Source organism: Deferrivibrio essentukiensis, assembly GCF_020480685.1.
Classification (GTDB): Bacteria; Chrysiogenota; Deferribacteres; order Deferribacterales; family Deferrivibrionaceae; genus Deferrivibrio; species Deferrivibrio essentukiensis.
Map to the genome: position 1 here is coordinate 57,672 of NZ_JAJAFU010000005.1, position 95,718 is coordinate 153,389.

The 95,718-nt window shown below is 32.1% G+C and carries 97 protein-coding genes (1 of these 97 cut by a window edge); 17 read left to right on the top strand and 80 right to left on the bottom strand.

What is annotated here, in order from left to right; all coding sequences use genetic code 11:
- Positions 1–614: the 3' portion of a dihydroorotate dehydrogenase gene (locus LF845_RS04095; protein WP_242819729.1), read on the top strand. Its footprint begins 301 nt before the window's first position; only the last 614 of its 915 coding nucleotides appear in the window; its start codon lies beyond the left edge, outside the window; its stop codon occupies positions 612–614.
- A 262-nt stretch (positions 615–876) separates the two neighbouring features.
- Here LF845_RS04095 and LF845_RS04100 read toward each other — a convergent pair whose 3' ends face one another.
- From LF845_RS04100 to fliD, 24 genes are all read right to left on the bottom strand, one after another.
- Positions 877–2,241: a sigma-54-dependent transcriptional regulator gene (locus LF845_RS04100; protein WP_242819730.1), complete on the bottom strand. Its 1,365-nt coding sequence runs from the start codon at positions 2,239–2,241 to the stop codon at positions 877–879.
- Positions 2,242–4,404: a sensor histidine kinase gene (locus tag LF845_RS04105; RefSeq protein ID WP_242819731.1), complete on the bottom strand. Its 2,163-nt coding sequence runs from the start codon at positions 4,402–4,404 to the stop codon at positions 2,242–2,244. It lies immediately after the preceding gene.
- Positions 4,404–5,213, bottom strand: a complete 810-nt coding sequence (locus LF845_RS04110; RefSeq protein WP_242819732.1) for an ExeA family protein — start codon at positions 5,211–5,213, stop codon at positions 4,404–4,406. Before LF845_RS04110 ends, LF845_RS04105 begins: the two co-directional genes overlap by 1 nt.
- A gap of 16 nt (positions 5,214–5,229) precedes the next feature.
- Positions 5,230–7,479 carry a tetratricopeptide repeat protein gene (locus tag LF845_RS04115; protein ID WP_242819733.1) on the bottom strand — a complete coding sequence of 750 codons (2,250 nt, stop codon included), beginning with the start codon at positions 7,477–7,479 and terminating at the stop codon, positions 5,230–5,232.
- Entirely contained in the window at positions 7,476–8,189 is a 714-nt protein-coding gene (locus tag LF845_RS04120) for a 7-carboxy-7-deazaguanine synthase QueE (protein ID WP_242819734.1), read from the bottom strand. Before LF845_RS04120 ends, LF845_RS04115 begins: the two co-directional genes overlap by 4 nt.
- The gene (gene queD / locus LF845_RS04125; protein ID WP_242819735.1) at positions 8,164–8,523 is read right to left on the bottom strand and encodes a 6-carboxytetrahydropterin synthase QueD; all 360 of its coding nucleotides are present in this window, start codon (positions 8,521–8,523) and stop codon (positions 8,164–8,166) included. Before queD ends, LF845_RS04120 begins: the two co-directional genes overlap by 26 nt.
- Complete coding sequence (locus LF845_RS04130; protein WP_242819736.1) at positions 8,516–9,205, bottom strand: pseudouridine synthase; 690 nt, start codon at positions 9,203–9,205, stop codon at positions 8,516–8,518. Before LF845_RS04130 ends, queD begins: the two co-directional genes overlap by 8 nt.
- Complete coding sequence (gene scpB, locus LF845_RS04135; protein ID WP_242819737.1) at positions 9,202–9,726, bottom strand: SMC-Scp complex subunit ScpB; 525 nt, start codon at positions 9,724–9,726, stop codon at positions 9,202–9,204. Before scpB ends, LF845_RS04130 begins: the two co-directional genes overlap by 4 nt.
- On the bottom strand, positions 9,716–10,426 hold the full coding sequence (locus tag LF845_RS04140; protein ID WP_242819738.1) for a segregation and condensation protein A: 711 nt from the start codon (positions 10,424–10,426) through the stop codon (positions 9,716–9,718). Before LF845_RS04140 ends, scpB begins: the two co-directional genes overlap by 11 nt.
- Positions 10,423–11,403 carry a tryptophan--tRNA ligase gene (gene trpS / locus LF845_RS04145; protein ID WP_242819739.1) on the bottom strand — a complete coding sequence of 327 codons (981 nt, stop codon included), beginning with the start codon at positions 11,401–11,403 and terminating at the stop codon, positions 10,423–10,425. The genes LF845_RS04140 and trpS overlap by 4 nt, the downstream gene beginning before the upstream one ends.
- Positions 11,404–11,412: 9 nt before the next feature.
- Positions 11,413–12,048 (bottom strand): site-2 protease family protein, encoded by a 636-nt coding sequence (locus tag LF845_RS04150; protein WP_242819740.1) that lies wholly within the window; start codon positions 12,046–12,048, stop codon positions 11,413–11,415.
- A gap of 76 nt (positions 12,049–12,124) precedes the next feature.
- Positions 12,125–13,708 carry a methyl-accepting chemotaxis protein gene (locus tag LF845_RS12010; RefSeq protein ID WP_341352893.1) on the bottom strand — a complete coding sequence of 528 codons (1,584 nt, stop codon included), beginning with the start codon at positions 13,706–13,708 and terminating at the stop codon, positions 12,125–12,127.
- 12 nt (positions 13,709–13,720) lie between these two features.
- Entirely contained in the window at positions 13,721–14,410 is a 690-nt protein-coding gene (gene ispD, locus LF845_RS04160; RefSeq protein WP_242819742.1) for a 2-C-methyl-D-erythritol 4-phosphate cytidylyltransferase, read from the bottom strand.
- Positions 14,407–15,375: a PIN/TRAM domain-containing protein gene (locus LF845_RS04165; RefSeq protein WP_242819743.1), complete on the bottom strand. Its 969-nt coding sequence runs from the start codon at positions 15,373–15,375 to the stop codon at positions 14,407–14,409. Before LF845_RS04165 ends, ispD begins: the two co-directional genes overlap by 4 nt.
- Before the next feature lie 7 nt (positions 15,376–15,382).
- Positions 15,383–16,291, bottom strand: a complete 909-nt coding sequence (locus LF845_RS04170) for a potassium channel family protein (RefSeq protein ID WP_242819744.1) — start codon at positions 16,289–16,291, stop codon at positions 15,383–15,385.
- Complete coding sequence (locus LF845_RS04175; RefSeq protein ID WP_242819745.1) at positions 16,288–17,103, bottom strand: YggT family protein; 816 nt, start codon at positions 17,101–17,103, stop codon at positions 16,288–16,290. The genes LF845_RS04170 and LF845_RS04175 overlap by 4 nt, the downstream gene beginning before the upstream one ends.
- A 1-nt stretch (position 17,104) precedes the next feature.
- On the bottom strand, positions 17,105–17,788 hold the full coding sequence (locus LF845_RS04180) for a YggS family pyridoxal phosphate-dependent enzyme (protein ID WP_242819746.1): 684 nt from the start codon (positions 17,786–17,788) through the stop codon (positions 17,105–17,107).
- A complete protein-coding gene (locus LF845_RS04185) occupies positions 17,781–18,530 on the bottom strand; it encodes a purine nucleoside phosphorylase YfiH/LACC1 family protein (protein WP_242819747.1) in 750 nt (249 codons plus the stop codon). The genes LF845_RS04180 and LF845_RS04185 overlap by 8 nt, the downstream gene beginning before the upstream one ends.
- Entirely contained in the window at positions 18,530–20,107 is a 1,578-nt protein-coding gene (locus LF845_RS04190; protein WP_242819748.1) for a radical SAM protein, read from the bottom strand. The genes LF845_RS04185 and LF845_RS04190 overlap by 1 nt, the downstream gene beginning before the upstream one ends.
- Positions 20,107–20,442 carry a hypothetical protein gene (locus tag LF845_RS04195; RefSeq protein WP_242819749.1) on the bottom strand — a complete coding sequence of 112 codons (336 nt, stop codon included), beginning with the start codon at positions 20,440–20,442 and terminating at the stop codon, positions 20,107–20,109. The genes LF845_RS04190 and LF845_RS04195 overlap by 1 nt, the downstream gene beginning before the upstream one ends.
- An 18-nt stretch (positions 20,443–20,460) precedes the next feature.
- Positions 20,461–20,631, bottom strand: a complete 171-nt coding sequence (locus LF845_RS04200) for a hypothetical protein (protein ID WP_242819750.1) — start codon at positions 20,629–20,631, stop codon at positions 20,461–20,463.
- A 14-nt stretch (positions 20,632–20,645) separates the two neighbouring features.
- Complete coding sequence (locus LF845_RS04205; protein ID WP_242819751.1) at positions 20,646–20,981, bottom strand: hypothetical protein; 336 nt, start codon at positions 20,979–20,981, stop codon at positions 20,646–20,648.
- 6 nt (positions 20,982–20,987) lie between these two features.
- Positions 20,988–21,410 (bottom strand): flagellar export chaperone FliS, encoded by a 423-nt coding sequence (gene fliS / locus LF845_RS04210; RefSeq protein WP_242819752.1) that lies wholly within the window; start codon positions 21,408–21,410, stop codon positions 20,988–20,990.
- A gap of 12 nt (positions 21,411–21,422) precedes the next feature.
- Positions 21,423–24,044: a flagellar filament capping protein FliD gene (gene fliD, locus LF845_RS04215; RefSeq protein ID WP_242819753.1), complete on the bottom strand. Its 2,622-nt coding sequence runs from the start codon at positions 24,042–24,044 to the stop codon at positions 21,423–21,425.
- A 113-nt stretch (positions 24,045–24,157) separates the two neighbouring features.
- On the opposite strand from fliD, the gene LF845_RS04220 reads away from it, so the two are divergent.
- On the top strand, positions 24,158–24,772 hold the full coding sequence (locus LF845_RS04220; RefSeq protein ID WP_242819754.1) for an HAD family hydrolase: 615 nt from the start codon (positions 24,158–24,160) through the stop codon (positions 24,770–24,772).
- On the opposite strand, the gene murI is transcribed toward LF845_RS04220, so the two are convergent.
- The 3 genes from murI to LF845_RS04235 all read right to left on the bottom strand — a co-directional run bounded on the left by murI (position 24,765) and on the right by LF845_RS04235 (position 28,586).
- Positions 24,765–25,544, bottom strand: coding sequence for a glutamate racemase (murI, locus tag LF845_RS04225; RefSeq protein ID WP_242819755.1), 780 nt, complete (start codon positions 25,542–25,544; stop codon positions 24,765–24,767). The genes LF845_RS04220 and murI overlap by 8 nt on opposite strands.
- 2 nt (positions 25,545–25,546) lie before the next feature.
- Positions 25,547–26,593, bottom strand: a complete 1,047-nt coding sequence (gene zapE / locus LF845_RS04230; RefSeq protein WP_242819756.1) for a cell division protein ZapE — start codon at positions 26,591–26,593, stop codon at positions 25,547–25,549.
- 112 nt (positions 26,594–26,705) lie between these two features.
- The gene (locus LF845_RS04235; RefSeq protein ID WP_242819757.1) at positions 26,706–28,586 is read right to left on the bottom strand and encodes a diguanylate cyclase domain-containing protein; all 1,881 of its coding nucleotides are present in this window, start codon (positions 28,584–28,586) and stop codon (positions 26,706–26,708) included.
- Between the two features lie 132 nt (positions 28,587–28,718).
- Between LF845_RS04235 and LF845_RS04240 the strand changes: the two genes are divergently transcribed.
- The 3 genes from LF845_RS04240 to corA all read left to right on the top strand — a co-directional run bounded on the left by LF845_RS04240 (position 28,719) and on the right by corA (position 32,509).
- Positions 28,719–30,314 (top strand): DEAD/DEAH box helicase, encoded by a 1,596-nt coding sequence (locus LF845_RS04240; protein WP_242819758.1) that lies wholly within the window; start codon positions 28,719–28,721, stop codon positions 30,312–30,314.
- A complete protein-coding gene (locus LF845_RS04245) occupies positions 30,315–31,454 on the top strand; it encodes a THUMP domain-containing class I SAM-dependent RNA methyltransferase (protein WP_242819759.1) in 1,140 nt (379 codons plus the stop codon).
- A 104-nt stretch (positions 31,455–31,558) separates the two neighbouring features.
- Positions 31,559–32,509: a magnesium/cobalt transporter CorA gene (corA, locus tag LF845_RS04250; protein WP_242819760.1), complete on the top strand. Its 951-nt coding sequence runs from the start codon at positions 31,559–31,561 to the stop codon at positions 32,507–32,509.
- A 28-nt stretch (positions 32,510–32,537) separates the two neighbouring features.
- On the opposite strand, the gene hflC is transcribed toward corA, so the two are convergent.
- Both hflC and hflK read right to left on the bottom strand, forming a co-directional pair.
- The gene (gene hflC / locus LF845_RS04255) at positions 32,538–33,404 is read right to left on the bottom strand and encodes a protease modulator HflC (protein WP_242819761.1); all 867 of its coding nucleotides are present in this window, start codon (positions 33,402–33,404) and stop codon (positions 32,538–32,540) included.
- On the bottom strand, positions 33,401–34,375 hold the full coding sequence (gene hflK, locus LF845_RS04260) for an FtsH protease activity modulator HflK (RefSeq protein WP_242819762.1): 975 nt from the start codon (positions 34,373–34,375) through the stop codon (positions 33,401–33,403). Before hflK ends, hflC begins: the two co-directional genes overlap by 4 nt.
- 175 nt (positions 34,376–34,550) lie before the next feature.
- Here hflK and fusA point away from each other — a divergent pair, with 175 nt between their 5' ends.
- Genes fusA through LF845_RS04280 form a run of 4 tightly spaced genes read left to right on the top strand, consistent with a single transcriptional unit; the run spans position 34,551 to position 38,200 of the window.
- Entirely contained in the window at positions 34,551–36,632 is a 2,082-nt protein-coding gene (fusA, locus tag LF845_RS04265) for an elongation factor G (RefSeq protein ID WP_242819763.1), read from the top strand.
- Positions 36,633–36,670: 38 nt separating this feature from the next.
- The gene (locus tag LF845_RS04270) at positions 36,671–37,552 is read left to right on the top strand and encodes a hypothetical protein (protein ID WP_242819764.1); all 882 of its coding nucleotides are present in this window, start codon (positions 36,671–36,673) and stop codon (positions 37,550–37,552) included.
- Positions 37,553–37,608: 56 nt separating this feature from the next.
- Positions 37,609–37,884 (top strand): integration host factor subunit alpha, encoded by a 276-nt coding sequence (locus tag LF845_RS04275; RefSeq protein ID WP_242819765.1) that lies wholly within the window; start codon positions 37,609–37,611, stop codon positions 37,882–37,884.
- Positions 37,877–38,200, top strand: coding sequence for a MerR family transcriptional regulator (locus LF845_RS04280; protein ID WP_242819766.1), 324 nt, complete (start codon positions 37,877–37,879; stop codon positions 38,198–38,200). The genes LF845_RS04275 and LF845_RS04280 overlap by 8 nt, the downstream gene beginning before the upstream one ends.
- Here LF845_RS04280 and LF845_RS04285 read toward each other — a convergent pair.
- From LF845_RS04285 to LF845_RS04450, 33 genes are all read right to left on the bottom strand, one after another.
- Positions 38,186–39,442: a two-component system sensor histidine kinase NtrB gene (locus LF845_RS04285; protein ID WP_242819767.1), complete on the bottom strand. Its 1,257-nt coding sequence runs from the start codon at positions 39,440–39,442 to the stop codon at positions 38,186–38,188. The genes LF845_RS04280 and LF845_RS04285 overlap by 15 nt on opposite strands.
- A gap of 260 nt (positions 39,443–39,702) precedes the next feature.
- Positions 39,703–40,911, bottom strand: a complete 1,209-nt coding sequence (locus tag LF845_RS04290; protein WP_242819768.1) for a type II secretion system F family protein — start codon at positions 40,909–40,911, stop codon at positions 39,703–39,705.
- Positions 40,911–42,005, bottom strand: coding sequence for a type IV pilus twitching motility protein PilT (locus tag LF845_RS04295; protein ID WP_242819769.1), 1,095 nt, complete (start codon positions 42,003–42,005; stop codon positions 40,911–40,913). The genes LF845_RS04290 and LF845_RS04295 overlap by 1 nt, the downstream gene beginning before the upstream one ends.
- 11 nt (positions 42,006–42,016) lie before the next feature.
- A complete protein-coding gene (gene pilB, locus LF845_RS04300) occupies positions 42,017–43,711 on the bottom strand; it encodes a type IV-A pilus assembly ATPase PilB (RefSeq protein ID WP_242819770.1) in 1,695 nt (564 codons plus the stop codon).
- Between the two features lie 8 nt (positions 43,712–43,719).
- On the bottom strand, positions 43,720–44,535 hold the full coding sequence (gene aroE / locus LF845_RS04305) for a shikimate dehydrogenase (protein WP_242819771.1): 816 nt from the start codon (positions 44,533–44,535) through the stop codon (positions 43,720–43,722).
- Complete coding sequence (locus LF845_RS04310; protein ID WP_242819772.1) at positions 44,525–45,193, bottom strand: DUF502 domain-containing protein; 669 nt, start codon at positions 45,191–45,193, stop codon at positions 44,525–44,527. Before LF845_RS04310 ends, aroE begins: the two co-directional genes overlap by 11 nt.
- Before the next feature lie 6 nt (positions 45,194–45,199).
- Positions 45,200–45,838 carry a uracil phosphoribosyltransferase gene (gene upp, locus LF845_RS04315; protein WP_242819773.1) on the bottom strand — a complete coding sequence of 213 codons (639 nt, stop codon included), beginning with the start codon at positions 45,836–45,838 and terminating at the stop codon, positions 45,200–45,202.
- Positions 45,835–47,070 (bottom strand): uracil-xanthine permease family protein, encoded by a 1,236-nt coding sequence (locus LF845_RS04320; protein ID WP_242819774.1) that lies wholly within the window; start codon positions 47,068–47,070, stop codon positions 45,835–45,837. The genes upp and LF845_RS04320 overlap by 4 nt, the downstream gene beginning before the upstream one ends.
- 16 nt (positions 47,071–47,086) lie before the next feature.
- A complete protein-coding gene (locus tag LF845_RS04325; protein WP_242819775.1) occupies positions 47,087–48,007 on the bottom strand; it encodes a 3'-5' exoribonuclease YhaM family protein in 921 nt (306 codons plus the stop codon).
- Positions 48,008–48,016: 9 nt separating this feature from the next.
- Positions 48,017–48,268 (bottom strand): DUF4911 domain-containing protein, encoded by a 252-nt coding sequence (locus tag LF845_RS04330; protein ID WP_242819776.1) that lies wholly within the window; start codon positions 48,266–48,268, stop codon positions 48,017–48,019.
- Positions 48,268–48,651: a hypothetical protein gene (locus LF845_RS04335; RefSeq protein WP_242819777.1), complete on the bottom strand. Its 384-nt coding sequence runs from the start codon at positions 48,649–48,651 to the stop codon at positions 48,268–48,270. The genes LF845_RS04330 and LF845_RS04335 overlap by 1 nt, the downstream gene beginning before the upstream one ends.
- Positions 48,648–49,073, bottom strand: a complete 426-nt coding sequence (locus LF845_RS04340; protein ID WP_242819778.1) for a transcription antitermination factor NusB — start codon at positions 49,071–49,073, stop codon at positions 48,648–48,650. Before LF845_RS04340 ends, LF845_RS04335 begins: the two co-directional genes overlap by 4 nt.
- Positions 49,074–49,076: 3 nt before the next feature.
- Positions 49,077–49,550 carry a 6,7-dimethyl-8-ribityllumazine synthase gene (gene ribH / locus LF845_RS04345; RefSeq protein ID WP_242819779.1) on the bottom strand — a complete coding sequence of 158 codons (474 nt, stop codon included), beginning with the start codon at positions 49,548–49,550 and terminating at the stop codon, positions 49,077–49,079.
- A 26-nt stretch (positions 49,551–49,576) separates the two neighbouring features.
- Positions 49,577–50,785, bottom strand: a complete 1,209-nt coding sequence (locus tag LF845_RS04350) for a bifunctional 3,4-dihydroxy-2-butanone-4-phosphate synthase/GTP cyclohydrolase II (protein ID WP_242819780.1) — start codon at positions 50,783–50,785, stop codon at positions 49,577–49,579.
- Positions 50,786–50,865: 80 nt separating this feature from the next.
- Complete coding sequence (locus LF845_RS04355; protein WP_242819781.1) at positions 50,866–51,504, bottom strand: riboflavin synthase; 639 nt, start codon at positions 51,502–51,504, stop codon at positions 50,866–50,868.
- Positions 51,486–52,637 carry a bifunctional diaminohydroxyphosphoribosylaminopyrimidine deaminase/5-amino-6-(5-phosphoribosylamino)uracil reductase RibD gene (gene ribD / locus LF845_RS04360; RefSeq protein WP_242819782.1) on the bottom strand — a complete coding sequence of 384 codons (1,152 nt, stop codon included), beginning with the start codon at positions 52,635–52,637 and terminating at the stop codon, positions 51,486–51,488. Before ribD ends, LF845_RS04355 begins: the two co-directional genes overlap by 19 nt.
- On the bottom strand, positions 52,630–53,226 hold the full coding sequence (gene plsY / locus LF845_RS04365) for a glycerol-3-phosphate 1-O-acyltransferase PlsY (protein ID WP_242819783.1): 597 nt from the start codon (positions 53,224–53,226) through the stop codon (positions 52,630–52,632). Before plsY ends, ribD begins: the two co-directional genes overlap by 8 nt.
- Positions 53,219–54,304: a DUF362 domain-containing protein gene (locus LF845_RS04370; protein ID WP_242819784.1), complete on the bottom strand. Its 1,086-nt coding sequence runs from the start codon at positions 54,302–54,304 to the stop codon at positions 53,219–53,221. Before LF845_RS04370 ends, plsY begins: the two co-directional genes overlap by 8 nt.
- Positions 54,297–54,851 carry a CDP-diacylglycerol--glycerol-3-phosphate 3-phosphatidyltransferase gene (gene pgsA, locus LF845_RS04375; protein ID WP_242819785.1) on the bottom strand — a complete coding sequence of 185 codons (555 nt, stop codon included), beginning with the start codon at positions 54,849–54,851 and terminating at the stop codon, positions 54,297–54,299. Before pgsA ends, LF845_RS04370 begins: the two co-directional genes overlap by 8 nt.
- A complete protein-coding gene (locus tag LF845_RS11875; RefSeq protein ID WP_278252158.1) occupies positions 54,841–56,187 on the bottom strand; it encodes a sigma-54-dependent transcriptional regulator in 1,347 nt (448 codons plus the stop codon). Before LF845_RS11875 ends, pgsA begins: the two co-directional genes overlap by 11 nt.
- Positions 56,180–56,656 (bottom strand): transcription elongation factor GreA, encoded by a 477-nt coding sequence (gene greA / locus LF845_RS04390; protein ID WP_242819786.1) that lies wholly within the window; start codon positions 56,654–56,656, stop codon positions 56,180–56,182. The genes LF845_RS11875 and greA overlap by 8 nt, the downstream gene beginning before the upstream one ends.
- An 18-nt stretch (positions 56,657–56,674) precedes the next feature.
- On the bottom strand, positions 56,675–58,015 hold the full coding sequence (gene xseA, locus LF845_RS04395) for an exodeoxyribonuclease VII large subunit (protein ID WP_242819787.1): 1,341 nt from the start codon (positions 58,013–58,015) through the stop codon (positions 56,675–56,677).
- Positions 57,981–58,277, bottom strand: a complete 297-nt coding sequence (locus tag LF845_RS04400; protein ID WP_242819788.1) for an FtsB family cell division protein — start codon at positions 58,275–58,277, stop codon at positions 57,981–57,983. Before LF845_RS04400 ends, xseA begins: the two co-directional genes overlap by 35 nt.
- Complete coding sequence (locus LF845_RS04405; protein ID WP_242819789.1) at positions 58,274–59,443, bottom strand: hypothetical protein; 1,170 nt, start codon at positions 59,441–59,443, stop codon at positions 58,274–58,276. Before LF845_RS04405 ends, LF845_RS04400 begins: the two co-directional genes overlap by 4 nt.
- Entirely contained in the window at positions 59,433–60,644 is a 1,212-nt protein-coding gene (locus LF845_RS04410) for a GGDEF domain-containing protein (protein ID WP_242819790.1), read from the bottom strand. The genes LF845_RS04405 and LF845_RS04410 overlap by 11 nt, the downstream gene beginning before the upstream one ends.
- The gene (locus LF845_RS04415) at positions 60,637–61,167 is read right to left on the bottom strand and encodes a DUF4416 family protein (RefSeq protein WP_242819791.1); all 531 of its coding nucleotides are present in this window, start codon (positions 61,165–61,167) and stop codon (positions 60,637–60,639) included. The genes LF845_RS04410 and LF845_RS04415 overlap by 8 nt, the downstream gene beginning before the upstream one ends.
- Positions 61,168–61,170: 3 nt before the next feature.
- A complete protein-coding gene (gene hfq / locus LF845_RS04420) occupies positions 61,171–61,395 on the bottom strand; it encodes an RNA chaperone Hfq (protein WP_242819792.1) in 225 nt (74 codons plus the stop codon).
- A 346-nt stretch (positions 61,396–61,741) separates the two neighbouring features.
- On the bottom strand, positions 61,742–61,885 hold the full coding sequence (locus LF845_RS04425; protein ID WP_242819793.1) for a transposase: 144 nt from the start codon (positions 61,883–61,885) through the stop codon (positions 61,742–61,744).
- Positions 61,886–62,051: 166 nt separating this feature from the next.
- Positions 62,052–62,204, bottom strand: coding sequence for a hypothetical protein (locus LF845_RS04430; protein ID WP_242819794.1), 153 nt, complete (start codon positions 62,202–62,204; stop codon positions 62,052–62,054).
- Between the two features lie 78 nt (positions 62,205–62,282).
- The gene (locus LF845_RS04435; protein WP_242819795.1) at positions 62,283–62,501 is read right to left on the bottom strand and encodes a hypothetical protein; all 219 of its coding nucleotides are present in this window, start codon (positions 62,499–62,501) and stop codon (positions 62,283–62,285) included.
- 106 nt (positions 62,502–62,607) lie between these two features.
- Positions 62,608–63,531, bottom strand: a complete 924-nt coding sequence (gene miaA / locus LF845_RS04440) for a tRNA (adenosine(37)-N6)-dimethylallyltransferase MiaA (protein WP_242819796.1) — start codon at positions 63,529–63,531, stop codon at positions 62,608–62,610.
- On the bottom strand, positions 63,528–65,204 hold the full coding sequence (gene mutL / locus LF845_RS04445; RefSeq protein ID WP_242819797.1) for a DNA mismatch repair endonuclease MutL: 1,677 nt from the start codon (positions 65,202–65,204) through the stop codon (positions 63,528–63,530). The genes miaA and mutL overlap by 4 nt, the downstream gene beginning before the upstream one ends.
- A 2-nt stretch (positions 65,205–65,206) precedes the next feature.
- Entirely contained in the window at positions 65,207–66,163 is a 957-nt protein-coding gene (locus tag LF845_RS04450) for an acetyl-CoA carboxylase carboxyltransferase subunit alpha (RefSeq protein WP_242819798.1), read from the bottom strand.
- Between the two features lie 250 nt (positions 66,164–66,413).
- Between LF845_RS04450 and ald the strand changes: the two genes are divergently transcribed.
- The 4 genes from ald (at position 66,414) to dinB (ending at position 69,678) form a co-directional block, all read left to right on the top strand.
- Positions 66,414–67,526: an alanine dehydrogenase gene (gene ald / locus LF845_RS04455; protein ID WP_242819799.1), complete on the top strand. Its 1,113-nt coding sequence runs from the start codon at positions 66,414–66,416 to the stop codon at positions 67,524–67,526.
- Positions 67,527–67,622: 96 nt separating this feature from the next.
- On the top strand, positions 67,623–68,264 hold the full coding sequence (gene lexA / locus LF845_RS04460; RefSeq protein WP_242819800.1) for a transcriptional repressor LexA: 642 nt from the start codon (positions 67,623–67,625) through the stop codon (positions 68,262–68,264).
- Complete coding sequence (locus tag LF845_RS04465) at positions 68,265–68,507, top strand: hypothetical protein (protein WP_242819801.1); 243 nt, start codon at positions 68,265–68,267, stop codon at positions 68,505–68,507.
- Complete coding sequence (gene dinB / locus LF845_RS04470) at positions 68,500–69,678, top strand: DNA polymerase IV (RefSeq protein ID WP_242819802.1); 1,179 nt, start codon at positions 68,500–68,502, stop codon at positions 69,676–69,678. Before LF845_RS04465 ends, dinB begins: the two co-directional genes overlap by 8 nt.
- 1 nt (position 69,679) lies before the next feature.
- Here the strand turns inward: dinB and rnr are convergent, their stop codons facing one another.
- The 18 genes from rnr to LF845_RS04560 form a co-directional block, all read right to left on the bottom strand.
- A complete protein-coding gene (gene rnr / locus LF845_RS04475) occupies positions 69,680–71,767 on the bottom strand; it encodes a ribonuclease R (RefSeq protein ID WP_278252161.1) in 2,088 nt (695 codons plus the stop codon).
- On the bottom strand, positions 71,760–73,142 hold the full coding sequence (locus LF845_RS04480; RefSeq protein WP_242819804.1) for a sigma-54-dependent transcriptional regulator: 1,383 nt from the start codon (positions 73,140–73,142) through the stop codon (positions 71,760–71,762). Before LF845_RS04480 ends, rnr begins: the two co-directional genes overlap by 8 nt.
- A 4-nt stretch (positions 73,143–73,146) precedes the next feature.
- Positions 73,147–74,070 carry a two-component system sensor histidine kinase NtrB gene (locus LF845_RS04485; protein WP_242819805.1) on the bottom strand — a complete coding sequence of 308 codons (924 nt, stop codon included), beginning with the start codon at positions 74,068–74,070 and terminating at the stop codon, positions 73,147–73,149.
- Between the two features lie 5 nt (positions 74,071–74,075).
- Positions 74,076–76,334 (bottom strand): penicillin-binding protein 1A, encoded by a 2,259-nt coding sequence (locus LF845_RS04490; protein WP_242819806.1) that lies wholly within the window; start codon positions 76,332–76,334, stop codon positions 74,076–74,078.
- 2 nt (positions 76,335–76,336) lie between these two features.
- The gene (gene uvrB, locus LF845_RS04495; protein WP_242819807.1) at positions 76,337–78,313 is read right to left on the bottom strand and encodes an excinuclease ABC subunit UvrB; all 1,977 of its coding nucleotides are present in this window, start codon (positions 78,311–78,313) and stop codon (positions 76,337–76,339) included.
- Positions 78,300–79,205 (bottom strand): ROK family protein, encoded by a 906-nt coding sequence (locus LF845_RS04500; protein WP_242819808.1) that lies wholly within the window; start codon positions 79,203–79,205, stop codon positions 78,300–78,302. Before LF845_RS04500 ends, uvrB begins: the two co-directional genes overlap by 14 nt.
- The gene (locus LF845_RS04505; RefSeq protein WP_242819809.1) at positions 79,177–80,196 is read right to left on the bottom strand and encodes an SPL family radical SAM protein; all 1,020 of its coding nucleotides are present in this window, start codon (positions 80,194–80,196) and stop codon (positions 79,177–79,179) included. The genes LF845_RS04500 and LF845_RS04505 overlap by 29 nt, the downstream gene beginning before the upstream one ends.
- Positions 80,183–81,004, bottom strand: coding sequence for a hypothetical protein (locus LF845_RS04510; protein ID WP_242819810.1), 822 nt, complete (start codon positions 81,002–81,004; stop codon positions 80,183–80,185). Before LF845_RS04510 ends, LF845_RS04505 begins: the two co-directional genes overlap by 14 nt.
- Positions 80,991–82,118, bottom strand: coding sequence for a signal recognition particle-docking protein FtsY (gene ftsY / locus LF845_RS04515; protein WP_242819811.1), 1,128 nt, complete (start codon positions 82,116–82,118; stop codon positions 80,991–80,993). The genes LF845_RS04510 and ftsY overlap by 14 nt, the downstream gene beginning before the upstream one ends.
- 1 nt (position 82,119) lies before the next feature.
- On the bottom strand, positions 82,120–82,437 hold the full coding sequence (locus LF845_RS04520; RefSeq protein ID WP_242819812.1) for a hypothetical protein: 318 nt from the start codon (positions 82,435–82,437) through the stop codon (positions 82,120–82,122).
- The gene (locus tag LF845_RS04525; RefSeq protein ID WP_242819813.1) at positions 82,438–85,800 is read right to left on the bottom strand and encodes an AAA family ATPase; all 3,363 of its coding nucleotides are present in this window, start codon (positions 85,798–85,800) and stop codon (positions 82,438–82,440) included.
- Between the two features lie 252 nt (positions 85,801–86,052).
- Complete coding sequence (locus tag LF845_RS04530) at positions 86,053–88,338, bottom strand: endonuclease MutS2 (RefSeq protein ID WP_242819814.1); 2,286 nt, start codon at positions 88,336–88,338, stop codon at positions 86,053–86,055.
- Positions 88,335–88,868, bottom strand: coding sequence for a CvpA family protein (locus LF845_RS04535; protein WP_242819815.1), 534 nt, complete (start codon positions 88,866–88,868; stop codon positions 88,335–88,337). Before LF845_RS04535 ends, LF845_RS04530 begins: the two co-directional genes overlap by 4 nt.
- The gene (locus LF845_RS04540; RefSeq protein ID WP_242819816.1) at positions 88,855–89,298 is read right to left on the bottom strand and encodes a GatB/YqeY domain-containing protein; all 444 of its coding nucleotides are present in this window, start codon (positions 89,296–89,298) and stop codon (positions 88,855–88,857) included. Before LF845_RS04540 ends, LF845_RS04535 begins: the two co-directional genes overlap by 14 nt.
- Positions 89,285–89,809: a cob(I)yrinic acid a,c-diamide adenosyltransferase gene (locus LF845_RS04545; protein WP_242819817.1), complete on the bottom strand. Its 525-nt coding sequence runs from the start codon at positions 89,807–89,809 to the stop codon at positions 89,285–89,287. The genes LF845_RS04540 and LF845_RS04545 overlap by 14 nt, the downstream gene beginning before the upstream one ends.
- Before the next feature lie 3 nt (positions 89,810–89,812).
- Complete coding sequence (gene pfkA, locus LF845_RS04550) at positions 89,813–90,775, bottom strand: 6-phosphofructokinase (protein WP_242819818.1); 963 nt, start codon at positions 90,773–90,775, stop codon at positions 89,813–89,815.
- Between the two features lie 15 nt (positions 90,776–90,790).
- Positions 90,791–91,483, bottom strand: coding sequence for a 7-cyano-7-deazaguanine synthase QueC (queC, locus tag LF845_RS04555; protein ID WP_242819819.1), 693 nt, complete (start codon positions 91,481–91,483; stop codon positions 90,791–90,793).
- Positions 91,484–93,109: a bacteriohemerythrin gene (locus LF845_RS04560; RefSeq protein ID WP_242819820.1), complete on the bottom strand. Its 1,626-nt coding sequence runs from the start codon at positions 93,107–93,109 to the stop codon at positions 91,484–91,486.
- Positions 93,110–93,312: 203 nt separating this feature from the next.
- Here LF845_RS04560 and LF845_RS04565 point away from each other — a divergent pair, with 203 nt between their 5' ends.
- The 4 genes from LF845_RS04565 to LF845_RS04580 form a co-directional block, all read left to right on the top strand.
- The gene (locus LF845_RS04565) at positions 93,313–94,140 is read left to right on the top strand and encodes a DsbA family protein (protein WP_242819821.1); all 828 of its coding nucleotides are present in this window, start codon (positions 93,313–93,315) and stop codon (positions 94,138–94,140) included.
- Positions 94,141–94,540: 400 nt separating this feature from the next.
- Entirely contained in the window at positions 94,541–94,735 is a 195-nt protein-coding gene (locus LF845_RS11880) for a type IV pilin protein (RefSeq protein ID WP_278252162.1), read from the top strand.
- Between the two features lie 9 nt (positions 94,736–94,744).
- Positions 94,745–95,098 carry a hypothetical protein gene (locus LF845_RS04575; protein ID WP_242819822.1) on the top strand — a complete coding sequence of 118 codons (354 nt, stop codon included), beginning with the start codon at positions 94,745–94,747 and terminating at the stop codon, positions 95,096–95,098.
- Positions 95,099–95,310: 212 nt separating this feature from the next.
- A partial coding sequence (locus LF845_RS04580) for a hypothetical protein (RefSeq protein WP_242819823.1) occupies positions 95,311–95,718 on the top strand: 408 nt, incomplete at its 3' end.

Here is a 95,718-nt window from a genome sequence, read left to right on the forward strand (position 1 = left end):
TTTGGGGTAAGTCTATAGAAGAATATGTTGAAGTAGCGAGAATACTAGATGAAAGTGAAATAGATATGTTGGAAATGAACATATCCTGCCCAAATATAAAAGAGGGTGGCATAGCTTTCGGGACTGACCCTAAAATGACCTACTCAGTTGTATATGAAACAAAAAAAGTAATCAAAAATAAGCCATTAATAGTGAAACTATCACCAAATGTAACAGACATAAAGTTGTTTGGTAAAGTAGCAGAAGAAGCAGGAGCAGATGCAATAAGCGCTATAAACACTCTTCTTGGAATGGCAATAAACATAGAGACCCAAAAACCATATATTTCAAATATTACAGGAGGTCTTAGCGGGCCTGCCATCAAACCGGTCGCTATAAGAATGGTATATGAGCTTTATAAAACAATTAGTATACCAATAATTGGTATTGGTGGAATTATGAATTATAAGGACGTAGTAGAATTTTATTTAGCGGGTGCTTCAGCTGTGCAAATAGGTACGGCAAATTTTGTAAACCCTGAAATATCAATACAAATTGTTAAAGAATTAGAAGATTATCTCAAATCTAAAAGTATAGATAAAATAACTGATTTGACAGGAAAGGTAATAGTTTAGATACATTAGTATTAAGTAATAATTGCTAAATTAAGGTTTGACCATTAAATTGCAAAGCTTCTAAAACCAATACAATCTCTTTAGTCAATTTATTTTTATCCGAAATCTAAAGTTCATTGTTCACGATTTTATAACCCTGTGTATTTTGGGAGAAAATGTATTCATATATCCATAATGTCCGATAAGATATATTATGTTAAACAAATTGGTTGGTATAGATGTTGTATTAGTGCGATTTTCTTATAGTTTATACTTTTTTGCTTTATTCTTTTGAAATCTGAAAATGTTTTATTTTTTTATGCAGATAAGTTCTTTCAATTTCTAATATTTTTGAAGCTTTTGAAATATTCCACCCTGTTAATTCTAATACTTTTTCGATATAATCTTTTTCGAATATATCCTTTGCATGTTTTAATGGATAAAATTCTGCCATTAAATCTTCTATATTAAGTTTGCTTTGTTGATTATTCGCTTCTGTAAGAAATGGCGGTGCATCGTTCAATGTAATTATACTACTATCTGATAATACTACCATTCTTTCGACAGCATTTTTTAACTGTCGTACATTACCAGGCCAAGAATAATTTATCATTTTCTCCAACAACCCTTTGTCAATTGTTTTTTTCTCAATGCCGTTAGTAACGCATGCTTCATTTATAAAATGCTCAATCAATACTGGAATATCGGTTTTTCTTTCCCTTAGAGGTGGCACGTGTATAGGTACTACGCTTATTCTATAATAAAGGTCTTCCCTGAAGTTATTTGCACTTATTTCATCTTCTAAGTTTTTATTTGTTGCAGTTATTAGTCTGAAATCACTTTTTATTGTTTTGATTGAGCCTACTCTTGTAAATTCACCTGTCTCAAGTACTCGTAATAATTTAGCTTGCAGGTTTATATCCATATCACCTATTTCATCTAAAAATATTGTGCCTTTATCTGCTGCCTCAAATAGCCCTATTTTATCATTTAATGCTCCAGTAAATGCTCCGGCTTCATATCCAAACATTTCACTTTCCATAAGCTCTGAAGGGATGGCTGAGCAGTTTATTTCTACAAATCTTTTACTGCTTCTCTTGCTTAGGAGATGAATTAACCTGGCCACGTGTTCTTTACCTGTTCCGTTTTCGCCGGTAATAAGGACTCTAGCATTAGTTTGTGCTATTTTTTCAATTTTGGCTCTTAATTCTTTAATTTGTGGACTGTTGCCGAGTAAATCATATTTTTTTAAATAGTCTAATTTGTATTCTTTAATATGTTGTGTTAGTTCAATTTTATCTTTTAAGTTCTTTATAACCAATAAAATTCTATCGAGGGATAAAGGTTTTTCCAGAAAATCATACGCTCCGAATTTTATTGATTCTACTGCATTCTCTATATTTCCATGACCACTTATCATTACGACTTCAATTTCTGGAAAATAGCTCTTGATTTCTTGTAATCCGATGACACCATCTTTATCAGGTAGCCAAATATCTAAAAAAACCACATCATATAGTTGGCTTTTTAATTTTTGGAATCCTTCACTAAAATTTATGGAAAAATCGGCACTGTAACCTTCATCTTCCAGTATATCCTTGATTGTTGTACAGATATTTACTTCATCGTCTATAATCAATATTTTCATTTAGCTCTCTATGGGCAAATTTATTATTACTTTAGTATATTCATCTATTTGGCTTTTGACAAATACTTTTCCATTGTGGTTCTCAATTATTTTTTTTACTATCGCAAGTCCTAATCCTGTCCCGCTTGGTTTTGTACTAAAATATGGTAAGAATAGTTTTGATATATTTTCCTCTTTTATGCCGGTTCCGTTATCTTCTATGATTATTTCCAGTAAATTTCCTTTTTTATTTAAATACACTGATATTTTGCCATTATCATGTTTTATGCTGTCAAATGAATTGTTTATGAGATTTAAAAATGCTCTTTTCAACTGCTGTTTATCAGCATTTATCATTATTTCTTCACTGAAGTTAGATTTAAGGTTTAGCTTTATGTTTTTGTCATTTTTTTCGTATAGCTCTAATATTTCACTTATAAGAATTTTAATACCTATCTTCTCTTTATTTATTACATCAGATTTTGAAAAATTACTGAATTCTTGAACAAGAGTATATAATTCATTTGATTCATTAATTATTTTATTCATGCTTTTAAGTATTAAATCTCTTAGTTTATCATTGTCTATGTCATATGCTTTTTTGGCAACTCTTTCCGCATTTAATTTGATTGGTGTTAGCGGATTTTTTATCTCATGAGCTATTCTATTAGCCATTTCCTTCCAAATATTAATTCTTTCTATATTAACAAGCTCAGTAATATCATCAACAACAATAACTATGTTGGTTAATTGATTATAAGTATCAAAGATTTTGTTCAATATAATTGAAAAAGTACGTATTTCACCATTATAATTTATTTCTGTTTGAATATTAGTATTATGTTTTTCGTTTGCTACAAAATCGTCTATAATTTCCTTTAGTTTTTCACTTAAACTATTGTCCTCTATATAACTGTCAGCCATAGTATTTGTTTTTAAAATCTTTTTACTCTCATTAAGAAGAAATATAGCGGAGTTTACATTTTTAAAAATAGTATCAATATATTGCTTATCTTTAGCAATTTGAGAATACATTTCAGAAAGAGTTTTGTTTTTAGCTTTCAATTCTTCTGTATGTTTTTTCAATTTTTCTGCCATTTCATTAAATGCATTCACCAAAATACCTATTTCATCATCTGATGTGGCTTCAATTTTTATATCTAAATCCCCTTTTGATACTCTATCTGCGGCAGTTGCAAGTTCTTCTAGAGGATTAGTAATATTTTTAGCATAGAGTAAACTTCCCCATATTGCCGCAAATATTACTAGTAATGTCATTAAAATAAGTAAAATCTTATAAGAATTTTTTACTGGCTCGGCGAAAAATTTTATTTGACTGTAATTTCTGTAAGAATCTAAAATCTTTGACACTTGCTCTGCTTGGTCTAAAGGGACAAGTTTATATACTATCATTGCTCCAAGAATGATATTATCGCTTGTCAGTGCTGAAACAGGATTACCTACCCAATAAATTTGAGTATTACCTATAAAAGAGTATTTAGCTACTTGTTTCCCTGATATAATTTCATTTAAGACATCTTCATCCACGATAAAGTTTAGGTAGTACTCTTTATCTTCGTGAAGTATTTTTACCATTTTATTGTTATAAATTAAAATTCCGTCAATTTTATTGCCACTTATATATTCCTTACCAAATTTGGTGAGTTCATCGTAATTTTTTTTAAGCATAAACCCTTTAGATGCAATAAGTTTAGACAAAATATCCGTTTGTTCAATCAGATCTCTTTCTACTTGGTTTTGATATTTTTGCATCAAATCTACTGAGCTCTTTAATGCCTGCTCAATTTGAACGTCAAACCATTTGTCAATACTATTATTTATAATGTTGGTAGAAAACACAAACACTACAAATACAGGCAATACTGTTATAGTTATGGAAAAAACTACAAGTTTTGTTTGGATTCTTGTGCCAAATATCGATTTTTTATTCCCCAAAAATAACTTACTCACATTTCTAAATATTACAATTAATAACACGAGGAGAAGGATTATATTGATATTTATAAGCAAAAAAATTGTTATACTGGAGTATAGAGGTATGTCAGTACTTAAAAACCTTGAACTTGCTATATAATTTACAACTACCAGTAAAAATAGTAGAGCTAAATATTTTAGTATATTTTTATTTTTGCCTGTAGTGATATTTTTACCGTTATTATCCATTAAAGTCCAAGGTCAAGTGAGACCTGTTCTATAAGTTTGCTGTCTATGGAATCATTTTTGATTAAATAGGCCTCAAACATCGCATTATCACATATGGTGTTAATTACTCTGGGGATGCCACCAGAAAATCTATAAATTGTTTTTATGGCATCATCTGTGAAAAATACTTTTTTTGCACCTGCAATTTTCAATCTGTGCAAAATGTATGTCTTAACATCTTGTAAATCAAAAGGTTTTAGTATAAATCTCATTGCAACTCTCTGTCTAAGGGGTTCATCAAGTTTCAAATTATCTTCCAATTCCTGCAGCCCGAATAGAACAAAGTTTATAAGTTTGCCTGTCTCATTTTCAAAGTTTAAAATGCCCCTTAGCTCTTCCATTACTTCTTTATTTTTGAGCATTTGTGCTTCATCAAAAATTATTACAACTTTTTTATTGGCTTCAGCCAGCTGACTTAGCCTTTCGTATAGTTTGCTTAACATTGCAGGTTTTTCTTTTGGAATTTCCTGAATTCCTAATTGCATAAGTAATTTTTTTAGTATCCACTCCGATGTTACTTCAGAGTGAACAACAATTATCAAAGCAATTTCATAATTATCTGCATCAAATTCATCCAAAATCAATCGAGCAAGTGTTGTTTTACCGGTACCAATTTGACCGATTACAATGGCAAGCCCTTTATTGTTTTCTATTGCATATTTTAACCTCTTGATAATCTCAGTATGTTCTTTTGATTTGTAAAAAAACTTTATATCTGGTGAATTATTAAAAGGTAGTTCATTAAGCCCGAAAAAATCTTTTACACTCATTATAATAGCCCCTTAATCATAAAAATGAAATTTTCTTTTTTTTCTTCTTCTCATCCCCTCCCCTATTCTCTTCAAATGAAATATCGGTACTTGCATTGTATTTGTCTTTAATATCTCTAAAATTTGGATCCAACCTGTATACTTTTTCAAAATAGTTAATTGCAGTTACAGGGTCATTTTTCATTTCTAATAACAATCCTATCTCATAAAGGGAATTTAATAATTTTTCCTTTTCTTCATAATCGACAACTATCAATTTATGAACATTGACTGCATCATCTAAAAGTCCCATTCTTTTATAGCACTCCGCTAATAAAAAAAGGCTTTCATATTTTTTAGCTCCTGTTGCTGATTTTTTCAATTCGTTAACGGCATCTTCAAAAAGCTCCATTTCCATATATGCTATAGCAAGGTCATAGTGAGTTTCATAATCATCTTCGCTTACCTGCTCGTTAATACTGGCTCTTATGTTATTTGCAATACTCTTAAATTCATAAGTAACTATCTCAGAAATATCAGTTTTTTTATCGTTTTTATCAGATGCAAAATCGGTTTCAGCCAATATTAACTCTGCTGCAATGTTTTTAATGATTTCATTGTCAGGATAAAGTATGATGAGTTGATCAACCTCAGTTCTGGCTTCTTGATATTTTTTATTTTTGATCAGACTTTTTACATATTCTATTTGTTTTGCAAAATTGTCCTCTTCTGGATAATCAGTAGTGTCATCACGTTTTAGTTCAACATCATCAACATTGTCAAAAATGTCACCTATCTCAGTTTCATCGTTGACACCAAACTCATCTAAATTTATTTCTATATCAACATCATCTTTACTAAGTTCAATATCTTCCTTACTCAACTCAATATCATTAACCTCTTCAGGTTGAGAAAAATCGATGTCAATATCAATAGAACTATCATCTACAGTGTTTTTATTCAGTTCAAGTTCTAATGTATCATTATCTTTTGTATCTAAATCCAAATCAAGTGCTACCTTTTCATCACTTGTATCAAATGAAGTAAGCTCAAGGTCAATATCTCCAAAATCTGTATCAGTATCAATATTTAAAATATTTTCACCTTCTGCAAAACTATCGTAAGTTGCCCCAAGCTCTATATCGTTAGATTTTTGATCAGAGTCTGTTGCAGAATATGTAAGCTCGTTAATATACTTCTCTATATTATTTGCTTTTACTGTATCACCTAATTCTTTATAAATATCTGTCAGTTTTTTATAAATATTTAGTTGCAATTCTTTCATTGAACCTTTGGAAGCCAATACAACTAACATATCAAGTATTTCAGGGTCATTGACTTTATCATAAAATACTTCTGCAAGCTTAGGTAAATTTTCTTTGAAATCATATTCAGGTAAGTTTACAATTTCATTAATTTCAAGTTTAAATTCATTCAAATCAAAATCGAGAAGGTAGGATAAAATTGGAAGGTAAATATCATAAGCTCTATATTTTGATTTAATTTTGTTGTAAAATTGAAGGTTAGATTCAAGAGGTTTTAATGTTAGATAATAGGAAAATACCTCGCGATCAAACTCTTCCAATAAAAATTCTTCGGCATATTTGACAAAAATATCGTTTTTTTCACTATTCTTTCTAAAGTAGTCTACTGTATATTTTAAATAGCTTTTAAATTCGCATTCTGATTCTATAGCAGCTTCACAAAAGAACTGCAACGCTTCCGAATCATTATTTTTATGGGCTAATTCAACGCAATAGTGCATAAACTTGCATATATCGTACTTTTTGCCAAACTGTTGTAACTTTTTGATAATCCTTTTGTAATTTAATATGCTGTTTCTATCTATTTCTGCAATCTCTTTTAAAATATCAATTGCTTTATCATCTAACCCTTTTTTCTCATAAATATCAGCCAAGTCATATAACACATCTAATTGCTCAGCCTTTATATTCTTTTTTTCGAAAAGCTTAGAAAGCTTCCTGTACATATCGTATTGCTCTGGAAAAAGTCTGATAATTTTTTTTGTTACAGCGATAGCTCTGTCAACGTATTTATCTTCTTCCATACTGGCAGCGAGTTGTTTGAATATTTCAAGAGATTTAGTTTTATCCCCCATTTTATAATAAATATCGCCAAGAAGATTGGTGGCGTCAAAATCGTTTTTCTCTTGTTCAAGATATTTTTTGCAGGAGGAAAGTGCAGCTTTATAATTTCCCTTAGCGTACAAAGCCTTAACTTCTTGGATTGTTATATTTTTTTCCTTTTTTGAACCAAAAAAGATCATTTTATTCCCACCATCTTATGCATTTGTGGAACGTAATAACAAGTTATACCACTATTATAAAACATTTCCATTATATCACTTAATAATTTAAATTCAACTAAATTATTTTTAGAATGAAGGTAAATTTCATTGAAGTCTTTTTCTTTTAATAACTTTATTACTTTTACCAATTCTTCACTTTTTGTTTTATCGCTAATCACCAGTTTAAAGTAAGATTTATTATTTTCAATAAATTCTGCTCTTTTTAAGTTATCAATATTGTCGTCTATTCCAAAAGTCGATTTTAGTTTTATATCGAGACTAACTATATCCAATTTGTCATATATTTTTTTTAAAATATCTAAATGAAAGCCACTTGTTTCAAGAAAATATTTGGTTTTATTGCCAATCCTATCAATAATAAATTCAACAGCTTCAGACCATAAAAGAGGTTCTCCACCTGTAAAAGATATACTGTGGATACCTTCCAAAATATCTTTATTATTTATTTTATTTACCAAAAAATCGGCACTTATAGGGTTTTTGTATTCTTCATCGATGAAATAAAAATTATCTCTTAATGAATAGTCTGTATCACACCCTTTGCAGTTTATATCACAGCCTGAAAATCTGATAAACAGTTGCCTTGCACCAACATATTTACCCTCGCCTTGCAAAGAGATAAAGATTTCGGATATGTTTATATTATTCAAAATATTCAGCGGCGGCATTCTCACTTTCCCATACTATAACCTTAAACACCAATTCACCAAAATCCTTCTTAAGACGGTTAAATATATACTGTGCCATATTTTCACTGGTGGGATTAACATTTCTAAAATAGTCAATATCATTAAGGTATTTATGATCAAGCTCATCAAGTATATTTTTGAGAGTTTTTTTGAGTATTTTAAAATCAACCAGCATTCCTACGTTGTCAAGTTTATCCCCTTGCAGTATTGCTTCAACTTTCCAGTTGTGACCATGTAAATTTTCACAGTTACCATTATAATTCCTTAGATTATGTGCAGAAGAAAAATACATAAAAGTCTTTACTCTATACATTAAAATACTCCTTTATAATATATTCAGGTATCTCTTTTATTTCACCCGGTTTAAGACCGTTCAATTTTAATTCCCCTATTCTAACTCTTTTCAAGTTTATAACTTTTATTCCAAAATAGTTAAACATATTTCTTATTTGCCTGTTTTTCCCCTCAGTCAGAATGACTCTATACTTTCCTTTTTCTATTTCAGTAATTTTGCATTTACCATAGTTATACTCTACAGTTTTTAACCCATCTTCCAAAGTTAACCTTTCTTTTTCTTTTAAATTTTTACTGACTTCAACAATATATTCCTTTTCAACCTTAAATTTAGGAGTTTGTAACTTATAAATAAGTTCACCGTTGTTGGTAAATAAAATCAAACCTTCACTTTTGTAATCAAGCCTTCCAGAATAAGCTAAATTGTTTTTTTTGAAAAAGTCAAAATCTTTAAGACACTTCCTACCCCGGCTGTCATCATAGCTTGTCAGAACATTTATAGGTTTATAAAAAATGTAATATTTATAATTTGTTAGAGATAAAATATTATCTTCTACTTTGACAATGTCTTTATCTTTTACTTCGTATCCAGGAGCAAGAATTATTTCATTATTCACTTTTACTTGCCCATTGAAGATTAACTCATCTGCTTTTCGTCTCGAGCAATATCCTGTAGAAGCTATAAACTTGTTAAGTCTCATTTGTTATTTTTTAGTTCTTGCCATTCTCTGAATGTGGGCAAATCTGATAGAGAGTTAAGCCCAAAATATTCAAGAAACTCTTTTGTAGTGCAGTAAAGAAGAGGTCTTCCGGGTACATCTTTTCTTCCAACAACCTTAATGAAGTTTCTGTCTAAAAGATTTTTTATAATACCTGAGCTATTAACACCCCTTAAATCTTCTATTTCATTTTTAGTTATGGGTTGTTTGTAGGCTATTGCTGCAAGTGTTTCAAGAGCTGCCCTTGATAGTGCTTCACCTTTTTCACCAAAAAATTCAGCAAGCTCATCAAAGATATTGCTTTCTGTTACCATTTGGTATCCATCAGAGACAGTTCTTATTCTCAAGCCAAGCTCAAGTTCGTTGAACTCTTTTATATATTCTGTAAGCCTATTTTCAAGATTGATGGGATTGTCGGATATTTTGACAAAAAATGTCTTACTTAAAGGTTTTCCTGAAAGGAATAAACTCGCATAAAAAATCTTTTTTTCTTTATTGTCCATATAATGTTACCTTAATATCAGAAAAATTATCAGTTTGGAATACTTGAATAAGCTTAATTTTTACCATTTCCAATACCGCCATAAACAAAACAACTACTTCTTGCCTGTTCTTTGCAAACTTGATTATTTCCGTCCAAAAACATACTTTATTATTACTTAAAAATATTTTTAATTTATCTATCATAGTTTCTATATCAATTATATCTTTTTTGATAGACACATCACTCTCTTTTATAGGCTTTTCAAGCAATTTAAACAGCATATTCGCCAATATATATGGATCTGCTTCTACTTTTTCAAGTCGTGGTAAAAGAATACTCTCCGTTCTTTTTAAAAATCTTCCTGAAAAAAATTCTTTTTCCCGTAATATTTCAGATACATCCTTATAAAAAGAATATTCTATAATTTTTTGTGTTAACAAAAATTTTTCTTGTTCAGGGTCAATATCCTCTTCATCTGCAATACTGTTAGGAAGAAGCATTTTGGATTTTAAATATAAAAGATATGAAGCCATTTGAATAAACTCTCCGGCAATGTTCATATCCAAAGTTTTCATATTTTCAACAGCTTCTACAAATTGGTCAGTAATAATAGATATTGATATATCATAAATACTCATCTCATTTTTATAAATAAGATGAATTAGTAAATCTAATGGTCCTTCAAAATTTTCAAATTTTACTTCAAGAAAGCTATTCATATCCTTAGTATTTTTCGTGCCTTTTCAACCGTATCTTTTGCCACTTCGTTGGCTTTTTGCTGAGATTTGCTTAAAAAATCATCAACATCATCTATAATATTTTCAAATTCTTTTCGTTTATTCTGAATGGGTTCAAGAAAAGCAAGCAAGTTTTTTATAAGAATTTTTTTACAATCGATACAACCGATTCCTGCATTTTTACAACCTTCTGTTACGTAAGATTTCTCTTCTTCATTTGAAAATACTTTATGATAATCGAAAACTGGGCAGATATCGGGGTTACCAGGATCTGTTCTTAATTTTCTATTTGTATCTGTCATCATTGTTTTGATTTTTTTCTCAATAGATTTAAAGTCTTCCGACAGCATAATTGCATTACCGTATGATTTACTCATCTTTCTGCCATCAGTCCCTAAGAGTTTTGGTACTTTTGTCAATAAACCTTCAGGCTCCACAAAGAGCTCACTTTTATATAGAAAATGAAACCTTCTTACAATTTCTCTTGAGATTTCAAGGTGGGGCAGTTGGTCAACCCCTACAGGTACGTATTTGGCATTATAAATAATAATATCAGCAGTTTGCAAAACAGGGTAACTTAAAAAACCAAGATTTGACAGATCCTTATCTTTAACTTCATCACGAATTTCCTTATATGTCGGACATCTTTCAAGCCAGCTTACAGGGGTTATCATAGACAAAAGTAAAAAAAGTTCTGCATGATAAATATTTTTTGATTGTACGAAAAGTGTGGATTTATTTACATCAATCCCAACTGACAGCCAATCCAACAACATCTCTTTTCTAAGAGATACGATATCTTCCGGATTCTCATAATTAGTTGTAAGTGCATGCCAATCGGCTATGAAATAAAAACATTCATACTTATCTTGAAGAGAAACCCAGTTTTGTAAGGCGCCGAAGTAGTGCCCGATATGCAGTTTCCCCGTTGGCCTCATCCCGCTTAAGACTCTATCCATATGCGCTCCTTAAATTAATAATCTTATAACAAAATTTATTATTGGGAATATTAACTTATCAATAATATTTGTAATTAAAAGAAAAATTATAATCAAAAAACCATACCTTTCAGATTGAGAGTATTTGTAGGCAGCATTAAGGGGTAAAAACGATTGTAATATCCTTCCACCGTCAAGAGGCAGGATGGGAATTAAATTAAATATTCCAAGAGCTATATTTATTTGAACAGAAAAAACTAACATCATAGCAACAGGTTTTATAACTTTTTCAAGGATTACAGGTGAAAAATAAACTGATGTCAATACATGAAATAAAATTGCAGAAAATATGGCTAAGAAAAAATTTGATAATGGTCCGGCAAAAGCAACAACAGCAGGGCCGTATTTTCTATATTTGAGCCTTGTAAAATCTACGGGCACTGGTTTTGCCCACCCAAACAACCTTGTTACAAATAAGAAGATTAACCCAAATATATCAATATGTTTGATAGGGTTTAGAGTAAGCCTGCCATGCCTCTTAGCAGTGTCGTCACCTAAAAAATATGCAGCATATCCATGTGATGCTTCATGTATAGTGATAGCAAACAAAAATGGCAATGCCATTATAGATAAGTCTCTAAAAAAAGTATTTATATCAAATCCCATAGGCAGTGAAATTAGCAGATTAGTTTAATCATGTCAAATTATTCATGCATGAGCATATCAACTACTTTTTTAGGTGCTAATCTGTCTTAAATTCCTCCATTGCTATTCTTAAATCTTCTGCCATTTTTTGAATATTGGAAATTGTTTGTGCAATTTCATTTAAAGCTGATGTACTTTCTTCAATACCTGACGAAATAACCTGAGTATTGTCATTTATATTTTTAATTGCCAAGACTTGTTCATTTATTGAAGCAGATATATTAGAATTTGCTTCAAATATCTTGACAACGATTTGATATATATCTTCAAATATTTCCTCTGTTTTAGAGATTGAAATCGTACCTTCCTTAACCTTTTGATTTGCAACAACCATATCTTGAGAAGCATTATCAGATTCATGTTTAAGCGTATCTATTATTGTTTCAATGTCTTTAACAGCGTGCTGAGTCTTTTCAGCAAGTTTTCTTACTTCATCTGCAACCACAGCAAATCCTCTACCATGCTCCCCTGCCCTCGCAGCCTCTATTGCAGCATTTAGTGCTAGTAAATTTGTCTGATCTGCAATATCATCAATTACAGAAAGTATATTATCAATTTCATCAGATGAGCTATTCAAATTTTCGATAGCTGAGCTTAATACTGTTACAATGCTTTCTATCTCTTTTATGCTTTTTACAGAGTCTTCTATCTGTTTTTTACCTTTCTTTACGCTCAGCTCTGATTCATTTGTCAAACTATTTACATCATTTAACCTTTGTAAAATTTCATCAGAAGTAACGGTAATCTCTTCAGTTGCAGAAGCAACAGACACTACCTGAGCCGATTGTTCATTAAAAGTTACAGTCAATTCTTCAGTAGCAGATGCTAATTGCGTATTTCCAGAAGCAACATTTTCTGCACTCACTTTAACTTTTGTGACTACATTGCTTAGTTTTTCTATAAAATTGTTAAAGTATACTGACATATCCCCGACTTCATCATTAGAAATTTTTGGGATTTTAACGGTAAGGTCAGCACCTTTTTCAGAAGCATCTTTGAGAAATTCTTTCACAACATTAATCCCTTTTGATATTTTATTTGAAAAATAATAATTCAATACAATAACTATGAGCAAAATAATAAAAGCAGTTATAAAAACCTTAACAGAGATAGTTTTCCTTATAGAAGCTGTTGTTAAAATAACTTTATTGGCTGTATCTTCAATATCATCCACATAAATTCCAGTGCCAAGCCACCAACCCCACTTTTCCAAAGGGATAACATAGGCATATTTTTCTACATCTTTATTTTTAGATGGTTTTGGCCATAAATATTTATAAAAGCCACCACCTTTTTTAGCAATCTCTATTAGGTCTTTTATCAGGAATCTTCCCGATTTATCTTGAATATTAATCAAATTTTTACCTTCAAGTTCAGGTTTTGCAGGGTGAAGAATGTTTACTCCGTCAAAATTATAAATAAATATATAGCCGTCACCTTTATCAAATCTAAAGCTTCTTAAAATTTCTTTAACTCTTTCCTGGTTGACTTCTGTCCTAATCGGGTCATCCATTTTATCGTTTTCGTATATCCTTTTGATTAAACCATAGGCTATATCAATATAATTTTTTAGCTCAATACTTTTTGAGTCATACATCGCTTTTTCAAATTTCGCAATGATATAATAAAAGTATTATATTTTGTAAACCCCTTTTTCGATAAGATATTTAAAATATAAAATATCTTCAGCTTGAGTTAACTTAATGTTAGTAAAATTAGATTGAGTTATGTATACATTGTAGCCAATCAATTCAATAGCCATTGCTTCATCGGTAATAAAGATATTATTTTCTCTTTGATACATTAAAGCCTTTTCTAAAAGTTTTTTTTCAAAAACTTGTGGCGTGTGGGTCAAAATAAGCTTATCTCTTTCTATGGTTTTATCTACCATGTAGTTTGTTATCTGTTTTACTGTGTCTCTTGGGGTAACACCGCATACTGCCGCTGAGTGTTTTTTCGCTACTTCAATACAGTTAATTACAATCTCCTTGGTTATAAAAGGTCTTACTGCATCATGAATCAGAACATACTTTCCTGAAGATTCACATAGACAATTAAAAACGGTGTCAAACCTTTCTTTGCCACCCAAAACCAGCTTATAGTTATTTATATCCAAATCATTGCATACATTTTTTATAAACTCAAAATCATTTTTTTGTGCGCCAATATTATATTCAATAAAGGGAAAAGATAATTTTAAAGCTTTTAATGTGTAATAAAGTATTGGCTTATCATTAATTAAATAAAACTGCTTTTTCTCTTTATCAGAAAATCGTTTACCAATACCAGCAGCCGGAATAATTGCTGAAACAGAGTTACTCATTTTAATTTGGTAAAAATTATTCTTCCGGATTCTGTTTGCAATAAGCTTGAAACTACGACATCTACTTCACTTCCGATAAGAGTTCTTCCATTTTCTACTACAACCATTGTCCCGTCATCCAGATATCCGACACCCTGTGAATACTCTTTACCCTCTTTTTGAATTACAATATGGAGATTATCACCGGGTAAAACATTTTGTCTTAAAGCTAAAGCCAATAAGTTAATATTAAGTGCCTTTATATCTTGAATTTCTGAAACTTGTATAAGATTAAAATCGGTAGTTATAATTTTCCCTTTAAGTTTTTTAGTTAACGCTACAAGTTTTTCATCAACAGTGCCAATATTACTAAAATCTTCTTCACTTATTTCAATGGGGATCACTTTTTGCTCTTGCAATTTTTTCAAAACGTCAAGCCCTCTTCTCCCCTTTTGTCTTCTTAAGTGATCGTGAGAATCGGCAATATTTTGTAACTCTTTTAGTACAAAAGTCGGGATAACTATTTTACCCTCTATAAAACCCGTATTTACTATGTCACTTATTCTTCCATCAATAAGTGTTGATGTATCAACAATTTTAGGTATTACAACATATCGTGTTTTAGTTTCTCTCTTTAATCTCTTTGAAAAAATATTTTCCAATAATGTGTAATTTTTATACCCTATAAGTATTCCAAGATACACTATTAGAAAATAAAAACCTAATTTTAAAGCTTCATTTGAAAATACGGTATCAAAAGCGTTTACTACAAAATAAGCAATTATAAGAAAAACAAAACCACCGATAAAACCCATGATAACTTTAAAACTTTTTAAATCGGATATAAATAACTCGATAAGATTAATAGACAATACAATGCCAAGTGCATAACTTATAGCATGATTGATATCTATTTCCAGTTGATTTCGAAAAAGCACAAAAGCAATAAAGATTGCAATTGAGTAAATAATTCTAAATATCCACATCTTTACCTCATATCAAATTTTCTAACTGCTCAATAATATTTGACTGTCCCAATACTATGATAGTATCACCCTCTTCAAAAACAGTATCAGGCCCGGGGTTATATATAAAATCCATAGTTTTTTTCTTGATAGCTACTACTATTATACCAATTTTCCTAATATTTGACTCCCTAATTTTTTTTCCAATCAATTTAGAAGAGCTTTTTAGAGCTATTTCACCCACTTCAATATTAAAGTTATTTTTACCCATCACAATATCCATAAACTCCGTAACATTTGGCTTTAATATTGTATTGGCTATACTGACAGCTCCTATTGTGTATGGTGAAAAGACTTTATCTGCACCTGCCCAAAACATTTTTGTAGCCGATTCTTCATCTGAGGATCTGGCTATTACAAAAAGATTTTTGCTAAACCCTTTGGCAGTGAGCACTATGTAAACATTTTCAGCATCGCTGCTGACAACTGCAATCAATCCTTTTGCCTCTAAAATATTTGCTTCCATGAGCACAGATTCCTTTGTGGCATCCCCAATTATGTATATTATCCCTTTTTCATTAAAGTAATCAATTTTAGAATTATCTTTATCAATAACAACAAAGGGCACCTTTTTTTTATCCATCTTTCTCCTGCCTAATATCTTTCTTATTTCCCCTGCTACTACAATTTCAATAGCTTGAGTTGCTGCAAATGCAATCGTACCAGCCCCTGTCAGAATTATAAATATTGTAAAATATTTACCTGTTGTTGACAAGGGGAAAACTTCGCTAAACCCTACCGTTGTAATAGTAATTACAGTCATATAAAACGAATCTAAAAAACTTACACCTTCAATATATTCATACCCGATTGTACCTATTGCCAATATTGAAACAATAATTAAAAAGCTAATAACAATTTTTCTTAATGGATTCATACAAATATCAAACTTATTAGTCTTATTAGAAAAATTCTACAAAATTCAATAATGAGCAGTGCAATAATCGGCGATAAGTCAATCATTCCAAATGGCGGTATTACCTTTCTAATTGGCTCAATAATAGGGTCAGTAATGGTTATAAGCATTTGTACAATAGGATTTCTTGGGTCAGGACTCACCCATGACATTAACGTCCTGATTATTATAAGCCATGTAATTATCCTAAAAACACCTACAAATTCCATTAAGCCTGACTTTGTAGAGGTTTTAAGTAGAAATATAAAGTCAACCTTACCCCCCATTACGCTTACAGCACTTAATAAAAGTGTGTGAGTAATTACATAAGCAAGAAATATAACAATGATGGTAGGTAGTATAATTTTATTGCCTGAAATTTTTATAAATGTTCTGGTTAATTTTACCCAAAAAAGACCAATTCTGTAAAAATAAGTAGTATATGCTCCTGCTGAATAAGTATTTACAAAACTACCTAAATAGACCGAAGCTATATAAAATAGCATTAAAAAACCTAAAATATCACTAATACTTCTAATTAAAGATGAAATTAAATCTCCGTAAAAAAGTGCCATTAATAGTGCGTAAATAACTGTCAAAAAAATAATCAAGATTGGTATAAGTTTATCAGTGCTGGCTTTTGTAAGCTTTTTAAAAAGTGTTGAAAATATAGGCTCAGTTGCAGCGGCTACAAACTTACCTGCCGGATTAAAGTATAATTCCTGCCTTGTCATTACTCCCCGCAACATTAAAATAATAATATAAAATTTAATAAGTATTGAAATTAGTCCCATTTTATCCCCTTTTTCCAAAAATAGCAGAGCCTATTCTTACCATATTTGAGCCTTCTTGGATTGCAATCTCAAAATCATCACTCATACCCATAGAAAGATATTCAACCTTCTTAAGAGTATTTACCTTTTCAAAGAGTTCATACATTTTTCTAAAATATATTCTATTGTCTTCAGGATTATCAAGAAAAGGCGGAATCATCATTAGCCCTTTTAGATTTAAAAAATTACTTTTTAGGACTTTATCAAGTAAAACATCAAAATCTTCAGGCAATACACCTGACTTTTGAGGCTCTTTTGCGACATTTACCTGAATAAGTATATCTTGGATTCTATTAAGTTTTGAAAACCTTTTTTCCATCTCATTTACAAGTTCAATCCTATCTACTGAGTGAATAAGAGAAAAGTTATCCTTGAGATATTTCACTTTATTTGTTTGAAGATGCCCTATAAGATGAAATTTTATATCTTTATAATCTTTTAAAATCCCAATTTTATCAAGGGCTTCCTGAACCCTATTCTCTCCAAAAATATATTGACCGCAATTATAAGCTTCTATTATCTTTTCAGCAGGGTAAGTTTTACTGACTGCTACAAGGGTAATTGCATCTATTTTTCTGCCAGATTTTGATGCAGCTAATTCAATCCTTTCGTAAATATTTTCCAAATTCTTTTTTATTTCACTCATACTTCATCAATATTGAAATCATTCTCCCTGTTTTATTAGATTTCCTGTATGAATATAGGAAATCACTGCAATATGTGCAATAATTTAAATCTATAACATTATTAACAAAATTCTCAAGTTTTAATTTGATTATTTTTCTTAAATTAAGCAAGTAGTTATCACCTTTTATATGGAATATACTTTTTTCTCTAACTAAATCTGAAAATTTTATCGCCAAATCTTTGCCTACAGTATAGCAGTTTTCACATATTCCAGGTCCAATAACAGCATATTCTACAATATCTTCATTATCTGCAAAAATTTTCAAGCAGTTTTCAATAATACCTAAGTAAATACTCTTCCAACCGCAGTGGAGATTTGCAATATATTCCTTCCCTATTAATTGTACGTTAAAACAGTCTGCTGTCATTATACCAATTGGTAGATTAGTTTTTTTTGTAATTAGACCATCACCTGTAAGGGCACCTGCAAAGGAATTTAAATTATCTGTATTATCCAAATTGATTATTGTATTTGAATGAATTTGTGTAAGTGTAATAACCTTATCAAGCTTAAAAACTGTAGATAATTTGTCATAATTTTTTTCTACATCTAAAGGATTATCATCTACATGAAAGCCGAAATTTAATGAAGCGTATTCAGATTTGCTAAATCCGGTATGCCTTGTGGTAGTGATACTTAAAATATTTTCAGGCAAACCGTAAGGTTTTATATACATAATACCTTGTTTAGCTATTAACATTATGACCAATCCTCTAATATTTTTCTTGCCGTAGTAAATTCACGTTTTAATATATTTATATCAAAATTATGTGATATCAACTTTTCCCATACAAGTTGTTTATTTTCATCGAACTGTTCATATGCATTTGACTTAAAGTTTTTAAGTGCAGTTTTTATATCGTTAGACTCTAAAAATAATTGGTATAATTCATCTATATTATCTTCAGCTCTTGATATCGTCGCCTGAAGATATGCCGTACTATGGGACATTATGCTAAACTTTAGATTTGGTATTTTACGAAGCTCTTTATTGAGAAGTTTAATTTTGTTATTTATGGATTTTTTATCTTCAAGGGGAAAATACTGCATAGGGGTAAAAGGTTTTGGAATAAATATATTTATAGATAGCTTGACTTTACCAAGTCGTTTGAATTTTTCTGCCTGTTTTTTAGTAAAAATATCAACAATCTTTTCAACCCGCTTAATTAACAATTTTACATCATCTATTGTTTCCCCGGGCAATCCAATCATATAATATAATTTTAGATTCAAAATCCCGGAATGAGCAATAAGTTCTACTACATTATAAATATCTTCGTCTTTAATCTCTTTTTTTATTATTTTTTTAAGTTTTTCCGAGACAGTTTCCTCTGCAATAGTTATTGACTTAACATTGCAATCTTTCAAAAGTGAAATCAAACTTTCGGTTAATGTGTCAATTCTAAGTGAAGAGACAGAAATATTTTTCCCCATATTTTTTAACTTTTCCATATGAGTTTGTATGTCAGGCAAATCACCAAAAACAGCACTGATAATTCCAATGTCATCACTAAAAGAATAATTCTCAATTATTTCGTAAAATTTATTAAAATCCATTATCCTGTAAGGCCTGTAAATATATGATGCTGAGCAAAACCTGCAACCGTATTTGCAACCTATGCTGAGCTCCACAAGAAATTCGTTCGCAAATTCCCCACTTACTGTTTTTATAGATGAGCAGACTGGGGTCCTATCTTTCTTGTGTACTACTTTAGCCTTATCTTTACGCCCTGAAAAAACACTGTAATCTAATGTAGTTAAAAAAGATATTCTTTCGTTTTTACTGCTAAAATTTGTCAACATTGAGATTATGTCATCTTTCATTGGCTCTAAATCACCAATTAATTGAATGTCAGCAACATTTAAAAGAAGCCTAGGGTTTAAAAATGTCAAAACACCGCCTGCAATAATTAGCGGCGTACTGTTGTCTCTTTCATAATTAAATGGCTTTATATGTTGAGCTTTTAAAAATCTTATAAGATTTAAAACATCTTCTTCATAATTAATGCTAACAAAAATTACTTCAAATTCAGCAAAAAACTTTTGGGTTTCAATGGAGAGATTATCTTCGTAAAAGTCTAAAACAATCCTTTCGCATACGACATCTTCAATTGAGTTTAAAAATTTGTATACCTCCTGAAAACCAAGATTTTGGGAGGCAATTTCATATTTATTTGGATATAGCGTTGCAACTTTTATAGAGCCATTTTTAAGTATATATCCTTCTTCACTGTCCAATATATCTCTGTAATGTTTAATTACTGCCCATTTTTCCATTAAGATTTTTTGTCGTAACCAAGCTGATTGTTTTGATGATTATATTTTTTTTTGATATTTATCTTTTTGTTTTCCTTAATGATAGTGTTTCTCAATTCTTCTTTCTTATCTATCAGTATAGATGCTACCTTTTCGTTAATCAAAATTACTTGTTTTAATTTTTCAAGGTCATCTTCAGATATTTTATCCAGATTGGTCGCTAACTGATTTAACTGTTTGAAAAAGTTTTGATAAATATTAAGTTGCTGTTCTAAGTTTGAAGGGTCAGCATCGTTAAGAATTTTTTCAGCAACCTTTACAAAATTTCCAAATATAATATCAAGGTTTTTGTCCATTAAATGATGATAGTACAGTTAAGCATAAAAATCAATTTTATTAGTAGAATTTTTGACACTCGAGTTGATTAACTTTAGTATGTTATTTCCAGATGTTTCAGCTGATTCTTTGCTTTTTGCTGCAACCTTCATACTGTAGGCGTAGCTATATTGTGCTAATTTGTAACTACTTATCCCCTGAATATTCATAAATACTCCTTTAGCTATTCAAAAGGGTAAAATTTCAATACCTTATCAGGGTCTACCTTACCATGCGCATTTATCAAAGATGATGCATCCTGTTTTTGAAAGGCGTCTTTTAGTTTGTTTAATACCTCATTGGCATCATCTTCCGACTTGAGCAAACTGTAAGAGTTGGCTGCCAATCGGTTTTCCCGTTTGATTTCAACTATATCTGCAAACTTTTTGCTTTCAATATTTAGGTTAACATTATTTGCAGTTTTAGCCGAATTATCATTGGCAGAAGACTTCTTTTTGCTCACGCTGCCGGTAAGCTTGTCCCTAATATTAATTATAGAGTTATCAAAATTAATACTCATATTACCTCACCCGGCAAAATTAACCGACCTCTTTTTATTTTCAGCTTCACTTTCCACTTCTTGCTCTTTTTCAACTATTACTTTCCAAGCTTCTCTTAAATTAGTTAGTAATTTTATTACGGTATTTATTTTCTCACTATTTTTTTCTTTATTTGCTTCAATAAGCTGCCATACCATAAAGTCATAAAGCTTTAGTAAATTTTCTGCTATTTCACCTGCGTCCATATTTAAAGTAGACATTAGCTCGTAAATAATATTTTCGGCTTTTATAATATTTTGGTGTGCATTGGGAATATCTTTGAGCTCAATATATTTATTTGCTTGTCTTAAAAACTTTATTGCTCCATCGTATAAGAGCAAAATCAACTTCCCTTTTGTTGCACCTTCAATTTCATTTTTAAGATACGTTCTGTAAGGATTTGAAACCATTATTCCTCCTTATTATTTTTGACTAGCCAAAAGCTGAGTCAAGTAGTTACCTTGTTCCTGAAGTTGAGCTATCTGTTTTTCCATGTTTGTAAACTGGCTCCAGACCCTTTCAAGATAACTTGTTACTCTGGTCTGTTCGTCATCCATTCTGTCTGCGAGATTATAGAGTTGCCTATCAATTGTTCCAAACGGCTGTATTTTAAGAGATATCAACCCGCCGGTTGAAACATATTGATTAATAACGCTTTCATACTTTCTTGCCCACCCTGTGGCAGTTGAAGAATTTTCGGAAAACAGTTTATACACATCATCAGGATTTTCTGATAATGCATTTAAAAATGTTTCATTATTTTTTAATTCACTCAATATTTCATCATAGTCGGTGCTGTCTTTTACCAACATACCTTTCTTTATAACGCTTAAATCTCCATCGCCGGCAATACTAATTCCTATTTCGCTTAAACTTTTATAAGCTCCGGTTATTCCGGTCGCTTCACTTAAGAGGTTGCTTCTCAAAGAATTCTTGAGCAAACGGAGTTCAGAACTTTTTGAAATTATGTTATAAGTAGTATAAGTCTTCCACTTTTCTTCGTAATCGGTCACCTCCTCACTTGTCATATTATTTTTTTCATCCTCTGTTAGAGGAGTTAAATATTGTTCATCCTCATCATCAATTTCTGGTGGAGAAAGTTTTTCAATCATCTGATTGTAATGCTGAACAAATTTTGCAAAGTATTCTACTGCCTTTGTTGTATCGGTTGAAATATCTATAGTAGTATACTCATCACTCGCATTTTTAATATTTAAAGTAACACCTGAAATTATATCATCTATTTTGTTTGTATCTCTAATATAATTAATACCATCAACATTCAGTATTGCATATTGACCAGCTACTCCAAATTCAGATGAGGTAGTAGTATCATCTGTTAAATTAAGTGCTTCAAGAAATGAACTTGTATCATTGGATGACCCTAATAGAATCTTATCTATACTATCTTTTGACCTTAAGGTGACTTTATCTGCAACTTCATCATAACTCAACTCAACATTAGCACCGGAATTGTTTACTTTATAAATAACATCATTTAACGTATCTACACTTGCATCTACATAAATCGAAACACCATTAATAGTAAAAATACCGCTTGTAACTGTCTTGGTAAAACCGGCTGAGCTTAATTTTACAGTAGGGTCAACTGAGCCACTACTTGAGCCTGTAGTTTTTGTGGCACCGTCTGCAGAAGTAAGCTTTAATACGCTTAAAATGTCACTTGTATCTGAAAAGTCGCCTAATGTTATATTTTCAGCACCTGCAGTGTTTGACTGCAATACTATTTTATCCTCTGTGGAGTCATAACTTGCAGTTACTCCTGCACCTGATGAATTTATTTTTGCTATTAAATCGTTTACTGATAAAGCTGTATAATCATCGATTGTTATAGAAACACCATTTATTGTAAAAGTGCCATTTGTAGATGTAGATGGAGTTTTTGAAAAGCCTGCATTTTGAAGTCCGGTTACTGATGTATCAAGACCTAAACCTGTAGAAACCGTAGCACCAGTGACCTTAGAATAAGACTCGGCTTTTACATTTAAAGATGAATCTTGAGCGATTTTAAAGCTGCCATCTGACAATGAAGAATCCGCAGTAAGAGTCACCCCTGGAATAAGACCTGCAGTAGTATCATTTAATTTTGTCAACAAGTTAGCATAACTATCAGACACATGATATTTTGAAATTTTTGTAGTAACAGATTTTGTTGTGGTTGAGGAAGTACCATTATGTAATCCAAGGCTTTGACTTATACTGTCACTTTGAGCTTCAATAGTTAAGCTTTCAAGGGAAGTATCATATATTGCCATATTCCAACTTCCGCTTGTACTGTTAAAGTCAGCCCTGACAGCTAAATAATTTTTATTAGTAGTACTATTTGCACTATTTAATTGACTATTGAGGGAATCTTCTATTGATTTTGTTACTTTATTTATATCGTCCCCAGTTACAGCTGAAACTGATACTGAATAAACAGTAGAATTAATGCTTATAGTAAAATTGCCAGATAAATCGGAAGTTAACTCCCCTTTTGTATCAACAATACTTAATGAAGAGCCGGAATATTTATTAAGCTGTCCTAAATTGTTTGGAGAAAATTCATCTTTTGATATATAATAATCTGTTGCTGAAATTGTAGCAGTTGAAATTGTAACATTATGAATACCTTCTAAAAAATCATTAGGGCGACCACTGATACTTGAAACACCTGCACCTTTTTCACTAAGAGCAACATTGGTAAATTGACTATAGGTATATGAATTTCTTGCAGTTTGTGAAACTTTTATAGTGTGTGAGCCGTTTTTCGCAGATATTGATGCGGTAGCACTTAATATGGAAGAATTTGAAACAGAAACATTTTTAGATTTAAAAGTAGACTCAAGCTTTAAGTTTAGCAAATCTGCTTTTATGGATACAAGATCGGTGCTTATTGACTGATATACATTTTTTTCAAGAGTTTTATTAGCATATTTTTGTTCTAATGAGTAATATGTCTGCTTAGCCTGTTGAGTCAGGGTCTCTACGATCCCATTTGTATCAAGGCCTGAAATAATTCCACCTATCCTTAGTGCATCCATAAGCAAACCTCCGTGTCGCTCAACTACAATATCGTACTTGACAGCAAAAACTTTAGAAAAAAGTTGAAAAAAAGATCAAAAAATGTGAGATTAAAAAATAAAAACGGTGGGTTATGAAAGAATTAATAATTTACGACTGTGATGGTGTACTGTTTAACAGTAAAAAGGCAGTTCTTGCTTATTATGACTTTGTGTGTGACACTTTTGGGTTAACTAAAATAGATAGGACTAATGAAGAACTTGTTAATATGGCGATGATGAAAACAAATGAGGAAATCTTATCTTTTTTAACTGACTCAAAAGAAAAGTTAAATGAAATGCTCGAATTTGCTAAAAATATGAATTTTTCAAAATTTCTCGACTTAATGGAGCCGGAAGAAAAGCTTATTGAAACCTTACCTAAATTAAAGGAAAAAAATTATAAACTCTCTATATTTACGAATAGAGGCTACTCTTTACACTATCTTTTGGAACACTTTAATATTGACATATACTTTGATTTTAAAGTTACATCCTTAGATGTCACAAACGCTAAGCCAAATCCTGAAGGGCTTTACAAGATTTTTGAATATTTTAACGTTGTACCTGAAAAAACAATATATATAGGTGACTCGGAAACTGATTACTTGGCCGCAAAATCTTCAGGGACACCATTTTTAGGGTATAAAAGAAAATTTGAAAATTTGGATTTTATAAAAAGTCACGATGAAATTTTTTCTTTTATATAATTTCTTTTAAATCAACTTTCTGAAGTTTTATATCCCCAACAAGCCTGTGTTTTAGTGCGTTAAATGCCTCTGTCTCATCTGTAGTCAATATTAGTCTTTTCCCCTCTTCCCTTTTATCTGTAGGCAAACATGAAACTATGTAAGGAATAATAGCCTCACTGGAATCAACGAGCTTTAAATTAGGATATATTTTTTCTATTATATTTTTTAAAACAGGATAATGTGTACAACCTAATACAAGGGTGTCTATACCTTTTTCAACGAGAGGTGCAATATATTCTTTCACAGCAAGTCTTGTGATTTCATGCTCAATTCTCCCCTCTTCTACTAAAGGTACAAGAAGTGGTGATTGGTTTTGATAGATTTCAATTTTGTTATCTATTTTTTTTATTGCGTTGTAGTATGAATTACTTTTTATTGTACCTATTGTTCCGATAATTCCTACTTTTTTGTTTTCAGTAAACTTTGCTGCAAGTTGTGCCCCGGGCTCAACTACTCCTATTACGGGTATATTTAGTTTGGATTTCAAAAAATCCAGTGCAAAGGATGAGGCAGTGTTACAAGCAATAACCAGACAATCTATTTGATAGTTATTAATCAAAAAATTTGAACATTCCAAACTGTATCTGCAAATTGTGTCTTTTGACTTGTTGCCGTATGGCACCCTTGCTGTATCCCCGAGATAATACAAGTCTGTATCTTTAAAATTTTTAATTATTGTTCTAAAAACAGTTAAGCCACCGATTCCTGAATCAAAGACACCTATAGCCATAATCAACTCTTAAAAAATATGGCAAGCTCATCAAGTCTTGACAAACATCTTTGAAATTTTTTACTAAAGCATGATTCAATGATTTCAGGTTTGAAAAATTTGTCCAAATCATATTCTGATCTGATAAAAATCTTTGTATTATAGTAATAACAATGGTCTACTAGGTGAGTAAATCTTAGAGCATTATTAAGCTGCTCAAATGGAGCAACACCATCTATAAAAATAGCCTCACAAGTTGATGGGATTACAAAATATTTAAAAGGGTGATTGTCAATTAATGTTTCCATTAAGTTTTTATACGTAGTAAGCATCTTAGCTGTTTTTGACACCTTATAGTCTCTAAAAGTGTCAAGAAAAGATTTGGATGCAATCCTTTGGTTTAATATTTTATTCTTTTTTCTATAATCTATACCCTCTACCACAACAGTTTTGAAAGCACCGGAAATAATCCCCATCTCTCTTTGAAATTCATCAACCTGAAATTTTAATTTTCCTAAATCTGAAGGGAGTGTGTTTGAAGTAGTAATTATAAGGGTATTTTTATTTATTAAAAGAAAAAACTTTGCCATCATTCTTGTAGTGGCAGGATCATCAAGTTCAAATTCATCGAGCAAGAGAAGTTTTAGTTTTGAAAATTCTTCAGCGGTCTTTTCAAGCCCTATATAGTTAAAAAAGTAGCACAATTCACCAAAACTTAAAAAGGCTTTATTCACATTAGCAGTGTTGTAACAAGCACTTAATAGGTGGGTTTTACCTACACCGTAACCACCATCGATGTATAAATTGTTTAGTTTTTTATTATTGACCTCTTTGGCAGATTTTCTTAGAAAATTAAAAAACCCTTTTTTATTCTTAGTTTCTGTAGGCTCTTCATTGAGCTTTTTAATCTTATTTATTAACGTTTCTTTAATATAAAATTGAGACGGGTATTTTTCATCAGGGATATAATTCTCAAAAGTGCAATGAGAAAATTTCGGATGTGGTTTTAAATTTACAAAGCAATCCTCAACTGAAATGTTAAAATTGATATCTTTTATATCAATAATCATTATTTTATTCCTTTGACTATATAAATCACAAGCGTTTGACTTTTATATAATTTTTTGTGAAATTGCAAGAAGATTCTACTTTTCGTTTCACACTGTAGCTACAATTGCATTGTTACCGCACCTGTCTTCCCCCTTTAATTTGACGCTTATGCAAATACATATTTTCATCCGCCTTTTTAGTAGCTTCGGTAATCTCTTTTTCGCTTTTTGCTATTGAAAACCCAACAGCCATGGAAACTTTATTTTCAAGGTTTTGATTTACTTTTTCCTGAGTATCTAAAATTCTCTGATAAAGACTTTTTGCTGCATTTTCATTTGCCCTTTGTATGATTATAGCAAATTCATCCCCTCCTATTCTTGCAAGACAGTCTTCACTTCTGACAGAATTTTTTAGAATTTTTGCTGCATTTACAATAAGTTCATCACCGGCAGCATGCCCAATTTTATCATTTATAACTTTTAAATCATTTACATCAATAATAAAAATGCCAAGTGGAAAATTTCTTCCTTTTTTTACCCTTTCAATTTCAGTTTCAAAATATGCTCTATTGTAAATTCCGGTTAACTTATCGTGTGTGCTTGCATATTTAAGATTTTCGTCAGCCTTTTTCTGCAAAATTGCAGATGTAATAATATTTGATAAAATTTTAAGAAGCTCTACTTCCCTGATACTCCATATATTTTGCTCACACCTTTTTTCATATATTATAAATCCAAACATTTTTCCTTGTTGCAACATAGGATAGGCAACAACAGAAGCAAGTTCTTTGATGTGTGAATACGAATTTAAAAGGTTGTCATCTGTTTCACCGCTTAAAATAATAATCCCCTCATCTTCAACTTTAATAAATATGGCTGACAAGCTGTCAGGTTTGATATTATTTGATATCTTGTCTGTATTCCATGAGTATATTTTATTAATTTCCTTATTTTCACGCTCATAAACGGAAATCTCAGTTAATTTCAAATATTCTCCTATTTTTGAAAGGCTATTTGAAATACTTAAATCCAAATCGCTCCCTTTGTATATTTCTTGCAGAAGGTCTGATATAAATTTTTCAACCTCATAATCTTTTTTTGCTTTTGAGATAATTTCATTAAATTCGGTAATGTCTTTAAATAGTATTGAGGCACCCACAATTTCCTCATCGTTAATTACAGGTGTGGCAATAACTTCATAGCTTTTTAACTCATTATTGACAAATAACTCCAATGTATCTTCAAATTTACCTTTCTTAAAGATATTGTCATAAGCCTTAGATATTATATTAATAATTTCTATATTTTTAAATTCTGTTAATTCATTTAAAGAGAATATGTCCAAAGAGTGGGCATCAATAAGGTAGTTTATTAAAAAATTATTTGCATAGACGATTTTGTTATCAATCACTACACACAAAAAATCTTTATCATGGCAACTTAGTATGGCATCTATAATATTATCATTATTAACAAATTTTTCATCATCTAAAAATACTGACAGTATATTTGCTATCTTTTCTACAGCTATAATTGAATCATCATTATAATCTACAGTAGAATTGGCTAAAGCAATTATACCTGCCACTTTCCCATTTTTTATTACAGGGACAGACATAAAATTTGTAATTTTAATGTGTCCTTCAGGGATATTTTTGAGATATTTCGAATAATCTATTATATTGGTATAAAAAGGTTTACCAGTTTTGATAGAAACTTCATACAGATATCCAATTTCCTCAAGTGGATTAATAAGCTTAAAGCTATCCTTATTTTTGACCTTACATGATTTAAGATAATCGAAAGTAGGTACAAAAAGAGTATTATCTTTCTCAATAATACCTATAAATCCCTGAAAACTTTCAGTTTCTCTTTTACATATATCAAGTAATTTATCAAGAATTCTCCCTTTTTCACCCGCAGAAATGGATTCAAAAAGTTCGAAATAAGGTTGAATGGTATTGACCACCCGTTTAAGTCTTATATTTTCTTGTTTTAAATATCTTATATCCATATGCTACTTTATTACAATAATTTAGTATTAATCAAGAATAATTGTTGCTAAATTACAAAATAAATATATAATCTTAATGTTTGACTCAGAAAACCTGAATAACCAGACAAAAAATAATAACAGAGGTAGTGAATGAACACACTTGAAAAATTCAGAGAATTAGGAATATCTGAAAACATTTTAACATCAATAAAAAAGAAAGGATTTGAAGCACCATCACCTATACAAGCTAAGATAATCCCAGAAATTTTTAATTCCACTGACGACCTTATAGGTCAAGCACAAACCGGTACGGGAAAAACTGCAGCATTTGGAATACCAATAATTCAACTGTTATCAGAAGAAAGAAACAAGGTTAAAGCATTGATTTTAACTCCTACAAGAGAATTATGTTTGCAAGTTGCTGAAGAATTAAACACTCTTAAAGGGAAAAAGAAAACTAAAATTATACCTGTTTACGGTGGGCAATCTATCGATTTGCAAATTAGAAGACTTCAAGAAGGTGTGGATATTGTTGTAGGGACACCGGGCAGAATTATAGACCACTTAAAAAGAAAAACGCTTAATTTATCCCATATAGAATTTTTAGTACTTGATGAGGCGGATGAAATGCTCAATATGGGTTTTATAGAGGATATTGAGTATATTTTAAAAAATACAAATTCAACTAAAAGGACTCTTCTGTTTTCGGCAACTATGCCTAAAGAGATTAAGCAAATTGCTCAAAAGTACATGAAAAACCAAAGAGTTGTCGCTGTAGAAAACAAAACATTGACTACCGATTTAACTGATCAAATTTACTTTGAAGTCAATGAAGACGATAAATTTGAAGCACTTTGTAGAATAAGGGATATTGTGCCGGATTTTTATGGTATTGTCTTTTGCAGGACTAAAGTAGACGTAGATAATGTTGCCAATAAGCTTATTGATAGAGGCTACAGTGCCGAAGCTCTACACGGGGATATTTCCCAATATCAAAGGGAAAGGATTTTAAAAAAATTTAAAAACAAGCAAATTAATATATTGGTAGCCACAGATGTTGCCGCAAGAGGAATTGATATTTCCGACTTAACACACGTAATAAATTACTCATTGCCCCAAGACCCTGAGTCTTATGTGCATAGAATCGGCCGAACAGGAAGAGCCGGTAAAGAAGGCACAGCAATTACATTTGTAACCCCTGACGAATACAGAAGATTGGTATACATAATGAGAATTGCAAAAGCAAAAATTAAAAAAGGTGATCTTCCTAAAGTAGAAGATATTATTGAGACAAAAAAGGCTAAGATTATTGAAGAGATAAAAGCAACTGCAGAAACAGTTGATTATGAAAAAAACAGACATATAGATGAACTCTCAAAAGAGCTATTAGGCCAGCTTACACCGGAGCAGATTGTGAAGGCATTACTATCTATGAATTATGGGGATGAGTTTGATGAATCTTCATACTCTGAAATAAGGGATACTAAATCTGTAAACAGAAAAGGTAAGGCAAGACTGTTTGTATCCATGGGGAAAGAAAACAATGCAACACCTAAAAGTTTGGCTGACTTTATTTATGAGAAAACGGGTGTAGAGCAAAGACTTTTGAGAGAGATTAAAGTATTTGATAAATTTTCTTTTGTAACCGTACCATATGAAGAGGCTGAGGTTATTTTAACATATTTTAAAAAGAATAAGCGCGGTAAAAGGCCAATGGTTGAGATAGCAAAGGAAAAGAAAAACTAAATGTACAAATATCTTAAAACTAACAGATATTTTGCCGCTGTTCTTGATAATTTGGAACAGGTCGCAGCAGAAGAGCTTGATGAACTTGGAGCAGCGGAGATAAATACAAAATACAGAGGGGTTTCTTTTACTGCCAGTAAAGAAACCCTTTACAAAATTGTATATTGTTCAAAAATTCCTACGAGAATATTAGCACCGATTATTACATTTGATTGTCACAGTACAAAATACCTATATAAAACTGCCAAAAGTATCAAATGGGATGATTTTTTACCATTAAATAAGACATTTGCTATATTTTCATCAGTATCAAATAGTTTAATCACTCATTCTCAATATGCCTCACTTTGTCTTAAAGATGCAATTGCTGACTATTTTAGGGACAAATATGGAGAAAGACCAAATGTAAAACCCAAGACTCCTGACGTATGGTTTAATCTTTATATAAATGACAATAAAGCTACCATTAGTCTGGAGTTAACTGGTGGCTCTCTTCATAGAAGAGGTTACAGAAAAAATAGTCTTGAAGCACCTATCATGGAAAATCTTGCTGCTGGAATAATAAGAATTTCAAAATGGAATGGGGAAACCAATCTATATGACCCATTCTGCGGCTCAGGTACAATATTAGCTGAAGCTTTACTGAAAGTTTGTGATATACCTTCTTGCTATAACAGAGAAAATCTTGGTATTTTTTATATGCCTGACTTTAATCGTAACACGTTTGATTATGTAAGAAAATGTTCCCTTGAAAGTATTAAACCTCTTCCAAATAATTTAATTTCCGGAAGCGATATAGATAAAAGAGCAATTCAGATTGCAAAAGAAAATTTAAAACTGATTCCTCACGGTGATAAGGTTAAACTGGCAGTTACCGATTTTTCAAAAATAAAAAGTATAGAAAATTCAACAATTATAACCAATCCTCCTTATGGGAAGAGGCTTGGTGAAAAAAATGAGGTGAGTCGTCTTATTACAAGTTTTGGAGACTTCTTAAAAAATAACTGTAAAGGTAGCAAAGCATTTGTTTACTTCGGCAATAGAGAATTAATTAAAAAGGTAGGCTTAAAAACTTCTATGAAAATGCCACTTAAAAATGGCGGACTTGATGGAAGATTAACCTGCTATGAAATCTACTAAGTTTATTATTTGAATTTTTATTAGACAAGTTAAAATCTTAAATAATTTTAATTGAAATTTATAATAAAAAATCTTATCCTTACTTGATTGTTACGGAGGTACATATGATTAAAATTTATGCTAAAGATAAAAATAATAAAATAAAGATTGTAGATAATATAGATGCTCTGATGCCCGATTTAAAAGAATTATTGTGGATAGACATGATAAAGCCTTCTTCTGAAGAGTTTAAGGTAATTTCTACCATTTACAATGTTGAATTTCCTACAAAACAGGAAACTGAAGAGATTGAGATTTCGTCAAGATATTGGGAGACATCAAAAGATATTACCGTAAACACATATTTTTTTACACTTATTGACAATACACCTCACAATGAAACAGTATCTTTTATTTTACAGGATAATTTTTTGGTAACGATACGCTATCGTGAATTAAGGACATTTGATGAATGTATAAAGAAAATAATTTCTTTACCTAACCTTTTTAACTCCGGTTTTTATATTTTTAGCAATATACTTGAAATGAGAATTGATATGGATGCGGATATTCTTGAAAATATTGCTAAAGGAATTTCTAATTTAAGAAAAAACCTTTTAAATGAAGATATGGACAGTGAAGATTTGTTGGAATCAATATCTATGAATGAGGACCATAATACAAGACTAAGAGAAAGTTTAATTGATAAACAAAGGCTTCTATCTGCAATTCTAAAATCTCCCAAACTTCCCTCTAACTTGGAAAATAATTTCAAAATAATGATTAAAGACGTCAATTCTCTAATCGATTATACAAGGTTTAATTTTGACAGGCTTGATTACATACAAAACATATTCCTTGGTCAGTTAGGTATAGAGCAAAATAATATTATAAAAATATTTACAATTGTGAATGTTATTTTTCTTCCCCCTACCCTTGTGGCAAGTATTTATGGAATGAACTTCAAATTCTTCCCTGAGTTGGATTGGCACTTTGGGTATCCTTTTTCTTTAATATTGATGCTGATTTCATCTATTTTACCGATATTAATTTTCAAAAAGAAAGGTTGGATGTAAAAAAGCCCTGAAATCAGGGCTTTTTTAATTATTCTGTATCACCTTTATTTAGCAGCTTTAAGAGTTTTGTATTAGTAGAAAGGAAATATTTACTATCTTTGGTTAATACATCTGAATATACGTCTAATGTCTTAATAAATTCAAAAAAGTTAGGGTCTTGTTTAAATGCATCAGCATAGATTTTTACAACTTTAGCATCAGTGGCACCTTTAATTTCCTGAACTTTTTTATAAGCTTCAGCCAAAATTATTTTCTTTTCCTTTTCAGTTTTAGCTTTTATCTTTCTACCTTCTTCAATACCTTCAGAGCGATATTGTTTTGCAATTCTTACCCTTTCAGCTCTCATCCTTTCATATACAGCTTTTTCGTTTTCCGGCGGTAAGTCTGCTCGCTTTATCCTGATATCGTGTATATCTATTCCGTATACTTTAGCTTTCTCTTTAGCCGCTTTTGTAACATTAGCCATAATTTCATTTCTGTTTATGCTTACAACTTCGGTTAATGTATGTTGTCCTAACTCAATTCTCATTTCTGAATATATTATGTCGTCAATTCTTGACATAGCGCCATATACATCTCTTACACTAAGATAAAATTTTAAAGGATCATTAATTTTCCATCTGCAATAATTATCGAGCAAAAGTGTTTTTTTATCTTTAGTCAATATTTCTGAAACAGGTGCATCATATTCTAACAACATTTTACTTAAATAAGAAACATTATATAAAAATGGTACTTTTACATATAGCCCTGGCTTGTCAATAACCTTAACAACCTTCCCGAGGTAAGTAACTATAGCCTGCTCGTTAACCTTAACTGTATAAAAAACTCCTGTAAAAGGAGCAACGATTAAAATAGCAAAAATAATTGCTACCACTATAAAAACTTTTTTCATTTTGCATCCCCTTTTATCATTCCGTCAAGACCCATAAATGGACTTATGTTTTTAATATTTTCGTCAAAAATAAATATTTGACCACCTTTCAAAATCTCTGCCATTTTTTCAAGATATAATCTTTTTTTAGTGATATTTGGCGCCATTTTATAACTTTCGTAAATATTTAAAAATCTTGTAGTCTCACCTTTGGCTCTCTGAATCTTTTCAACCTCATATGCTTCTGCATCCAGTATCATTTCAGCTGCCTCAGCTCTTGCTTTTGGTATTACTTCGTTTCTATACGCTTCGGCCTCATTGATAAATCTATTTTTATCTTCTTTTGCACTGGCAACATCTTTAAAAGCGGCAACGACAGCTTTAGGAGGCTCAACATCCTGCAATTGAACCGCTACAATATCAATTCCGGAATTGTAAAAATTAAGAATATCTTGCAAAATTACCTGGGTTTCCTGCTGTATTCTGCTTTTGCCTGTAGTTAAAATATCATCAATTTTCTCTTTACCAGCTATCTCTCTGATAGCTGATTCTGCTGCATCTTTTATTACTTTTTCTACATTTAATACATTATAAAGATATTTTACTATATCACCTATTTTATATTGCACAATAAGGTCAATGCTTACAATATTTTCATCACCCGTTAACATTAAAGCCTCTTTAGGCACAGACTTTATATTACCATCTTTTCCTGTCCTAAAACCAATCTCTATTCTGTGAATTTTAGTAACTTCTGCCTTATCAATTCTTTCAATAGGAAAAGGTAAATGGAAATGAGGACCAGCTCCAACTACATTAACAATTTTTCCAAACCTCATTACTACTGCCTGCTCGTTTGCCTTAACGATGTAAAAACCACTTAAGATCCATAATAGTAACAATATGATAAAAATAATTGTTCCGGATACTTGAATTTTAAATTTTGGTAATTTGACATTTAGCTTTTGATCGCCCCACGGATTGTTTTCCACTTAATCCTCCTTATAATTTACTTAGGAAAAGTCCATTAATTAAAAGTTAATATTTAGGTAAATACATACAGTTGTTATAAGGCAGATAGAAAAAAAAATAAAGATTTTTCTACAAATGATTGAAAATGATAATTTTATTTGTTAGAATTACTTAAATCAAAGATGGAGGGCGTCTATGAATGTAACTGATATCAACAAAATACGCAATGTTGCTTTTATTTCACATGGTGGTGCAGGAAAAACCAGTCTTATTGAGGCAATACTTTTTAATGCCAAAGTAACAAAAAAGATAGGTAGTGTTGATGCAGGAACAAGCGTTATGGATTTTGACCCGGTAGAAATTGAAAGAAAAATATCTATTAACAGTAAAGTTTGTTCTGTTGAATGGAATAAATATTCGCTAAATATTGTTGATACTCCAGGATATTCAAACTTTTTACATGAAACTAAAGCTGCACTTTCTGCTGTTGGTGGAGCTGTTGTTATCGCCAGTGCTATTACTGGTGTTAAGGCAGAAACAGAAAGAGTTTGGAAATTTGCTGATCAATATGACCTTGCTAAAATTATTTTTGTCAACAAAATGGATAAAGAGAGAGCTGATTTCTACAGATCACTTTCAGATATTGAAAAATCATTTGGTATCAATCCTGTACCTATATTTCTCCCGATTGGTAAAGAAGATAACTTTAGAGGGTTGATAGATTTAATCAAAATGAAAGCTTATCTTTACCCAAGTGATGCTACTGCTGAGTTTCAGGTAGAAGATATTCCGGCTGATATGTTAGATGAAGCTGAAGAATATAGAAACAAGCTGCTTGAAGCTATAAGTGAAACTGATGACAGTTTAATTGAAAAATTTCTTGAAGGTGAAGAGTTTACCGAGGAAGAAATCTTAAAAGGTGTGAGAGAAGGTACAATTTCAAAGAGATTTATACCCGTAATCTGCGGTTCAGCAACTAAAAATATAGGTTCTAAACTTTTACTTGAAGCTATAATTAATTATCTCCCTTCACCACTTCAAAGGGAAAGAAGGGAAGCGATAGATAAAAAAACAGGTGAAACAATATTTATTGATCCTCAAGATAAAGAGTTAGTGGGGTTTGTTTTTAAAACTTTTATAGACCCTTTTGCAGGAAAACTTTCTATTATCAGATTGTATTCAGGTGAGCTAACATGTGATAGCGAAATATATAATGTTAATAAAAATGAAACCGAAAAAATAAATCAACTTTATTTGTTACAAGGTAAAAATTTTGTAAAAGTAGACAAATTAATTGCAGGTCAAATAGGTATGGTTAATAAATTAAAGTATACGGAATCTTTTGATACCTTTACCAGTAATAAAAAATATCAGGTTGAAGTTACACCGGTTGATTTACCTGAACCTGTACTTGCTTTTTCACTTGTACCAAAATCAAAAGATGATGAAGATAAAGTAAGTAGCGGGCTGCATAGACTGATGGAAGAAGATCCGGGGATTAGAGTATCCAGAGATGAACAAACCGGGGAGCTTTTGTTAAACGGTATGGGGCAGATGCATATCGAAGTTGTAGTGGAAAAACTTAAGAAAAAATTTAATGTAGAAGTTGACTTAAAAACTCCAAAAGTTCCATATAAAGAAACAATTAAAGGGAAAGCTAGTGGACAAGGGAAGTATAAAAAACAATCCGGTGGCAGAGGTCAGTATGGAGATGTTTGGATTACAGTTGAGCCTTTACCAAGGGGGGAAGGTTTTGAATTTGTAGACCAAATAGTTGGAGGAGCTATCCCAAAACAATATATTCCAGCTGTAGAAAAAGGGATAAGAGAAGCAGCATTAGAAGGGGTTATTGCGGGTTATCCAATGGTAGATTTTAAAGTTACACTGTATGACGGTTCTTATCACTCAGTTGACTCTTCAGAAATGGCATTTAAAATTGCTGCATCTATGGCTTACAAAAAGGTGGCAATGGATGCCAAGCCTGTTCTTTTGGAACCTATTATGAATATGGACATATTTGTACCAGAGGATTCAGTAGGTAATGTTATAGGAGATCTTAATTCAAGAAGAGGAAGAATATTAAATGTCGAACCTCAGACAAACGGCCAACATATTTCAGCTCAAGTACCTATGGCTGAAATACTTAAGTATGCTCCTGATTTAAGAAGTATGACAGGTGGTAGAGGCGTATTTACTATGGAATTCAGCCACTATGAAGAATTACCGAGTCATCTTGCAGATAAAGTTATTCAAGAAAATAAAAAGGATGAAGATTAACTTTAAGAGGGGTGTAACCCACCCCTTTTTATATTGTAATGATTGAAATCAACCTATTAAAATATTTAAATAAAAGCTTTTCTGAAATTTATGAAATTGAGCATTCGGTAGAAGTACAGCCTCATAAAAAGAAAAAGTTTAGTTTATTCACGATATATTTAATTTCAGGCTCCATACTGCTAATAGGAGCGATTATTGTAACGACTATGCTTATTTTAAGAGAGCCTAAAGGTGAAGAAAAAGTTAAAACATTTCCCGGAAATATTATTGTGGATAATACAAGCAAAAAAGATAAGGCTGTTTCAGAATATAAAGTTATAGGCACAATAAATATAAATGATAATATTTCAACAAATGAGGCAAATACAGCCAAAACACATACTGAAGCAACAAAAAGTGAACCTAAAACAACTAACAAAGACAAAATAATAAATAGCAAAGCAGTTCAACCTCTTCAAAATGTTAAAACCGCTCCTAAGGCAAAACCTCACGTAAAAAATATATCTGAGCAGAAACAGGATAAAAATACGACTAAACCTTTTTATACAATTTCAATAGAAAATATTGATTATAAAACGTATAACCTGTTATTAAAAAACATTAAAGGAAAAACCATAAAAATTACAAAGAGATGGACTATAAATACTAAAACATGGGATGTTTATGTTCAAGAAAATGGCACTAAAGAGTATATCGGCGGACACGAAGTCAAGAAAATCAAAACATTTAAAAGTAAAGACGAAGCGATAATATTTGCAAAAAAGTTATCTCAAAAAGTTATAATTAAAAGTAAAGACGCTAAAATCAATTACTTTAACATAGAAATATCTAATTTTAATAGTGTAGATGAAGCTAAAATATACGCCAGAAATATAAATATAAGTGGTAAAGTATTAAAAATATTGAAAAAAAGTAATTAAAATGTTGACGATAAAAAAAAAATGCTTTAAAATTTAAAATAATACGGGGGTGCATTATGACAAAGGCTGATATAGTTGAAAAGATTTATGAAGGTTTAGGTATTACCAAAAAAGATATTTCTACGGTAGTTGACAGGGTATTTGAAATAATGAGGGATGAAATTCTATCTAAAAATAACATCAAGATATCAGGATTTGGTAATTTTGATGTTAAAACAAGAGGCAGAAGGATTGGTAGAAACCCTAAAACAGGTGAAGAAAAAGTTATTGAACCTAGAACAGTAGTGGTTTTCAGACCTAGCCAACTCTTTAAAGAAGAGGTAAATGCATAGTAATAAAATTTACTATAAAATAAGTGAAGTTTGTGAAATCACTGACTTAAAGCCTTCTGTTTTGAGGTTTTGGGAAAAAGAGTTTAAAGAGATTAGACCCTTTAAGACTACTTCAAAAAGAAGGCTTTATACTCAGAAAAATATCGAAGCTATCAATAAGATAAAAGACCTATTGTATAATAAACGGATGACAATTGAGGGGGCAAAACGTTTTCTTAAAGAAGAAAACGTAAGTGAACCAAGTTCTAAGGAATTAGATTTGGAATTTTTGAAAGAAGAGTTAAGTGAAATTGTGAAAAAATTAAGGGAAATATAATTCCAGTTTAAACCCTACCCCAGTAACACTAATATCATATATTTTTATCTTTATATCATATTTTTCACAGATTGAATTTACTACATAAAGACCGAGTCCGGTGCCTGATTTTTTGGTAGTGAAAAAAGGTTTGAAAACATTGTCAGCAATCTCACTACTTATACCAGGACCGTTATCTTCATAAACCAATAGGATAGAAGATTCTATGTCCTTTAGTGTAATATTGATGATCGCATCACTTTTAGCTTGAAAACTGTTAATTATAAGATTCCAAATAATTTGTCTAACTTCTACTGTAGATATTACAACATTAGGGTTATTGGCTTGGCATTTATAATTTATCTTTAAATCGTCAAAAAGCCCGTAATAGTTAATTTCTTCAATAAATTCACTAATTGTACAATTTAAATCAATTTTGTCATTTGTAATTTTAGACTCTTTTACAACCATAAGTAAGTTATTTAATATATTGTCAAGTCTACTTATTTCTCTTTCCATGATATTAAAAAGTTTAGACTTCGGATGCTCATCTTTTTTAATAATTTGCAAGCTCCCTTTTATTGCACCAAGGGGATTTCTAATTTCATGTGCAATTATTGTTGAAAATTGTCCAAGTATTGCAAGCCTTTGCTGTTCATGAAGTTTTGATTTTAGATTTTCTTTTTCAGTAACATCTTGAAATATAAAAAGCTCGCCAGATAAGTTTGTATCGTATACAAATGGTTGAAATTTATATCCCAAATACTTGTTTTTATAAATTATTATTTCATCCTCAGCTTTAATAGATAAAATATCACTTAACTTTTTACCTATAATGCTTTCGCTAAATCCAAGAATTTTGAGTCCAGCAATATTACAAGATATTATAATCCCCTTTTTACTCATTAAAATTATGCCGATGTCAATGTTGTCTAATATACTTTTATACAGCTTTTCCAGGTATTTAAATCTTTCTTCAATGTCTTCCTTTTCCTTGTTTTTTACAGAATAAATTTTATGAAGATACGAAGTCAGCATCACAATTATAATAAATGAGAATCCATATTGAAATGCTCTTAAAATAAACTCATTGATATTAACATGATTACTTTTATGGTAAATAGTTATAGAAAATGCTGAGAAAGTCATAAGAAAAATAAATATTGTAAATATCCCAGCTTTAAATCCATCAAAAAAACACATATAAATTATTACAATAGAGTAAAAAACAATATAAGGGCTGTCAAAAAAGCCTGTTATCATAACTAAATAGGAAATTATACATAAGTCTAAAAGACCTTGAACATAAAGTAATATCACTTGGCTAATGAAATTTTGACCAATAAAAATCATTAGAGAAAATACTGTTATTACTATGGAGAGATTTAAAAAGAAAGGTGTTGTGGCACTTGAATAATTTCCCAAAAAAATGTTAATAAAAACGATTAAAAAAAATAAAAACAACCTTATCAAAAGGATAAGGTTGTTTGTTTTACTGTTTATCATATATTTTGTTCCAAAGTTTATTGGACAACATCACCAAGTTTGAAGATTGGTAAATACATTGCAATAATAATAAAACCAACTGAGCCACCGACAACTAACATAAGCATAGGTTCAATCATCTTAGTGAGTCCTTCAACTGCTCTATCTACCTCATCATCATAAAAATCAGCAATCTTTGACAACATCTGGTCAAGAGCACCGGTCTCTTCTCCGACAGAAATCATTTGCGTTACCATAGGCGGGAAAATGCCTGATTTTTCCAGAGGGTAAACAATATTTTTTCCTTGCTCAATGTCTGATTTACTTTTTATTAAATGTTTTTCTATATATTTGTTTCCACTTGTTTTTGCAACAATGTCCAAAGCTTCAAGAATAGGTACACCGCTATTTAAAAGTGTACCAAACGTTCTTGAAAATTTTGCTACAGCCACTTTCCTAAGTAAATCACCAATTTTTGGAATCCTCAATAACATTCTATCAATTACTAATTTTCCTTTTTCAGTCCTTTTATAAAGGGTACTTATAGTAACTGAAGCAATCACAATGACCGCAAGGATAACGCCACCACCGTACCAACTACCTAAAAATTCACTTAGATTTATCGTAAATTGAGTTAGTGCAGGCAAAGAGCCGCCAAACCCTTCGTACATTTCTTTAAATTTAGGAATAATAAATACAAGTAGACCCCATACAACAGCAACTGCAACAATAAGCACTATCGACGGATACATCATAGCGGCTTTGACTTTTCTCTTTAACGATATGGCCTTTTCCATGTAAATTGCAAGCCTATCAAGGACGTTGTCTAAAAGTCCACCAGCTTCACCAGCTGCAACCATGTTAATGTATAAATCACCAAACACCCTTTTATATTTTTGTAATGCTCTATTAAATTGTGCACCCTGCTCAATTTGATTTTTAATATCTTCAAACATGTTGCGCATTTTCTTCTTAGATGATTGGGACGCAAGTATATCAAGTGCTTTTACAAGTGAAAGACCTGCACTAATCATTGTGGCAAGCTGCCTAGTAGCAATAACTAAATCTTCATCAGTAATTTTTTCTCCAAAGGAAAGTTCCACATGTTTCCAGTCATACTTTAATTCTTGTACATTTACTCTTCTGCTTTTTAGTGTGCTTAGAGCCTCCTCTTTGTTGGTTGCTTCAATAACTCCATCGACAAAATTCCCCTTATCATCCTTACCCTTATATAGATACTTTCCCATCAAATCCTCCTGGTTTTCCCTCTATTCAGTCCTGCTCTATCAATCATTTGCCTTACCTCATCAGGATAAACAGCTTTATTAATCGCATCATCATAAGTTATAAGACCTTTTGAATAGAGATTAAACAATGACTGACTCATTGTTATCATACCGTGCTCACTTTGCCCTGACTGCATCATAGAATAAATTTGATGAAGTTTGTCCTCTCTAATTAAATTTCTTATTGCAGAATTGGGAATCATAACTTCACATGCTACAACTCTTCCTTGGTTATCTGCCCTTTGAATAAGTTGCTGACAAACAATTCCTTCCAATACAAATGAGAGCTGAGCTCTAATCTGCGACTGTTGGTGAGGAGGAAAAACATCAACAATCCTGTTAATAGTTTGTATAGCACTGTTAGTATGCAGTGTACCAAAAGTTAAGTGACCTGTTTCTGAAACTGTTAGGGCTGCCTCAATAGTCTCTAAGTCTCTCATCTCACCAATCAAAACGACATCAGGGTCTTGTCTCAATATATATTTTAATGCAGTTGTAAATGTTCTGGTGTCAGCTTTGACCTCTCTTTGGTTGACCATAGCCATTTTATGGTGATGTAAATATTCAATAGGGTCTTCTATAGTAATAATGTGAACTTTTTTTTCACTATTTATTTTATCAATCATAGCAGCTAAAGTAGTTGACTTACCACTACCTGTTGGCCCTGTAACCAATACCATACCACGAGGTTTGTCACATAAGGTAGATATTATTTCTGGTAGCCCAAGTTCACTGAAACCCAATACTTCATAAGGGATTTTTCTGAATGCTGCAGCAACAGCTCCTCTTTGCATGAAAAAGTTTGCCCTAAACCTGCTTATCCCTTTTATCCCAAAAGATGAATCAAGCTCTAGCTCTTCTTCAAATCTCTTTTTTTGAGCTTCACTCATAATGCTATAACACATACTTTTAATTATATTTGGTGTAAGTTTCTCCCCTTCAATTTTCACCAATTCCCCATTCACCCTAAATACAGGCGGTGTACCAACGGTAAGGTGCAAGTCACTGGCGTTCATCTCAATCATCTTTTGCAATAAATCCTGTAATGAATACATATTACCCCCTTCTAATCTGCAAATGTTACCCTTACTACTTCCTCTATGGAAGTAAGCCCTGTCTTCACTTTTTCAAGACCACTTCTTCTGAGAGTCAGCATCCCCTCTTTTACTGCTTGTTCTTTTATTTCTGCTGCTGTAGCGCCTCTTAAAATTAATTCTTTTATGGAGTCTGTTACACCCATTACCTCATAAAGTGCTACCCTTCCTTTATACCCTGTGCCGTTGCATGCATCACACCCTTTACCTCTGTATGGCGTAAAATCATTTAGTTCTTCTTTTTTGAAACCAACTGTCAAAAGTGCTTCTTGAGGAAGCTTAATTTTTTCGGCACAATTTTTACATATTTTTCTTGCAAGCCTTTGGGCTAATATTACTACAGTGGATGAAGCTACCAAGAATGGCTCTATTCCCATATTCAACAATCTGTTTATTGTACTTGGTGCATCATTGGTGTGCAGTGTTGATAAAACCAAGTGTCCTGTCAAAGCAGCTTTAATTGCTATTTCTGCTGTTTCATAGTCCCTTATCTCCCCCACCATAATAATATCAGGGTCTTGTCTTAAAAAGCTTCTAAGAGCAGCAGCAAAGTTAAGTCCTATCTCTTCTTTCATCTGTACCTGGTTAATCCCAAATATATTATATTCAACAGGGTCTTCAGCAGTCATAATATTTGTATCTTCCTTATTAAGTCTGCTTAAAGCAGAATAAAGAGTAGTAGACTTACCACTACCCGTTGGCCCTGTAACCAAAACCATACCGTATGGACTTTCAATACCTTTTAAAAAGACTTTTAAAGATTCAGGCTCAAAACCAAGCTTTTCCAAATCAAGTTGTAGGTTTGATTTATCAAGAATCCTCAAAACGACTTTTTCCCCGTAAAGCACAGGCAGGGTTGATACCCTCATATCTATAGTCTTATTTGATAGCTTTATTTTTATCCTACCGTCTTGTGGCAGACGTCTTTCGGCAATATCAAGCTCTGCCAAAATTTTAAGCCTTGATGTAAGTGCATCTTTAATATTTTTGGGAGGTCTTATAAATTCATGCATTACGCCGTCAATCCTAAACCTTACCCTAAAATCCTTTTCATATGGTTCAACGTGGATATCCGAAGCCCCTCTTTTCACAGCTTCAGTTAAAATATAATTGACAAGCTTAACTATTGGAGCGTCTTCTACCTCTTTTTTTAGCTCTGTCAGGCTAACCTCTTCTTCAGTTTCATCAAATTCAAGGTCACTAATATCAAGATCATCAAATTCTGACAAAACTTTCTCTTCAGCATCAACTTGTTTATCCAAAAACTCCCTTATACTTGACTCAACAGCAACATAAGCTCTAACATTAAACCCTGAAACAAATCTTAATTCTTCCAATGCGTAGACATTTGATGGGTCAGCAATAGCAACCTTAATTGTCTGCCCTTCCCTGTCAAATGGTACCACTAAAAACTTTCTGCACAAATCTTTAGGGATTAAGTTAAGTATTTTTGGCTCAACATGGACAGTTGATAAATCAACATAAGGGACACTATACTGTTTACTTAGAAACTCAGCTATCTTTTTTTCATCCACATAGCCAAGTTTAATAAGGATAGAACCCAACCTTCCACCCTCTTTCTTCTGTACTTCAAGTGCCTTCTCCAACTGCTCTTGTGTAATGAGATTTTCACTTAATAAAATTGCACCAATTTTAGAAGAAATCATTTATCCACCTAACCTTTCTTTAAAATAAATTTTTTTAATTCATTTATATCAATTTCCAATTTAACATCATTAAACAATCCAAAAGCTTTCAAACCTTGATAAATCAGCATCAAAAGTCCATCAGTATATTTTGGTACACTGTTTTTATAAATATCTAAAAAGGGTGTGCAGCCATCTATTGAATACTGAAAATCAAATGCAAACTCTCCACAATCAATATGGCTCATATCAAAAAACTCCTTTTTATCTATCCCCACTGATGTGGTATTTACAATTATATCATAATAATTATTTTTTTTCAAAAAAAGTAAATCAAAATTATTAAAATTATATATTTCTAATTGCTCTAAAACCGTTTCTGTATTTTTAACTGTCCTATTTACGATATCAACATATGCATTTTTATCTTTTAAAAAATAAAAAAGAGGTTTTGCGGCTCCTCCAGAGCCTAATATTAAGATTTTCTTTTTAAAAATTTCAATATTAAAATCTTCGAATGTTTTTTCTATCCCAAACAAATCAGTGTTATACCCAAACAATTTACCATCGATAATTTTTACAGTATTTACAGCGTTAATCTTTGAAGCCTGAAATTCTACTTCATCCAAAAAATCAATAATATCTGTTTTGTAGGGCAATGTAACGTTAAACCCTTTAAAGTAAAACTTTTTCATTATATGAATAATTTGGGCAATTTCACTTTTGTCAACATCAAAACAACAGTAACCGCCATTTATTCTTGACTTATGATAGAAATAATTATGAATTAAAGGGGAAATACTATGACTTAAAGGGTGTCCTATAAGGCCGGCATTATGGTACATTTTTTTCGACTTCTTTATTTTTTGAAAGCTCCTCCCTTATTTTTTCGGGAGAAAGCAAACCAGCAGAAATTACAAATTTCACACCCTCTTCAACGGTAAGATCTAATTCAACCAAATCTTCATTCGGTATAATCAAAATAAAGCCGGACGTGGGATTTGGAGTGGTAGGTATAAAAACATTTGAGCATTTTTTCCCTATTTTTGAATTATAAAAGTTGGAAGATTCCTTTGTAACAAATCCTATAGAGTATATCCCTCTTCGTGGGTATTCAACCAAAACCACTTTTTTAAAATTAGAGCCAGTCGGGGATTGAAAAGTATCTATAATCTGTCTTGTGGCAGAATATATCCCTCTGATTAATGGAATTTTAGAAAGTATCATTTCAAAAAATTTAATAATTTGCTTTCCAAAATAATTTTTGGCAAATAGCCCAATAAAAAATATTGCTATGATTAGTAAAGATAATGAAAGTAATGCTTTTTGAGCTTCAGTCAAATAAAACTCAAAGTAGTCTGATGCTAAATCAAGATAGGGAACCAAAAACCCGGTTAATTTTTTAAATATAAAACTTAAAAAGAAGTATGTTACAATGACAGGCAATACTGTGAGTATGCCTGCCAAAAAAACATTTCTAATATATACCCTAAATTTTTTCATATATACCTATTTTGTGCCGAATAATCTATCCCCTGCATCCCCTAGACCGGGTACAATATAACCTTTTTCGTTTAACTTTTCGTCCAAGGCTGCAGCAAAAACTTTTATATCAGGGTGAGCAGTGCAAAATTTTTCCACACCTTCAGGAGCAGCTATAAGACACATAAATTTTATACTTTTAGCACCTGCATCCTTAAGCATATTTGCCGCATAAACGGCTGAGCCACCTGTAGCAAGCATAGGATCTATTAATATAAAATCCCTATCTTCACAGTTGGATGGGATTTTAAAATAGTAAGATACAGGTTTCAAAGTAGTTTCATCTCTATAAAGACCTATATGACCCACTCTGGCTGAAGGCACTAATTTCAAAATTCCATCAACCATGCCAATACCTGCCCTAAGGATTGGAACAAGGACAAGCTTTTTACCTGCCAATACCTTAGATACTGTTTTGCATATAGGAGTCTCAATCTCAACCTCTTCAAGAGGCATATCTTTTGTAATTTCATAAGCCATTAACATAGCCACTTCATTTACAAGCTCTTTAAATTCCTTTTTACTCGTTTTGATATCTCTAATGTAAGTCAATTTGTGTTCAATTAGAGGGTGTGTTACTACCTGAAAATTCTCCGGTAATTTCATCTTTCATCTCCTGGAAGAATAATATTTAACACAATTCCTACCAAACCTGCAAGACCTATACCACCTAAACTGACTTTGCCTATTGAGATAACCATATCACCAATACCTATAACTAAAACTACTGAAGCTATTACAAGATTTCTTGATTTGGCCATATCTACCTTGTTCCTGACAAGGGAGCCTATACCGATAGCAGCTATCATACCAAAAAGCAAAATCAATATTCCGCCCATTACAGGCACAGGAATTGTTTTTAATACAGCACCTAATTTCCCTACAAAAGCAAGAATTATTGCAGTAATTGCAGCAATTCGCATATAAATTACATCAGTTGCCTTTGTTAATGCAACGGCACCTGTGACTTCTGAATATGTAGTATTAGGGGGCCCTCCTAAAATTCCTGCTACAGAGGTTGCTATACCATCTCCAAGCAAGGTTCTGTGTAAGCCCGGATCTTTTAAGTAATTTTTACCTGTAACTGATGAGATTGCCAAAATATCTCCAACATGTTCAATAGCCGGAGCAATTGCAACCGGAAATATAAACATAATTGCAGCCAAATCAAAAGTCGGAATTGCAAAACTTCCCGACTTCATTGCCTCAACCCAAGGGATAGAAAACCATTTAGCTTGTACTATAGGGTCAAATGAAACAACACCTAATATTAGTGAAAGTAAATACCCAACAATAATTCCGCTAAGTATAGGGATCAGGCTTAAAACTCTACGTCCGTACATTACAACAAGTATTGCTGTTATCAAAGACACCATAGAGATTAGAACAGCTTTGCCATCCATATTTCCTGAGCCGTCAAAGCTCTTGGCCATATTTACAGCAACAGGAGCTAACTTTAAACCTATTACCATAATAACCGGGCCGGTAACTATTGGTGGGAGATACTTTTCAATTGCCCTAACGCCACCTTTTTTGACAAGTAGACTAAATATGACATATGCAAAGCCGGTACAAAATAATGCACCCAATGTTTTGGATACTCCGAAGTTTTTCATTCCGTATTGAATAGGAGCGATAAAAGCAAAAGAGCTGGCAAGAAAAACAGGTACTTGAGATTTAGTGATAAACTGAAAGACCAATGTTCCCAAACCGGCAGTAAAAAGTGCAATAGAAGGGTCTAAACCGGTGAGTAAAGGTACTAAAACAAGAGCACCAAATGCGACAAAGAGCATTTGCACTCCCAAAATTACTTTCTTAAAACCCGTGACTTCAGTCATTGTTCACCTCATTGATTTAGTTGTCTTTATGTTTAAAAATTTGTCTTTCTAACAATCTATCGTAGCTACTCCAACCTGTTTGTACTTTATCTTTTTCAAACAATATACCAAAATTATTAATTTTTGCGTCCAAATCATCAATATGGTGTAGTATTAAAGCTTCGTAGGTTTTTGGTTTTTTGATAGCTCCAAATTCAATATAACCATGATGACTTGCAACAAGATGCAGTATAAGATTAGCTTTACTTTCAGGAAAACTCTCGATTTTTGAAATATATCCTCTTACCAAATCTATTCCTAATATTAAATGTCCAAGAAGCTTTCCTGAGTCGGTATAATCAAACCCTTTGGTAATATCAAGCTCATAAATCTTTCCTAAATCGTGAAAAATAGCTCCTGCAATTAAAATATTTTTATCCACTTGCTCACAGTAATAATCCGATAAAATGATAGCAAGCTTTACTACAGATAAAGTATGTTCCAAGAGTCCGCCTACATATGCGTGATGGACATTTTTAGCTGCAGGATGTTTTATAAATTGTCTTATTGTAGCGTCATCATTAAAAAACATATCCATTAACTTTATCGTATACTCGCAATCCAAGTTTTTATAAACAATATCCATCAATTCGTTGAGCATTAAGTCAGGGTCATATTTTGACTTAGGTAAAAAGTCGTAAAGATCATCTATTGAGCCTTTTAACATATTGTTAATTTTTATTTGCATTTGTCCATTATAGTTTTGTAAACTGCCACTTATTTCTACAATGTCCCCTTTTTCAGGCTCAAAATCTAATTTATTGCTGTCAAACATTATTCCATTATATTGTTCCCCTTTTGAATCTAAAAGTACGACTCTTATATAAGGTCTATCATCTTTTGTAAAACTTTTAACAAGCTCAAATATCAAATATTTCTTATTAATACTTAATTCCATCCTTACTCCTTACCATTTATCAACACACTCGGTTTTTTCTTCTTCAATATTATCAATACTAAACCCCTCAGCTTTCAAAGCATCCAAGATATCATACATATATTTCTTCATAAACTCATTTGTATAAACAGCTACCAGACCCATATCAGGATCAATAGTTCTAACAATACCGACACCCTCATATGAATCAATTATACTGTTTATATACACAATGTCTTTGATATTTATTTTAAATTTTATCTTTACAGTTTCAAAGTTCATTAAACAAACTCCAATAAATAAACGTCTTTATTTATAAAATTAAGAAAATCATTATTTAGCAAATCGCTATGTTCAAAATAGACTGAATCGCTTTTCAAGGAATTTATGAAATTTATAATTGAACTATGCGTATTTACATTTTTAAAATCGATTAAAAAAAATCCTTCAGGCAAAAAAAAACTTTGCTTTTTTATGAAAACAGGCTCAGTTATTTTTTCAAAGGAATTTATAGTATCATAAACAAAATTACTATAAAAAATATCCAAAAGAATAGAAAGACCTCTTGGTATTCTTTTTTGAAAATCGTAATCAATAAAAACAGGAAACTCATTTAAAGGTTTAATTGGAGAAAAATCAACCTTATAGATTTCCTTTAAGTTCATTTATTCTTCACCTTTTCCTCTTCTTCAACGGCAGCAATTATCCCTCTTATAAATGATGCTATCTTATCATCAGTATAATTTTTTGCAATCTGGCCATAGTCATTATTTATTGCATAGATAGGCGTTTTAGTATTGAGAAGTTCATATAGAGCTGCCCTCAATATACATTTTTCGATAATCCCGATCCTTTCAAAAGTCCAGCCGTCTTTTAACTTATCTTTGTACAGGTTATCCAATAAATCTTTATTTTTAGCTATGTTTAAGAAGAGTTCATTAGCTTCATTTACAACATTCTTATTATTTTCTTCTTCACTTAACCAATAGGTTTTAGGCACAGTATTATAGCTATCACCTAAAAGCTCATATTGATAAATCATTTTAAATACATGTTCCCTAATTATGGTTCTAAATTGTTTTTTCACGTTTTATAAACTCTCATCCTTTAATAAATTTACAAATTCAAGAGCAGACATAGCTGCTTCAGCACCTTTATTCCCCGCTTTTGTACCTGCCCTTTCAACAGCTTGCTCTATTGTATCAGTAGTTAATACTCCGAAAATAACAGGTACGCCTGTATCGTATCCGGCCTTAGCTACCCCTTTTGCAACTTCAGAGGAAACATACTCAAAGTGTGGAGTCGAGCCTCTTATTACCGCACCAACAGCAATAACAGCATCAAACCTTTTTGTATCGGCCAATTTTTTGCACATCAAAGGTATTTCAAATGCCCCTGGAACTTTATATACACAAATATCTTCAGGGTTTACTTCGTGTCTTATCAATGCGTCATACGCTCCTGAAACCAAACTTTTTACAATAAAATCATTAAATCTTGAGCAAACAATCGCAAATTTAAACCCTTTTCCGTTATAATTTCCTTCTTTTATTAAGTAACTCATAACCTACTCTCCTATTAGTGTTATATTTATATTTCATGCCCCATTTTTTCCACTTTTGTTTTTATATAACGTTCATTTTCCGGTCTTACGCCACAAACTACAGGTACACGTTCGACAACTTCAAGCCCATACCCTGACAAACAATGTATCTTTTTGGGATTATTTGTTAAGAGTCTAAGCTTTTTTATCCCTAAAAACTTTAAAATCTGTGCCCCAAATCCATAATCTCTAAGGTCTGCACCAAATCCAAGATGCAAATTTGCCTCAACTGTGTCATATCCTTCTTCCTGAAGCTTATATGCTTTAATTTTATTGAGTATTCCAATACCTCTTCCTTCCTGAAACATGTATAAGATTACTCCAACACCTTCTTTTTCAATCATCTCCATAGAAGCTTGTAGCTGATCCCTGCAGTCACATCTTAAAGAGCCAAAAACTTCCCCTGTTAAACATTGTGAGTGGACTCTCACCATAACCTTATCCACAGATTTAAGATCACCTTTAATAAGTGCTACAGCTTCCTGTCCATCAACTTTACTTTTGAAGCCCTTAATATTAAATTCACCAAAAAGGGTGGGCATCTTGGCTACAGCAACCTCTTCCACAATAGTTTCATGATCTGTCCGATAAGCAATTAAATCTGCAATAGTTAAGATTTTTATATCATGTTTTTTCGCGAATTCTTCCAATTGAGGCATTCTGGCCATAGAGCCGTCATCGTTCATAATTTCACAAATAACTGCAGCTGGTGTAAGTCCAGCCATCTTTGCAAGATCTACAGAACCTTCAGTTTGTCCTGCTCTTACAAGCACACCGCCATTTCTTGCTCTCAATGGGAAAATATGGCCCGGTCTTGCAAGATCTTCAGGTTTGGAATTAGGGTTGATGGCAACCTTAATAGTGTGTGCCCTATCATAAGCGGAGATGCCGGTGGTAACCCCTTCTTTAGCTTCAATTGAAACAGTAAAAGCAGTGCCAAACCTTGCTGAATTACTTCTATTATCAACCATTAAAGGTAAATCAAGTCTGTCACACATCTCTTCAGACATACTAAGACAAATTAGACCTCTACCATATTTTGCCATAAAATTAATAGCTTCGGCAGTTACAAAATCAGCTGCAATAACTAAATCACCTTCATTCTCTCTATCCTCATCATCTACCAAAATAATCATTTTTCCTTTTTTAAAATCTTCAATCGCTTCTTCTACCGAATATCTGACGCTTCTATCCATAAAATCTCCCTAAAATTATAATTTATTCTTGTTAAACTATCTTTATTATTCGAAACTATCAAGTAAAAAATTTGGCATAATTAATCTAAATTCAACCCAAAAAGCCCATCCTTTAAATTACTGTTATAATCACTTTTATTCATCAATTTTTCCAGATATCTTGCAATTACATCTACTTCTAAATTTATTAAATCACCTACTCTTTTGAATTTAAGATTTGTATTTTCAAAGGTGTGTGGAATAACTGCAACACTAAGGACATTATTTTTTATATTCGAGACTGTTAGACTGATACCATCCAAAGTAACAGAGCCTTTTAAGGCAATAAATTTGTCAACTTCTTTACTGTAAGAAACTTTTAATTCATAGGAATCACCTTTCCTGTCTATTCCCGCTATTTTTCCCACACAGTCCACATGACCGGACACAATATGTCCGCCAAGCCTTGTACTTAAAGTTAATGCTCTCTCAAGGTTTACAAAATTTGAAGGTTTTAAGTTTTGTAACGAGCTCTTGTTTAAAGTTTCAAAACTTAAATCCGCCCAAAACATATTTTTATCCATTTTAACTACTGTCAAACAAACTCCGTTAACAGCTATAGAATCACCTATTTTTGTACCTTCAATCACTTTTAAAGCTTCAATACAAATAACAGCGTCCCTACCCTTAACACTCAGATTTTTAATTTTACCAAGCTCTTCTATAATCCCTGTGAACATCTGTTTCTTACCCTTTCAGTTAGCTCAAGCACATCTTTTTTAAAGTCAGAAAGATTTGCTGATATCAATATGTCATTTTCAAATTGCTTTTGAGTATAGTTATCAATTTTAATACAATCAGCGATATTGCTAAAGCTCACACCCTGAATTGAGCTAATCCCATCCCCTATTATTAATGGCGCTACAAAAAGGTTTAGCTTATCGGCACATTTTTCTCTTATAAAACTGCCAAAAATTTTAGAGCCACCCTCTACAAGAACATTCATAATATTTAAATCGAGAAGTTGCCTTGAAATAGTTTTAAGGTTTAATCCGCTATCCATAGTGTCGCAAGGAAAAATCTGTACCCCTAAGTCTGTTAGAATCCTACATTTCTCAAAGTTTAAGCTCTCTTCTTTGGTAAATATCACAAGATTTTTTGAAAATTTCGTCACAAGTTCACTTTCTAAAGGGATTTTAAGGTTTGAATCAAGTATTATTTTTGTAGGCTCATTATCAGTAGGTAACAGCCTTACATTCAAACTTGGATTATCTTTTATTACGGTATCAATCCCTACAAGTACTGCATCTGAAATACTTCTTAGATAATGGGAATAAATCCTTGAAGATTCACTGGTAATCCATTTTGATGCTCCGTTTTTTGTGGCAATTTTGCCATCAAGACTCTGGGCAATTTTTAATGTATAGAATGGCTCTTTTGCATAAACAGTTTTAGCAAAATCTTCAATTAATGAAGCACACAAATTTTCAGCAAAACCTACAAAAACTTCGATACCGTTATTGATAAGCTCATTAATTCCATTGCCAGCATTTTTTGGGTTTGGGTCAACAACACCAATAAACACCCGCTTAATCCCCGATTCAATAATCATTTTTGTACAAGGGGGCGTTTTCCCATAATGAGAGCAAGGCTCAAGTGTCACATATAGGTCAGCTCCTTTGACACTTTCAGGTGCGTTATCAATAGCTTCGACTTCGGCGTGAGGATTACCATAGCCTGTATGATAGCCTCTTGATATTATTTTAGAATCTTTGACAACACATGCACCTACAACAGGGTTAGTTTTATTATAACCTTTCCCGAGTAATGCAAGTTTTGCAGCTTCTTCCATTATTTTATGAGGATTAACCAACTTTCTCTCCTATTCTTTTCTCTGTACCATTAAGTATTCTTTTAATATTATCTTTGTGTTTATATATGACAAAAACAGCAATTATAAATGTGAATATTTTAAAATTAGCATTACTCTCTGTGAAAATAACAGTAATTAAAAGAGTTATTGCAGCTGAAACAGAACCTAATGAAACCATCCTAAAAATACTTACCATCACAAGAAACACAATAAGTGCTAATATTATACTTTTCGGGCTAAGTGCCAGAAAAATCCCAAGCCCCGTTGCAACCCCTTTTCCACCTTTAAAGCTTAAAAATATTGTATATGTATGACCTATAATTAAAGCCAAAGCACATATTAGCAGAAAGTTCATATCGTAGTGGAAGAAGTTTTTTAGCATTAGTAAGGGTAAAAATGCTTTAAACATATCCAACAAAAAAGCCGAAATAAAGCCCCATTTGCCAAGCACACGCCCGGCATTAGTAGCACCTACATTTCCGCTCCCCACAGTCCTTAAGTCAATCCCTTTAACTAACTTTACAATAATATAAGAAAAGGGTATTGCACCTAAAAAATAGCAAGATAAAGGTATTAAAATCTTAATCATTGACAATTATCCTATGTAAAAATGACCTTTTTAAATCTATGGCACCCGACTCACAAACTTCATGACAACAAAAGCACTCTATACATTTACTTTTATCAATTATTACACGTTTATTTGACGTGCTTTTAATAGCATACACAGGGCAACTCTTCAAGCACAATAAACATCCTATGCAATTTTCATTAACCTCTGGTTTTACATAAATATTTTTTGCTACCATGCTTTTTAAAAATTTGGGCGGACTAAACATTCGCTTAGATATGGGGAGTTTTATTTTTCTTTTAGAAACATTTTCAGTCAATTTAAAATTCACATTATAACCTTTTTTAATGGCAGAGCAATTAGTTAAACATATTTCCCTATCAAGATCCAATATATCGCAAATTGCCATATCTAATGACACAGCATCTGTTGCAGCAGCAACAAGGTTTAGGCTGACAGGTGTCCCTCTTGACGGTCCATCCCCTTCATGTGCAATTATTCCATCAAGTATGTGTATGGTTTTATCTTTTACCAAATCATAAATTTTGAAAATAGAATCTGCTAAATCAGTATCTACAGGATTTTTGCGGTGATAATTAACTTTATTAGTACCTGGGATAAGTCCGAACAGATTTTTTACGGCTAAAGTTAAGCCTGTTAGTGAATGAGTTTTAAGCTTTGGAAGGTTGATTATTAAATCGACATTCTCAAACACAGAGGATATAACCATATCATCAATATTTAGTGGCTTATAACTTTCTATACTTATTATCTCAATATTCTCGTCTTTACAAACTTTTTTAATGCCGGTAACTTCCAAAACCTTTTCGTAATTTTTAAAATTTGCTCCTGGACTATCGCCTAACAATATCTGAAAATCACCATTTTTTTTAAGCGCCTTAATAACTGCACGAATAAACTCAGGATGTGTCGTCACTCCATTTTCAGGGGGGCTGGCTTGCAATATGTTTGGCTTCAAAAGTATAGTTTTAATATCATTAAAAATTAGTTTATTATCATTAAAAAATTTTTCAATGAATGCACAGAGTTCATCATCAAAGTAAGAGTTAATATCTTTTACGTAGACCTTATTCATTAATTTTTGCAAAAAACTTTATATAGTATTCCACACCTGAATAAATTGACAACACCACAGACAGATAAATTAATATTTTGCCGATAAAGAAGATATCTATACCTATGAGATTATTTTTATATATGAGAAATCCAACTGCTATCATTTGAAAAACAGTTTTTAATTTCCCGGAAAAGCCGGCTGCAATAATTTTGCCTTTACTTGCAGATAAATCTCTCAGTGCACCAACCGCAAAATCCCTTGACAACAATAAAATAACAACCACCCCTTCAACTCTGCCAAGCTCCATGAGGGCTATTAATGACGAGGCTACCAATATTTTATCAGCAACAGGGTCTAAAATTTTTCCAATGTCAGTTACTATATTGTATTTTCTTGCAAGATATCCGTCAACAAAGTCTGTCAATGATGCAACAGCAAAAATTACTGCGGCAATTACGTTTGTCACGTATGTGTCAAAATATAAAAAGATTAAAAATGCAGGTATTAGGATTACTCTCAATATGGTTAACTGATTGGGAAGATTAAAAAAATTCTTATTTAACATCATATTTACTCATCTTATATCTAAATGTTCTTAAAGTAAGCCCTAAAAGTTTTGCTCCTTTACTTTGATTATTTTGAGCTACTTCAAGTGCCTTCTTTATATACTTTTCTTCTAATTTTTCAACCAAACTTTCCAAATTTACAGGCAAAGTTATTTCAGACACTTCTGTTATATCGTATTTGTCTTCAAAAATATGTTCAGAAATACTTGTAGGTAAAAGTTTATTTGATTTTTCAACTACTACTGCTCTTTCTATGATATTTTCTAATTCCCTAACATTACCGGGATAATCATATCTTTTTAGCATTTCCATTACAGCAAAAGATATATCATTTATCTCTTTATTAAGCAGTCGGCTATATTTTTCTAAAAAATGTTTTGCCAAGTAAGGGATATCGACCTTTCTGTCCCTTAGTGGAGGTATAAAAATATTAACAACATTAAGCCTATAGAAAAGATCTTTTCTGAAATTATTTTTTTCTATCTCTTCCAACAAATCTTTATTTGAAGCTGCAATCACTCTGACATCAATGTCTATGTAATTTGTGCCACCTATCGGCAATATTTTTCGCTCCTGCAACACTCTCAATAATTTAACCTGAAGAAATAAAGGCATATCGCCTATTTCATCGAGAAAAATAGTCCCATGATTGGCAATTTCAAAGAGCCCCTTTTTTTCAGATACGGCGCCTGTAAAAGAGCCTTTTTTATATCCAAAAAGTTCGGCTTCCAAAAGGTCTGAAGGGATTGCTCCGCAGTTTATCGCAACAAATTCATATTTATTCCTATTACTTAATTTATGAATTGCTCTTGCAACTACCTCTTTACCTGTACCGCTTTCACCTGAAATCAAAACAGTAGAATCAGTCCCGGCTACATCTATAATACTTTTTTTAACCTTTATAATACAGTCACTTACACCAACAATCTCTTTTAATTCATCACAACATTCACTAACTTCACTCTGAGTGTTTTCGTGTAATATGTTTTTGATTGTATCTACTAGCTTTTGCGTATCAAATGGCTTTGTCACATAATCTACAACACCTAACCTTATAGACTCCAGAGCTGTTTCAGTGTTTGCGTATGCAGTCATTAAAATAAAAGGAATATTTATACCTATTTCCGATGCTAACCTTGGTATTTGTAAACCGTCTTCATTACCAAGCATCAGATCAAAAAGGACAAGATCAACCTTTTCATTTTTTAGAATTTCAACGGCAGTAGAAATTGACTTTGCAGTAAATACAGAAAAACCTTCATCGAGGAAAAGAATCTCTAAAAACTCCCTGAAAGACTTTTCATCATCTACTACAAGTATTGAATATTTAGGCATCCTTTGTAATATTTATTATTTCGTATTCTATTTCACCACCGGGGGCATTTACCACTACTTCATCCCCGACTTTTTTACCTATTAAAGCCCTTGCAATTGGAGAAAATACAGAAATATAACCTCTTGAAATATCACTTTCATCGGGGCCAACAATTCTGTATTTCTTTATTTCATCACTTTCAACATTTTCTATTTCTACATACACACCAAAGACAACTTTATCCGTAGTCAAATTATCTGTATCGATTATTTCAAACTTACCCATTTTGCTTTCGAGCTCGGCAATCTTTGCCTCAATCATCCCCTGCCTCTCTTTGGCAGCGTCATATTCTGCATTTTCACTCAAATCTCCGTGTCCTCTTGCCTCTTTTATTGCTTCTACTACAGCTCGCCTTTCAACAGTCTTTAGCCTCTCAAGCTCAGATTTTATTTTTTGGTACCCTTCTTTTGTAATAGGTATCCTGTCCATTTAATTCCTCCGAAAACTTTAATCTTTTTTCACCTTTTTCCCTGTAACAAAGACGCTAGTATATCCATCTTTGAATTGAATTTCAAGATAATCTTCCAAATTTACGTCGTTTAGACTTCCTACAGGTATTTTGTTTTTATAAACAATACTATATCCTCTTTCAAGAATATTTTCTGGATTAAGAAGTTTAAGTTTTTGATTTAAAATATCTAACGAAAACTTGCATTTTTCAATTTTATTATTTATTGAGCTTGATAATAAACTGTCAATATGCCTTACTTTGCTTTTTAATTCGTTTACAATATTTATTGGATTTTTTTTCTCTACTATATACAGTTTTTCATTTAATATTAAATACTTATTTTTAATTTTTAAACCTATGCCAGAAGTAATATCCGATAAATATTTATCAACTATTTCTTTCTTGTTTTTTATGATATTCTTTGGATTTTTATAAGAAACCAATGAGAGAAATTTATCCAGCAGTTGATAATTCTTATCAAGCTTAATCTGGGACATTCTAATAATTTTATTAATATTATCCCTTATTCTATTTCTTAATTCCAGATAAGGTTTACTAAGTGTTTCAGCTGCAGCAGTAGGGGTAGATACCCTAAGATCTGCGACAAAATCACATATGGAAAAATCTCTTTCATGACCAATCGCGGATATTGTAGGTATTTTCAATTTAAAAAATTCTCGAGCCAACGTTTCATCATTAAAAATTATCAGGTCTTCAAGAGAACCACCGCCACGCATAAGAATAACTACGTCATAAATACCTACATACCTATCAAGAACTTGCATTTTTGAAATAATATCCTTTATAGCTTGAGCCCCTTGCACCTGAACAGGCCATATATCGATATTTAACCCAACCCTATTTAACTTTAATGTCTGTATAAAATCTTTTATTGCGGCACCTGTTGGAGAAGTAAGGACAGCTACATTCTTTACAATCAAAGGGATATCCTTTTTTTTATCTTTATCGAATAAACCCTCTTTTTCTAAAATACGTTTAGTTTCCTCAAACCTTTTGTAAAAATCTCCTGCAGAGTCATATACAACCTTACGAGCTATAATCTGATACAAACCATCACTTTCATATACGGACAAATCACCTATCACTTCTACCTTATCACCCTGGTTAAGCTTGTAAGTATTGGCCATTCTGTAACGCTTAAAGAATACCACCTTAATTTGAGCAGACTCATCCTTAAGAGTAAAATAGATATGCCCGGATGGTGACACAGAAAGGTTTGATATTTCCCCTACAACACACACAGGGCTATTGAAATTGCTTTCAAGTAAAAACTTAATTTTTTTAGTTATTTCCGTTACTGTCAGTTTCATTATCATCAAGTATTATATACAAATCCTCATTCGGTTTTGCCATATTCAACTCTTTTTTTATTGTTTCTTCAAGATAATCTTTATCCCTTTTTAATAATTCTATCCTCTTCTCAAGGTCATTAATTTTTTCTTCAAGTTCAACTATCTGACGCTCATAAGATTCTTTTATCTCAAGCAGGTCATTATATTTCAATAACCCATTGCTGCCAAATATAAAATAAATAAGAAGTATCAGAATAATAAAAATATACAAAATATTATTTTTCATTTATTACCCGTCTTTACTTTAAGTAATCTGATAGCTTGATTTTTTAAATTTGCAGGCACATCTCTTGATTTTGAGAGTTTTTCCAAATCGGTAACAAAAAGTCTGTTCATAAAGGTCATACTTATATTTAATGGTGTCTTTGGGTGAAAAACAATCTCTCTTAGTATATTATAGTCTTTTATAAATGCACTTGTCCTTGCAACCTCTCTGATAATATGCTCCCCTGTTGCCTTATTTTTTAGAATAAACTCAATCTCCTGCTCGGTAATCTTTGGATTTTTTAAAACATTTAAAGAAACTTGTTTATTAGGGTCTCTTATCAAAAGCATTCTGGCTGTTTTATTCCCTTTTAGTGCCAATTTAATTTTCTCTGCCATATTCATTTTATTAATTTTATTATAAATATTTTCATTTACTTTTTTTTCTATAAAACTTTCTTTGACATCAATATTTTGATCAATTGTTATCAAATCTTTAATTTCTTCGTTTGTAACTTCATCTTCACTTTCACTTTCAACTTTTTCTTGCAAAGATTTAAAGGTTTCAGCCTTATCTATCATTATCTGTTTCATTAGAGTTATAGTTTCATCTGGGGAAAAAGGGTTGAATAAAATCTTTTTTATTAACTCATCATCATTTTCTACTATATGTCTGATATTACCAACCCTAAAAAGCACTTCTGGCTCGCTACTTTCAGCAAAAATGGAGAGTACATTTTTGTCATACTTTTTAAGTTGAACAACAATTGAAAAAAATCTCACATCATTTTTCATCAAACGACAAAGATAAATAAAATAGTTGCTATCAAATAAGGCATCATTGATAATAGATTTTAAACCACTGTCTGAAATTTTTACGAGAAATTGATATAGCTCCTTTATCAGTCCCCTGTAATTTTTTAGTACGCCAAAAGCTATTACTGGATATGCAGATTCTTTTATAGGAAGATTTAAGGAAAGTATTGTTTTGACTTGCTCTTCAGTAGATTTTTTTAAAACTATATCAGAGGTAATTGTGTCTAAAATATCAAATTTTTTGAATAAATCTATGTGGTCTTCTATATTAAATTCAATAAGCAAGGTTTTTTTGAGCAATAATATTTTTTCTTTATCAGGTTTATCAACTTTCTTTAAATCTTCAAGAAATGCAGTAATATTAGTGCTCACTAACTACCCTGTTTTTACCTGATGATTTGGCTTCTAACATTTTTTTGTCTGCTTCTTCAACAATCATTGTCGAGGTGTAACCCTCTTTCATCTCTTCCACGCCTATACTTGCAGTAAGCTTGATATCGATATTTTTATATTTAAAAACAGTTTTTCTTAAATCCGCTAATATCCTTTCGGCCACAATCGTTGCGTTTTTGATACAAGTGTTAGGCATTACTATGACAAACTCTTCACCGCCATATCTAAAAGCAAAATCAACCTTCCTAATATTCCTTTTTAAAATATTAGCCAAATATTTCAATACAAAATCTCCGACTACATGTCCGTAATTATCATTAACCGATTTAAAATCATCTATATCTATAAAAATAATACTAAATGTTTTCCCATATCTTTCATATTCCTCTGCCACCCTCTCGACAACCTCATCAAAATATTGACGATTGTAAAGCCCTGTCAAATAATCACGTATTATCTGTGCCTTGTAGGTTTCAAGTTCATCTTTAATTTTCTCAAGTATATTATTGTTCATATTTATTTTGGCTTTCATACCTTTTATTTGCTGTTTTTTTTCAGTCAATTCTGTTACAAACTTCTCTTTCATTAAAACTTTATCCTTTATTAGCTCGCTTAAGTTATTAAGTTGATTCACGATATACCCAAGGACGTCTTCTAAAGATTCTTTCTTAGATACTTCCTCAGCGGTAAGGCTAAGCTCAATTATCAATTTTTTATCAGTATTAATATCATCTGAAATTATACTTAACTTGTCATTGTAAGACTCATCTATAAGAGCAGCTGTTTTATCTATACCAGCAACAATATCATATATAACAGATTTTATCCTATCAAAAGCACCATAACTTTTTTCAAGTCTATCAACAATAATTGTTATAAGCTCAATTATAACCTGCTTTTTCTCATCATATGACCCACCTCTAAGAATTTCTGCAAAATGATTAATTAAGTCGTTAGGGATGACTCCATATAATTTATCAAAAAAAGTCAAAAACTTCTGAGCAAACTCATCCATACAGTCATTACATTCCAACTTTCTTAGAAGAAGATTAAATCTCTGATTGTTACTTAAATAATCTCTAAAATTTTCTTTAGACAATACTTCATTTTTTGCTCTTAATTGCTTTAGTATTTCAATAATTATTTCACCAAACTCAACTAAGAAAGTTTGCCTATCCATCCAAATGCCCTTTTAATAGTTTTCTCATATCCTCAAAAAAACTCAAAGCTGTTTCAAGTGTATAATCGTAAAAAGTCCAAGGCAGTTTTTCAAAAGTATTACCCTTTCTCATTAATTGTACATCACCATATATAGAGTTTGCAATATAAATTCTATGAGTAAAGTTTTTAGTGCTTGCAGCGACCACCTTTTCGAGAGCGACATAGCCGGGGTCGATATTAATCATTCTTTTACCGTTTTTCAGATATTTATCTTCTATTTCAACGGCTTTTAGTTTTAGAGAAACTATTTCATCAGGTAACATAAAGTATTTAAACCCCGCAAAATACTTATAAAGAGACTCCCCCATTTCCGGCACATAATACGTCGTGTGGGAAAAAGGGAAAATTTCAGATTTAATATAAATTTTTCCGAAATTTTCCTCTAATATTTTGTCAGGGTTACTTATTTCATTTTCATTATAAAGAACAGCACAAAATAGAACAACCTCAAGCGGCCTTCTTACCCCTCCGCCAAAAACCATAAACTATTCTACTTCAATTTCAGGTATTTCTTCTGAAGGCTCAATAGTAGATATAGCGTGCTTGTAAATCATTTTTTGATTTTCATCTTTTAAAACAATCACAAAATTATCAAACCCTTTAACAAGCCCTTCAAGTTTGACACCATTCATAAGATAAACGGTAACCGGTATCCTTTTTCTCCTCACATGATTAAGAAACAAATCTTGAATATTCAGCTTTTTACTCATAAAAACTATCCCCTCACTTCTTATTTTAAAACAACTACTTTCTTATTGTATAATATACTTATGATTATTTCAAGATTATTTGCACGTCAACACATTTTTTAACAATAAACTATAATTAAAAATAAAAACACATTGAATAGCAAAAAAATAATATAACATTTTAGTTACTATATATTGGGGGCAAGTTGGTATATGACATTAATTTCATTTCTATCGAATAAGATAATTTCCTTTCTACCATTAATTATAACTTTAACAATAGTAGGAGTGACTATTTGGAGTAGCCATAAAATTCTAATTGCAAAAAACAGCGACATTGGAAGTGACAAGCTTTTCCCTAAACAGATTATTGAGGCCTTTGTTGCCACTCTTTAACCTTATCTATTATCTTATCTGTAATTTCACTAATTGCCACAGGGGATATGTTTATCCCATATAATTCTGTTATATGCGATGAAATATCTTTATAGCTCATACCTAAGCCATACATAGCCAATATTTTACCCTCTATTTCATCACTAATGTCATCTAATGTTTTTTGACTATCTGAGGCTCAAATTCACCATCCCTATGGAGTACTTAATTCAAAACTACCTGCTGAGCTTTTTATTGTCTTTTTATTGTAGCCATTACTGCGATTTTTTCTTGTCTTCAGACTATTCAGCATTTAAATGCATGCTTATTTCTGCTTCAAGAGCTGTTTCCACCAATTCTTTAATCAAAGAACTTAGAATACCATCTTTACCTGTTAATTTCTTGCCTGATAATAAATCTTCTAATTCTTTTTCAAAATTAAATTTCTTTTCCATGTCAAGATTCATCCTAATTTATTCTTCTTTATAATACCTTGACACGGAATTTTGAACAGTCTCTTTTAAAAGCCTTAATTATAAGTATATTTCATGCTTAGAGCGGCACTTGCTGCACTCTATGTACAATTTTCTTCTATTGTAGTTTTTTTCAAATGAGCAATAAAGCTCTCTATGCGGGGTACTCCCTTCACATTTTTCACAATAATAAGTAGTTTTACCGACATCACACCCGTTGATAAAGCAAAATAGGAGAAGACCAACTACAAATATAAGATACATTAATAAATGAATCATAAGCCCTTCTTCTCATAGGAAACCTAACTTACAGGCCCTATAATAAAATATTGTATATATAATTTGTTTTAATTACAATTTACACCATATACTATAGGTGTCAAGATTAATTAACTTCAGGCTTATAATTATTTGTAAATTCTCTAAAAAATGCATCTCTGTCAATAATTGAAAAGTTTAAAAACCTCACATTTTTCATATGTCTAAACCATGTAAGCTGCCTTTTGGCAAAATTTCTCGTTTTCTTCTTTATGTCTGAAATAATACTTTCAATATCGCCACCATATCTTAAAAAAGCAGCCAACTCTCTGTAACCAATAGCTTTAAAACCGGGAGAATTTTCATCATACCCTAAACTTAGCAGGTATTTTACCTCGTCAATCCACCCTAACTCAATCATCTTATCGACCCTTTTGTTTATTTTCTCATAAAGTAAATCCCTATCATTGTTAAAAATATACACATCAAAATCATATGGAAGCTTTTTATGATATTTTTTGTGCATCTTACTAAAGGGGATACCCAATACATAGTATGCCTCAAGAGCTCTTAAAGTCCTCTTTTTATCATTTTTAGAAATTTTTTGAGCATACTCTGGGTCAATATTTGACAGTCTGTTATACATTGCATCAAGTCCTATTTTTTCACACTCAACATTCAAATTACTAAAAATTTTTTCATCCCTACCACTAACCTGACAAAGCCCTTCTACTAATGACTCCACATAAAGGCCTGTACCGCCTACAACCACTGGAAGCCTTCCTTTAGACATTATATCCGGTATAAGTTTCTCACAGTGCGCAAAAAACTCCCCTACATTGTATTGAATATCGGGGGTTATAATATCTACCAAATGATGTTTGCACTTTTTCAATTCGATAGCACTCGGCTTTGCAGTCCCGATATCCATAAATTTGTAGACCTGAAAAGCGTCTGCATTTATAATTTCGATATCTAAAAGCTCAGCCACTTCTAACACAAAATCTGACTTACCGGTTGCTGTTGGGCCTGTGATAATTGGAATCTTCATAGCCTATGAAACTTCTTGTAAATCTCTTCCTTACTCATTTTATAAACTATAGGCCTGCCGTGAGGGCAGGTGTATGGATTTTTTGTTTCAAAAAGATCTTTGACAATTTTACTCATTTCATAATCGGTAAGTTTTTCCCCTGCCTTTATGGCAGTCTTGCATGCCATAGTCAAAGATAATGAATCAAGGAAGTTATCACTTTTATTGTTATTAAACTCATTCAAAAGCTCTACAAACTCATTTTCTATATTTTTATGAACAATACTTGTAGGTACACTCAGAATAGAAATAAAATTACCGCCAAAATCTTCTAACTCAAATCCAAGCCTTAAAAAGTTATTTAAATTATTTAATACAATATCTTTATCATTATCACTCAATTCTACAATAATAGGCTCTACAAGCTTTATTTTTGTGACAAAATTATTAGTATTTGAAATAAATTTTTCATATAATACCCTTTCATGGGCAATATGCTGGTCAATAAAATAAACTTCACCATCCTTTTCTACTAATATTACAGAATCAAAAACTTGACCTATTACCTTTATTTCATCCTTTTCCTCAAAAGTGTCAGAATACGATGATGTTACTAACTCATCAACACTTGAAGAATAATTTATAATGTTCTCTTTCACGAAATAGTTTGTCTGAATATTATCAAGTCGATAGACAACGCTACCGCTATTACTTAACTGTTGCTTTCCGAGATTAGATGAAATAATTTTGTTAACTGCTGAAAATACATCTCTATCATTTAAAAATTTAACATTCATCTTTGTGGGATGCACATTCACATCAACTGCATCAGGATTAATTTTTATGGATACTACGCCTGCAGGATATTTATTTTGAGGCAATTTTCTAAAATATGCCTGAACAACTGCCTGAGTTAAAGCAAAATCTTTTATTACTCTATTATTAAGACCAACAAAAATATAGTCTTTCCTATTTCTTTGAACATTTGGCAGTGACAAAACTGCTTCAATTTTAATATTATTATGATTATCATTAATATAAAATACGTTATTTAAACCAAAAGATGAAATAAATCTATCTTTCATGCTGTCATATTTTGAGAAAGTAATCACATTCTTTTCATCAACAAAAAGCTCTACCTCGATATTATGATTAATTGAGCTAAAGATTTTAACAAATCTTATAATTTCTCTCTGTTCAGCAGAAATAGATTTAATAAATTTTCTTCTTGCAGGGACATTTTCAAAAAGATTTTTTACGGTGACAGTTGTTCCATTTTGGATTTTACCTGGTTTTGTCTCCCCTACTCTTCCAAAATATACTTGCAATTCTGCCGCTTCATACCCTTCCCTTTTAGACTCAATTTTAAAATCACTTACGGAAGATATTGCGGCTAAGGCTTCCCCTCTAAAACCAAAAGTATTAATTCTGTATACATCTTCTATGTTAGATATTTTACTGGTAGAATATCTTAAGACAGCATTCTTTAAATCTTCGGGTAAAATACCTCTGCCATTATCGGTTACCTTTATAAGTCCAAGACCACCGTCAAATATGTCTATTCGTATAAAAGTTGCACCGGCATCGACAGCGTTTTCAACAAGCTCTTTTACCACATTAAAGGGGCGCTCTACGACTTCCCCTGCTGCAATTTTATTAGCAATCTTTTGATCTAAGATTTTTATTTCAGACACAACTAACCGGCAAAAACACCCATTTTTCTGAATTTTTCATATCTATGTTCAAAAAGTCGTTGTGGAGACATAGATTTTAACTCTTGCAGACTTTTGAATATCGCCTTTCTTACATTTGATGCGGTCTGCACGTGGTCTCTGTGACTTCCCCCTAATGGTTCAGGAATAATTTCATCAATTATATTAAATTTAATTAAATCTTGTGCCGTCAACTTTAAAGCCTCTGCTGCTCTTTTGGCGTAAGATGGGTCTTTCCAAAGAATAGAAGCGCACCCTTCAGGGCTTATTACAGCATAAATTGAATGCTCAAGCATCAATACTTTATTCCCAACAGCTATTCCAAGGGCGCCACCACTCCCCCCTTCGCCGGAAATAACGGTAATAATTGGTACAGTCAAACCTGCCATTTCAAAGAGGTTTCTTGCAATGGCCTCAGCCTGCCCTCTTTCCTCGGCACCAATTCCGGGATATGCCCCGGGTGTATCAACAAAGGTTATTATCGGTCTTTTGAATTTTTCAGCCATATGAAAAATTCTGAGAGCCTTTCTATAACCTTCCGGATTTGCCATACCAAAGTTTCTTACAATATTTTCTTTGGTATTTCTTCCTTTTTGATGCCCAACCACAACCACAGGCTCACCTTCAAATTTTGCCACACCAGCCACAATGGCAGGGTCATCTCTAAAAAGCCTGTCCCCATGAAGCTCACAAAAATCCGTAAAGATTAGCTTTATATAATCCATTGTGTAAGGTCTGTTAGGATGCCTTGCCACAAGGACCTTTTGTGCCGGAGTTAAGTTTTTATAAACAGATGCCTTAACCTTTTCCAGCTTCTTTTCCAAAGACTGAATTTCACTTTTGAAATCATCATCTGCTATATTTGATAAATTTTTAAGCTCTTCTATTTTTGTCTCAAGTTCATAAATCTGAGATTCAAATTCTAAAGGTTGTACTGTCATAATAATCAACTCCCAAGCTAATTTAATATATCTTTAATAGATAACACATATCAAATAATTTGGCAAAATAATTTTCTGAATCTGCCCTCATTTGATCTGAAGATGTCAATTTCATATAAAATATCAGAAACATTGCATAAAAAATACTATATTCGTTTTATTATTTACAAGCACTGTCTTTAGTGTTATTATGAATTTTTAGTTTAACTAAACTTAAAAATATACTTTATAACTAAACTTGGAGGAAACAATGATAGTAGGCGTACCAAAGGAAATTAAAAACAATGAGAACAGAGTAAGTATGACACCTGCAGGCGTGCATCAGTTTGTTGCGGCCGGCCACGAGGTATTGATTCAAAAAGGTGCTGGGCTTGGAAGCGGTATTACTGATGAGGAATATATCAAAGAGGGTGCAAAAATTCTTGATACAGCAAAGGAAATTTTTGACAGTGCGGAAATGATTGTCAAAGTAAAAGAGCCTCAGGCTGTTGAAATTGAAATGCTCAAAGAGGGTCAAATTTTATACACATATCTCCATCTTGCCCCTGACAAGCCTCAAACAATAGGACTTATTGAGAAAAAGGTCGTAGGTATCGCATACGAAACAATAGAGGTAAACAGAAAGCTCCCTCTACTTGAGCCTATGAGCGAGGTTGCAGGTAAAATGGCGTCAATGATGGCAGCACATTTTCTTGCCAAGCCATACGGTGGCAGAGGTATGCTTGCCGGCGGTGTGGCAGGCACTCATAGTGCAAAATTTGTAATATTGGGCGGAGGGACTGCTGGTATTAACGCAGCAAAGATAGCAGCTGGGCTTGGAGCAAAGGTAGTTGTAATGGATGTAAATTTGGAAAGGATGAGATATCTTGAAGATGTATTGCCCAAAAACTGCGAAACAATTATGTCAAACAGGTATAACATAATGAATGAAATAAAAGATGCCGATGCTGTTATCGGTACGGTTTTAATTCCGGGTGCAAAAGCACCTCACCTCATTACGAGGGATATGCTTAAACTTATGCAGCCCGGAGCTGTAATTGTAGATGTATCTATTGACCAGGGTGGATGCGTGGAAACCTCAAGGCCGACTACACATCAAGACCCTGTGTATGAAGTCGATGGAATTATTCACTATTGTGTTGCAAATATGCCCGGAGCTTACGCGAGGACATCTACATTTGCACTTACAAATGCTACACTTTCATATGGTCTTGAAATAGCTAACAAAGGATGGAAAAAAGCTGCCCTTGAAAATCCTGCAATTTTTAAAGGGGTAAATGTTTACGACGGGCATGTTACTTGCAAGCCTGTAGCTGAAGCTCACGAATTACCTTATACTGACCTTTCCCTTTTAATACAGTAAAAAAATCCCCTATATGGGGATTTTTTCTTATTATATTAATCATATATTTCTAAAAACAAGTTCAGACCAATCTTTCATATCCACACTTGACACAATATGAAAACTGTATTATCTTCAGAGAGAACAAATGTTCTCAAAAGGTATTATGTTATGACAAAAGAAGAAAGAAAAAATATAATCTTAAATTTTGTTGATAATTTCTTAGCAGATAATGGCTACCCTCCTTCTATAAGAGAAATTTGTAGGGGCACAGGAATAAATTCTACATCTGTAGTTAAAAAAATTTTAGACCAGCTAAAAGATGAAGGGAAAATAAAAAAAGCAAACCAATTAGCAAGAGGGATACTGTTAAACCGAGAAATACCTATATTGGGGAAGATAAAGGCAGGTACCCCTGTTATTTCTGAAGAGAATATTGAAGGCTATGTTAACCTCGATACTCTTACAAATATACAAAATTCTTTTTTCCTAAAAATAGAAGGGGACAGTATGAAAAATATAAACATACTGGATGGAGATTTAGCCCTTATAAGACAGCAAAATATATTAAACAATAATGAAATAGGCGCATTTAGGATAAATGGTGAAGTGACATTAAAAAGGATTAAAATAGATAAAAATAAAATTATTCTAAGACCTGAAAACGAAAATTATGAAGATATAATAATTAACGAGACAGATAACTTTGAAGTCATAGGCAAACTTATATATGTACTAAAAGATTTCAGGGATAAGTAAATGATAACTAATATAAATAAAGAAATAGAAGCCGGTATAATTTTCAAAAATGGTACACCTACCCCTGCATGGATTAAATTTAATAATGATAAAATAAAATTTAAAAAGGTTGTCTACAGATGGAAAGAGAAAAAAGGTGATGAAAATATAATAAAATTTACCGCAATGGATAATGAAAAACTATACGAGATATCATTTAATACAAAGTCATTAAAATGTTATCTGGTGGCTGTTGATGAGTAAGATTTTGTGTCTTGATATGGATGCATATTTTGCTTCCGTTGAAATTGCTTCAAACCCAAAACTAAAAAATAAGCCTATAGGGATAGTCGGCTCTGCTGACAGGACAGTTGTCACGACAGCATCTTACGAAGCTCGAAAATACGGAGTCAAAACCGGTATGCCTAAATTTATGGCACAAAAACTATGCCCCCACATAAAATTTATTGTAGGTAATTTTAAAAAATACTCATACATATCTACCCAAATACATGAATTTTTAAAAACAATTACTTACAAAGTGGAAATGTATTCAATAGATGAGGCTTTTATCGATATATCTGATGTGGCAGTTACACCTAAAGACTTAGGCTACATTATAAAAAGTCATATTAAAAAAAATTTTGGTATTACATGTACAGTTGGAGTCGGCAAATCAAAGCTTGTGGCAAAAATGGCAACCGAAATCAACAAACCTGACGGACTAAATATAATAAACGACGAAGATGTATACGCATTTTTAGATACATTTAGCTTAAACGACATATGGGGGATAGGGAAAAAGCTTACAAAAAAGCTCAATAGTCTTGGAATCTACAGCACAAAAGATATTAGAAAACTTAATAAAGATTTTTTTATAAAGACATTTGGGAAAAACGGGGAAAAAATTTACGGTATGGCATTTGGCGAATATCCGGAAGGGGTAAAGTATGAGGATGAGCCGATAAAATCAATAGGGCACAGTATAACTTTACCAAAAGATACTTTCGACAGAAAACTCTTAGACAGCTACATACTACAACTTTCCGACATGGTATCTTTTAGAGCCAGAAAAGCTCACATTGCAGGTAAAACCATAACTTTTCATTTAAGATATTCCGATATGACAAAATTTTCAAAAATGCACACAATAGGATACCCTACATCTGCAACTCACCAAATTTATGAAATAGCAAAGCATATTTCCAAAGATATAGATATGACAAAAGGGGTAAGACACGTGGGTGTTTCTCTGGGCAACTTAATATATTCCTGTGGAAGTATAAACGATATTTTCAGTAAAAAGTGGGAAAATGTATATTCTGCAATAGACAGTATAAACCATAAATATGGAAATTTAACAATAACTTTTGCCAATGTATTAAATTGCCAGAGGTTAAGCTCAAACACTCTTCACCCCTGGCAAAAATTATAAATTATTTTGCATTGTCATCGGTTTCAATTTGGAAGTCTGCTTCCAAATAATCGTAATTAACTCTCAAAAGGGAAACTTTCAGTCTGTCCCCTACTTTAAATGTCTTTCTCGTCTTTTTACCTATTATGATATTATCATTATGAAAGTAGCTGTAAAAATCGTCATCAAGGCTTGAAAGGGGTATAAAACCACCCATAATAAGCTTAGGAATAAACACAAACATACCGCCGGAATTAAGCCTATTTATATATGCTTCATATATTGTGCCTTTATTATTTTCCAAAAATTTTAATTTTTTAAACTGATGAATCTCACGCTCGGCATCTTCCGCCCTCTGCTCAGTTTCAGAAGATTGTTTAGTGGCTTTTTCTACAAAATCACCCGGAATATCATAAGGATATTCAAATAAAGCATTTTTTATCAGTCTGTGAATAACAAGGTCAGGATATCTTCTGATGGGGCTGGTAAAATGCGTATAAGATTTTGATGCAAGACCAAAATGTCCTATATTTTTTGTATCGTAAATTGCCTTTTCCATAGTCTTTACGAGCAGAGAATTTAGAATATATCCAAACTTGTTATCTTCAAACTTTGAAGCAATCTCCTGAATAGTTTTAGGGGTAATTTCATCAGGCAAATCTACCGAAATACCAAAAGTAGATAATACATTTAAAAATTCTCTTACTTTTACGGCAGACGGCTTATCATGTACTCTATAAACAGAAACAACGCCAAGATTTTCAAGATATTCAGAAACCGCCTCATTTGCTTCAATCATAAAATTTTCAATTATCCTGTGGGATAACTTTCTTTCAAGGGGCTGAATATCTACCAAATCCCCGTTTTTGTCAAAAATAAACTCCGGCTCAGGAAGATCAAAATCTATTGTTCCCTGACTCTTCCTTTTTTCTATAAGTAAATTAGTTAATTCAACGGCAATAGAAAGAAGATTTTTAAGGGGTTTACTCCTTGTTTTTTCCTTCCCTTCAATAATATCATTTACATAATTGTAAGTAAGCCTGTAATTACTTTTAATCGTAGACTGATACAGCTCTAACTTAACCCTTTCACCATTTTTATTGTAAAATATTTTGGCAGTTAAAGTTAGTTTTATCTCATCAGGTCTCAAGCTGCATAGTTCATTTGATAGTTTTTCCGGAAGCATTGGAATCGCAAATTCAGGAAAATATACACTTGTACCCCTCTTATATGCCTCTATATCTACCCTTGTGTTTGGCCTTACAAAATGAGCAACGTCTGCAATGTGAACATATAATATATAACCGTCATCACTTTTTTCCAAAGATATGGCATCGTCAAAATCACGAGCTGTCTCCCCGTCAATAGTAACGGTAAATAGCTTTTTAAAATCGGTCCTTTTACCAGGATTATTGAGTAGATTTTGAGCTTTTTTATCAACCTCTTTGATTACAGCAGGAGGAAAATTTCTGTCCAATTCGTATTTAGATAAAACTATTTCGTTTTCAATACCCTTATCACTCAAATTCCCCAAGACTTTTAATATTTTACCTTCAGGATTTTTCCCCCCTTGCGGGTAAAATACTATTTCACACAAAACTACATCATTGTCCTTCAAGTTTTTAGAGTATTTTTTAGGGATATATATATCGTTAAACAATTTTTTTACGAAAGGGATAACATGAGCAAAATGTGCAGACTTTTCAACTCTACCGACAACTTTTCTATATCCACGTTCAAGTATCTTAACTACACGGGCTTCCTTTTTATTCCTAAAATATTCTATTCTGACAGCAACCCTATCTTTGTGAACTGCACCATTCATCTTTTTTGGGGGGACAAATATATCTTCCATGCTTTCATCATCAGGGACAAAAAATGCATAACCATCAGGATGCCCGTCAAGGTAGCCTGTCAAAACATCCAAATTTTTGGTAAGACAATATTTGTTTGATTTTAACTTTATAATTTGTCCTTCTTTTATAAGTAACTTAAGAGATTGTTTTAAGTTTTTAGTGTCAATATCTGTTTCTTTGAGAAGCTCATTGAGCTTGACGGGTTTATCTTTTTCCAACAAAAAGTTAATAATTTTACTTTCAATATTATTCAATATTTAAGTCCTTTATTTTTTTTCTTAATGTATTTCTGTTAATTCCCAAAATCTTTGATGCTTCAGATTTATTATTAAGCGTCTTTTCCAAAGCAGCTTTTATAAGCGGCTTTTCGACTATTTTCAAATATTCCTCATAAGAATTAAACGATTCACTTATAGTTTCTGAGCTAATAATCTCAGCAGCAAGATTTTTTAACTGCTTGGAAAGGGAATCTTTACCATTTTTGCCGTTTATTTCAAATACTTTATTTGGCAAGTTATGTTTTGTCAAAGTTTTTCCGCTTGAATGTACAATACTGTATTGAATAACATTTTCAAGCTCTCTAATATTACCCGGCCAATTATATTTAACTAAAACTTCCATAGCATCGGTACTAATAGATATATCCTTCTCCCCTAAAGAGGCATACTTTTTCAAAAAATGATTCACAAGCACAGGGATATCCTCTTTTCTTTCCCTTAAGGATGGAAGGCTTATTGTGACTACATTTAATCTATAATATAAATCTTCTCTAAATCTTTTTTCTCTGACAAGCTCTTCCAAGTCATCATTTGTAGCAACAATTACCCTTATATCAAGCTTTGTTGTCTTATTTGAACCAAGCCTTGTAACCTCTTTTTCCTGTAAAACACGCAATAATTTTGATTGTATGGCCATTTCAGCTTCTGAAATCTCATCCAAGAATATAGTACCACCGTTTGCTTCTTCAAATTTGCCCGGCTTATCACCTACTGCCCCGGTAAATGCACCCCTGCTATAACCAAAAAGCTCGCTCTCCATAAGCTCTTTCGGTATAGCAGCCATATTTATAGCCACAAAAGGTTTGCCACTTCTTGAACTTTTTTCGTGTATCATTTTGGCGATTACTTCTTTACCTGTACCGGTCTCCCCCTGAATCAGCACATTAATATCGGTCTTTGCTATTTTGCCAATGGTCTTATAAATATCTACCATTTTTTTATTGTGCGTTTGAAAGTCGTATTCATCTTCAAAAGAGACGACCTTTTTATTCCCCTTATCACTTATTATTTCATTAATCTTATCTTTCAACTCTTTTAAATCAAAAGGCTTACTGACAAAATCAATTGCTCCGGCTTTCATAGAATTAATAATATTTGAACCTGAATTTTGAGCTGTCATTATCAAAAAAGTAGTGTCATTGTAAATTTTAGACCATTTTTCAACAAGCTCGATACCATTTTCGTTATTTAAAAATATATCAACAAGGCACACATCTATGGAGTAATCGTTTAAAATTCCAACGGCTTCCTGCGATGTCTCACAAGTAAGTACTTCGGTGGATTTGTCTGATAACCCTTCCTTTAATACCCAAAGGATACTTTCTTCGTCATCCAAAATCAATACTCTCATCATATCAAACAGGCAAATAGATACTAAAAGTAGTACCCTCTCCTTCTACAGATTTATATTCAATTTTACCAAAATGCTTTTCAATTATCTCTTTAGAAATAACAAGACCCAAGCCACTCCCTTTGGACTTGGTAGTCCAAAATGGAGTAAACAGTTTATTCCTAATACCCCTGTCAATACCGTTACCATTATCAATAATACTAAATTTTAACATTTTTTTAAACACATTTTTTTCTCTATCAAAAAACTTTATGGTAGAGTCAATCTCATATCTGATTTCAACTCTGGAAGTATTAGCGGCTTCACATGCATTCTTTATCAAATTATTAAAAACCATTTCAAGCTTTTCTCTGTCACCGCTTACTTTTTTGATGGAATCATCTATGCACAAAATGAAATCTATTTTATTGTAAATAATCACAAATTTATCAACAATATTTTTTAAAAAATCATCTATATATATGTCACTGTAATTCAATTTAAGGTCTGTCAACACATTTACACTTTCAAGCAAATATTTGATACGACTGCTCTCTTTTCGTATAATATTTGTACATTTTTTAAGATAATCATCATCATATTTAGATTCAATTACCTGAATTACTCCTTCAATAGCGGTTAAAGGGTTTTTTATCTCATGATGAAGGGAGCTTATATCAATAAACTCGCTAATAGAAGCAACAAACTCACCTAAAGGTATTATAATAAAACTCAACTCTTCCTGATTGAAAAATTTAATACCATAAGTCTCTTTGTTAGTTTTAAATATGTTTTTCCCTGTATTTAGAACACTAACCAGATATTCAAAAAGATTACTGACTCCTGCCATATATAATTCTGTAAGCAGCTTTTCACCGTAGGAGTTAGTGGCAAGTATTTTCCCATTTTCATCAAACTTTAGAAAACCATAATCCTCATAACTTTGCATAAATACTACATACTATTTTCTGACGTCATACCTAATCTACTATTGTCAAAAGGTAAAAACTCAAACTCATCCATAATGCTTTCGGTAATCTGACTGGTCTCCTTGTCAACTTTTAAATAGCTTACATTGTCTGTAGACTTAAAAACATCAAAATCTACTTCCGGCAATACGCCTACTACATAATCTATCCAAGCAGGCAAAGAAGCTCTACCCCCTGTCTCAAGCCTTCCAAGTGACTGAAAATCATCAAATCCAGTCCATACACCTATAGTTAGGTTTGGTAAAAAACCAATAAACCAAGCATCTTTGTAATCGTTCGTAGTACCTGTTTTCCCACCTATAAACCTATTAATAAATTTTGCTTTTCTTCCTGTACCGTTTTCTACAACATTTATAAGAGTATCCGTCATTATCTGAGCAGTCTCAGGCTTTATTGCCTGATATTTTATTTGCTCATTAACCTCATAAACAGTATTGCCGCTGTAATCCTCTATGGACTTTACAAATATTGGCTCTACATATTCACCCATATTTGGAAAAACAGAAAAAGCTGTTACCATCTCAAGTAAAGAGATGGCACCAGAGCCTATACTTACAGATAAATCCCTTTGAAAGTCAGTAGTAATACCAAACTTTTTGGCATATGAAATAATCTTATCTATACCTATTTTTTCGGCAACTTTTATTGTAACGATATTTCTCGATTTGGTAAGTGCCTGTCTTAGCGTAGTAAATCCATAAAATTCCTGTTCAAAATTTTCAGGCTTCCAATATTTACCTTCCTCACCGGTATCCATAATAACAGGTGCATCCAATATTTGAGTATTTATATTCATTCCACTTTCAAGTGCCGCAGTATACACAATTGGCTTAAAAAGACTTCCGACCTGCCTTCTTGCCTGTGTTGCTCTGTTAAACATAGACTTTGAATAATCAAAGCCTCCTACCATGCTCAGCACTTCTCCTGTTTGGGGAATCATAGACAAAAGAGCACTTTCTGCTTTTGGTTCCTGTGCTAATAAATAATTTCCGTTACCTGTCTTCTGCACAATGATTACATCATCATTTCTAATAATTTTTCGCATATCATCCAAAAGCCTTATATCTGAGCCATACGGCTTTGCCCATCTATTTTTTATAAGTTCAATTCTTCCCTTCAGGAAGTCTTCCGAAGAGTTGTCAAGGGATACAAAATCAGCATACTTTCTATCGACATCTGTCACCTTGACAATCCTAAAGCCATATCTTTCTATATACTTTACCTTATTGATTTTTTCTTCTATATTTTCTTCAGACATATTCCCGATTACTCCAAAGTATCCTTGGCGTTTTGATAAATCAAGCAAGTTGCTTGAAATTGCCTTTTCAGCAATATTTTGAAAATCTACATCGAGGGTTGTATTTACTTTGTACCCCTTGTCATATAAATCCAAACCAAGTTTGTCATTTATATAACTTCTTATAAAATCTATAAAATAAGGAGCTGATAAAATTTTATCAGGGATGTTCGGAATGATTTTTATCTCATCCAATTTAGCAACTTCATACTCCTTCTCAGTCAGATACCCCTCTTCATACATTCTATACAATACATGGTCTCTTCTCACCAGAGATTTTTTCAAGCTAATATGAGGTGCATAAATTCCGGGAGCTTTAGGTAGACCTGCAATAAGAGCAGCTTCTGACAAGGTCAATTCGGAAACGGATTTGCCAAAATAATTTCGTGCGGCAGCCTCGACTCCGTATGCTCCTCTACCAAAGTAAACTTCATTTAAATAAATTTCTAAAATTTTATCTTTGCTAAGATAATTATCGATTTTATAAGCCAAAATCGCTTCTTTTACTTTTCTTTTTAACTTTCTCTCAGGGGTCAAGTAAATTACTTTTACAAGCTGCTGAGTCAGAGTGCTTCCCCCCTCAACTACCCTTCCCGCTTTTATATTGGTAAAAAATGCTCTTAGTATGCCTAAAAAATCCACACCGCCATGTTCATAAAATCTGCTATCTTCTACGGCAATAACGGCTTGTTTGAGATAAAGCGGTATCTGCTCAAATTTGACGGGGTAACGTCTCTCCTTTCCAAGTTCCCCTATCAGCCTACCCTTTCTGTCGTAAATTAAAGTAGGGATTTTATAGGAATAATCCTTGAGCTGTTTGATAGAAGGCAGCTCACTGCTTAGTTTATAAATATAGACCAGCACTGATAGTGAGCTAATCAAAAAAATTGTGAAGCAAATTACAACAAATATCTTAAATATCTTCATAGCTAACTCTTCATCCTATATTCAAAAAGAATATCTCTTATTTTTGCAGCTTTTTCAAAATCAAGATTTTCAGATGCTTTATACATCTCTTTTTCAAGAGTCTCAATATCTTTTTTGGCATTTCCCGTAAGCTCAATATCAACTTCACCCTTTTTAGGGATAGTTACATAATCTTTTTCATAAATGCTCACAAGTATATCATTCATTTTACTTTTGATGGTTTCAGGGGTTATATTGTGAGCTTTGTTATACTCTAATTGTTTTTCTCTTCTCCTCTTTGTTTCATTGTAGGCTCTTAATATCGACCCGGTCATCTTATCTGCATAAAATATAGCTCTCCCATTTACATTCCTTGCCGCCCTGCCAATTGTCTGAATTAAAGCTCTGTCAGACCTTAAAAATCCTTCCTTATCCGCATCCAGCACTGCCACAAGGCTTACCTCCGGCATATCAAGCCCTTCCCTTAAAAGATTTATACCTATTAATACATCAAACTCCCCTTCTCTAAGACCTTTGATAATTTTAACACGCTCAAGAGTGTCGATATCCGAATGCAAGTATTCTACCCTAATATTCAAATCTTTCAAATATGCTGTCAAATCTTCAGCCATCCTTTTTGTGAGGGTGGTAACCAATACCCTTTCCCCTTTCTCTACTGTCTTAACAATTTCAGAGTAAACATCATCAATTTGATTTCTCGCAGGTCTTATATCTATCTCAGGGTCAACAAGCCCAGTGGGGCGTATAATCTGTTCGACAACAATACCTTTTGAATCTTCTAATTCAAATTCAGCAGGGGTAGCACTGACATAAAGTACATTATTAACCCTTTCATAAAATTCTTCAAATTTTAAGGGTCTGTTGTCAAGGGCAGCAGGAAGTCTGAAACCAAACTCAACCAATGTAGTTTTTCTTGACCTGTCCCCGTTGTACATTCCTCTAATTTGAGGAATAGTCATATGAGATTCATCTATTATCACAAGGGCATCTTTCGGCAGATAACTTAACAATGTAGGTGGTGGCTCCCCCGGCAACCTTCCTTCAAAATATCTTGAATAATTTTCAATCCCATTGCAATAGCCGGTTTCTTTTATCATTTCGATATCAAACATAGTCCTTTGAGAAAGCCTCTGAGCTTCAAGCAGCTTATTTTCTTTTTCAAAATAAGCTACCCTCTCAAGCAAATCCGCCTTAATCTGCTTGATTGCATCATCTACTGTCACTTTACTTGTAACATAGTGAGTGTTGGGATAAATAGCAATTTTAGGCCTTGTCTGTATGGTTTGACCTGTTAGCGGGTCAAATTCAGATATTCTGTCTATCTCATCACCAAAGAATTCTATTCGATAAGCGAGTTTATCTTCATGAGAAGGGAATACTTCCAAAGTGTCACCTTTTACCCTAAATGTTCCTCTATGAAAATCGTAATCATTTCTATCATATTTTATTTCAACCAATTTTTGTAGAATTTCATCAATTCCAATATCATCACCAACTTCAACTGATACTAACATCCCGTGATAAGCTTCGGGTGAACCTAAACCATAAATACATGAAACACTTGCAACTATTATAACATCTCTTCGCTCAAGTAGACTTCTCGTAGCAGAATGTCTTAACTTGTCAATCTCCTCATTTATAGATGAATCCTTTTCAATATATGTATCAGTCTGCGGCATATAGGCTTCAGGCTGATAGTAATCATAATAACTCACAAAATACTCTACTGCATTGTCAGGGAAAAAGTTTTTAAATTCACCGTAAAGCTGTGCCGCCAGAGTCTTATTATGAGCGATAATAAGAGTGGGGACATTTAACTGCTCTATCACATTAGCCATAGTAAATGTCTTACCTGAGCCTGTTACCCCTAAAAGTACCTGTCTGGTTAATCCATTTTTGAAATTTTTAACAAGATTTTTTATCGCTTCAGGTTGGTCACCACTTGGGCTGTATTCTGTAACTAATTTATACTTGTCCATACTTTTGCCTCAAAAGATAATAACCACCATACAGAGCAGCTTTATTTTTGAGCTTTGAAACAGCAAGACATGTGTTGTTTTTGTAAGCATTGAAAATATTTTTTGCAAACACCCTAATAGTACTTTTGTAATAATAAGTTGCCACTTCCGACAATCCACCGCCAATTATTATAACTTCGGGAGAAAATATATTTGCAATGTTAGATAATCCTACACCGAGATATTTAGCAAAAATATTTACAGCCAAAATAGCTAAATTATTTTTACGCTCCACCAACTGTAATATTTCTCCAATCGAAACTCTATTTTCACTAAGCTCAAAATAAATTTTTTCTAAACCTGTTTTAGAGCAGTAAGCTTCAAAACATCCCTTTTTACCGCACCCGCATAAGTAGCCGTCTGTTTCAATAGTCATATGTCCTATTTCAAAAACACTCAATTCACTTCTTAAGATTTTACCATCTAAAATCAAACCTCCGCCGACACCTGTACCAAGTGTAACCAAAGCCAAATTTTTAATTTTATAATCTGACACAAAATACTCACCCAAAGCAGCCATATTTGCATCATTCTCAATTGTTGAAAATATGTTAACCATCTTTAAATCATCAATAATATTTTTGCCAACAATGTATTTTAGATTGGGAGCATATTTCACTATACCCTCTTTATAACTTACAGTGCCGGGGACTCCCAAACTGACATAGTTGACGTTATATTCAACACATCTGTCTTTTACCAGCCCAACTAAACCTTCGTAGTTTTTTGGTGTATAAACTTTATCGGATGATATAAGATTGCCGTTACCGTCAAAAAGACCACATTTAATATTAGTGCCACCAATATCAAAAACTAAGATTTTGTTATCTTTTCCAAGGAAAATATCGCTCAAATTCTTCTCTCTCACCGGGGTCATACCCGATTATTTTATTCCAAACTGTTGCGTGCTCCATACAAAAATATATAAATACATTTTGCCATTTTTTTCTAATACTTTTGTAAACAAAGTTTAATATTTCCAATCTCTCAGGCTTGAAATATCTAAATTTCCCATCAAGTCCTGAGATATAACTGTATTTGGTTAAAATGCTTCTGTCAAACTTTTCCCTTATTTTATCTATCAAAGATGGTATGCACCTGAAGGTAGATAAACTAATAAATTCAACATACCTTTCATCAATTTCATTTACAAGTTTACTGATAACTTTTTCATAATCTTGAAATGCATCAGGGTAAATCACTATCGGATCAAAATGAAATGCTACCTTATATCCATATTCCGTTAAAGATTTGGCAGCATTAATCCTATCATTTATCGACGCAGCTCTATGTTCTTCATGTGAAGCTATATATTCCGTATTTAAACTAAAAGAAACGATAATATTTTTTGGATTCAGGTTTAGCAGATTACCTATGTTTGCCGACTTTGTTTTAAACTCAAATTGTATATTTTCAAGGTTATTTACGATAGGAGCAAAAAATTTGGAAAACTCAAAAATATTGTCAAGGGCAAGGCTGTCCGACAATTCCCCCGTGCCTACCCTAAACCTCCCTTTCTTATCAAGGATAGAAAGCTCATCCTTTATAGCATTTGTATCTGCAAAAATTTTTATATATTCGTGATTTAAATAGCTTTGTAATATACAGTATGAGCAGTCAAACGGACACCCTTCCATTATATCAAACACATGATAATGGCAGCATCTATAAATTTTAGTGGCGGGGCAAGGTCTTAAAAATGTGCCTCTTGAAGAAGTTACAAAAATATTACTTTTTGAATCTTCAAATTCAGCATCACTTTCAACAATATCGTATGAAATATTTTTATTGTTAAGCAACTCTACAATTTTTGTATTTAAGGCTTTTTTTTCAACATAAATCATTATTTTTTAATATGTTAAATACTTCCTCGACCTTTCTTTCCGACTTTTCTAAAGTTTTAATCTTATCTAAAAAATCCTCAAAACTTTTTACCTCAAAATTAACACTTATAGTGCAAAGCTCAAAATTATTTTTATTTTCCATGACAATACCATTTCCTATCTGCAAAAGCTCGGTTATCTTTTTTTCAAAATCAAATCTTCTCTTATTAAACTCGTTTCTAAGCCTTAAAATCTCACTATCAAGGTCATTTTCAAAATTAATTTCATCCTTAAAATCGTAAATATTATTGATTAAAATCCTAAAATTTGACACGGAAGGGTTTTTTATATGAACGTAATTTGATATTATTTCTATTATCTTTTCATCAAAATTTGTCAAAATATTTAAATATTTAAAGGCAATATCTTTTTCTACTATGTAAGATTTCAAGTTATCAGGCAAATATTGCAGCCTTTCCAAAATATGAAATTGTTTCTTACTTACGATATTGTATTCCTTAAAAAACGAAAAGTTTTCAACATTTAAGTTATTGTTTAGAATAAACATATATATATTTGATAATTCGATAATATTTAGATTGCCACCCCTTAATTTAACTGCAAGATTAATGGCAGCTGCGTAATCGCAAACCTCTTCAAAAAGCACCAACTCATTAGTCTGGAAACCGAAATTTGCAATAACATATAAAGTATCATCAATTTTTACACACGGAACAATAGGGTTAAGACTTTCAACATCTTTTGGAAAATAGAAGTCAAATGTTTTTCTGTCTACTTTGTTAGCAGAATTAATCTTAATTATTTTCATTCACCTTCTCATCAAAAAGGGCATCAACAAAATTTCTTGCATCAAAAGGCTTCAAATCTTCCATAGATTCCCCAAATCCAATGAATTTTACAGGGATACCAAGCTCATCAACAATTCCGACAATCACTCCCCCTTTTGCAGTCCCGTCAAGTTTTGTTAAAACAATACCGGTAACATCTACATCAGACTTAAATGCCTTAGCCTGCATTACAGCATTTTGACCACTGGTAGCATCAAGCACAAGTAAGACTTCATGAGGAGCATCAGAAATCTCTTTTTGTATAACTCTTTTAACCTTTGTAAGCTCATTCATCAAATTATGTTTAGTGTGGAGTCTACCAGCCGTATCAGCGATAATTACATCATAACCTTTAGCTTTGGCAGAAGCCACTGCATCAAAAATAACTGCTGCCGAATCACTCCCCTGAGTCTGCTTTACCACGGGCACACCAACCCTTTCTCCCCATATACAAAGCTGCTCTATTGCTGCAGCTCTAAAAGTATCCCCTGCCGCAAGTAATACTTTTAAACCGCTATCTTTAAACATCTTTGCAAGTTTTGCTATGCTTGTAGTTTTACCTGCACCATTTACACCTACTACAAGCACCACATACGGTTTCTGGTCAGTCATTTTCAAACTGTTATCAATGTTAAGTATTTTAAAGACCTCTTCTTTGATATACTTTTTTAATTCAGAAGGATTTTTTAATACTTTTCTTGAAACATCTTTTCTAACTTTATCAATTATTTTAAGGGTAGTTGCCACACCAACATCAGCAGAAATAAAAAGCTCTTCCAACTCCTCTAATAAGTCCTCATCAATAACTTTCTTCCCAAGAAGTACAGACTCCATCCCACCTACAATTTTATCGGAAGTCTTACTTAACCCATTTTTAAGTCTCTTAAAAATACTTACTTTGTCCTCTTTAACCGGCTCATTCTTTAACGGCACAACATCTTCTACAGGTTTTTCCTCGAAGATATCTTCAACCTCTGCATCTTTTTTATCAAGAATCTCTTCACTCAGCTTATTTTCCTCAATTAACTGCACATCAGTTTCACTCTCTTTAACTTCAGCGCTCTTTTTCTTTTTAAAAATATCAAAAAATCCCATCTTATTCCTCTATTATGTTTTTTATTTTTTCCATACTGTCATAAATCAACTTTTTGTCATCATAACTAAATATTTTATCTTTAATGTAAAAAAGTTTGTAATCCCCTATTGTAAAAAAATTTATATAAAAATTTTCAAATTTTATTTCACCAAACAAAATATTCTTTTTAAGCTGCTGCATCATATTTGCCGTATGATTTACAAGCATCATAAATTCATAATTATCCGAACAATTAACCTTAAATATCAGCTCGCCGATATCGTCAATTAGAATAACAGTAATGTTTTTAAAATCGTAATTATTTAATCCTTCAAACATTTAACTTAACCTTACTGAGATAACTTTTGAAACACCGGGCTCCTGCATTGTAATACCATACAAAGAATCGGCTGATGCCATAGTCTTTTGATTGTGTGTAATTATCACAAATTGAGTATTTTCAGATAATGTCCTTACAATCTTACAAAATCTTTCCACATTGGCATCATCCAGTGGAGCGTCAATCTCATCCAAAAAACAAAAAGGTGTAGGTTTACACAAAAACATTGCAAATATAAGGGTACATGCAATCATTGCCTTTTCCCCACCGGATAGCAGATTCATATTTTGAAGCTTTTTCCCGGGAGGTTGAACAAAAATTTCTACCCCTGTGTTAAGCATATTTTCAGGATCAGTGAGTTTTAATTCTGCTTTCCCTTCCCCAAAAAGGATTTTAAATACCTTCACAAAGTTTTCATTAACCATATAAAATGTATCTGTAAAGTTTTTTATAGTATTTTTATCAATCTCATTAATAATGTCATTTATCGAGGAATATGCATTTTCAAGGTCTTCTTTTTGACCAACCAAAAATTCATAACGTTCTTTTATCTCATTGTATTCACTTTCAGCAGCCATATTTAAAGGCCCTAAATTTTCAATTTCACTTTCAAGATGTTTAATTTCATTTTTCAGTTTATTTTGTTTAAAGTCTTCCTCTATAAAGTCACCATAAAGTGTATCTATTTCAATATTAAATTTATCCAAAAACTGCTCTCTGACAGACATAATATGCTGCCTGCATTCTGCAATGGTTATTTCAAGCATACTTTTGTTGGATTCTATGGATTTAATATTCGAATTTGCTTTCTCAACTTTTTCAAGTATCTTATCAAGCTCCTGTCTTAACTCTTCCATTTTATTAACAATAAACTGTTTTTTCTCTTCATTTTTCAGTTTTTTTATGTTTGCTTCCTTCAAAAGCAGTGTTTTTTCCTCTATAGATGCATTCCAATTTGTAATATTGACAGTCAATAATTTTTCAAGCCTGCTCTTCAAATTTGAAATATTTGAAGAAGTGTTTGAAATCTCTCTTTCAATCAAATGCAGCGATTTTTTATGGCTTTTTAACCTTTCATTAATAACCATTGAGTTAGCTTTTATAGAGGAAATTTCATCCTTTAAATCATCAATTTTTGATTGGTAAAATTCAATTTTTTCCTCAATATCCTCTTTCTCTGCATCTATATTTTTCTGTCCGTCTCCAATTATATCAAGCTCATCTTTAAGCTTTTTGAGATTGGTTTTTCTTACATTTAACTCTTTCTTATTAAACTCTTTTTCACTCAAAATAATACTGCTTCTTTCTTGTATATTTTTTATTTCTTTTTCAAAATTAATAACAGCATTTTCAAAAGTAATCATTTTTCTATCATATTCCTGTTTCAATGAAGATAATTTGCTTATCTTATCTGAAAAATCTTCTAAATTTTTATCAATATTATGAATTTGTTTTTGAATTTCATCCTTTGAGCTTTCTAATATCTTCAACCTTTTTTCTATATCTGCAATTTGTGACTTCAATTCAATGATAATTTTACTTTTATTGTCGCTACCAATTTTGTGATAAATGTTGCCGACTTTTATGATGTTATCAGAATGTTGCTCATACCTTGCTAAAGTAAGATTTTTAATAAAATCTTCCACCTCATCGGAAAAAATAAACTTCATTGAAATAGGGATATTTTTAATATTCTCAAGCACATCAGCCTTTTTGTCAGCATCAAAAACTATCAAATCCCCATATATTTTTCCAAAACTTTCATCAAGTTGATTTGCAATCTCCAAAAATAGCCTTGGTTTAAATGAATCTATACTAACGCTCCCTTTTTGGTTGCCGTAAAGTTCCGTGCTTAGCTGCGACACTAATGTATCTCTTTTTGACGTAAGTGAAGACAACTCCATGTTGACACTGTTTAATTCTTTAACAAGCCTTTCTCTCGTTTGTTTATAGCTTGACAAAGATTCATTAAAGTTTTTTAGATTTTCTTCTAAAATATTTAATTCGTCGGCAATACTCCCCTTCTCTTTCAGAGATTTTTCATACCCCTCTTTGGCAGCACTTTTTTTAGACTCCAATTCAAAGTATTCTTTTTCAAGATTAGTCAGATCTTTTTCAATACGCTCAATTTCTGTTTCACATTTGTAAATTTCGTTACGTTTATTTGTAATTGATTCTGTATATTCAAGAAATCTGCTTTCAAGCTCTACAAGTTCTTCTTCATAATTTTCTTTTTGATAAACAAGCTCTTCGAGTTCATTATTTAAATCCTGAAGCTGATTGTTTAACTCCTCAAACTCGCTTTCAAAGCCACTTATTTCAGCAATAAGAGTTTCTTTATTGTCGGACAACTCTTTCAGTTTATTCTTAGAGCTTTCTATTTCATTTTTTATATGTTTTTTTGTATTTTCAGCACCATCAAGGTTATTTCTTAAAATTTTAATATCACTTTCCAATGAACTTATGTTTGCATTATCCTTAATTATCAAATCGTTTAATGTATTTTTCTCAACATCCAATTTGTTTATTTCACTTTTTATTTCATATTCTTCTTTTCTAAGTTTTTCAAATTTTCCAATCTCAGTTGATAATTCAACAGTAAAGTTATTTATTCTCTCATTTAAATCTTTAATTTTATCCTTCTCAATTTTGTAGACATTACTAAAATAAACTTTTTCCTTTAACTCTTTTTCATCTTTTAATCTTTTGTAGTGCTCCAACCTTTCAACTTGATCTGAAAGGGTTCCCATTGAGGTTTTCACTTCGTTAATGATGTCTATGATTCTATTTAAATTGTCTTTTGTTTGAGCAAGTCGCCTTTCCGCTTCCTTTTTACTCTCTTTATATTTTGTAACACCTGCTGTTTCTTCAAAAAATAACCTTAATTCTTCAGGGGTCGCTTGTATTATCTTTTCTACACGCCCTTGCTCGATTATTGAAATACTCCTCGCACCAATACCTGTATCATAAAAAATCTCTTTAATATCTTTTAATTTACATTTTCTGGAGTTTATGAGGTATTCCCTTTCACCGGATTTATAGTATTTCCGTGTAATCATTACTTCAGATAAAGTACCCCATTTAACAGACACATCTTCAGGCACATCTTTTATAACCAAAGATACTTCAGCAAATCCTGACGGTTTTCTGCTTTCAGAGCCGGCAAAAATGACATCTTCCATGTTATTCCCCCTGAGCTCTTTAGGACTCTGTTCACCAAAGACCCACCTGATAGCATCCAAAATATTACTTTTACCGCTACCATTTGGACCCACAATACAGGTAACACCATCGGGGAAATCTATTACAGTTTTATCTACAAATGATTTAAAACCTTGCAAGTATAAACTTTTAAACTTCATTGCCACCTCTTATTAAACTTAGGATTATTAAATATTTTTCAAAAAATTACAAGGTCTGATTTGCTGCATTCACTTCATATTTTTTTGCACTCTAAGTTTTTAAAAATAAAGTGCCAAAAATAAAGTGCCAGGCAAATAATATTATAAAGTTCAAAGTTCGAAGTTCAATGTTCAAAGTTTACCTTTCACTTCTTACCTTTTATCTTTCACCAATCACAAATCACGGGGAAAAAGCCTGTCTTTTTTGTATTACTACAGTTCCACAACAGTGACAGCCTGGCCGCCCTCACTGTTATCACCAATACGAAATGATTTGATAAGTGGATTTGTTCTTAAAAATTCGTGTATCCCTTTTCTTAGTGATCCTGAACCTCTGCCGTGGACTATGTAAAGGTGTGATAAATTGCTGAGTAAAGCTTTGTCAATGGCCTTTTCAACCTCATCAGTTGCCTCTTCAACCGTCTTGCCTATTATCACAATTTCCGTTTTCGCTGAAGATTTTACATCTTTTTTAACTTTTACAATTTTTTCCGATTCAGGTTTAATTTTTTTACCTATAATTTCATTCTTTTTCAAAGTAACCTTTATCCCTTCCAAATCTACGAGTACACTGTCTTTTTTAATCTCCAATATTTTTGCGACTTTATTATACTTTTCAAGAAATATATTATCCCCTTTACTAATTTCATCCTTAATCGACTTTTTATCTTTAAGCTTATCAAGTCTATCTTTCACTCTATCAAGATTCTCTTCAACAAATTTCTTATCACTTTTAATATTTTTAATATTTTCAGCAGCATTTTTTGCCTTATTCAAAAGAAGATAGGTTTCCTCAAGAAGTTTAATCTCTTTAAGCTCAAGTTTTTCTTTTAGCTCGGTTTCCCGGGTATTTATCTCATACTCTTTAGCAACCAATATCTTTTCTTTTTCAAGAATATTCAGCTTCTCCCTTTCAATCTCAGCTTTTAAAAGGTTTAATTCCTCAAACACCCTCTCTTTGTCTGAAACCTTTTCATTAAGATACGCATTTGCAAATTGAATCGCTTTATCATCAAAATTCAACTTTTTAGCAATTACAATTGGGCTTGATTTACCCACTACCCCTTTTAAAAGTTTGTATGAAGACTCAAAGGTCTTATAATCAAAATCAACTGAATATATTTCACAATCTTCTCTCTTCAACCCAAATGTTTTTATATCTGAAAAATGCGTAGTTACAATAATCTTAGCAGATTTTTCAAGCAATCTTTTAAGCGTCCCAAGTGCCAGTGCGGCACCTTCAAGAGGCTCAGTCCCAGTCCCCACCTCATCAAGCAGGACTAATGAATTTGCATCAGCTACATCAAGTATTTTTTTTATATTTAAAATATGTGATGAAAATGTGCTTAAACTCATTATCAGCGATTGATTATCACCTATATCTGCCAATATATTATTAAAATTAACTATCTTTGCGTATCTGCCAAAAAGAGGTAGACCGCACTTAGCAATTATAGTATTAAGCCCGGCGGTTTTTAAAGCAGCAGTCTTCCCGCCTGTATTTGGCCCGGTAATGATTATAAGGTTTGTGTTACTCTTCATCTCAAATGATATTGGTACAGCATCTTTATCTTTTGAAAACAAAATAAGCGGATGATAAATTTCATCAAAAATCATTTCATTTGAAATTTCCGGGATACAATATTTATAGCCCGTATAAACTTGAGCTACGCTAAACATAAAGGACAGCTTACTATAATTTTTAGCAGACTCAACTATTTCATAAATATTGGACTTAATTCTGTCCAAAATACCTTTTAATATCTTTCTTACCTCTTTATCTTCTTTCCCCGCCAAATCTTGATATTGATTATTTAAATCTACAAGAAAATTAGGCTCCACGTATACGGTCTGTCCACTGCCTGAGGTTGAATGGACAATCCCGTTTATATATTGTCTAAAATTTGTTTTGCAAAGAAGCACGTAGCGATTATTGTACTCCTTTACCACCCTTTCTTGGATAAATTTTTCAGCATCGCTCCTGCTAAATATTTTATTAATTGAGGATGTAAGTGTTTTTCTTAATTCTCTTAGTTTTTCTCTAATATCAAAAAGGCTATTGCTTGCCTCATCTTTTACTTTGGCATCATCAGTTATCTTCTCGGAGATATAAGCCGTTATTTCTGCAAAGGAATAAATATTTGAAGTAATATCCTTTAAATGAACTATTTGTTCAAACTCTAAAATCTCTTTTTTAAAAGCATTTACCTGAGAATGAAAATTCTTAAATATTATAAAATCTTCAGGAGTAAAGACTGCATAAGGGTCTTTTATTCTGATAAAAAAATCGATATATTCGCTATCCACAGGAAGTTTCAAATCATTTTTGTTTGATAAAATATAAAATATCTCTTTAAAATACGATTGACTTGCTAAAATATCTTTTTCACTCTGGAATGGTTTTAAATTACTCAGATATTCGCAAGCAAAGGCGGACTCAAACTTACCTTTTAAATATTCTTTAAAGGTATCAAACTCAAGTGTTTCAAAAAAAATCATTTAAACTTATCTAACAAGCTTTCATTCTTAAATGGATTTTTCTTCTTATCCTTAGGTAACTTATTCAATACATCAAAAACATAAGGAGTGAGTTTTAGCAAGTTTCCTGAAACATAGTTTTTTTCAAGTTTTTTTGCAAATTCTGAATTTCTTGGTGTAAATGAAATTACCACTGATAAAATTATACTTAGGATAACCGCAGACTTTAATGCACCAAACAATGCTCCAAGAGTCCTATCTGCCCAGCCAAGCTTTATAGCCTTGAAAAACCTCGCAAGAAGTTTGCCTATAATTAGAAGGGCTATGTAGATTATAAGAAACGCAAGGACAAACCCTACCGCTCCCGCTACCTTATCACTCAAGCCCATACCATTTATGATTTTTGCAATAGGTGTATAAATCTGAAACGAAACTACATAACCTAAAATCAGTCCTAAAATACCAAAAGCTTCATTTATAAGACCTTTCAAAAGCCCTTTTACAGCAAAAACACCAATTATTATTAATAAAATAATATCAGTTATTTCCATTTAACATCTCCCTTACCAACTGATTTACCACTTTCCCTTCAGCTCTACCTTGCACTTTTTCCATAACATTTTTCATCACAACTCCAAAATTGCCACCACCAAATTCAGTTATTACATTACTAATAATAGACTTTATTTCATCCTCACTAAGCTGCTCAGGCAAATATTTTTCCAACACCTTTGCCTCACTCAGCTCTTTTTCACACAAATCTTCCCTGCCTGCATTTTTATATTGCTCAGCTGCTTCCTTGCGTTTTTTTATAGCAGTTTGAATCACTTTAATAATTTCATCATCACTCAATTGCCCCATTTTTTGAATCTCAGCGTTTTTAATTTCTGCCCTTAACATTCTTATAGTATTAAGAGCAACACTGTCCTTACTTTTCATAGCTGTTTTCATATCTTCGGTAATCTTGTTAATTAAATCCACGTAACACCCCTTTTTCCATCCTTCCTATCACTCTTGCCATCATAAAAAATACATCCGACAACCTATTTATAAACTTTAAAATATTTGAATCCACATCATCAATTTTACTTAAAGTGACAGCTCTGCGCTCAAGTCTTCTGCAAACTACTCTACAAATATCACAAAGTGCCGCACCTTTTGACTCGGATGGCAATATAAAGCCTTCTACTTTGCCAAATTCGTCTTCTAACTTATTTAACAAATTATCCAAAAAATCAACATCATCTTTTGTTAATAAAAATTTTTCTTTATCTTTCTTTGAAGCAAAATAAGAATTCATACGATAAAGTCTTTTTTGAATCTCAATGAGCTCACTTTCAAAAAAATGGGTATTTACTCTTAAATTACCTATAAATACAATCAATTCATCAGAAGTCCCATAAACTTCGACTCTCAAATCTGATTTAGATATACGCTCACCTGTAAAAAGTGATGTTTCCCCTTTGTCCCCTTTTTTAGTAGCAATACTCATATATTACCTACTTAAAATTTCCGCTATCTCAAGAAGTTTACTGTCTATTCTCTTTTTATTTCCAAATACTTCTTCAAATGGCACCTGCACGACCTGAGTCTTCTGTAATCCCATCATAACCCCTGAGCTTCCTGATACAAGAGCCTCAACAGCTGCAGTGCCAAGCCTTGTAGCCAAAATCCTGTCAAAAATTGTCGGACAGCCACCCCTTTGAATATGTCCTAAAACAGTAATTCTAGTATCAAAACCACCAATCATTCCAAATACTTTCCCAAAGTCATACGCTGACCCTACACCCTCTGCGACTACTATTATGCTTCTTGTCTTACCTTCTTCGTATCTTTTCTTAATTTTTTTAATAATCCCCTCAATATCATAAGGTATTTCCGGTATCAGGACAGCTTCAGCCCCACCTGCAATTGCAGACATAAGGGCAAGATAACCACAATTTCTCCCCATTACTTCTATTAAGAAAGTCCTGTCGTGGGAGCTTGCAGTATCGTTAATTGTATCAATACATTTTAAAATAGTATTAAGAGCTGTATCCACGCCAATTGCCATATCTGTGCCGTAAATATCATTGTCAATTGAACCCGGCAATCCCACAACTTTTACGCCATAATCTTTATACAAAATATTGGCACCTGTTAGCGAGCCATCCCCGCCAACCACAATAAGTCCGTCAATTTTATTCTTCTTTAATACCTCAACGGCAATATCACGCCCCTGTTTTGTCTTAAATTGTTCACTTCTGGCACTTCTTAATATTGTGCCACCTCTTTGAATAATGTTAGCCACATTTTTACTTTCCATAGAAAACAGCTTACCCTCAATAAGTCCTTTGTAACCCTGCTCCACTCCAAAAGCCTGAATATTCATACTCAGACAAGTCCTGACAATACTTCTGATAGCTGCATTCATTCCCGGGCAATCGCCACCGCTTGTAAGAAGTGCTATTCTTTTCATATAAACCCCCTTTTGCTAAATTGTATCATAAAATTTAGGGTATGTTATATATTTTATAGGGTCTTTGACATTTGCCTCTTTAAATCCTCTTAATCTTAAAAAGCAGCTGTCACAATTTCCGCATGCCAAATCTTCACTTTTGTAACACGACCAAGTTAAGTGCAATGGAGCATTTAATTTTTTACCAAGCAATACTATATCTCTCTTCTTAAGCTCTATCAACGGGGTGATTATTTCGATATCATTTTCAGGATTTATACCTACTTTTAAAAGATTATTAAACGCATCATAAAATACTTTTCTGCAGTCAGGATAACCCGAACTGTCTTCTTCCACAGCACCTATGAATATTTTTTCAGCTTTTATGACTTCAGCCCATGCGGTAGCTATGGAAAGAATGTTTGCATTCCTAAATGGCACATATGTCTTAGGAATCCCCACTCTGTTAAGACTACCTTCTTCCACGTCAATATTTTCATCCGTCAAAGCAGAGCCGCCTATCTCCTTTAGATAGGAAATATCCACAATTAACTTCTCATTTACATTGTAATATTCGGCGATATCATTAAACGCTCTTAATTCTCTCTTTTCTGTTAGTTGACCGTAATTTACATGCAACAAACAAAGATTATATCCCAAATCTTTTGCAACAGCGGCAGTAACGCAACTATCAAGCCCACCGCTAACAAGTACGACAGCTTTTTTCATCTACTTCACTTTCCCTTTTAAAAATTTGCTATATTTTTTATCTTCGACCTTAATATGATTTAACAGCCAACTTTTTAAAAATTCCATTAAATTATAACCTATTGATGAACGTCCGGATTTTAAATCATTTATAAATTTACCCACTTGTGATTTTAATGCTTCATGAATTTTTCTATGCTCGGCATATTCGGGATAACTAAATTGTTTAAAAGCTTTCTCTTCACTGTCAAAGTGATACACAGTGTAATCAACCAATTCGTTTAAAATAGCTTCTACTTCATTTTGTGCCCTTGAATCCCTGATAGCATTATAAATCCTATTAATAAGCGCTGCCAATTTTTTATGTTGATTGTCAAATTCTGTTATACCTGTTTCAAAGCTACTGTCCCACTCAATAAAATTTTTAATTTCTCCGACATTTATCCCTTGCATTAATTCAGCAAGATTTAAAGATAGTTTAAACAAGTTATTACCTGCTTCTGAGTTATCAGTGGCCAAGGATTTAATATTTTCAATAGAAGCAGCAACATCATTCATACTGGCTGCAATGTCTGAAATCGCAACATTTTCCTCTTCAACAGCCGCAGTAATATTTCTTAAAGCTTCATTTATTTGGGAAAACTTATCATTAACAATTTTTACTGACTCCTCAGTCATATTTGTATAATCAATCCCTTTTTCTACCTCTTTCACCTCATTATGGACAGTCTCTACAATTACTTTGACTTCATCATTTAAGCTTCTAATAACATCTTCAATGAGTTTTGTAGAGTCAGTAGTCTTATTTGCAAGCTTTCTTACCTCATCAGCGACAACGGCAAATCCACGTCCGGCTTCCCCAGCCCTTGCTGCCTCAATTGCCGCATTAAGCGCAAGCAAATTAGTCTGATCAGCAATATCATTAATAGTTGTGATTACTCCACCTATCTCTTTGGATAAAGTTTGAAATTTTTTAACAGTTTCAGCGACAGCCTCAGAAGACTCGTTGATTTTCAACATTTGACTTTTATTAAGGTGTATCCTTTCAATTGTCTTATTAAGTTCATCTTGGCATTCTTCCGAAAGGGAGAAAGTATTATTTGTATTTTCCAAAATATTTACACTTGTAGCCGAAAGCTCTTCAGCAGCAGAGGATACACTTTGAGTCTTATCATTTATCGTCATTACTCCGTTATTAATATTTTCACTAATTTCAATCAAATCATTCGCCGCACCCTTTAATGACACAGTAGAGTCGAGAAAGCTTCTCAAAATTCCCGAAAATTTATCTACAAAAGAGTAAGCTTGCCTTGACACATCACCAAGCTCATCATTTGAAATATCAGATGATTTTTTAATACTGAAATTATTTACATATAAATTTTTACAAATAGAGCTTATGCTATTTATATTCTTAAACAAATATTTTAAAAACAGAAAAATAATTATCAAATTAATCAAAGTCCCGATAACCATAACAAAAATAATGAGCATTAAATAATTGTTTGACAGCTCTTTTATATGGTCAAAATTATCAAGACTGCTTATCTTGTAAAGGCTATAAATCCCAAATAGTCCAATCAAACCACCAATTGAGCCAATTAATAGAAATGACAAAAAAAGCTTTGCTTTAAGGCTGAGCTTCATCCTTAACCTCCTTGAGTGTATAAATTAAAACTTATAAAACTTATAATTTACTATAAAAAATTGTTCAACTAAAAACTATAAATTTTATTTAACTAATATATAAATTCGCCAAATTGCAAATATACTTTAGATTTTTTAAACTTTTCCTTGCAAAAGCAATCCTACACCAATATATTTCAAAAAAATTTATGGAGGTCATATTTATGAAAAGATTTATTCTGTATTTACTAACTGTTACGATTTTTGCTTCAACTGTATTTGCAGCATCGGTTGAAGACACTTTAAAGTCAGCCCTGCTTGATAATTTCAAAAAAAGAGGGCTAAATGATATTGAGCTGACTATCACAAATTTAAAACCTATCGATTCACTAAAAGGATTTTACTTTTTTAAGGTAGATATAAATGACAAAGCAAGAAACAGAAAAGCCAAGCAATATATAATTTCTGACGGCCAATACCTTTTACCTGATGTGATAAATATTAAAGAAGGGAGCAGTCTTATCAAAGACTATGCTTTTGAATATGATATCGAAAAGGTTGATTTATCCAGACTTACATTTGTCAAGGGTGATAAAAATTCCAAAAATATTATTGTTGATGCCAGCGACTTTCAGTGTCCATTCTGCAGGAAAGCTCACAGCTACCTAAACGAAAAACTGCAAGGAAAAAAAGATTATGCACTCTATATGCTTCATGTCCCCCTTTCAATTCACGACAAAGCAGTACTTTATGCAAAAATATTTGAAGCAGGGATAAAGTTAAACAAAGATTTTGCTGATGAGCTGTATTCAGGCAAATATGACAAAATGACGGATGAAGATATAATCAATAAATTTGCGGAATTGTCAGGCAAAACAGAAGAGTTTAAAAAGCTTGTTAACGATAAAACCATTGAAGATAGAGTAAAAGCTAACGAAGAATACGCTCAATCATTAGGGATTAGCTCTACACCTGTCCTATTTTTCAACGGTAGAAAAGTAGAAGGGTTTAACACTCAGCTTATTGATAAAGGGATTAATTTGCTTAAGTAGTAAAAGAGGCGGACAACCTTTGTAGTTCAAAGTTCTACGTTGAATGTTCTACGTTAAAGGTTGTCCGCTTTTTTCTTTGTACCACTCATCACCGCACTACAAAAATACACTTAACCTTGCAAACAATTTTGTCAATTTTGACATTTTTGTCAAATTTGAAAAACAGAGATAAAAATCGTAAATTTTATTTATTAACAAAAAAGTTTTTAACCACTATTAGAACAATAAACATAATTTCATTATATAATAAACACTTACAAACAAAAGGAGTAATTAATATCACAAATATTACTCATAAAAAACACTAAGAACAATATTTTAAAATTTCTGTTGCATATAATAAATCTATGGCATATAATTCTCTATGTTGATTACAACAAAAAAACCGTAGGAGGTAAATATGAAGAAAACTAAAAAAGGTTTCACATTGATCGAGCTGCTCGTCGTAGTAGCTATCATAGGTATTTTGGCAGCTATTGCTATTCCACAGTTTGCTAAGTATAGGAAGAATGCTCAAGACTCTGCTGCTTTAAGCGACCTTAAAACTATTCAGACATCAGCTGAAGCTGAATATGCTGATAAAAATTATTATTAGGAGGGAATTATGAAGACAATGCTTTTAACAATTTCAATTTTAATTTTAGTATCTTCAGGTGCTTTTGCAGAGTGGAGTACTTCAATTTCACTTACAGATAATACTACTTTAAATATGTCTAAAAATGTCAATGCGGATTTTAAAGCGTCTAATCCTGCTACACCAAATGGTACTGACTATCAAGATTACTCTGCCGCTACTTATAATGGTGCTGGAACTAAAATATATGGTGGGGCAAGTGGAATGGAAAAAATTAAATTTCAAAAATGCACTGATGAAGATTGTGCAAAAAATGCTCCAGATTCACCTGTTTCTAATGGCGATTCTTCTGATTTTCCATCTTCTGAATGGACTGATTTATAATATTACTTATGAACATTTTAAAATATTAAAGGCGATTTTATATCGCCTTTTTTTTACGGTTATTATCAATAAAAATAAAAGGACAAAAATAAAAGGACAGGCAAAAATAAAAGGACAGGCATTTAGGTACTTGGAAGGAAATAAAAGGACAGGCATTTATTTATTGACTTTTTTGCCCGAATTTGCTACTTTTTATCTATCAGGAGGTAGCCATGACAAAGCCAAGAAGCAGCTTTGTTTCCCTTGAAGATACAAGCTGGTATCATTGTGTATCAAGATGTGTCCGTAGAGCGTTTCTTTGCGGTGTTGATTCTGCTACCGGCAAAGACTTTGACCATCGCCGCCAGTGGATTGTCGATAGAATGAAACAACTTACTGAAATTTATTCTGTACATATTGCTGGCTATGCTATTATGAGTAATCATTATCATATTGTCCTTAAAATTGACCGGGAAGCTGTCTCTGAATTAACGGATGAAGAAGTTTTAAGTAGATGGAAAAAACTATATAAATTACCTGACTATGCAAACACTTATCTTAAAGATTGCAGTAAATTACCTACTTACGAAAAAGAGCTTGCAGAAGATTACATTCACAAGATAAGAGAAAGATTATATGAT

Bases quoted from the DNA above. Each gene is read 5' to 3' on its own strand.
- LF845_RS04100 (WP_242819730.1), bottom strand. From the start codon at position 2,241: ATGAAAATATTGATTATAGACGATGAAGTAAATATCTGTACAACAATC.
- LF845_RS04105 (WP_242819731.1), bottom strand. From the start codon at position 4,404: ATGGATAATAACGGTAAAAATATCACTACAGGCAAAAATAAAAATATA.
- LF845_RS04110 (WP_242819732.1), bottom strand. From the start codon at position 5,213: ATGAGTGTAAAAGATTTTTTCGGGCTTAATGAACTACCTTTTAATAAT.
- LF845_RS04115 (WP_242819733.1), bottom strand. From the start codon at position 7,479: ATGATCTTTTTTGGTTCAAAAAAGGAAAAAAATATAACAATCCAAGAA.
- LF845_RS04120 (WP_242819734.1), bottom strand. From the start codon at position 8,189: ATGCCGCCGCTGAATATTTTGAATAATATAAACATATCCGAAATCTTT.
- queD (WP_242819735.1), bottom strand. From the start codon at position 8,523: ATGTATAGAGTAAAGACTTTTATGTATTTTTCTTCTGCACATAATCTA.
- LF845_RS04130 (WP_242819736.1), bottom strand. From the start codon at position 9,205: ATGAGACTTAACAAGTTTATAGCTTCTACAGGATATTGCTCGAGACGA.
- scpB (WP_242819737.1), bottom strand. From the start codon at position 9,726: ATGGACAATAAAGAAAAAAAGATTTTTTATGCGAGTTTATTCCTTTCA.
- LF845_RS04140 (WP_242819738.1), bottom strand. From the start codon at position 10,426: ATGAATAGCTTTCTTGAAGTAAAATTTGAAAATTTTGAAGGACCATTA.
- trpS (WP_242819739.1), bottom strand. From the start codon at position 11,403: ATGGATAGAGTCTTAAGCGGGATGAGGCCAACGGGGAAACTGCATATC.
- LF845_RS04150 (WP_242819740.1), bottom strand. From the start codon at position 12,048: ATGGGATTTGATATAAATACTTTTTTTAGAGACTTATCTATAATGGCA.
- ispD (WP_242819742.1), bottom strand. From the start codon at position 14,410: ATGAGTAACTCTGTTTCAGCAATTATTCCGGCTGCTGGTATTGGTAAA.
- LF845_RS04165 (WP_242819743.1), bottom strand. From the start codon at position 15,375: ATGTGGATATTTAGAATTATTTACTCAATTGCAATCTTTATTGCTTTT.
- LF845_RS04170 (WP_242819744.1), bottom strand. From the start codon at position 16,291: ATGAATCCATTAAGAAAAATTGTTATTAGCTTTTTAATTATTGTTTCA.
- LF845_RS04175 (WP_242819745.1), bottom strand. From the start codon at position 17,103: ATGGGACTAATTTCAATACTTATTAAATTTTATATTATTATTTTAATG.
- LF845_RS04180 (WP_242819746.1), bottom strand. From the start codon at position 17,788: ATGAGTGAAATAAAAAAGAATTTGGAAAATATTTACGAAAGGATTGAA.
- LF845_RS04185 (WP_242819747.1), bottom strand. From the start codon at position 18,530: ATGTTAATAGCTAAACAAGGTATTATGTATATAAAACCTTACGGTTTG.
- LF845_RS04190 (WP_242819748.1), bottom strand. From the start codon at position 20,107: ATGGAAAAATGGGCAGTAATTAAACATTACAGAGATATATTGGACAGT.
- LF845_RS04195 (WP_242819749.1), bottom strand. From the start codon at position 20,442: ATGGACAAAAACCTTGATATTATATTTGGAAATTTTGTAAAGGTTGCT.
- LF845_RS04200 (WP_242819750.1), bottom strand. From the start codon at position 20,631: ATGAATATTCAGGGGATAAGTAGTTACAAATTAGCACAATATAGCTAC.
- LF845_RS04205 (WP_242819751.1), bottom strand. From the start codon at position 20,981: ATGAGTATTAATTTTGATAACTCTATAATTAATATTAGGGACAAGCTT.
- fliS (WP_242819752.1), bottom strand. From the start codon at position 21,410: ATGGTTTCAAATCCTTACAGAACGTATCTTAAAAATGAAATTGAAGGT.
- fliD (WP_242819753.1), bottom strand. From the start codon at position 24,044: ATGGATGCACTAAGGATAGGTGGAATTATTTCAGGCCTTGATACAAAT.
- LF845_RS04220 (WP_242819754.1), top strand. From the start codon at position 24,158: ATGAAAGAATTAATAATTTACGACTGTGATGGTGTACTGTTTAACAGT.
- murI (WP_242819755.1), bottom strand. From the start codon at position 25,544: ATGGCTATAGGTGTCTTTGATTCAGGAATCGGTGGCTTAACTGTTTTT.
- zapE (WP_242819756.1), bottom strand. From the start codon at position 26,593: ATGATTATTGATATAAAAGATATCAATTTTAACATTTCAGTTGAGGAT.
- LF845_RS04235 (WP_242819757.1), bottom strand. From the start codon at position 28,586: ATGGATATAAGATATTTAAAACAAGAAAATATAAGACTTAAACGGGTG.
- LF845_RS04240 (WP_242819758.1), top strand. From the start codon at position 28,719: ATGAACACACTTGAAAAATTCAGAGAATTAGGAATATCTGAAAACATT.
- LF845_RS04245 (WP_242819759.1), top strand. From the start codon at position 30,315: ATGTACAAATATCTTAAAACTAACAGATATTTTGCCGCTGTTCTTGAT.
- corA (WP_242819760.1), top strand. From the start codon at position 31,559: ATGATTAAAATTTATGCTAAAGATAAAAATAATAAAATAAAGATTGTA.
- hflC (WP_242819761.1), bottom strand. From the start codon at position 33,404: ATGAAAAAAGTTTTTATAGTGGTAGCAATTATTTTTGCTATTTTAATC.
- fusA (WP_242819763.1), top strand. From the start codon at position 34,551: ATGAATGTAACTGATATCAACAAAATACGCAATGTTGCTTTTATTTCA.
- LF845_RS04270 (WP_242819764.1), top strand. From the start codon at position 36,671: ATGATTGAAATCAACCTATTAAAATATTTAAATAAAAGCTTTTCTGAA.
- LF845_RS04275 (WP_242819765.1), top strand. From the start codon at position 37,609: ATGACAAAGGCTGATATAGTTGAAAAGATTTATGAAGGTTTAGGTATT.
- LF845_RS04280 (WP_242819766.1), top strand. From the start codon at position 37,877: ATGCATAGTAATAAAATTTACTATAAAATAAGTGAAGTTTGTGAAATC.
- LF845_RS04285 (WP_242819767.1), bottom strand. From the start codon at position 39,442: ATGATAACAGGCTTTTTTGACAGCCCTTATATTGTTTTTTACTCTATT.
- LF845_RS04290 (WP_242819768.1), bottom strand. From the start codon at position 40,911: ATGGGAAAGTATCTATATAAGGGTAAGGATGATAAGGGGAATTTTGTC.
- LF845_RS04295 (WP_242819769.1), bottom strand. From the start codon at position 42,005: ATGTATTCATTACAGGATTTATTGCAAAAGATGATTGAGATGAACGCC.
- pilB (WP_242819770.1), bottom strand. From the start codon at position 43,711: ATGATTTCTTCTAAAATTGGTGCAATTTTATTAAGTGAAAATCTCATT.
- aroE (WP_242819771.1), bottom strand. From the start codon at position 44,535: ATGTACCATAATGCCGGCCTTATAGGACACCCTTTAAGTCATAGTATT.
- LF845_RS04310 (WP_242819772.1), bottom strand. From the start codon at position 45,193: ATGAAAAAATTTAGGGTATATATTAGAAATGTTTTTTTGGCAGGCATA.
- upp (WP_242819773.1), bottom strand. From the start codon at position 45,838: ATGAAATTACCGGAGAATTTTCAGGTAGTAACACACCCTCTAATTGAA.
- LF845_RS04320 (WP_242819774.1), bottom strand. From the start codon at position 47,070: ATGACTGAAGTCACGGGTTTTAAGAAAGTAATTTTGGGAGTGCAAATG.
- LF845_RS04325 (WP_242819775.1), bottom strand. From the start codon at position 48,007: ATGGAATTAAGTATTAATAAGAAATATTTGATATTTGAGCTTGTTAAA.
- LF845_RS04330 (WP_242819776.1), bottom strand. From the start codon at position 48,268: ATGAACTTTGAAACTGTAAAGATAAAATTTAAAATAAATATCAAAGAC.
- LF845_RS04335 (WP_242819777.1), bottom strand. From the start codon at position 48,651: ATGAACTTAAAGGAAATCTATAAGGTTGATTTTTCTCCAATTAAACCT.
- ribH (WP_242819779.1), bottom strand. From the start codon at position 49,550: ATGAGTTACTTAATAAAAGAAGGAAATTATAACGGAAAAGGGTTTAAA.
- LF845_RS04350 (WP_242819780.1), bottom strand. From the start codon at position 50,785: ATGGATAGAAGCGTCAGATATTCGGTAGAAGAAGCGATTGAAGATTTT.
- LF845_RS04355 (WP_242819781.1), bottom strand. From the start codon at position 51,504: ATGTTCACAGGGATTATAGAAGAGCTTGGTAAAATTAAAAATCTGAGT.
- plsY (WP_242819783.1), bottom strand. From the start codon at position 53,226: ATGATTAAGATTTTAATACCTTTATCTTGCTATTTTTTAGGTGCAATA.
- LF845_RS04370 (WP_242819784.1), bottom strand. From the start codon at position 54,304: ATGAATAAGGTCTACGTAAAAGATATTAACTCTTACTTTGATGATGAA.
- pgsA (WP_242819785.1), bottom strand. From the start codon at position 54,851: ATGTTAAATAAGAATTTTTTTAATCTTCCCAATCAGTTAACCATATTG.
- LF845_RS11875 (WP_278252158.1), bottom strand. From the start codon at position 56,187: ATGCCTAAATATTCAATACTTGTAGTAGATGATGAAAAGTCTTTCAGG.
- greA (WP_242819786.1), bottom strand. From the start codon at position 56,656: ATGGACAGGATACCTATTACAAAAGAAGGGTACCAAAAAATAAAATCT.
- xseA (WP_242819787.1), bottom strand. From the start codon at position 58,015: ATGATAATGAAACTGACAGTAACGGAAATAACTAAAAAAATTAAGTTT.
- LF845_RS04400 (WP_242819788.1), bottom strand. From the start codon at position 58,277: ATGAAAAATAATATTTTGTATATTTTTATTATTCTGATACTTCTTATT.
- LF845_RS04410 (WP_242819790.1), bottom strand. From the start codon at position 60,644: ATGGATAGGCAAACTTTCTTAGTTGAGTTTGGTGAAATAATTATTGAA.
- LF845_RS04415 (WP_242819791.1), bottom strand. From the start codon at position 61,167: ATGGTTTTTGGCGGAGGGGTAAGAAGGCCGCTTGAGGTTGTTCTATTT.
- hfq (WP_242819792.1), bottom strand. From the start codon at position 61,395: ATGAGTAAAAAGCTGAATATTCAAGATTTGTTTCTTAATCATGTGAGG.
- LF845_RS04425 (WP_242819793.1), bottom strand. From the start codon at position 61,885: ATGTATGGCTTAGGTATGAGCTATAAAGATATTTCATCGCATATAACA.
- LF845_RS04430 (WP_242819794.1), bottom strand. From the start codon at position 62,204: ATGGAAAAGAAATTTAATTTTGAAAAAGAATTAGAAGATTTATTATCA.
- LF845_RS04435 (WP_242819795.1), bottom strand. From the start codon at position 62,501: ATGATTCATTTATTAATGTATCTTATATTTGTAGTTGGTCTTCTCCTA.
- miaA (WP_242819796.1), bottom strand. From the start codon at position 63,531: ATGAAGATTCCAATTATCACAGGCCCAACAGCAACCGGTAAGTCAGAT.
- LF845_RS04450 (WP_242819798.1), bottom strand. From the start codon at position 66,163: ATGACAGTACAACCTTTAGAATTTGAATCTCAGATTTATGAACTTGAG.
- ald (WP_242819799.1), top strand. From the start codon at position 66,414: ATGATAGTAGGCGTACCAAAGGAAATTAAAAACAATGAGAACAGAGTA.
- lexA (WP_242819800.1), top strand. From the start codon at position 67,623: ATGAAAACTGTATTATCTTCAGAGAGAACAAATGTTCTCAAAAGGTAT.
- LF845_RS04465 (WP_242819801.1), top strand. From the start codon at position 68,265: ATGATAACTAATATAAATAAAGAAATAGAAGCCGGTATAATTTTCAAA.
- dinB (WP_242819802.1), top strand. From the start codon at position 68,500: ATGAGTAAGATTTTGTGTCTTGATATGGATGCATATTTTGCTTCCGTT.
- LF845_RS04480 (WP_242819804.1), bottom strand. From the start codon at position 73,142: ATGAGAGTATTGATTTTGGATGACGAAGAAAGTATCCTTTGGGTATTA.
- LF845_RS04485 (WP_242819805.1), bottom strand. From the start codon at position 74,070: ATGCAAAGTTATGAGGATTATGGTTTTCTAAAGTTTGATGAAAATGGG.
- LF845_RS04490 (WP_242819806.1), bottom strand. From the start codon at position 76,334: ATGAAGATATTTAAGATATTTGTTGTAATTTGCTTCACAATTTTTTTG.
- uvrB (WP_242819807.1), bottom strand. From the start codon at position 78,313: ATGGACAAGTATAAATTAGTTACAGAATACAGCCCAAGTGGTGACCAA.
- LF845_RS04505 (WP_242819809.1), bottom strand. From the start codon at position 80,196: ATGATTTATGTTGAAAAAAAAGCCTTAAATACAAAAATTGTAGAGTTG.
- LF845_RS04510 (WP_242819810.1), bottom strand. From the start codon at position 81,004: ATGAAAATAATTAAGATTAATTCTGCTAACAAAGTAGACAGAAAAACA.
- ftsY (WP_242819811.1), bottom strand. From the start codon at position 82,118: ATGGGATTTTTTGATATTTTTAAAAAGAAAAAGAGCGCTGAAGTTAAA.
- LF845_RS04520 (WP_242819812.1), bottom strand. From the start codon at position 82,437: ATGTTTGAAGGATTAAATAATTACGATTTTAAAAACATTACTGTTATT.
- LF845_RS04525 (WP_242819813.1), bottom strand. From the start codon at position 85,800: ATGAAGTTTAAAAGTTTATACTTGCAAGGTTTTAAATCATTTGTAGAT.
- LF845_RS04530 (WP_242819814.1), bottom strand. From the start codon at position 88,338: ATGATTTTTTTTGAAACACTTGAGTTTGATACCTTTAAAGAATATTTA.
- LF845_RS04535 (WP_242819815.1), bottom strand. From the start codon at position 88,868: ATGGAAATAACTGATATTATTTTATTAATAATAATTGGTGTTTTTGCT.
- LF845_RS04545 (WP_242819817.1), bottom strand. From the start codon at position 89,809: ATGAGTATTGCTACTAAAAAAGGGGACAAAGGGGAAACATCACTTTTT.
- pfkA (WP_242819818.1), bottom strand. From the start codon at position 90,775: ATGAAAAGAATAGCACTTCTTACAAGCGGTGGCGATTGCCCGGGAATG.
- queC (WP_242819819.1), bottom strand. From the start codon at position 91,483: ATGAAAAAAGCTGTCGTACTTGTTAGCGGTGGGCTTGATAGTTGCGTT.
- LF845_RS04560 (WP_242819820.1), bottom strand. From the start codon at position 93,109: ATGAAGCTCAGCCTTAAAGCAAAGCTTTTTTTGTCATTTCTATTAATT.
- LF845_RS04565 (WP_242819821.1), top strand. From the start codon at position 93,313: ATGAAAAGATTTATTCTGTATTTACTAACTGTTACGATTTTTGCTTCA.
- LF845_RS11880 (WP_278252162.1), top strand. From the start codon at position 94,541: ATGAAGAAAACTAAAAAAGGTTTCACATTGATCGAGCTGCTCGTCGTA.
- LF845_RS04575 (WP_242819822.1), top strand. From the start codon at position 94,745: ATGAAGACAATGCTTTTAACAATTTCAATTTTAATTTTAGTATCTTCA.